This is a genomic window from Lentzea albidocapillata subsp. violacea (genome assembly GCF_900100275.1).
GTDB lineage: Bacteria > Actinomycetota > Actinomycetes > Mycobacteriales > Pseudonocardiaceae > Lentzea > Lentzea violacea.
In genome coordinates, this window is record NZ_FNET01000015.1 from 1 (window position 1) to 113,462 (window position 113,462).

The following is a 113,462-nucleotide window of genomic DNA, read 5'->3' on the forward strand; positions in this document are numbered from 1 at the left end:
GATCGACAAGACCGTGCCCGCCGGGCTGGACGTGCATCTGGTCTGCGACAACTACGGCACGCACAAGACCGCGGCGATCAAGGCCTGGCTGGCGAAGCATCCGCGGTTCCACATGCACTTCACCCCGACCGGATCCTCGTGGATCAACCAGGTCGAACGCTGGTTCGGGTTCCTGGCCGAGCAGAAGATCAAACGCGGCGCCCACAAGAGCGTGCAAGCACTCGAGAAGGACGTCCGAGCCTGGATCGCCGACTGGAACACCCATCCCCGGCCGTTCCTCTGGACCAAGACCGCCGAAGAGATCCTCGAGTCACTCGCACGCTTTTGCAGGCGAATTTCCGGCGCACGACACTAGTGGCGCGACCCGGAACGTTGGCGAGGTAATCCACGCCCAGCAGGGCGCCTCGCGGCGCCGCCCCCACGCCCCCGTACCACCAGTACGAGGACGTGGGGGCGACACCACGATGCACCCGTCTGACCGCGAATTCCCCCGGCAACGTTCCGGGCCACACCACTAGCCCCCAGGTTTCGACAAAGGCGCATCCAGCCGCGGATGCGCCTTTGTCGTGTGCGCGGCCGGTGGACGCTTCACCGATAGACTTCGCAACCCAGAAATAACCGCTTCCCGCCAATCCTGGGCGCCAATTCACCCCAGCACCGCGAAAACATTTCTTGGTGCTCTCGCCTGCAATGTTGGGCTGCTTGGCGGACGGTTCGTCAACTACCTTTCCGATACGGTCACGTACCACGCCGCCCGAACTGTCCTGCACATTCGGAAAGGTGTCGCAATGATCAGCATGCTGGCCGCAGCCGGCTTGGCTCTGTCCACCATCGTCATTCCCCCGGCCGCCGACCCGCCCCCGCCGGGCCAGATCACCATCGACGTCGTCACGGTCAACGGCTCCGGCTGTCGCGCCGGCACCGCCGCCGTCGCCGTCTCCCCCGACAACAAGGCGTTCACGGTCACCTACAGCGACTACCTGGCGCAGGTGGGCCCGGAGTCGCGGCCGACCGATTTCCGGAAGAACTGCCAGCTGAACCTCAAGGTGAACGTTCCCGGCGGATTCACCTACGGCATCGCACAGGCCGACTACAGAGGATTCGCACACCTCGAAAGAGGAGCGAAGGGCACGCAGAAGGCGAGCTACTACTTCCAGGGGATGTCGGACAACGACCGGCGGTCCAAGACCTGGAGCGGCGCGCTGAGCGACAGCTGGCAGGTCACCCACCGGACCGACGTCGCCTCGATCATCTACCACCCGTGCGGCGCGAAGCGGAACTTCAACATCAACACCGAGCTGCGGGTGGACAAGGGCACGTCCGACCCGAAGAAGACCAGCTTCATGGCGATGGACTCGACGGACGGCTCGATCGAGACCATCTACCACTTCTCGTGGAAGAGGTGTCCCAGGTAGTCCGTCAGGTCAGCTGAACCGCGCCCTCGCACGGCAAGGCCGGAGCCCAGGAGGCATGGGCTCCGGCCTTGCCGGTTCTGCTGCTGCCGCAGATCAGATGTTCTGGTTCGCGAACCCCTTGGTCGCGATCTTCGACAGCATTCCCTGCCACACCGAGCTGCTGGTGTGCGGGTCACCGGTCACGCCGAGCGCCGACTTGAGGCCGTTGAACGCGCTCGTCGTGGCAGGGCCCCAGGCGCCGTCGATGGCGAGGCCGGAGCCGCGGAAGTTGTTGCACACGGCCTGGACGAACTTGGTGTCGGACTCGGAGCTCTTGACCGCGCGGACCGGCATGCCACCGAAGTCGGCGTGGATGTGGTCGGCGTGGGCGGCGTTGTACCAGCCGTCGAGCACGTAGCGGAACCGGCGGCGGCACACGGCCTCCGTCGCGAGGTAGCGCTTGCGGATCGAGGCGGTGCCCGACGCGTGGTGCCGGTCGAGCGGCGAGATGGTCTTGCCACTGGACCAGCGGACGTGGTCGAGGTCCATCGCGGTGCCGGCGCCGTGCTGGCCCGCCTTGTTGACGTAGAAGCCCGCCGAGACGATGTAGCTGATCGAGCCGTAGCTCGACGAGAGCGAGCGCAGGTCGCGGATCCAGGCGACGAGCGCGTTGTAGAACGCGTCGGTGGCCTGCCAGTTGCGCGCGGTCGTGTTGCCGCGGTTGGAACGCCAGTAGTAGACGGGAGTGCCGTCGATCTTCTGGAACGTCTTCATCGCCAGCACGCCGGCCTCGGCGGCCTCGATCTCCGCGGGCGTGTGCTGGTCATCGGGCGTGGGCGCGGCGCCGGCGAGCCCCGGCGCGATGGTGGACAGGCCGGCGAGACCGGCGACGGCCGCCGCGCCCGTGACGAAGCCGCGTCTGGTGACGTTGTTCTCGAACACCCCAGTACTCCCTCTGTGTCCAAGCCGGCGGCGGCAGGGGGAAGGGCCTGTCTCACCCACCGGCCCGAGGGAGTCTAGGGATCGCACGCGAACGGCGGAATCGGGCCTGACCTGCGTTTTTCCTTTGTCTTTACCGGCATGGACGGCTAGCGAACGGGCCCGAGCACGCGGATCAGGTTCTTCTCGGTGCCCGTGCCCAGCTTCTCCAGCGCCAGCTTCGCCACGGGCGCCCCGAACTTCGCGAGCCCGTTGAACTCGACGTGCGCGTGGTAGGCGATCCTGGCCGTGCCCGGCGTGTCACCGGCCGTGATCGAGATGTCGTCGGTCGAGGTGGCGGTGTCGTTGCGCCCCACGAACTGCAGGCCGCTCGCGTCGGCACGGGTCAGCTCGTAGACGAGCTCGGTCCTGCGGCCGAGGAACGACGACACGTTGCGCCAGCGCGAACCCACCTCGACCGGGCCGTCGTCCAGGCGTGTGCACGACACCGTGCCCGGATCCCACTGCTCGGCACGGGAGAAGTCGCGCAGGTACTCGATGACACCCTCGGGCGTGGAGGCGACGGTGAAGGTGCGCTCCACGTCCACCCCGGACACGTTCACTGAGTTGAACGCCTGCGGGGTGAGGTGCAACCGGTACTGGTCGACGAGCTCGGCCTGGCTCTCCGCGCGGCGTGCCAGCCGTTCCAGCCGCGTCTCGTCGAAGCTGTTCAGCTTCAGCAACGTCCGCCACAGCGCGGCCTTGCCCTCGATGCCGACGCGCAGGGTCTCCAGTTCGAGCACGTCGCTCAGCGGCGAACGGCCGAGGACCCTGCCGTTGAACTTGAGCCTGCCCGCCTTCTCGGTGAGCCAGCCGAGCGCCTCCCGGTGCGGACGCGGCTCGACACCGGCCTGGCGCATGAAGTCGAGCAGCTCCTTGCGGTCCGCCTCGATGTCGTCCGCGAGAACCCGCAGTTCGGGGTGCGTGCGGCTGATGCGGCGGGCGAGCTCGGTGCCCGCCATCGCCCCGGTCAGATGGTCGTTGAGGTAGATGCCCAGCAGCTCCGTGTTCACGCCTTGCGGTTACCCGCCGCCAAACCTTCCCCGCGCTCGAACGCCCGCATCGGCTCCAGGATGATCGGCTGCGCGCGACGGCCCGTGAGCAGGTTCCACGCCCACTGCGCGAGCACCGCGACCCGGTTGCGCCAGCCCACCAGGAACGCGATGTGCACGCCGGCCCACGCCGCCTTGCCGATGATGCCCTTGAGCCGCAGCTTCCTGATGTCCGCGACGGCGTCACCGGGCGAGATCGTGGCCATGGTGCCGAGGTCGAGGTATTTGAACGGCTTGGCCCTGCGCCCGTTCAGCCGTGCCTTGATCACGCGGGCGACGTGGTGGCCCTCCTGGATGGCGGGCTCGGCGATGCCGGGCAGGTCGTTCAGGTTCACCATGTCGCCGATGGCGAAGACGTCGTCGGTGACCGAGCAGTCGGCGGGGTTCACCACGATCCGGCCCTTGCGGTCGGTCTCGGTGCCGGTCGCCTCGGCGAGCTTGCGTGCCAGCGGCGAGGCCTGCACGCCCGCCGCCCAGATGATCGTGCGCGCCTCGACCCGGTCACCGTCCTTGGTCGTCAGGCCTTCCGCGTCGATGGACTCGACCATGGCGTTCGTCATCACCGTGACGCCGAGCCGTTCCAGCTTCACCCGCGCGTGCTCGCGCAGTGGCGCGGAGAACGGCGGCAGCACGTGCGGCACGGCGTCCATCAACGTGATGCGGACGTCGCGCGGGTCGATCTCCCGGAACTGGCCCTTCAACGCCCGGCGGGCCAGGTCGGCGAGCTGCCCGGCCAGCTCGACACCGGTCGGTCCGGCGCCCACGACCGCGAACGACAGCCACTGCTTCGCATCCTCGGCCGCCACCGCCGTCTCGAACGCCCGCAGCAGCTTCGAGCGCAGGTCGACGGCCTGTTCGAGGGTCTTCATCGGTGGCGCGGACTCGGCCCACTCGTCGTGGCCGAAGTAGCTGTCGCGCGAGCCGGCCGCCACGACCAGGGTGTCGTACCCGACCTGGCGCGACCTCCCGTCCGGCAGGTCGACGTGCACCCGCTTCGCGGCCGTGTCGAAGCCGGTCACCTCGCCCAGCAGGACGTGCGCGTTGCGTTGCCTGCGCAGGATCGCCCGGAACGCCGGCGCGATGTCGCCGGCGGGCAGCAACGCCGTCGCCACCTGGTACAGCAACGGCTGGAACAGGTGGTGGTTCGTGCGGTCGATCAACGTGACCTCGGCGTCCGCGCGCTTCAGGCCGCGCACCACGCCCAGTCCGCCGAACCCGCCTCCGACAACGACTACCCGGTGCTTGCTCATGGGGGTCGCATACCCACTGAGGCAGGCAGGTATCCAGCGTTCTCGCATACCGGCCCGGAACCGGGGTATCCGCCCGCCATGACCACCACTGCCGACCAGTCGCTCTGGCTTGCCGCCCTCCCGGCGAAGTCGCGTCCCCCACTGACCGGACAGCACACCTTCGACGTGGCGGTGGTCGGCGGTGGCATCACCGGGCTGACCACCGCGTTGCTGCTCAAGCGCCGTGGCCTGAACGTCGTCGTGCTGGAGGCCGAGCGCGTCGCCTCCGGCGTGTCCGGCAACAACACCGCCAAGGTCACCGCGTTGCAGTCCACTGTGTACTCGCAGATCCGGCAGACCCACGGCCTGGCCGCCGCCACCGACTACGCCGCCGCGTCCGTCGCCGCCGTGGCCCAGGTCGCCGACCTGGCGAAGGACATCGACTGCGACCTGCGCCGCTCCCCCGCCGTCACCTACGCCTACAGCGAGTCCGAGGTGCGCGACGTCGACCACGAGCTGATCGCGGCTCGTCAAGCCGGCCTCCCGGTGCGTGACGCCAAGAACGTCGACCTGCCGTTCGAGGTGCACGCGGCGGTCTGGCTCGACGACCAGATCGGCCTGCACCCGGTGAAGTACCTGCGGGGCCTGGCCGACGAGATCGACGGCGACGGCAGCCGGGTGTGCGAACACAGCCGGGTCGTCGACGTGAGCGGCCACCGCGTGTCGACCGACGACGGTCACGTCACCGCCGACAAGATCGTGATGGCGACGCACTACCCGACGCTGGACCGGGGCCTGTACTTCGCCCGCCTCGAACTCACCCGCGCCTACTGCATCGCGGCCCGCGTCAACGCACCGACGCAAGCGCTCGCCATCAGCACCGGCAGCCCGTCCTGGTCGATCTCGGCGCACGAGGACAAGCTGATCATCGCCGGTCAGAGCCATCAGACGGGCAAGCCCGCGGTGGAGCCGTTCCGCCGGCTGGAGGACTTCGCGCGCAGGTACTGGCAGGTCGAGGAGATCACACACCGCTGGTCGGCGCAGGACCCGACGGCCTACGACCACCTGCCGATGATCGGGAGCTACACGCCGGGCAACACCACGATGTTCACCGCCACCGGCTACATGAAGTGGGGCCTGACCAGCGGCACGTTCGCCGCGACCCTGCTCGCGGACCTGGTCACGGGCAAGCCGAACGAGCTGGCCGAGCGGTTCAGCCCGCACCGGCTGTCCCTGAAGTCGCTGCCCACGCTGGTGAAGAAGAACGCCGAGGTCGCGGCGGAGCTGGTCGGCGACCGGATCATGCCCGCCGACGCCACCTCCAGCGAGCACCTGCCGCGCGGCCAGGCCCACGTCATCCGCGACGGCCTGGGCAAGACCGGCGTCTATCGCGACGAGGACGGTGAGCTGCACGGGGTGTCGATGCGCTGCACGCACCTCGGCTGCCTCGTCCGGTTCAACTCCGCCGAACGCAGCTGGGACTGCCCGTGCCACGGTTCGCGGTTCGACGTGGACGGCGCGGTGCTGGAGGGACCGGCGACCCGGCCCCTCCCCCGCAAGGAACCTCGTTAGTGGTGCGGCTCGGAAGGTTGCCGGGCAACCTTCCGAGCCGCACCGCTAGTTCTTGGCGACGAGCGTCAGCACGTCGTACTTCGCGACCGACTCGCCCTTCTGGTTCGTCACGTCGGAGTCCCAACGGACCTCGCCGTACTCCTGGTCCTCGCGCGGCGTGATCTGCTTGACCGTCAGGGTCACCGTCAGCTGGTCGCCGGGGAACGTCGGCGTGACGAACCGCAGGTTCTCCAGCCCGTAGTTCGCGAGCACCGGTCCGGGCTCCGGCGAGACGAAGAGCCCCGCCGCGAACGAGACCACGAGGTAGCCGTGGGCGACCCGGCCGCCGAAGAACGGGTTCGCGGCGGCGGCTTCCTCGTCCATGTGCGCGTAGAACGTGTCGCCGGTGAACGACGCGAAGTGCTCGATGTCCTCCAGCGTCACCTCACGCGGACCGGCGACGACCGTGTCGCCCAGGCGCAGTTCGGCGAGCGTCTTGCGGAACGGGTGCACCGCGTCCTCGCGGCGAGGCGCGCCCGTCACCCAGCGGTTCGTGATGGCACTCAACGCGCGCGGGCTGCCCTGCACGGCCGTGCGCTGCATGTGGTGCAGCACGCCGCGCATGCCACCCATCTCCTCACCGCCACCTGCCCGGCCGGGGCCGCCGTGCACGAGCATCGGCAGCGGAGAGCCGTGCCCGGTCGACTCGCCGGCGTCCTCGCGGTCGAGCACGAGCAACCGGCCGTGCCACGGCGCCGCGCCGATCACGACGTCACGCACGAAGTCCGTGTCGGCCGACACGATCGATCCGACCAGCGAACCAGCACCGCGCGCGGCCAGCGCCACGGCGTCGTCCACGGACGTGTAGGGCATCAGCGTCGACACCGGTCCGAACGCCTCGACCTCGTGCGGCTGCACGGCGTCGGCGGCGGCGCGCAGCAGCATCGGCGACATGAACGCGCCGCGCTCGGCGTCAGCGTCCACAAGAGACAGAGCGCCGTCGCCGTAGACGACCGAGGCGTTCTCCTGCAACGCCTTCAGCGACCGGCGGACCTCCTCGCGCTGCTCCAGTCCGGCCAGCGCGCCCATCTTCACCGACCTGTCGGCCGGGTTGCCGATGACCACCTCGGCCAGCTTCGCCGCCGTCGCCTCGGCCACGGCGTCCATCAGCGACTCGGGCACCAGCGCGCGCCGGATCGCCGTGCACTTCTGGCCGGCCTTGGTCGTCATCTCGGTCACCAGCTGGCCGACGAACAGGTCGAACTCGGGCGTGCCGGGGACGGCGTCCGGACCGAGGATCGAGCAGTTCAGCGAGTCGGCCTCGGCGTTGAACCGCACCGACGACCGGATCACGGCCTGGTGCGTGCGCAGGTGCTGGGCGGTGGACGCGGACCCGGTGAACCCGACCAGGTCCTGCGGGGTCAGGTGGTCGAGCAGGTCGCCCGCCGAACCACAGACCAGCTGCAGCGACCCCTCGGGCAGCAGACCGGAGGCGAGCATCAGCTCGACCAGCTTCTCGGTCACGTACGCCGTCTGGGACGCGGGCTTGATCAGCGACGGCACCCCGGCGATGAACGCGGGCGCGAACTTCTCGAGCGGCCCCCACATGGGGAAGTTGTAGGCGTTGATCTGCACCGCGACCCCGCGCAGGGGCGTGCAGATGTGCTGGCCGACGAACGTGCCGCCCCGCCCGAGCGGCTCGACGGGCCCGTCGACGTAGACCTTGTCGTTGGGCAGCTCACGCTTGGCCTTGGACGCGTACCCGAGCAGCACGCCGAAGCCGCCGTCGATGTCGATCCACGAGTCGGACCTGGTCGCGCCGCTGCGGGCGGACAGCGCGTACAGCTCGGCCTTGTGCTCCTTGAGGTAGAGCCCGAGGGCCTTCAGCAGCTGCGCGCGCTGGTGGAACGTGAGCTCGCGCAACGCGGGCCCGCCGACCTCTCGCCCGTACCGCAGCGCCGTCCCCATGTCGACGCCCTCGGACGAGATCCGGGCGATCTCCTCGCCCGTCACGGCGTCGTGCAACGGCGCGCCCTCCACCGAAGGCGTGTGCCACCCACCCGACACGTAGCTGCGCAGCAAGCTCATCGAGCCAACCCTTCTCGCGGGGGTGCTGGATCCTCAGCAACCCGACCACCAGGCAACGTATCAGCCGCCGGGTAGCCTCGCGGGGGTGCAGGCTCTGCTCACGGAGCTCGCCTCAGCGCGTTCCGAAGGTCTGCGTCCAGTAGTGGCCGTACTTCGTGTTCTGCCGGTACTGGTGGCCGACACCGATGTCACGCAGGGCGCAGTTCAGGATGTTGGCGCGGTGCCCGGAGCTGTTCATCCACCCGCGCACGACGTCGGCGGCCGTCTGCGACCCGGCTGCGACGTTCTCGGCGGCCCTGGTCCAGCGGGTGTAGCCCGCCCGTTCGATCCGGGTGACCATGTTGCTGCCGTCCGAGCCCGTGTGGCTCATGAAGTTGTGCGTGGCCATGTCCGCCGAGTGGCGCTGTGCCGCGGTGTTCAGCGACGCGTTCGACCTCAGGGCCGGGCATCCCACCTTGGCGCGTTCGGCGTTCGTGCGGGCGATGACGTCCTCCTGCACGGTGGCCGCCGTGGCGTGGGGTGTGAGGGTGGCCGCCAGTGCCAGGGTCGCGGCGGCGAGCAGGGAAGTGCGCAACGCGAACATGGTTGATCTCCTGTGGAGAAGGGAGGAGCCGGGTCCCGGCTCCTCCCTTGGCTTGGACGAGGTCAGACGATTTGCCAGGTCACCGAGATGATGCCGAGCGACGTGTCGGCCAGCCGGGAGAACGCGGGCTGGCTGAGGTCGATCTTGTTGCTCGCGCAGCTGGGGCACTTGTCCTTGATGCGCACGGTGATGGTGCGGCCCTTGTGCGTGACCCGGATGGACTTGCGGCACAGCGGGTCGTTGTTCGGGTTGGGCGTGGTCCACAGCGCGGCGGGTGCCGCGACCAGCAGCTCGGTCGCCGCGTTGATCCTGGTGCCGCAGGCGCCGTAACCGGCGTCGTTGTAGTAGCTGGCGGTGCCGTTGACGGCGGAGGCGGTGCCGGTGAAGACCAACGACAGGACCGCGGCCGACGCGACGGCGCCGAGCACCTTGAACTTCATGGTTTTCCTTTCAGGGGTGGAAATCGTTTCAGGCCACGGAGTTGAACGTGACCCTGAAACCGCTGCAGTTCGCGCACTGGTACACGGTCTGGTTGCCGGGCTCGGTGTCCTGTTTGGACCACGCGTAGGCCTTGGGGCAACGGGACTTGATGGTGTTGCTGTAGTCCGTCGGCGTGTCGCGGTTGGGGTTGACGCAGTTGATGCGCTGACCGTTGGCGCCGTACTTGACGTACGCGGGGTTGCAGTAGGGCAACAGGTTCCCGGGGCAACCGGCGGTGCCGCACGAGGTGGAACCCGGTGGTACGGACGCGTTCACCGGGGTGATGGTCACCGGCACGGAGAAGGCGTTGACGTAGCTGACGTTGTACCAAGGGGCGAGCCGGTCGCGGGTGTCGAAGTTGAACTCGGCGAGACTGGCCGGCTGTTCGCCGGTGACGCACCGGGCGGCCTGGACACCGCAGTCGCCGACCGCGCAACGGAAGTTCGCACCGGAGGTCCCGGTGCATCCCTGCCGGGCGAAGAACGTGCCGCGCCAGTGGCCCGGTGAGGCGGTCTCGGGGATCGTGATGGTCGCGGACTGGCCGTGGCGCAGCGTGGGCAGGTTCGTCAGTGCCCGGGAGCCGTCCGCGTTGACGGTGCTGCCGACCCAGATCGTCTGACCGGTGTTGTTGACCAGGGTGACCGTGTGGTCGATCGCCGCGTTCGCGGTCGGCACGCCGCCGGCGGCGAAGGCGAGTGCGAACAAGGCCGCCAGTAATCGTGTGAGCATCTGCGGGCTCCCTCCGTCAGGGCTCCACGATCACCCGCAGGCACCTCCCGGGGCACCACGGTCGGTCCGCAAGGTTCCCTCGTGGAGCCAGGCCCACCTGGTGGCCCGCAACTCCCGGCGGCCCGACAGCCCGAGCTTGCGGTAGACCCTGGTGAGGTGTAGCTCGACGGTCCGCGTCGCCATCGTGAGCCGGGCCGCGATCTCCCTGTTGTTCAGGCCCGCGCACACGAACCGGGCGACCTCGGCTTCGACGGGGGTCAGCGCCGGTGCCGCGACACCGCACAGGGCTTGGTCGACCCGCCGCAGCAGAACGGTGTCGCCGACGTCGAGGGCCGTGGCACGGGCGCGCGTGTAGATCTCGTGCGCCGCAGCCTGTTTGCCGTGTGCGGTGAGGCGATCGCCGTAGTCGCACAGCACTTCCGCGAGTTCCATCCGGGCTTGTGCCATGTCCAGCAAGCGGATCGCACGTTCGTAGACCACCAGGTCCTCACCGTCGGGCGGACTCGCCGCCGCGACCGCCGACAGGCTCCAGCCGAGCGCTCTGGGCTCACCCCAGCGTGCCGCGGCGGTGTGCTCCTCCAACGCCAGGCGCAGGGATTCCCCGATGTCACCGCACGCCAGCGCGGCGCGTGCGGCCAGCGAACGCCACGGCAGCACGGCGGGGTTGCCGACACCGGCCTCCCTGCCGCACGCGAGACTGCCGTCCAGGGCGTCTCGCGGGCGGCCCAGCGCCATCGCCACCGCCGCCTCGGCCGCGAGGAACAACGGACCATCGGCGCCGTGGGTGAGCAGGGCTTCGGCCTCCCGGGGTTCCCCGCGGGCTATGAGCAGTTCCACCGTCGAGTGCAGCACGACCGGGCGGATCTCGGCTGCGATGTCGTTGTGCCGCAGCAGGTCGAGCAGCGACGAGCACCTCGCGAGGTCACCGGTGCGGCGCGCGACGCACGCCTGGGCGAGCACCACGTGCTCCGCCAACGCCAGGTCGCCGGGTCTCTCTTCGAGCAGGGCGAGGCTGTGCGCGTCAGCGGCGACGAGCTCACCCGCGCAGACCAGCGTGCCCAGCGCACGCGACACACACAACGCGTTCGCCCGGCAGACAGGGGACTCCAGCGCCTGCTCGGCGGCCTGCACGGCGTCGGTCCAGTTCTCCCCCGCCGCGAGCAGACCGGCCGCGACGGCCGCCGGGCACTCGTGGCCCGACCGGCAGACCTGGGGCGGCGCGTTCACGCCGTCGGGACGAACGCCCGGCGCAGCCCGGGCCTGCCCGCCACCCCCATCTTGCGGTAGACGCGCGTGAGGTGGAACTCGACGGTGCGCAGCGTCAGGCCCAGCTCGGCGGCGATCTCACGGTTCGACCTCCCCGCTCTGGCCAGCAGGGCGGTCCTGCGTTCCTGACCGCTCAACGCGGACTCGCCGTCGTTGCGCAACAGCCGCGACGTCAGCGCGTCCGCTGCTTCGGTCCATTGTGGACAAGACTGCAGGTGCCGCGCGTGTCTGCGGGCGCGCTCGACCTCTCCGCGCGCCAGCAGGAGCTGCGCCAGGTCGTGCCGCGCGCGAAGAGCCTCGGAGCTGTTGCCCAGAAAGGTGATCGCTTCTTCGAGCAGGACGTCGTCACCGCCGCGCGCCAGCGCCGAGGCGTGCAACGCGAGTCCGATGCCTCTCGGCCCGCCCCAGCGTCTCGCCGCGACCAGGTCCTTGTCGGCACAGATCCGCGCGAGCACGAGATCCCCCCGATCCGCGGCGGCCAGTGCGGCCCAGGACCGCCACGGCACCGCGGGGTTCAAGCCGGCGAGGAACCGCCCGCATTCGAGGAACTCGTCCAGCGCCGCAGCGCTTTGTTCCTCCGCCAGCAGGAGGCGGCCGCGGGCGAAGTGCAGATCGGCGCTGTCCGGCGCGCGTTCCGCCTCCAGCACGGCGCGTGCTCTGCCCAGTTCCCCGGCGTCGATGAGCGCGAGCACCAGCCATGCGGCCGCGACGACGCGCAGCCGTGGACGAACATCCCGGCCGAGCAACCGGACCGCCGCACGAGGATCACCACGCAGCAGCATGATCCGGCCACCGAGCAGGTCGTGCACGTCGCGGCTGACGCCGGTGGCGGCGATCCAGTGCTGCTGGGCCAGCTCGAGCTCGTCGGCGTGGGTCAGCACCAGCACCGCCTGCCAGAACGTGCCGTCGTCCAACGGCTCCGCCGTCAGCGCCTGGCGTGCGGTGGCGACTGCCTCCGCCCGGCCGGTGAGGGCACCCGGCACCAATTCGAATCGCGTACGCCCGAGCTCGTCGAGCGGGCCGTTGTTCGTCATTCGACGGCGTCCTTCCCTGCCCGGATCACGCCAGCTCGGAGTCGTCCAATTGATACGCGGCGCGGCTTTCACCCACCATTGTTCCCGCCTGGAACATTGACTTGATCAATAGCCCTGAGCAGCAGAAACACGGCATTCCCGACTCCTCCGCGCACTGTCTCGATTGGACGTCCCACCTGGTCTGGACCATACCGCCGATCACATCTCGACTGAACCGGAATTTCTCTTTTCTTCTTCACTTGGCAAAACGGATTCACAGGAGTATTCAAGGCAGCCGCCACCTCTTCGACTACCACGGGCGGACACGTCAGGGGAATTGCCGGCCGAACCCGGCGATCACCGACCTCGTCGGATAATTCGTATTACAGCCTTGTTCCATCGCATCTCCACCCCCTACCGTCCGGAACTTCGGAGTCCTCGACGCAAGGGAGCGTTCCCATGACACCGAACCGCCGACAGCTGCTGCTCGGGACCGCGGGCGCGGCCTTGCTGGCAACGAGCGCGGGCGCAGTGCCCCAGGCCGCCGCCGCACCAGCGGGGTTCCCGGACTACCGATACCGCAGGCTCGCCCTGATCAAGAGCAAGCTCCGCTACAACCCCACCGGCGAACTGATCTTCCCCACGATCCGCGGCACGAAGAACCGGATCCCCGGCGCGCTCGCCGCGTACTACCTCTACTACGCACCGCACGACGCCCCCGGCGGCATCTGCCTGGCGTACGCGAACACGCTGGACGAGGAGTTCACCGAGTACGCCGGCAACCCGATCATCACCCGGAACTGGCCCGGCGAGTACACGGTGTCGCACGTGTCGTCGCCGCACGCGATGTGGAACGACGACGCCAAGCGCATGTACCTGTACTTCCACGGCGAGAACACCGTGACCCGGCTCGCCAGCTCCGCCGACGGCATCCACTTCTCCTACGAGAAGGAGGTCCTGTCCACGCGCCTGTTGCCCGCAGGGACCACGGAGACCTCCTACGCCAGGGTGTTCCGGCACAACCTGCCGTCGCGCAACGCCCGGTACGTGATGGTGTTCATGCTGAACAACACGACGAACCGGCGGGACATCGGCTGGGGCTGGTCAGCGAACGCCCGTGACTGGACCTTCGCGCAGACCCCGCTCGTCCGGCACCAGGACGTGGGCGCGGTCAACGTCGGCGGGCCGCATCTGTTGTTCCGCAACAACAGCGTCTACGTCGTGTACAACACCGACCGCGGCAGCGGTGGCAACATCCTGATCACCGAGGTGGGCCTCGACTTCAGCAAGCGCAACCACCTCGGTGTCTTCCACGACTCGCTGTCCGGAGCGCCGGACAACGGCAGGGCGGCCGCGCCCTCCTTCGGTACGTACCAGGGCCGGGAGTACATGATCTACGAGGCCGGGGACCGGCTGGCGGGCAACATCGCCATCGCGCGAGCGGTCTAGGCCCAGAGTGTCGCGCAGTGGTCGGCGAACGCTTGCGCGCGACGGGTGAGCGGTCCGCCGGCCGCCCAGCCGAGCACCACCGGCGTGGTGGGCACCTTGTCGCGCAACGCCACCGTGATCACCTCCAGTCCTTCGTAGGACGTGGAAAGCGCGGGTTGCTGGACGGTGATCGAGTAGCCGATGCCGCGTGCCACCAGGGACCGCGCGAGTTCGAAGCTGCGCGCCCGATGCGTCACGACCATCTCGGCCCCGGCCGCCGTGAACACCGAACGGAAGTAGCGCTCGCTCGGCGGGACGTCGAGCAGCACGAACGGATCGTCCGCGAGTTCGCGCAGAGCCACCGAACGCCGCCGGCGCAGCCGATGTCCGGCGGGCAGCAGCACCCTGGGCGGCTGGTCGTACAACGTCCGGGTGGCGATGCCGGGCACCAGGTCCTGGTCGTAGAGGAACGCGATCTCGCACCGCCCGGTGATCAGGTCCTCACCGATCTCCGGCAGGCTGCCCTCCACGAACCGCACCGACACGTCCGGGTGCGCGCGCTCGAACGTCGCGATCGCCGCGGGCAGGTGGAACGGCGCGATCGGCGCGTAGCAGCCGACCGTCAGCACGCCGCCGACCTGCCGGCTCAGGCCGCGCGCCTCGGCACCGAGGTCGCTCATCGCCCCGACCACACGACGTGCGTCCGCGAGCACCCGCACACCCGCCGCCGTCAGCGCCGCTCCCCTGCGCGGCGAACGCACGACCAGCCTCAGGTCCAGCACCCGTTCCAGTTCGCTCAGCGCCAGCGAGATCGCGCCCTGCGACACGTGACACCGTGCGGCCGCCGCGGTCAGCGAGCCCGTCTCGGCCACCGCGACCAGGTATTCGAGCTGCCGCAAAGTCACGTTGGGCAGATTCATGAGCTGAGCTTATAACTGACCCGAGAAACGTGAACTGGCCAAAAGAGTGGGGCACGGGCATCGTCCGGACAGTGACCCGACCGCACACCCACCCGTTCATCCCGTTCACCCCGCCCCGGCTGCCGATCGAGGAAGGACTCGACCGCGGCAGGGCCTTCTACCGACTGCTCGACGCGCGCCGGTCCGTGCGCTGGTTCTCCCCCGATCCCGTGCCCGCCGAGGCGATCGAACTCGCGGTCCTGGCCGCGAACACCGCCCCGAGCGGTGCGCACCAGCAGCCGTGGCGGTTCGTCGCCACCGGCAACCCGGATCTCAAGCGCCGCATCCGGGCGGCGGCCGAGGAAGAGGAACGCCGCTTCTACCACGAGCGCGAGCTACCGGAATGGCATGCGGCGCTGGCACATCTGGAGACCGACGCGAACAAGGAGTTCCTGGAGATCGCGCCGTGGCTGGTGGTCGCGTTCGCCCAGAAGCAGCAGGACGGCAAGAAGACCTACTACACCAACGAAAGCGTCGGTATCGCGTGCGGGTTCTTCATCGCGGCACTGCACTCGATGGGCCTGGCGACGCTGACCCACACGCCGAACCCGATGACGTTCCTGACCGACCTCCTCGGACGTGCAGGCGAGCGGCCGTACATCCTCTTCCCGATCGGCTACCCGGCCGACGACTGCGAGGTGCCGGACCTGCGCCGCAAACCGCTGGGCGAGGCGCTCACGTTCCAGCCCGATCTCTGACATCCAGGTACACCGCGCGGACCTCCAGCGTCCGCTCGACCTTCTCGATCACGGGCGCGAAGAACTGGCGCCGGTGCTCGGCGTCGCTCATCGAGGTCACCGAGAAGTACATGCTGCCGAACGCGGCGAACAGCGTGGCGTTGCGCAACATCGCCGACGGCACACCCGGCCACGACATCTCCGGCCGCTGCCCGATCCACAGCTCGGCGATCGCGGGCGTCACCACGATCAGGCCCAGCACCACGAAGAACGCGAACAGCGCGAGCCCGATCACCGCCGCCTGCACCAGCTGCCGGATCGCGAGCATCACCAGCAGGTTGCGCGACTGACGGCCGCTCAACCGCTTCGGCGGCAAGGGTTCGGTGATGTCCACTGCGGACAGTGGCGTGCCCTTGCAGGCCAGCTTCAGCACCTCGGGCCGCAGGTCCTGCTCGACGCGGCCGATCTCGTCGCGCAGCCGGGCGGCGGCCGCGAGCACGGTGATCGAGGCGAACAGCAGCACGACCAGACTGACCCTGGGCCACAGCAGCTGGTCCATCGCCTGCCACAGCTCGCCGGTGAAGAACAGGAACAGCGTCACGAACAGCATCGGCGGCAACGCCCGGCCGATCAGGTGGACGCTGTTGCCCAGGTCGGCGATCACGTGCCGGATGGCGGCCTTGAGCAGTGCGCCCAACCCGTAGGTGGTGGCCAGCATCGTCGCCACGAAGGCCACGCCGAAGAAGACGACGAACCACAACGCGGTGACCCACCACTCCGTCTCGGGGTCGTCGGCTCCAGGTGTGGTGACCTTGTCGTTGATGGCGAGCTGCAGCAACGGCACGATGACCGGCATCGCCGCGTACGCCACCAGCACCACCACGGTCGTGCGCGGGGAGAAGCTCGGCAACCGCCGGACGAACAGCGACAGCAGGATCCACGCGGACACCATCACCGCGACGATCACGCCGAGCAGGACCCACTTCGACAGGCCGGTGGACCTGAGCAGCACCAGCCACGCGAGGCTGCCGACCGCCACGAACGTCAGCGCCGGCAACATCCTCGGCAGCACGTGCGACCGGAACCCGTAGCCCTCGATCATCGTCGGCGCGCCCTGCTGGACGAACCACTGCTCGGTCCGCCGCACGACCGTCTCCGGAGCCACGGCAAGGATCATGCCTCACCGTTCGAACAAGCGCGCCATGATGGAGTAGTAGTGGGTCGGCGTGATGCGGGCGAGGGCGTCGAACACGTAGGCGTCCGGCCCGACCAGCACGCGCGACTTGCCGCGTTCGACACCGCGGTGGATGACCTCGGCGGCCTTGTCCGGGGTGGTCAGCGCGATCTTGTCGAAGTCCGCCGCGATCTGGTCGAGCGACCGGCCCTGCTCGTCGAGCTCGGTGTGGATGCGCCCGTTGCGGATGATGTTCGTCTTGATGCCGCCGGGGTGCACGGCCACGGCCGAGACGCCGGTGCCGCGCAGTTCCTGGCGCAGCGAGTCGGTGAAACCGCGGACGGCGAACTTCGCGGCGCAGTAGGCACTCTGGTTCGGCATCCCGCACAGGCCGAACACGCTGGAGGTGTTCACGATGACGCCGTAGTTCTGCTTGAGCAGCAACGGCAGGAACGCCCGCGTGCCGTGCACGACGCCCCAGTAGTTGATGTCGAACAGCCAGGAGTCGTCCTCCGCCACGGAGTTCAGCACGCTCGTGGACGTGGCGACGCCCGCGTTGTTGAACACCGCCGCGAGCGGCAGGTCCAGCCAGTCCCGCACCTCCTTGGCGAACCGCTGCACGTCGTCGGCGTCCCGCACGTCCAGGATCCGGCTGAGCACCGGGCCCTTCAGCGACGCGGCGGTCTCCTCCAGCCCGATCTCGTCGACGTCGGCGATGACCACTGGCGAGCCGTGGTGGGAGAGCCGCCGCGCGAGGCTGCGGCCGATTCCCGAGGCCGCCCCGGTGATCACCGCTGGTCGCCCTGAGATCCTGCGGACCATGTCTGCTCCTGTCGTCGGGGACGGCGGAGCTCCACGTTAGCGGCGCAGCTCGGGGAACTGGTCGTCGCGCCACTCCCCTGTCTCGTCGACGCCCTTCTCCTCCCGCTCGCGCAGATCGACGCGCCGGATCTTGCCGGACACGGTCTTGGGCAGCTCGTAGAACTCCAACCGCCGAATCCGCTGGAACGGAGCCAAGTTCTCGCGGGCGTGCCTCAGAATCTGCAGCGCTGTCTCACGGTTGGGCTCCCAGCCCGCGCTCAGCGCCACATAAGCCTTGGGCACGGCGAGCCTGACCGGATCCGGCGCGGGGACGACGGCCGCCTCGGTGACCGCCGGGTGCTCGATCAGCACGCTCTCCAGTTCGAACGGCGAGATCTTGTAGTCCGACGCCTTGAACACGTCGTCCGTGCGCCCGATGTAGCAGAGATAGCCGTCCTCGTCCCGGCTCGCGATGTCGCCCGTGTGGTAGTAACCGCCGGCCATCGCCTCGGCGTTGCGCTCGTCGTCGCCGTGGTAGCCGGCCATCAGCGACATCGGCCGCCGGCTGAGGTCGATGCAGATCTCGCCTTCGTCAGCCTGCTCGCCGGTGATCGGGTCGACCAGCACGACCGGAACGCCCTGCAGCGGCCGTCCCATCGAACCGAGTTTCACGGGCGCGCCAGGCACGTTGCCGACCGACAGCGTCGTCTCGGTCTGGCCGAAGCCGTCGCGGATCGTGAGGCCCCAACGCTGCTGGACCTGCTCGACCACCTCGGGGTTCAGAGGCTCCCCGGCGGCGACGACCTCGCGCAGCGCGCCGGGACCGCCGCTGAGGTCGGCCTTGATCAGCATCCGCCACACGGTCGGGGGCGCGCAGAACGTGGTGACGCCCTTCGCACGGATCTGGCCGAGCAGCGCGGCCGCGTCGAACCGGGCGTAGTTGTAGACGAAGATCGTCGCTTCGGCGATCCACGGTGCGAAGAAGCAGCTCCAGGCGTGCTTGGCCCAGCCGGGCGAGCTGATGTTCAGGTGCACGTCGCCGGGCCGGACGCCGATCCAGTGCATGGTCGTGAGGTGCCCGACCGGGTAGGAGGCCTGGGTGTGCTCGACGAGCTTGGGACGGCTGGTCGTGCCGGAGGTGAAGTACAGCAGCAGCCGGTCGTCCGTCTTGGTCTCCGGGTGTGGCAACGGGTCGTCCGGCGCCTCGGCGGTCTCGGCGTAGTCCACCGGCCCCGTGCCACCGACCGTGATCACGACCGGACCTTCCTCGAACTTGGATGCGTCCTCGGCACGTGCGATGACGTGCCGTACCGAACCCCGGTGCAGCCGGTCGGCGAGGTCGGCAGGCCCGAGTGCGGTGGTGGTCGGCATGACCACGGCGCCGAGCTTCATCACCGCGAGCATCGACTCCCACAGCTCGGCCTGGTTGCCCAGCATGATCATTACGCTGTCGCCCCGGCCGACGCCGTGCGACGCGAGCCAGTGCGCGACGCTGTTCGACCGGCGGCGCAGCTCGTCGAACGAGTACGCGCGCCCGGAGCCGTCCTCCTCGACGATGTGCAACGCCGTGGCGGTGTTGCCCTCCGCGATGACGTCGAACCAGTCGTGCGCCCAGTTGAAGCTGCCGTCGAAGCTCGGCCAGGTGAACGCGCCTGGGTCCGCGAGCATCAGGTCGCGGGCCGCGCGGTAGATGTCGTGACTGGACATGTCGCAGAGGGTGGGAGCACCGGAGCCGCAGGGATACCCCCGGATGGGGGTGCACCCCTTTTCGAGGGTGCTGCCGTCGGCAAGACTGCTGGACGTGCTGCCAGACCGTTTTCAGGTGTTGCTGCCGCAGCGCCTGGACATGCTCCGCCGGGCCACCGGGCTGCCCGTCGTGTTCGGTGGCGCGGTGACGCCTGGCCGCGACCTGTTGCTGAGCAGCTTCCAGGGCACGCACGGCACGTCGTTGCACGGACTGCGCGTCGGCACCGGCCGGGGCCTGGGCGGCACGGCGATCGCGATGGGCACCGCCGTCCGCGTCAACGACTACGCCTCGACCAGGGCGATCACCCACGAGTTCGACCAGATGGTGGTCGTGGACGAACGTCTGACCTCGGTGTTCGCCTACCCGGTGACAGTGCGCGGCACGGTGCACGGCGTCCTCTATGGAGCCGTGCGCGGGCAGGCGACAGTGGGTGACCGGGCGATCAGGATGGCCGGCGCCATCGCGCAGGGATTCGCACAGGACCTGGACATGCCTTCCCAGCAGAATCAGACACTGCACACGCAGGCCGCGCTCCGCGAGCTCGCCGAGGTCGCCAAGCTCGTCGGCGATCCCGTGCTGCGCGAACGACTCCGCAAGGTGCACCAGAACCTCGGCGGCGCGGTCCCCGTCAGCGTCCCCACCGGATTGACCCCACGGGAACTCGATACGCTTCGGCTGGCCGCGGTCGGTGCGTCCAACCGGGAGATCGCCGCCGAACTCGGGTTGAGCACCGAAACCGTCAAGGCCTACCTCCGGGGCGCGATGCGCAAGCTGGGGGTGCACAACAGAACCGCCGCCGTCCACGCGGCGAGGTCGACGGGAGCGCTCTAGATGTCGTTGCTGGAGAAGGCCGTGATCGGCACCGATCGCCTGCTCTACAAGCTGACCGGCGGCAAGTTCACCCTCGTGTCGATGTCGAAGCAGACAGGCCTGACGCTCATCACGGTCGGTGCCAAGTCCGGTGAGCGGCGCGAGAACCAGGTCCAGTACGTGGCCGACGGCGACTCGATGCTGGTCGTGGGTTCCAACTGGGGCAAGCCCCACCACCCCGCGTGGACCACGAACCTGCTGAAGAACCCGGACATCCAGGTGAACGTGCGCGGTGACGTCCGCGACGTGCGGGGCACGCTGCTCGAAGGGGCCGAGCGCGAGGCCGCCTGGACTCGCATGGTGGCGGCCTGGCCCGCGTTCCAGGACTACGTGGAGCGCTCAGGCGGCCGCGAGCTGCGGGTCTTCCGCCTCACTGCGCGCTGAGTCCCACGCCAGCCACACGCAGCCCACGACCATGAGCACACCGTGGGCGATCCGTGCCGCCGGCGGCGTGAAGAACTGCGGCAGGAACAACGCGAACCCGGCGGCGAACACGATCGCCGCCGTGGTGCGGAGTTCCAGCGCGACCATGACCGCCGCGACCCCCATGGTGACGAGGCCGACCGCGAAAGTCGTGACGGCGAACGGGTTGTAGCGCACGGACTCGGCGAGTTCGAGGACGTTCGGCTGCTGTGCGACGGCGTGCAGGCCGAAGTTCTCGGCGCCGTAGTACGGCAGGGTGAGGCCCGCGCCGACCCAGAACGTGATCGCGGCCGTGCGGTGGATCTGCAGCAACGCGATCGGCACGAGGATGAAGCCGATCATGGCGAACAGGTGCGACAGCACCCACGCGGTCGATCCCATCGAGGCCGCGGCGCCCGCCGCCGTCGTCTCGTCGTGCCACGGTCTCAACGCGGGATACAGCAGAAAGAGCAGGCCTGCGGCCGAAAGCGTCCACTTCACGATTGCCCCCTGAGATCGTCGAGGTACATCCGGACGAGCTGCGCGTAGGTGTCGTCGAGACCTTCCGGCAGGCCGAACCCGCCGCTGGACTCGATCGACGCGAAGCCGTGCACGATCACCCGCAGCCGCCGCGTGGCGTGGATGGCGTCCGAGCCCTCCAGGCCGTAGCTCCGCAGCGTGGCGAGGACGAGTTCCATGAACTTCAGGCCGGCCGCCCGCTGCAGTTCGTCGTGCAGCGGGTCCATCGGCGCGGCCGCGTAGCGCTTCGGGTGCTCCTGGACGTACGCGCGGTACGCGTGCATGAGCGCGCTGACAGCGTCGTCGCCCGACCGGCCCACAACGGTTTCGGTGAGCCGGGCGGTCATGTCCTGCATGACCCTCAGGCCGACCTGGCCCCGGAGGTCGCCGAGGCTCGCGACGTGCTTGTACAGCGAGGGTGTGGCGACACCGGTCCGTGCGGCGACGGCGGCGAGCGTCAGTGCCTCGACGCCCTGCTCGTCGACCAGTTCCAGTGCGGCGTCCACGACCTTGGCGGTGGTGAGACCTGCTCGAACAGCCATAGCCCAAAAGCTAACTTCATTAGCCTACGACGTCAAGCAGGGAGATTTCGTGAAGATCTTGCGGTTCCCCGGCGGTGGCGGCCGCTGCGCCGATATGAATGGCGAGTCACTCGCATCGGCAAGGAGAAACCATTGCGTTTAGCCAAGATCCTGGGGGCGGTCGCCGCGAGCCTGCTGTTCGCGTCGACCGTCACGGCTGCACCGGCGACAGCCGGGCCGACGTTGCGGACCACGATCGACCCGAGCTCCGTGAAGGAGTCGATCGACTACCTGGTGCAGACCTACCGCGTCACCGAACGCGAAGCGCTGAGGAGACTCGAGCTCCAGAACGACGCGGCGAAGCTCGAAGCGACGCTGCGGAAAGAGGCCGCCGGTGAGTACGGCGGCATGTGGCTCGACCAGCAGACCGGCGAGCTCGTCGTCGCGATGACGAAGCCCGCCGCCGCCCAGCGGCAGATCGCCGCCATGCCCGACCGTGCCAACGTCGAGGTCCGCACGGTCAAGCACTCCCTGGCCTCGCTGAAGTCGGCGCACGACCGGATCAGCAGGCAGGTCGGCGCGGGCGCCGAGTCGGTGTACCTGCCGGCCATCAGCACGACCGAGAACCGCGTCGTCGTGTGGGAACGCGCGTGGCTGCGGGAGAACAAGGTCGGGGCGGCCGCGCAGGCGGAGATCCGCACCTTCGACGCCGACCCCGGCATGGTCTCGGCCCGCGTTCTGCGCGAGCCCACCCCGTACTCGGCCGACCCGGTCGACTGGGGCTTCTGCCACCCGCTCTACTGCACGAACTACGGCCCCATGCGCGGCGGCCTGCGCCTGGACATGAGGCGTGACAACGGCACCACCGGCGGCTGCACGAGCGGCTTCAACCTGCGCACGACCGGCGGCGCGTTCCCCGGTGTGCCGTGGGTGCTGACCGCGGGCCACTGCATGTCCACCAAGACGAACGACGTGCCGACGCAGCACAACCGCCAGGTGGTCCTGAACCAGCACGGCATCGAGAAGAACTTCTATCCGTACGACTACGCCGCCGTGCGCTATGTCGACGCGGCCACCGCCACCACGTGGCTGGAAGGCCAGACCAACCGCAACACGGTGCTCAAGTACTGCCGCAACGGTGGCCTGGACAGCAACGGCGACACTCCGTGCGGTCCGCAGGTGACGTCGCAGAACCAGGAGATCACCTCGGTCACCCCGCTGTCCGGGATCCTGACCGGTGCGATCGTCTGCGCCAGCGGGTCCGGGTCGAGCGCGGTGAACTACCCGGACTCCTTCGACAGCGGCGCCGGTGAGGGCTACCTCGTCGGCACGCGCTGCGGCCGGGTCCTCTCGACCGACGTCGGCATCAACACCGACGTGTGCGCGCGCAACGGTGACAGCGGCGGCCCGCTGTTCAGCCAGGTCACCAAGGCGGGGCTGGGCATCCTCAACGGCAGCCAGCAGGCCCGCAGCGGCGCCTGCCAGCTGGGCGAGCTGAACAACTACGCCCCACTCTCGACGATCCTCGAGGACCTCAGCGCCCGCCAGGCGAGCGGCGGGTCGGTCTTCAACGTCATCACCACCCCGCAGGGCTGATCCCTGTCGCCTGGAAGACCGGTTTTTCGGTCTTCCAGGCGACAGCGCCGCTGGCAGAGCGCTTGATCACTTGAGAGCGCTCTCATCTGACAAATTCGTGAAAACCTTTACACGTTGACCATGGGTCACGGCGCGACAACACTTCCGAACCACTGGGCGCACAACTCAACACCCGGAAAGGTCGGTTCGATGCAGCGACGCATCGGGACGGCCCTCGCCGCCGCCTTGTTGGTGGCCGCAGGGATCACCGTCGCCACCACCAGCCAAGCTCCCCCTGCCAACGCGGCGGTGACCTGGGCCGACGAGTTCAACGCTCCCGCCGGCACCGGTGTCGACGGCGGCAAGTGGAACATGGAAGTGGGCAACAACAACGGCAACAACAGGGAACACCAGTGGTACCAGGCGGGTACCTCGAACGCGGCGCACGACGGCCAGGGCAACCTCGTCATCACCGCGAAGAAGGAGAACCCCGGCAACTACAACTGCTGGTACGGCCGGTGTCAGTACACGTCCGCGCGCATCAACACCGCGAACAAGTTCACCCAGACCTACGGCAGGTTCGAAGCGCGCATGAAGATGCCGCGCGGCAAGGGAATCTGGCCCGCGTTCTGGATGCTCGGCGCTGACATCAACACCGGTAACCCGTGGCCGGGTTCCGGTGAGATCGACATCATGGAGTTCCTGGGACACCAGACGAACACCGTGTACGGCACGATCCACGGCCCCGGTTACTCCGGCGCAGGTGGCAAGTCCCACGCCTACAACGGCCCGAACTTCTCCGACGGCTTCCACAACTTCGCGGTGGACTGGAAGCCCGGCGAGATCACGTGGTCGGTGGACGGCAACGTCTACGCCCGCAACACCCCCACTGATGTCAACGGCAACCCGTGGGTGTTCGACAAGCCGTTCTTCATCATCATCAACCTCGCGGTCGGTGGTGAGTGGCCGGGCTACCCGGACGCCAGCACGACGTTCCCGCAGCAACTCGTGATCGACTGGGTCCGCGCCTCCAACGACAGCACCCCCATCGGTGGTGGCTCGGAGATCCGCGGCATCGGCGGCAAGTGCCTCGACGTGCCCTGGGCGAACACCGCCAACGGCACGCCCATCCAGATCGTCGGTTGCAACGGCAACGCCGCCCAGAAGTGGAGCCGTCCCGGTGACGGCACCATCCGCGCGCTGGGCAAGTGCCTCGACGTCAGCGGTGGCGGTACCGCGAACGGCACGGTGGTCCAGCTATGGGACTGCAACGGCACGGGTGCCCAGCAATGGGCTGTCAGCGGGGCACGGGACATCGTGAACCCGCAGGCCAACAAGTGCCTGGACACCATCGGCGGCTCCTCGGCCGACGGTACAAGAACCCACATCTGGGACTGCCTCGGCGTCGCCAGCCAGAAGTGGCAGGTCTGAGGTCTCTCCCCGTCCGGTTGCGCATGGCCTGACAGGGAGATTCGAGAGCGCTGGACGTGAACCCCCGCGGCGGATGGGTCCACGTCCAGCGCTTTTCTACGCCAGAAGCCTTGCCACCGCCCAGTCCTGCACCGCGACGCCGACCGACTTGAACACCGTCCGGCCTTCGCGCAGTGGCGGATTCCCCAGCGCCGCACCGAGTTCGACGAGGGACTCCAGCCTGAGCACGCCGCTCCGCACCGCGCGGATGATCTCGCCGGCCTCGCTCAGCGCCGCCTCGACCTGGTCCACCACCACGACGCCGGCGGTCGCCAGCAGTTCCTCGGGCAGCTCGCGCATCACCGGCCGATACGACCCGATGGCGTTGACGTGCACGCGTTCCTTGAGCGAGTCACACCGGAACAGCGGCACGGTCGACGCCGTCGCGCAGCACACTACGTCCGCGTCCCGCACGGCTTCGTCCGCATCGTTCGCCACGTCCATGACCGTGTCCGGCAGCTCGTCCTTCAGGCTCTCCAGCAACGCCTCGGCCTTCTTGGCGTTCCGGTTGAACACGACGAGCTTCTTCAACGGCCGCACCGCGTGCACGGCCCTGACCTGGTCCACGGCCTGCGCCCCGGCCCCCAGCAACGCCAGGTGCGACGCGTCCTCGTCCGCCAGCAGATCCGTTGCCACACCGACGACAGCGCCCGTGCGCAGGGTCGTGAGCGACACCGCGTCCGTGACGAACTGGCCGTCCGAGTGCGAGTACACGACCGTGCCGGTGATCATCGGATCCCGTTCGACCTCGATGCTGATCACCTTGACCGCCGTCGACCCCGTGGGCCGGTGGTGCACGGCCATGACGAGCGACCGGCTGGCGCCGAACGCCTGCCGCGGCGGCAGGTCGAACTCCTCCGCGGCCAGCCCGACGAACGCTTCTCGCACGGCCTTGATCGCTGCGGGCATCGTCATGGTTCGGATGGTAACGACCTGCCGGTCAGCGCTCCCGCGTGACGCCCGCCAGGAACGCGGTCCACGCGGCGGCGCCCACCTCGACGTGGGCGGCGGGCGCCTTGCTGTCCCGGATGCCGATGCCGATGGCGACCTCAACGCAGGCACTTGCGTTCGCACTACGGGTGCTCTTGCGCCACTCAGCCATCGGAGTCTCCTCATGTCAGCAACTTCTTGATCAGCCCCTTCGATTGTTCCGCATCCAAGGCGACGAGTTCGAGCCCCTCGACGATCCGCCCGTAGGCCTCGACGGCGTCCGGTGCCTCGATGATCAGACTGGAGTTCTCGCTCTCCAGGAAGACAGCGTCCTCGTACTTGTCGAACGTCAGCATGTCGAACGACCCGGCCATGCCCGCGTGCGCACCGGCACCGAGCGGCACAACCCGGAACACGACGCCCGGCCGCGCGGCCAGCCTGTCCAGGTGGCGCAACTGTTCCTGCATCACCTCAGGCCCACCGACCTGGTTCAGCAGCACCGACTCGGGAACGAAGAAGACCGCCTTCAGTCCGCGCAACGCCTCCTGGCGCAGCACCCGCGCCTCGACCCGCGCCTCGATCTCGTCTCCGGGCACGTTCGCGCAGGCGGTGATCACGGCACGCGTGTAGTCCGGAAGCTGCAGGGTGCCGTGCAGCAGCATCGTCTGCCAGCTGAACAAGTTCTTCGCCAGGCGCTCGTGCTCGACCAACGTGCGCGGACTGATCGGCGCGCAGGCGCCGTGCTCCTGCCACCACCCCTTCACGCCCGTGCCGGTGAACAGCGAGAGCAGGTGATCCCGCTCGTGCGCCGGCGTCCGGCACACGCCCAGCAGCAGCGCCAGTTCCAGTTCGGTGGCACCTCCTTTGCCGTTGATCAGGTCGGAAAGCTTGGCTTCCTGCCAGCCGACGAGTTCGGCGACCTGACGCGACGTCATTCCCGTGGCGGCGATGGCCGCACGGAGGCCGTCCCCGAACTCACGGCCTCTCACAGTGGAGAATCTTTTCGGCATGACGAGACCGTAACCCCATTCCTGGGGCCTCCAGAACATTCGGAGCCAACACAACCCAAAAGGGCGTTAGCTTGGAGCTCATCCAAGCTGCAGAATAATCCTGTGAGATTTCGATGGACGCCCCACGAAGGGCGGCGACATGCCATCTCCGAGGAGCCGGCCAGGGGGCGGCTCGTGGAGACACTATGCGGCAGTCCCTTTGTGCCACAAGAGCTCGACCTGTGGACGAACAAGAACGTGTGGCCGACGTGCTGGGACTGCGACGGCATCTGGCGCGAGAGTGAGGGGATCCTGCCATGGCCGCGGAAATCCTGACGGAAGACCTATTGCGCGTATCTCTTCAGCGCCTCTCGCGTGAGGTGGTGAAGACTTATCCACAGTTCGGTGAGTTGCTCGCACAGAACATGTTGCGCACGTGCGGCCTGATTCCCGACCTGGAACGCGCCGAGCACTATCGCGAACTCGGCACGTTGCTCACCGACCTCGGCCGCCTTTACCTGGCCGAGGCCGACATGCTCTCCACGGTGGACGGGTCACCACCTGGCTGAGCGGCCACGTCGTCAACGCGAGGTGTCGTCATCCTCGGGAGGAGGCAGTTCAGCGCCCGATCCCCGCTTGCCGGGGGTCTCGGCGGCGTCGTCGCCGGCCAGGCGTTTCTTCAGCCCGTCGATCCAGCCCTCAACGATGATCTTCGTACCTTCGAAGCCGTCCGTCATGTAGGTCGAGACCGCGTCGCTGACCGGCGCACCGCTGTCGCCGAGTTCTTTCACCGCTTTGATGAACTCCGACGCGAGCTGTTCGATGCCCTTGACAGCGAACTCGGTGGCGCCGGCCTTGGCTTCGTCGTTCGCCTTGAACCTGTCGATGTAGTCCTCGACGTTGCCCTTCTGGTCCGCGACGGAGTCCTTGAAGTCCTGGCCTTGGCGCTCGACCTGGTCGTACATGTCCTGGGACCGCTGCTTGAAGTCCTCGCTCTGCCGGTCGCCTTGGCTGTTCTCGGCTTGGGCCTGCTGCTCGGTCTCCGACTCCTGCTGCTCGGATTCCTTCTGCTCGGCCTCCTGCTGCTCGGTCTCCTGCTGCTCGGTCTCCTGCTGCTGGGCGTCTTGTTCCTGCGTCGCCTGTTCCTGCTCCCGCTGCGCGTCCTCTTCCTGGCGCGCCTCGGACTCCTCTGCCGTCTGTTCCTGACGCGCCTCGGAATCCTCTGCGGTTTCTTCCTGACGGACCTCGGACTCTTCCGCCGTCTGCTCCTGACGGGCCTCCGAGTCCTCCGCGGTCTCTTCCTGACGGGCCTCGGTGTCCTCCGCGGTTTCCTGACGGACCTCGGACTCTTCCGCCGTCTGCTCCTGACGCGCCTCGGAATCCTCTGCGGTTTCTTCCTGACGGACCTCGGACTCTTCCGCCGTCTGCTCCTGACGGGCCTCCGAGTCCTCCGCGGTCTCTTCCTGACGGGCCTCGGTGTCCTCCGCGGTTTCCTGACGGACGTCGGACTCTTCCGCCGTCTGTTCCTGACGCGCCTCCGAGTCCTCCGCCGTCTCCGCCTGACGCGTCTCCGAGTCGTCCGCGGTCTCCGCCTGACGCGCCTCAGACTCTTCCGCCGCCTGTTCCTGACGCGCCTCCGAATCCCCTGGGGTTTCCTCCTGACGCGCCTCCGACTCTTCCGCCGTCTGTTCCTGACGCGCCTCCGAGTCCTCCGCCGTCTCCTCCTGACGTGCCTCGGAATCCCCAGCGACTTCCTCTTGCCGAGCCCCCGACTCCTCCGCCGTCTCATCGACCTCAGCCGGCGAGGTAGCAGCGGAGTCCTCGTCCTCCTGCACGCCGTCATCACCCTGCTCGGCCGAAGCGGGCGCGGCCTCGGCACTCTCGACGTTCTCCACCTCGTCGTCCCCGGCTTCCTGCACCCCGTCGCCCTCGTCGCCCTCGCCGGACTCCGCCGAGCCGGTTTCCGAACCCGCCGCCGGCTCCTCGTCCTCCTGGACCCCGTCCGCGTTCGACTCCTCCGCAGACCCCTGCGGCGTCTCGGAGGTCTCGGACGTCTCCGGGGTCTCGGGCGGTGCGGGCGTCTCGCTGGTCTCGCTCACGGTGCGCCCTTCGAGTTGTCCGTGCTCTTGATCGTCAGCACTGCTGGGGCCCATCCGGTGCGGAGGCGGAGGAAGGCGGAGGCCTGCCGGAAGCGCTGCAGCGGGTCGGGCGCGGCGCTCAGCCTCTCCACCGCGACGTCGATCGCCGCCGGGGTGGCTGTTCCGCGTGCGGTGACCTTGCCGCCGCGGCTGCCTTCCGGGCGTGCCTTCAGGTCGGCGAGTTGCTCGGCGCGTGTGCGGCCGCTTACGACGAGGCCCCTGGCCGCCCAGGCGGCGGTGTCGGGGTGCGGTGCCTCATCGGGCACGACAGCGGGCACGACGGCGGGCTTCAGGGCGCGCTGCACGTCGTACCAGCGGTAGGGGCCGGACTGCCAGCGGAACTCGCTGCCGTCGCAACCGTGTGGCGAACCGGAGAGCGTGCGGCGTGCGCTCTCCATGAGATGCGTGATGAGCTCTTCGGCCGAGTTGTGGGTGGTGACGATCGCGTAGCGGGAGTCGACCGCGGCCTGCACGCGGTGTGCGAGAGCGCAGTCGAGCGTTCGCGGGTCGAGTGCGCGCAGGGACGCGAGCCACGCCGGATCCGGGTCCGGGGCGGGGCGGCCGGTCAGATGAGCCACCGTCAGCAGTTCGATCCACAGGACCAGGCGTGCGTCCTCGTCGGCCCGGTAGACCGCGTCGCCGAGCTCGGCCAGCGTGCACGGCCGGGCGGAGCACAACTGTCCACACGCGACACTGCGCAGGCCGGCGAGGACCGGTTCCTTCGACACCGGTGACGCGTCCTCGGCACTTTCGTTCAACGGCACCAGCACCCGTAGTGGCCGGTCCATGCCGTCGGTGAACACGGCCGCCCGGCCCGGCGGCAGGGTGACTACGTGCCGGGACTGTGCCTCGCTGAGGTTCATCGTCGCGCCGACCGCTTCCCGGTCGTCGGCGGCGGGGAGGCGGTGCAGGATCTTGCACGCCGTGTTCTTCACGACGTCGGGCACGATCTTGCCGGGGATCTGCTCGGCGACGATGATGCCCTCGCCGTACGCGCGGATCTCGGCGAGCAGTGAGGTGAACAGCTCCACCGCGTGCTCGGTCTGGCTGCCCGGTTCGGCGCGTTTGAGCAGCCGGTGCGCCTCCTCCAGCACCAGCACGTGCTTCAGGCCGCGCGCACCGGGCTGGTGGTTCACCCGCAGGTGCTCGAACAACCGGATCAGCACCGCGCCGATGAAGAACGCCTTGTCCACATCGGACCCGATGTCCTCGATCTCCAGCACCACGTTGCCGCGCAGCAACGCGGCGATGTCGAGCGGGTGGCCGCCTTCGAAGAAGCGGCCGGGCGTGCCGAGGCGCAACGACCCGATGCGCACGTCGACGAAGCCGCGGATGTTGTCCGCGACCTCCCGGCCGTACCCGATCTTGTTCACGACCTCGACGGCCGCGGTCTGCAGATCCCCGAGCCCTGGGTACTTCACCGGTCCCACCCGGCCGCGCGGCACACCTGTCACCGGGTCCCAGCCGTAGCCGGTGTAGCAGCGCGTCAACGCCTGCGCGAGCACCTGGGGAAACGGCTCGTCGGCGTCGAACGCGGCCAGGAACAGCGCGCGGGTGAGGTCGAGGTGGGTCTGCAACGGGAATCCGGCGACCGGTTCCAGGGGGTTCAGCCCCGCCGGGTAGGCGTGGGGGTCGCCGGGACGGATCACGGTCACCGTGCCGCGGTCGCCCAGCCTGCCCGCCATCGCGGCGTACTCGGCCTTCGCGGGTTCGATCACGAGCCAGGGCACGCCCGCGTCGTTCAGCCCCTCCAGGAGGGTCCGGACGGTCTGGGACTTGCCGGAACCGGTCGCGCCGGCGACGAAGGTGTGCCGGTTGATCGTGTCCAGCGCCACCCGGTACTCCCCTACCGGCTGGTCGGCGTCGTCGAGCACCAGTCCCAGCGGCACGTCCCCGGCGACCTCCGGGGTGACGTCGAACAGCGGCGGTTCGACCACGCGGATGCCCGGCAGTTCGCGGCGCGGCGGCCGGGCGAGGGCCGCGACCAGCTCGGCGGTGGCGGAGAACGGCGAGCTCAGTTCGCCGGTCTTGCCCCGGTCGCGCCAGACGCCGGCGAAGTCGCCGCAGTCCTGTCCCGGGGTCAGGACGTACGGCAGGACGTCCAGATCGCTGGCGCCGCACAGCAACGCGGCCGCGGTGCGCGTGCTCACGTCGTCGGGGCCGCCGACCAGCACGTGCACCGCCCACATGCCGACGGCCTGAGCACGGGACAGCTCCCGATAGCGCGCCTCGGCCCGCAGCAGCGCGACCCGGTCGGGCTCCGAGTTCTCCCGCTGCCGCAGGCGGGGCATCGTCGTCTCCAGGCCGAGCAGCTCGCGTTCGACGGTCTCCGCCGGCAGCGGTTCCGCCACGACGAGCCAGACGAACTCCCCCGGCAGGTGCGTGACGTAGTCGTCGAAGCCGCCCCTGCCCGGCGCGGCGGAACCGGCCTGGGGTGTCCACAGCGGATCCGGCCCGCCGGCGCAGCGCGTCCACGAGCTCAGGCCCGCCCACCGCTCACCGAGCTCCGCGACCGGCACGACCTCGCCGAGGCTGCCCGGCGGGTAGAGCAACGGCACGCCGGTGTCCGAGTCGGAACGGACCACCGGCGAGTACGGCCGTCCGCCGACGAGGATCCGCAGTCCGCGTCCCTCCCGCGGCCGTTCCCAGGCCACCGCGAACGCCGCGTCGGTGCGGCCGCGCAGGCCCGCGTGCGCCGCGGTCAGGGCGGCGAACAGCTGCGCGGGTGCGCGACCGCCCGACTCGTCCGGGCGGTCCGCCATCGTGGCCATGTCGTCGCCGCGGGGGACGACGGTCATGCGGTGGAAGACGAAGCCGTCGAGCACCTGCTCAGGAGACCCGTGCATCGAGGGCCACCCGGTCGAGGAGCACGATCCCGGGATTGCAGTCGCCGAGGACGACCCTGCGCCCGGTGGGGCCGGTCTCCACCATGACGAACGCCGTGGGCGCGAGACCCTGCAGCGTCGTCGGCTCCACCGTGAACTCGTAGACGCGGGCGTCGGTCCGTCCGACGGTCTCCGACCTGGCCTCCGACCTGCTGCGCGTGTCCGACCAGTTCGACTCCCTGGTCTCGGCCCGGCCGCTGGTCGTCGACCACGAGCTGCCCGACGACGAGTTGCCACCGTTGGGAGACCAGGAACTGCTGGAGCTGCCACCCGTGCTGGAGCCCCTGCTGTGGGTGACGCTGTCCGAACCGCCGTCGGTGTTCGAGGTGCCCTCGGTGAGGGTCTTGCCGATCTGTTCGGTCAGCTGCGACATCACGAACTTGTGCCCGCGGCCGATGAACTCCGCGGCGGCCGCGGCCTCCTCGCCGTTGCCCAGCTGCATGAGGAGGGTGGCGGTGCCGCCGGCGCCGAGGAGCTTGCGCAGGTCGTCCCGCAGGTGCTGGATCAGGAAGATCAGCCGCACGCCGGACCGCCGGGCCTGCCTGGCCATCGCCTCGAGCGCTTCCAGGCCGATCTGGTCGGCGCCCGCGACGACCAGCGTCTCGCGCCCCGTCACCTGCCGCGAGTGCAGTTCCTGCAGGGCCCGGTGGAACACGACGTGGTCGAGGAACCGCCGGTGCCTGCCGGTCCGGGCCTTGGTCGCGATCATCGCCAGGCCGCGCACCGGCCACACCGCGCCGAAGCCGGTGGAATTTGCCGGGTCCGCGTCCTGTTCGGCACGCGCCAGCGAGCGCAGTTCCCCTTCCAGGGACTGGAGTTCGTTGCGCACCTGGTCGGTGTTGCCGACGGTGTCGACGTACGAGTTGAGCTTGCGCAGCTCCTCCGCCGCGAGCGTCTCGTCCGAGCCGGCGTCGTAGACGCGGCGCAGCACCTGCAGGCCGGCGACCAGCTTGGTGAACGTGATCGGCTCGGACAGTCGCTCGGCGACCGCCGTCAGCAGGTCGATGTGCAGGCCGCGCAGGTCCGCCGCCATCGCCGAGCGGTTGAGGTTGTGCATCGACTCGGCCAGCACCTCGGCCAGTTCCGCGGGATCGAGTCCGGTCAGCAGGCCGAGCCGGGTGAGGTCGCGGGGCGCCTCGTGGGCGTGGACCTCGTAACCCTGGCGCGCGGCGGCGTGCGTGAGGTTCTCGCCGACGAACATGTCGGTGAAGTCCAGCAGCAGCATCGACGACCCGGACGCGAGCTGGGCGGCGCCGATCGTGGTGAGCAGGCTCGCCCACCCGTCCTCGGTGCCGCCGAAGACGTCGATCCGGCTCGGCCTCGACGTGAGGCGCAGCGGGTGCCACAGCATCGCCGTGAGGAACCGTTCGGCTTCCCGGCGGTTGTGCTCGTCGATACGGGCGCGCCACGCCGCGTAGGCGTCGTTGTAGCTCTGGACGGCGCCGTTGTACTGGGAGTCGTAGCGCCGCTTCATCACGCTGAAGCGGCGCCTGGTGCGGAAGAACGTGAAGAACGCGAGCACCACGCCCGCGAACAGCACGATCGACGTGGCCCACTGCACCAGCGCGGGCATGGCCGCCTCGGTCGGCTTGAGCACCGAGCCCGTCAGCGCCACCGCGAAGAACGTCACGACGAGCCAGCCGATCAACGCGAGCCAGGCCTTCTTGCTGCGTTTCTGCTGGAGCAGGTAGTCGTGCGGGGCGTACACCTGTTCGGCCACCGGTTCGTGGGCAGCCTCCGGGCTGATCGCGGGCAGCGCGGGAGCGGTGAACTCCCAGCCCCACCGCTCCTGGCCGCTGAACAGCCGCTGCCACATCTCGTTGGTCCCGGCCACGACGACGTCCTGCCCCTGCACAAGCCCTCCCCAGTACGCTCTGAAGATCGAGCATCGCCGATTGTGCCGGACGGCCTAGCGCGCTGTGACACAATCGCGAACTGTGTCGGTCAATTCATCGGGGGAACCGCCGCGAGGACCCAACCCACCCGCGTACCTGCAGATGGAGCAGGCGCCTCCGCAGCAGTACACGGGGCCCGGACGCAACGGCTGGGCGGTCGCCTGCTTCGTCTGCGGCCTGGTCGGCATCCTGGGCTTCCCGATCATGCTGTGCTGGATCTTCGGCTTCATCGCGCTGGTCCAGATCACGCGGACCGGCCAGACGGGCCGACTGCTGGTGCGCCTCGGGTTCTCGGCGTCCGGCATCTGGATCCTGATCATCATCGCCAAGGCCGCACAGCTGACCCCGACACTCTGACCTGGGTCGAACGCCGCGACGGCAGGGTGATCAGGGTGCGAGGCGCAGACCGTTAGGCGGTTCTTCACCGGGCCGGTCTAGGTTCCGGGGCGTGACGAGACGTGCACTTGCCGTGATCATCGCCGCCGCCCTCCTTGCGCCCCTTTCCCCCGCGCGCGCCGACTCCCCCGGACGCGTCGAGACCGAGCGGATCGAAAGACCCGTCGCTCCTGGCGTCACGCTCAGCTCGTTCGACTGGTACCGGCCCGACGGCTGGGTTCGCGGGGACGCGCTGGCCGTCGACCTCACGAAGGCGCAGGTCGGGTACGTCGATCCCGGCACCGTCGCCCAGGCGGTTCCCCTCTCGCAGCAAACCGAACGCGCGGTCGCGGCGATCAACGGCGACTTCTTCGACATCAACAACAGCAACGCGCCGGAAGGCGTCGGCATCCAGGACGGCCGCCTGAGGAAGTCCGGCGAGGGCCGGGCGATCGGCATCGACGCGGCCGGCGTCGGGAGCGTCATGGAGACGTTCTTCGAGGGCACACTCAACGGCACGCACGAGCTGACGCAGCTCAACAGCGCGCGGATCGACCTTGACGGCATCGGTGTCTTCAACTCGCTGTGGGGCACGTACAGCAGAGCGCGCGCTACGCAAGGTGCGGCCAACACGGCCGAGGTGATCGTCAAGGACGACGTCGTGCAATCGGTCGGCAGCCCGAGCGACCGGCCCGTCGAGGGGTACGCGCTGGTCGGCCGTGACAAGGGCGCGGACGTCCTCAAGGCTCTGAAGCCGGGCGACAGAGCGGAGGTCAGCTACCAGAGCCGCACCAGCGACGGCAGCAAGCCGAAGACCGCCATCGGCGGGCGGCAGCTGCTGGTCGAGAACGGCCGCAACGTCGCCCCGGCGGCCCCGCTGCACCCGCGCACCGCGGTCGGGTTCTCGCGGGACGGCAAGAAGATGTACATGCTCACCGTCGACGGACGGCAGAGCGCCTACCTGCAGGGCCTGGACCTGGACGACCTGGCCGACGCGATGATCGGGCTCGGCGCGCACAACGCGCTCAACCTCGACGGCGGCGGTTCGTCGACCATGCTCGCCCGCGAGCCCGGCACCACCGAACTGAAGGTCGTCAACACGCCCTCGGACGGCGGCGAGCGCCCGGTCCCGAACGGCCTCGCGCTCTACGCCCCCGCCGGCACCGGCAAGCTGGTCGGCTTCGACGTCCAGACCGCGAGCACCCGCGTCTTCCCCGGCATGACCCGCCGGCTGACGGTGCGCGGCCACGACGAGACGTTCGGACCGGCGAGCGACGCGCACCTCTCGCGCGCGACGGGCGGCTGGGCCATCGGCGACACCTTCCACGCCGCGCCGCGCTCGGGGCCTGCGAGCTTCACCGCCTTCAAGGGCCTCACGACCAGGACCACGGGGCTCACCGTGCTGGGCAGGCTCACGAGGATCGCCCCGGCCGAGACCCGGATCAGCCTGACCGAGCACGAGCGCAAGCCGTTGCGGATCAACGGTTTCGACGCCAGGGGTTTCAGCGCGCCGATCGAACGCGCCGACCTCGACCTCAGCTACGACCGGAGGATCATCGAGGTCACCCCGGACCTCCAGATCAGGGCGTTGCGCACCGGCGCCACCACGATCAGGGCACACGCCCAGGGCAAGGAGACGCACGCGGCGGTCACCGTCGGGGTGACGGACCAGCCGGTCGCCACGTTCGATGATGCTCCACAGTGGACGTTCGGCTCCGCCCGTGCGACCGGGAAGGTGGAACCGGCACCGGACGGCCACACCGGCGCGGGCCTGAGGCTCAGCTACGACTTCACCCAGTCGACCGGCACGCGCACCGCCTACGCCGTTCCGCCGCAGCCGATCCGGGTCGACGGGCAACCGCTGTCGCTCGCCGCCCAGGTCCACGGCAGCGGCCAGGGCGAGTGGACGGCGTTCACCGTCAGGGACGCGACGGGTCAGTCGCGGTCGCTCTACGGGCCCCACGTCACCTGGCACGGCTGGCAGCGGATCGAGGTCGCGGTGCCGCCGGAGCTGAAGTTCCCGGTCCAGGTCACCAGGTTCACCGCGATCGAGACCAGGGCCGACCGGTCCTACCGGGGTGAGGTGGTCGTGGACGACATCGTCGCGAGAGTGCCACCGGCGGTGACCCTGCCGCCCGTCCCGGACCTGCGCGAGGACGTGATCGGCCCGGCGCGGGGCTGGACGTTCGCGGTCATGTCCGACGCCCAGTTCGTGGCCCGCGCCCCGGACAGCGACCTGGTCAGGTCGGCCCGCCGCACCCTGCGGGAGATCAGGGCGTCCGGTGCCGAGTTCGTCGTGGTCAACGGCGACCTCGTGGACGAGGCGGCACCGGAGGACCTGTCGCTCGCCCGCCGGGTGCTGACCGAGGAGCTCGGCGACTTCCCCTGGTACTACGTGCCGGGCAACCACGAGATCATGGGTCCGGGCACGATCGACAACTTCCGCCGCGAGTTCGGCGCCGCCAGCCGCACGTTCGACCACCGGGGCACGAGGTTCGTGCTGCTCGACTCGTCGACCGGCACGATCAGGGGCGGCGGCTTCGAGCAGATGGAGATGCTCCGCAACGCGTTGCGCACCGCCGAAGGCCAGGCCGTCGTGCTGATGCACCACCCGCCGCGCGATCCGACGCCCGCGCGCACGAGCCAGCTGGACGACCGCCTGGAAGCGTCCTACTTCGAGCGGCTGCTGTCCGAACGGGACAAACCCACGGCGTTCGTCGGCGGGCACGTCGGCGGGTTCTTCGCGTCCACTGTGGACGGCGTCCCGTACGTGATCAACGGCAACTCCGGCAAGGCACCCGCGGAGCCGGGCGGGTTCACCGGCTGGACGCTGGTCGGCGTCGGCGAGGACGGCCTCGGGGCCGAGATCCGGCCGCACGTGGACGCGCTCCAGATCCGGGTTCCGGCGACGCTGAGGCCCGGCGCGACGGAAACGGTTGCGGCGACGGTGAAACAGGGTGCCCGGTCGGTGGCGGTCCGTTATCCGATGGGCGCGGTGTGGGAAGGGTCACGTGGTCTGCACGTGGGCGCCGGAAGCGGAGTCCGGCCGTGGCACGTCGCCCGGCTCGAACCGGACACCGGGGTGCTCACCGGCATCAGGCCTGGTCAGGCGAAGATCTCGGTCACCGTCAACGGCGTGACGAGCAGCGCGGACGTGCGCGTCGAGGCCTCGGAGGCGCCGTGACCTGGTCTGAGTGAGTGTGATGTGAGGCGGTGGGGGAAGATACTCCCCATGACCACCGCCGACAACGGTTTCGCCGACCTGGGGCTGCGCTCCGACATCCTCAACGCACTCACCACGCTGGGCTACGAGGAGCCGACGCCGATCCAGAGCGAAGCGATCCCGCCACTCCTCGCGGGCAACGACCTGCTGGGCCAGGCGGCCACGGGCACGGGCAAGACGGCGGCGTTCGCGCTGCCGCTGCTCGAGCGCATCGCCGACAAGATCGGCAAGGGTGAGAAGCCGCTGGCCCTCGTGCTCGCGCCGACCCGTGAACTCGCCGTGCAGGTGTCCGAGGCGGTCCACCGCTACGGCCGCCACATGGGTGCCCGTGTGCTCCCCATCTACGGCGGCCAGCCCATCGGCCGCCAGCTCCGTGAACTGTCCCGCGGTGTCGACGTGGTCGTCGCCACCCCGGGCCGCGCGATCGACCACCTCCAGCGTGGCACCCTGCAGCTGGGCGACCTGCAGGTCGTCGTGCTCGACGAGGCCGACGAGATGCTCGACATGGGCTTCGCGGAGGACATCGACGCGATCCTCAGCGAGACGCCCGCCGAGCGGCAGACCGTGCTGTTCTCGGCCACGATGCCGCCGCGCATCGACCGCATGGCCAAGAGCCACCTGCGCGAGCCGGTGCTGATCCAGATCGAGCGCGAGAAGACCGAGCCGGGCGAGGCCCCGCGCGTCCGGCAGACCGCGTACCTGGTGCGCCGCGAGCACAAGCCCGCCGCACTCGGCCGCGTGCTCGACGTCGAGTCGCCGACCGCCGCCGTCGTCTTCTGCCGCACCCGCGACGAGGTCGACCAGCTCACCGAGACGCTGAACGGCCGCGGCTACCGCGCCGAGTCGCTGCACGGCGGCATCAGCCAGGAGCAGCGCGACCGCGTCATGGCGCGCCTGCGTTCCGGCACCGCCGACCTGCTGGTGGCCACCGACGTCGCTGCCCGCGGCCTCGACATCGAGCAGCTCACGCACGTCGTGAACTACAACGTGCCGTCCGCGCCCGAGGCGTACACGCACCGCATCGGCCGCGTCGGCCGCGCCGGCCGTGAGGGCGTCGCGATCACCCTGGTGGAGCCGCGCGAGAACTCGATGCTCAAGACGATCGAGCGCGTCAGCAAGACCAAGATCCCGGTCGAGAAGGTGCCGACGGTCGCCGACCTGCGCGCCCGCCAGCTGGAGCTGACCCGCTCGTCGCTGCACGAGTCGCTGCTCGAGGACGACCTGTCGCGGTTCCGCGTCGTGGTCGAGACGCTGGCCGACGAGTTCGACGTCATGGAGATCGCGCTGGCCGCGGTCAAGCTCGCGCACGAGGCCTCCGGTGCCGCCGCCGACGAGGAGGAGATCCCGGAGGTGCGCCCGCGCGAGGACCGCCCGCGCCGCGACGGCGTCCCCGCAGGCCCGCGCCGCGAGCGCCGTGGCCCCTCCGAGGGCATGACCAGGCTGTTCCTGGGTGCCGGCCGTTCGTCGGGCATCCGTCCGCAGGACATCGTCGGCGCGATCACCGGCGAGACGGGCCTGAAGGGCCGCGACATCGGCGCGATCGAGATCGCCGACAGGTTCTCGCTGGTCGAGGTGCCCGGCGACTCCGCGAACGACGTGATCGAGCAGCTGCGCGACGCCACGATCAAGGGCAAGCGCGTGACGATCCGCCGCGAGCGCCAGCCCCGCTAGACTTCGAACATGAGACAGCCCCCGCCACGACCCGGCGGGGGCTTTTTCACGTTCAGAGACGTGCAACCGGGTGGAACGAGGACTGATTTGAGCCCGCAGTACGAGTACTACGCCCTGCTGACCGATTTCCACCCCGAACTCGACGGCTCGAACGGAATCGTGCGCAGGTGGACCGACGAAGCGGGCCAGGTCCACGACGAGCGCTACTCGCAGCGACTTGTCTGGGAGAGCACCCGTGACCTCGTCATGATCGAGAACGGCGAGTGGCAGGCGGAGGCGCGCCCGATCCCGGAGGAGGCCGTCGCGGCTTACGAAGCCGCGAAGTACGCGCGCGTCCACGCCGACGATCCGGCGGACGGGAAGTACTCCTACTTCGCGCAGGTGAAAAGCGGCAGCTCGGTGGACAACCCGACGTCGGTGGTCCGCACGTGGATCGCTCCGAACGGCCATCACAAGGAGCAGCAGCACGTAGGTGGCCCTGGCTACGCCTGGAAGGCCAGTCACATCCAGAGCGACATGTACGACGGCCGCGAGCGTGGCGAACTGGTGCCGATCACCGAGGAAGCCGCCATGCGGCTCATCGAATCCCGCGAGTGAGTCAGGGCTTGCGGGCCTCGACCAGGAACCGCGTCGAGGTGGACACGAACTCCCCGTGCTCCTGGATGTGCGCGTGCATGTCCAGGAGCCGATCCCGATACCCCTCGACGGTGAACCCAGGCACGGTCCACAACACCTTCCGCAGAAAGTGCACGACCGCCGCAACGTCGAAGAACGCCACCCGCAACGCGACCGGCTCCAGCCGCACCACCTCCAACCCGGCAGCCTCGGCCGAAGCCCGGGCCATACCGACTCCCCGAGCCTCGCTCACCGGCTGGGGCCCCATCATGAAATCGGTCAGCTCCCGGTTCGTCCCGGCCCCGATCTGCTGCGAGAAGTAGGTCCCACCGGACCGCAGCACCCGCGCGATCTCGCCCCACGGCGTCACCACGGGATGCCGCGAGATCACCAGATCGAACGAAGCGCTCCGGAACGGCAGCGGCCCGGCGTCCGGCGTCCGCACCACGAGCGGCAGGTTCTTCGCGGCGACCAGAGCGTTCGGTGGCCACGACTCGGTGGCGGCCATCAGAGGCGGCAGCACCGGAGCCGACGCCGTCACCTCTCCCCCGCCGGTCTGCAGGTCGAGGGCCGATGAGACCGCTCCCAGGCGCGCGGCGATCAGCGCGGCGTAGCCCCACGGTGGGCGTTCCTCGGTGGCACGACCCTCGAACCAGGAGAAGTCCCAGCCCTCCAGCGGCACGGCCGCGCCCTCGGCCACCAGCTCCTCGAATGTCCCCATGAGCAGAAATGCCACCACAGGCGCGCCGAACCGGCCACCGAAAATGGCGGCACCTGCCCTGGGCGCTGAGACGCCGCGTCCCTGGATCGTCTCGCGCACGGCGGGGCAGGTGCCGCAGGGTGTTACAACGACCGAACGGCCGTGCGGTTACGCCCTAAGACGTAACAGAAGCACGACCGTTCGGCCCATAACAGCAACATCACTCAGTGGAGGGAACGATCAGCGCAGGCGGTAGGCCCTCAGCACCGTCTGGTCGACCGTGTTGCCGTCCGCGTCCGCCGCCACCACGCGCAACGACACGAACCCGCCCGCCTTCCCGCCGGGAGGAACGATGGACCTCACCGGAGTCCAGGTGGCGCCGTCGTCGAACGACGCGTAGGCCTGTAGTGAGCGCACGGTCGCCTTTCCCTCCTGACGCGTCGCGGTGAACTTCACCGGCATCGGCGCCCCGGCCTTCCAGCTGTTGCGCAGGTCGAGCGGCACCGAGTAGCCGACCTCCAGCAACGGCAGCTTGCCGTCGCCGGAAGCTGAGAACTCCCAGGTCGTTTTCACGTTGGTGGACAACGCGAGCGACTCGCGGGACGCGTCGAGCACCAGCTTGTACCGGCCGTCGCGGGCGGGAGCGTGGAACGAACCCCGCCTCACGTCGGAGAAGCCCAGCGACACCCCGTCGCGGAACAGCTCCACGTAACCGCCGCCGGTCTGCCGCCAGTTCTCCACCCACCCCGAGCCGCCGAACGGCGAGATGCGCGTAGAGATGAGATCGCCCGCCCGTTCGACGCCACCGCCGTCGGCCCACGGCACGAGCGACGCGCCGCGGAGCTGGGGCGAGGTGACGGCACGCAGGTTCGTCCGCTCGTACCTGCCGCCGGCCTGGAAGGTCACCGGGTCCACGTGCGCCCACGAGGTCGTGATCGGGTCGTCGCCGCCTCCGAACGCGCGGCCGTCGAAGCCCTCCTGGAACCAGGTGCCCGGGGTGAAGTACTCGGTGCGCTCCGCCGGAGCGGCGAGGCGTTCGTCCAGCGTCACGCCGATGGCGCCGTTGACGACCGGGTTGTTCCGCTGGTTGACCGAGCCGTCTCCCCCGGACGTGTGGTAGCGCGCCTTGACCCGCGCGAGCTCCGAGTGCCGGAACTTCTTGACACCGAACGGAAGCGTGCCCTTGTGCTGCAGGAACAACGTGTACGAGACCGGTGAGCCCGCGATGGCCCGCAACGTGAGCTTCGCCGGTGTGACGGCCACGTGGTGCTCCGCCGCGGCGATCACCGGGATCGCCGTCTGCTCCTCGTACGCGAACGGCACCGGCCCCGCCCACAGCACCGCGACCGCACCGGCGTCCTTCATCGCCTGGGCGACCGCGTAGATGTCTTCGGCGGCAGGCCTGACGAGAGCGAGCTTGCCGCGCACGTCGGAACCGCGTTCGGCCACGTCGAGCCGGTGCTCGCCGGGCGACAGGTACCTGCTGCTCTCGTAGTACCGCACCGGGAACCCACCGGGGACCGAGACCAGCGGCTGCCCGCCCTTGAGCCCGGAGTCGTAGGTGAGCTCCGGCAGCGGCGCGCCGAACGACAGGCCGTACAACGGAACCCGGCCGTCGACGATGCTCGCGACACCGCTGATCTTGCCGGGCGCGAACGGCACGCGCAGCTGGGCGTCGCGGTACCAGACCTCCGAGTCGCGCTCGGGCAGTTCGACCCCGATCTGCTTGCCCTGCCTGGCGTCCAGCGTCACGGACACGGCCGCCGTCAGCGAGACGCGGCCGGCCACCTCGGTCGCGGCGACCGGCACGAACCAGTCGTAGTTCGGCGTCCGCTCGTCGATGCGGCTCAGCACCGCGTAGTCCGCGACGGGCAGCCGTGCCGAGCCGGTGCCGTCGGGGCCGATGCTGATCACCGACGCTTCCTTCGTCGTCATGTTGACCACGACGGCGAACTCGTCCGGGACGGGCCTGCCGTCACGGCCGATCATCGACAGCGTCAGCGCGTGCCGTTCCTCCTGCACGTACGCGCCGACGGAGGTGGTCAGCTCGACGCCTCCCCCGGATGCCTTGACGTGACCGAAGAACGTTCCGTTGCCCTTGCGCGGGTCCAGGACGACATCGACCGCGACGCTGCCCTGTGCCGGCACGGTGACTGACGACGGCACGGCGAAGTCCGCACCCAGGTTGTGCTGCACCGTCAGCGAAACCGGGTCGGCACCCGCGTTCGAGTAGGTGATGGTCTTCGTGAACGTCCTGGTGTGCGGCCATTCCAGCAGCCCGAACGACAGGCTTCCGGTGGAGGCCCGCACCTGCTGGGTCACCGCGCGGCCGACGTCGAGCAGACCGGTGCCGACACTCACGGGAGAGTCCGCGACCGGTTTCACCGTCGCCATCAGGTGCGCCTTGAGCTCGGCCGCGGTCCAGGACGGGTTGCGTTGCGCCAGCACCGCCGCCGCACCCGCGACGTGCGGTGCGGCCATCGACGTGCCGGTCAGCCGCGCGTGCAGGTCGTCGACGGCGTGTTCCCACAACGTGTTCTCGGCGCGGGCGGCGACGATGCCCGTGCCCGGCGCCGCGATGTCCGGCTTGACCGCGTAGTCGCCCAGCCTCGGGCCGCGCGACGACATCTCCTCCACCACGCCCTGCTTGGTCAGGTTGGCCACGGCCAGCGCCGAGTCCGCCACGGCCGGCGAGGACACCTTGCGGAACGTCCCCGCGTTGCCCGCCGCGACCACGAACAGTGCGCCGGTCTCGGCGGTGAGCTCCTCTACCTTGCGGGACAACGGGTCCGAGCCGTCGGACTGGTCACCGCCCAGCGACAAGTTGACGACCTTGGCCTTGACCTCGCGCGCCGCCCACTCCATGCCGGCGATCACCGCGCTGTCGAAGCAGTAGGAGGCCTCGCAGACCCGGCCCACGGCAAGGGAAGCGCCCTTCGCGACGCCGGCGTACTGGCCGCCGCGACCGGCGACCGTGGCCGCGACATGCGTGCCGTGACCGATGTCGTCCTGGATGCCGGACGGGGTGAAGTCCTTCGACACGGAGACGACGCCCGCGAGTTCCGGATGCTTCTGGTCGTACCCGGTGTCGAGCACGGCGACCGTGACACCGGTGCCGTCGAACCCGGACTGCCAGGCGGCCGGCGCGCCCACCATCGGCACGCTCTCGGTCAGCGAGATCTGCGACTTGCCGTCGAGCCACAGCTTCTCGGCACGCAACGCGCTCGTGCGCCGCGCCGTCCACTGCTGCGCCGCGTCCTTCTTGGGCACCGCGCCCGCCGCACGGAAACCATTGTTCAGCAAAGGAATCCGGTCGATCTTGTCGTCGGTGTACCCGTAGCCGTGCAACGAGGTGATGTCGAAGAAGCGCTTGTCGACGCGATCCTGGCTCACCGCGTCGATGGCGTCCGCCGGTACCACGTACTGATGGTCGTTCTGCACGTACTGGGCGAACTGCACGCCGGGCCGCCCCTCGACCCGGACGAGTTCCCCGCGCTCGTCGACGACGACCTTGTCACCGCTGATCAGCGTGATGGCCGACGTCTTCTGGGTTGTTCTGGACGGTTCCGCCTGCGCCGCCGTCGCCGGGCTGAGCAGCCCGGCGACGAGAGCGGTGATCACAAAACATCGTGCTAAGCGCACGTGTCCTCCCCTGGGTGTGGACCTCTCCACCCAGGAAGACTCCGAACGGTGCGTGCGGGTTGCCTCACGCTCCGCGATAGGTGCCGAAGCTCCAGCGGTTGCCCTCGGGGTCGGCCACCGTGAAGCCGCGCGAGCCGTAGTCCTCGTCGCGCAGGCCGCGGATCTCGGTGGCTCCACGCGCGAGACTTTGCGAGTGGATCTCGTCGGGCCGGTCGGTCACCACGTAGATCGACCCGGCACCGGCCTTGGTCGCCTCGACCTCGCCGACCGACCGCACGGCGGACCCCAGCATGACGCCGCCGCCCTCGGGCCAGACCATCTCGCAGTGCACGACCTCGCCGTCGCCCTCCCCCGGCACGACGAGATGTTCGGAGAACCCGAACGCCTCCACGAGGAACCGGATCGCGGCAGGAGCGTCCTGGTAGGACAGACAGGGCCAACAGGTAGGTGCAGGTGTGCTCATGACAGCAACTCTGCGCCCTGACCGTGCTCACTGCCTTGTACGAATGGAAGCTCAGCCGCGATCCACTCGGTCGGGGTCGCCCCGCACAACGCACGCCAGTCACGGTTGAAGTGCGCCTGGTCGGTGTAACCGCAGGCCGCGGCCACCTCGGTGAGCGTGGGCCGCCGCTCGCCACGCAGCATCCGGTTCGCCCGCTCGAACCGCATCACCCGGCCCATGAGCTTGGGCGTGAGCCCGTACTCGGCCGCGAACCGCGCGCTCAGGTGCTGCCGGCTCCACCCGACCTCGGCGGCGATCTCGGCCACCGGTGCCCCCGCCGCGAGCCGCTGCCACGCCCACGCCACCTCGACCTGCTGCCGCACCGGCCTGACCAGCCCGCCGAGCACCTCGTCCAGGCGCGCGAACCGATCCGTCCACGTCGGCGCGTCCCGCAGCCGTTCGCGCAGCTCGGCGGCCGGAGCGTCCAGGCAGTCGAGCTCCACGGTGGTGGCGGCCAGCTCACCCGCCGGCATGCCGAAGAGCGCCCGCATCCCCAGCGGCGTGAGGTCGCACTGGACGCCGTGCTGGAACCCGTCGTGGGTGATGATCACGGCCTCGTCGTGCAACCCGCCGCACAGCGTGGCGAACCGGCCCTCGGACAGGTCGACCGTGCCGTCCATCGTGACCACGAGCGTCAGCGAGCGGGACGGCAGGCCGCGGTGGATGCCGGGCTCGGTGCGCATCCGATACCCGGAGTACCGCGTCACGAACGGCCGCAGCCGCGGGTGCGGCAGGCCGACGACGTGCTCGACGTCCACATCCTCGATGCTAGAACAACTCGCCCAGAACCAGCAGCCCGGCGCCGACGGGCACCAGGTCGGGACCGAATGACGTGACACTCACGTCCACGTCCGGCATCGCCCGCAGGTAGAGGTCCGGCGACTCCAGCACCTTCCGTCCACTCAGGACGATCTGGTCGAGGTCCAGCAGCTGCACCAGGTTCGTCACCGCGGCGGCGAGCACCCGTGCGGCCTCGACGCCCGTGCTGGCCGCGTGCACCGCCTCGACGCACCCGCGCCGTCCGCACACGCACAGCGGCCCGTCGAGCTGGATGGTCGTGTGCCCGAACTCCCCCGCACCTGACCGCGCACCCCGATACACCTCTCCTCCGAGGAGCAGCCCCACGCCCAGACCGGTGCCCACGAACACGAGCGCCGCATCTTGGAGCGGTCTCCGCCACGCCTCGGCGAGCACTCCCGCGTTGGTGTCCTTGTCCACGGCGACCGGCAGCCCGAGCCGTTCCTCGGCCAGCGCCTTCAACGGGACCGAGGACCAGCCCGGAAGCCCGTTCGGCGACACCACCCCGCCGCGGTGCTCCAGCGGGCCGGCGATACCGATGCCGAGCCCCAGCACCTCGTCCCCGGCCTCGACCAACGGCGCCAGGGCGTCCAGCACGTCGGCGGGCGTGAACATCGGGGGCAGTGGCACGACCGACGCCGACACCACCTCGCCGGTGAGGTCGAGCTTGACCACCCGCAGTTCGTCGCGGTCGACGTAGGCGCCGTACGCGTACGCCCCGCCGGGTGCGAGCCGCAACGACATCCGGGGCTTGCCGCGGCCGCCGTCACGCACGGCGCCGGTCTCCTCCAGCAGGCCCGCCGACATGAGCCGCGCCACGATCTTCGAGATCGCCTGCGGGGTCAGTCCGGTCTCCGCGGCGAGGGAAGCCCTGCTCAGCGCCCCGGAACGGACGAGCCTGAGCACGGCCCTGTCGTTGTGCGAACGCAGCGCGGTGAGGTCCACGGTCGCAATTATTCAACAGCGTTGCTTTAATTGGAAGCATGACTCGAGTCGGACTTCTGGGCTACGGCATCGCGGGGCGGGTCTTCCACGCCCCGCTGATCTCCTCCACCGAGGGCATGGACCTCGTCGCGATCGTCACGGCGAACCCGGAACGGCAGGCGCAGGCCCGTGCCGCGCACCCGGACGCGAAGATCGTCACCGCGGACGAGCTGTTCGAGCTGGACCTCGACCTGATCGTCGTGGCCACGCCGAACAGGACGCACGTGGAGTACGCGAAGCGCGCCATCGCCAAGGGCGTGGCGGTCGTCGTCGACAAGCCGTTCGCGCCGGCCTCCGCCGAAGCCGAGGAACTGGTGGCCGCCGCCCAGGCCGCGCGGGTGCCTCTCACCGTCTTCCAGAACCGCCGCTGGGACAGCGACTTCCTCACCGTCCGCGAGGTCCTCGGCCGGCTGGGCGAGGTGCGGCGGTTCGAGTCCCGCTACGAGCGCTGGGTGCCGGAGATCTGGGACAACTGGCGCGAGTTCGGCGCCCCCGAGGAGGCGGGTGGCCTGCTCTACGACCTCGGCGCACACCTCGTCGACCAGGCGCTGCAGCTGTTCGGGCCAGTCAGGACCGTCTACGCGGAACTCGACCGGCGCCGCCCCGGCGCGCAGGTGGACGACGACGTGTTCGTGGCGCTGACGCACGAGAACGGCGTCCGCTCCCACCTGTGGGCCAACGCGCACGCGGCGAACACCGGACCGCGCTTCCGCCTGCTCGGCAGCGAGGGCGCCTTCGAGATCAGCGGCCTCGACGAGCAGGAGGACGCGCTCGACGCGGGTCGCCGCCCGACCGATCCGGACTGGGGACGCGAGGACCGCACCGGACGGCTCGGCATCCTCGGCGAGACGACCGAGATCGCCGTCGAACCCGGCGCGTACCAGCACTTCTACACCGAACTGCAGGCCGGCCGGATCCCCGTCGACCCGGCGGGCGCCGTGCACGCACTGCGGGTCATCGAGGCCGCTTTCCTGTCCGCACGAGAGAACAAGGTGGTAGAGCTGTGAACTCCGAAGAGCTTCTCGCCCAGGAACGGCAGCTGCAGTTCACCCGGTTCGGCAACGACGTCGCGATCGAACTCGGCCTGCACCTGCTCGACGCCGCCCGCGAACAGGGCCTGCCGATCGCGATCTCGGTGCAGCGCAACGGACACCGGCTCTTCCACGCCTCACTGCCCGGCACGGCGCCGGACAACGACAGGTGGCTGGAGCGCAAGGCCCGGGTCGTCGAGCTGTTCGGCCATAGTTCGTTCCACGTCGGCACGACGTTCCGCGAGAAGGGGTCGACGTTCGAGGAGGAGTCACGCCTCGACCCCGATCTCTACGCGGCGCACGGCGGTGTCTTCCCCGTCATCCTGCGCGGGACCGGCCCGGTCGGCACCGTCGGCGTCTCCGGTCTGCCCCAGGCGGAGGACCACGCGTTCGTCGTGACCCAACTGGAATCATTCCTGAACTCACGCGATTCGTAATCACGAATAGTCGTCGATACAAATTGACACACACCACTTCGAGTGGTTTACACCCCACTCGGAGTGGTGCCGTATAACATCCATACAACACGGACCGGCGCACACAAAAGAGTGATCCTATTGAGCCAAACGAGTGGTTTATTCCATACTCTTTCGAATAGCGCCGGACCACCCGCCTGCCGACACAACGATGGTTGCGTGGGGCAGGAGTTGTACGCTCAGTAGCATCAACAGGCGTAAGCCACCCACCCGAATGTCGCCTTCTTGGCCTCTTCACAGCCATCAGCAGTGCGAACTAACGTCCCTTCCGGCTTATCGGTTTGGTCCATTAGCGCATTGAGATAGGTGGGTACCGGTTGTGACTGTGACGGATTCTGACCTCAATGAGGGCCGTCAGCAGCTGAGTTTGGGCACGGCCGCCGCACGAAATCTGGCCACTACCACCAAGTCCGTCCCGCAGATGCAGGGAATCACCTCCCGCTGGCTGCTCAAGGTGCTCCCCTGGGTGCAGGCGGCAGGTGGCGCGTACCGCGTCAACCGGCGCCTCACCTACACGCTGGGCGACGGCCGCGTCTCGTTCACGAACATCGGCGCGGAGATCCGCGTGGTGCCGATGGAGCTCACCGAACTGGCGCTGCTCAAGGGCTTCGAGGACGAAGAGGTCCTCGCGGCGCTCGCCGGCCGCTTCACGCAGCAGGAGTTCGGTGCCGGCGACGTCATCGTCGAGAAGGGCCGCCCGAAGGACAGCGTCGTGCTGATCGCGCACGGCAAGGTCGACAAGGTCGGCACAGGTGAGTACGGCGGCGACACCGTGCTCGGCAACCTCGCGGACGGCCAGTACTTCGGCGAGACCGTGCTGGCGGGGCCGCAGGGCGAGTGGGAGTACACCGCCAAGGCAGTCACGCCGGTCACGGTGCTCACGCTGTCGTGGGCCGACTTCCAGGCGCTCAACGGGGAAGCGGGCGGCCTGCGCGCACACATCCAGCAGACGTTCAACAGCCGCAACAAGCCTCAGGACGAGCACGGCGAGGCGGAGATCGGCATGGCGGCCGGTCACGACGGCGAGCCCGTCCTGCCCGGCACGTTCGTCGACTACGAGCTCACGCCGCGCGAGTACGAGCTGAGCGTCGCCCAGACCGTGCTGCAGGTCCACAGCCGGGTCGCGGACCTCTACAACAACCCGATGGACCAGGTCGAGCAGCAGTTGCGGCTCACGATCGAGGCCCTGCGCGAACGCCAGGAGCACGAGATCGTCAACAACAGGTCGTTCGGCCTGCTGCACAACGCGGACCTCAAGCAGCGCATCCACACCCGCACCGGCCCGCCCACCCCGGACGACTTCGACGAGCTGCTGTCGATCGTGTGGAAGGACCCGGGGTACTTCCTGGCCCACCCGCGCACGATCGCCGCGTTCGGCCGTGAGCTCAACAAGCGCGGCCTCTACCCGCAGCACATCGACTTCAACGGGCAGCAGGTGCCGGCCTGGCGGGGCGTCCCCGTGCTGCCGTGCAACAAGATCCCGGTCTCCGACACCCGCACGTCGTCGGTGATGCTGATCCGCACCGGCGAGCAGAACCAGGGCGTCATCGGCCTGCACCAGACCGGCATCCCGGACGAGTACCAGCCGGGCCTGTCGGTGCGGTTCATGGGCATCAACGACCAGGCGATCATCAACTACCTGGTCAGCGCCTACTACTCGGCCGCCATCATGGTGCCGGACGCGATCGGTGTGCTGGAGCACGTCGAGCTCGGCCGCGAGGGATAGGTCTTGGCGTCCTTCACCATGCCGGAGTTCTACGTGCCACACCCGGCGCGGATGAACCCGCACCTCGAACGCGCCCGCGCCCACTCGACGCAGTGGGCGCGGGACATGGGGATGCTCGACACCGGGGTGTGGACCGACGAGATCCTCGCGGGCGACGACTACGGGTTCATGTGCGCGTGGACCCACCCGGACGCGCCCGCGGAGATCCTCGACCTCATCACGGACTGGTACGTCTGGGTCTTCTACTTCGACGACGAGTTCTTCGCGGAGTTCAAGCAGAGCAAGGACGTCTCGGGAGCGAAGGCCTATCTCGACCGACTGCCGGCGTTCATGCCTCTCAACGGCACGGACCCGTGGCCGGAGCCGCAGAACCCGACCGAACGCGGTCTCGTGGACCTGTGGCAGCGGACGATTGGGCTGATGTCACAGGACTGGCGGCGCCGGTTCACCACGAGCACCCACAACCTGCTGCTCGAGTGCATGTGGGAGATCAAGAACATCGAGAGCGGCACGGTCGCCAACCCGATCGAGTACATCGAGATGCGCCGCAAGGTCGGTGGCGCACCGTGGTCGGCGAACCTGGTGGAGGTCTCCGAGGCAGCCGAGGTGCCCGCGTCCGTCGCGGGCACCCGGCCGCTGCGGGTCCTGTCCGACACGTTCTCCGACGCGATCCACCTGCGCAACGACATCTTCTCGTACGAGCGGGAAGTGCTGCGGGAGGGCGAGAACTCCAACGGGGTGCTCGTGTTCGAGAAGTTCTTCGGCCACGACACGCAGACCGCCGTCGAGGCCGTGAACACCCTGCTGACCTCACGGCTGCACCAGTTCGAGAACACGGTCTTCACCGAGCTGCCTCAGCTGTTCGCCGAGAACGCCCTGGGCCCGGAGGACCAGGCGCGCGTGCTCAAGTACGTGAAGGGCCTGCAGGACTGGCAGTCCGGCGGCCACGAGTGGCACCTGCACGCGGGCCGCTACACCAAAGCTGAAGGCGGCGCAGGCAACTCGGCGTTCTTCCGCACGATCCTGCGCGGGCCGACCGGCCTGGGCACCTCCGCGGCATGGCTGGGGGTGCCCCGTGGTTGAGATTCCCTCGTTCGACATGCCTTTCGCCGCAAGGCTTTCACCGCACGTGGACCGCGTCCGTCAGCACACCAGGACGTGGGTGCGGGACATGGGCATGCTCGGCGGCGCGCCGTGGACCGAGGCGTTCTACGACGCCGCGGACTACGGCGGCTTCGGCCCGCTGACCCACCCGACGGCTTCCCTGGACGACCTCAAGCACATCAACGACTGGCACACGTGGGGCTTCTACGTGAGCGACGCGTTCCGGGACGGCTTCCTCCGGCCGCGCAACGTCGCGGGCGGCAGGGCGTTCGTGGCGGCGCTGAAGTCGGTGCTGAGCGGCTCGCCGCCCTCGCCGAACCCGGCCGAGAGAGGCCTGGCCGACCTGGTCTCGCGGTCCACCCTGGACGACGAGGACCGGGAACACCTGGCCGAGCTCTTCGACGCGTTGCTGTGGGAGCTGCACAACACGGCACAGGGCCGCGTACCCGACCCGATCGACCTCGTGGAGATGCGGCGCCGGTCGATCGCCGCGGAGCTGTCCGCGAAGCTCGCCCGCAAATCCGTCGGCGCCGAACTGCCGGCGGAGTTGTTGCGCAACAGCACGATGCGGGCGCTCGTCGACTCGTTCGGCGACGTTCCCGCGTTGCGCCAGGAGATCGTCGGCTTCGACCACGCCTATGCCACCGGTGGCAGCACCACCAGCGCGGTGCTGGCCGTTCAGCAGTTCTTCGGCTGCGAGGTGCAGCAGGCCGTCTCGGTCGTCGCCGACCTGATCGCGGCCCGGCTGCGGCAGATCGGCTCGATCCTCGGTGAGCTGCCGTCGATCGCCGACGAGTACGGCCTCGACGCGGAGGCGAAGGCCGGGCTGCACCGGTACGTCGAGGCCCTGAAGTCGTGGCTCGCGGGCGAACTCCTCTGGACGCGGAGATCCGGCCGATTCAGCTCCTCCCCGGTCCCCACCCGGAAGTCGTTCCACACACCGTCAGGGCTTGGCACGCAGTCGCTCTTCGTCAAACCGCAGGGCCGCGGTCAGGTCACGCCGACGAAAAGCATGTCGGCATGACCTGACCGCGGTACTCGTTCGCTAGTTCCAACCTCGCACCAACAGATTGGCAGGACTTCCAGTGACTGTTACCGATCCGGGCCTTGGGGTCGAGGGCGGGCAGCTGAGCCTTTCGACGCAGGCGGCCCGCAACCTCTCGACCACCACCAAGTCCGCACCGCAGATGCAGGGGATCTCGCCCCGGTGGCTGCTGCGCCTGCTGCCCTGGGTCGAGGCGAAGGGTGGTGCGTTCCGCGTCAACCGCCGGCTCACCTTCGCGATCGGCGATGGCCGGGTCACGTTCACCTCCGTGGGTTCCGAGGTGCGGATCGTGCCGCAGGAGCTGGCCGAGTTCGTGCTGCTGCGCGGGTTCGAGGACGAGGCGGCGCTGACCGCCGTCGCGAACCGCTTCGAGCAGCGCGAGTACCTGCCGGGCGAGGTGATCACGCACCGCGGCGAGTCCGTCGACGAGATCATCGTCATCGCGCACGGCAAGGTCGCCAAGACCGGGCGCGGCGAGTACGGCGACGACGTGGCGCTGGGCACGATCGCGGACGGCGAGTACCTCGGCGACGAGCCGGTGCTGTCCGGTTCCGACAAGAACTGGACCTTCACCGCGCGTGCGCTGACGCCGACGACGGCCGTGGTGCTGACGCGGGCCGCCTTCGCGCAGCTCAACGGACAGATCGAACCGTTGCGGGAGCACATCGCGCAGCAGCTGGCGAACCCGGCGAACGCGTCGAACAAGCACGGCGAGGCCGAGATCGACATCTCGTCCGGCCACGACGGCGAGCCGACGCTGCCCAGCACGTTCGTCGACTACGAGCTGCGGCCCCGCGAGTACGAACTCTCGGTGGCGCAGACGATCGTGCGCGTCCACACGCGTGTGGCGGACCTGTACAGCCAGCCGATGGACCAGGTCGAGCACCAGTTGCGGCTGACCATCGAGGCGTTGCGCGAGCGCCAGGAGTTCGAGCTCATCAACAACAAGGAGTTCGGCCTGCTCGCCAACGCCGACCTCAAGCAGCGGGTCAGCACCGGCTCCGGCCCGGTGACGCCGGACGACATGGACGAGCTGATCTCGCGGCGCCGCAACACCAGGCTGATCCTGGCCCACCCCAAGGCGATCGCGGCGTTCGGCCGGCAGCTCAACAACCGCGGCCTGTACGTGCCGACCGTCGAGGTCGAGGGCAAGCAGCTGCAGTCGTGGCGCGGCGTCCCGATCGCCCCGTGCGACAAGATCCCGGTCAACAAGAACGGCACCACGTCGATCATCGCGATGCGGCTCGGCGAGGAGAAGCAGGGCGTCGTCGGCCTGCGCCAGACCGGCATCCCGGACGAGTACGAGCCCGGCCTGAACGTGCGGTTCATGGGCATCGACGAGCACGCGATGCTCAAGTACCTCGTGTCGACGTACTACTCGGCCGCGGTGCTGGTGCCGGACGCCCTGGGCGTGCTGGAGAACGTGGAGATCGGGCTCTAGAGATGACAGCCGAGATGACCGAACCGCTCGCCGCCGGGCGACCGTCCGGCGAGGTGCTCGCGTGGAGCCGGAGCTTCGTGCTCCCGGCTCTGCGCAAGGCAGTCGACCAGTTGCCGCCGTCGATGCGCACGATCGCGGAGTACCACCACGGGTGGCGTGACGAGTACGGCAACCCGGTGCTGGAGAACGGCGGCAAGGCGATCCGTCCCGCGCTGGTGCTGCTGGCGGCCGAGGCCGTCGGCGGTGCCGCCGCCGACGCGGTACCGGCGGCGGTCGCGGTGGAGCTGATCCACAACTTCTCGCTGCTGCACGACGACGTGATGGACCGCGACACGAGCCGCCGCCACCGGGCGACGGCGTGGACCGTGTTCGGCGTCAACGCGGCGATCCTGGCCGGTGACGCGTTGCAGGCCTTGGCCGTGGACGTCCTCGCGGGATCAGGACATCCGCGGGCGATGGAGGCGATCCGGACCCTGGGCGACGCCACCGTGGCGTTGCTCGAAGGCCAGGCCTACGACCTGGACTTCGAGACGCGGTCCGACGTCGAGGTGTTCGAGGTCGAGCGGATGGCGCGCGGCAAGACGGGTGCGCTGCTGGGTGCCTCCACGGCTTTGGGCGCGCTGTACGGCGGCGGGTCCGACGAACAGGTCGAGGCGATGCGCGGCTACGGAACCGAGCTGGGGCTGGCGTTCCAGCACGTGGACGACCTGCTCGGCATCTGGGGCGACCCGGCGGTGACGGGCAAGGCCGGGCACTCGGACCTGGTGAACCGCAAGAAGTCGTTGCCGGTCGTGCGTGCCCTGACCGCCGGGGTCCCCGCCTCCGCCGAGCTGGCGTCGTTGTACTTCGGATCGGAGGAGATGAACGCGGAAACGCTTGCGCGGGCCGCACATCTCGTCGACGAGGCCGGTGGACGTGCCTGGAGCCAGACGGAGGCCGACGAACTGCACACGCAGGCGCTGGTTCATCTCGGCGAGGCCTCCCCGACCGCGCGTGCGGCAGTGGAACTCGGCACGCTCGCCCAGCTCGTCACCCACCGAGATCACTGAATCCGCTTTGGGAAGGCGCTCGATGACGGAACATCCGCCGCGTTCGGTGCTGCTCGCCTCACCCCGGTCGTTCTGTGCCGGGGTGGAGCGTGCCATCGAGATCGTGGAACGACTGCTCGACCAACGCGGCGGCCCCATCTATGTGCGCAAGCAGATCGTGCACAACGTCCACGTCGTGCGCGCGCTGGAAGCTCGTGGCGCCGTGTTCGTGGAGGAGCTGTCCGAGGTGCCTTTCGGTGCCACGGCGGTCTTCTCCGCGCACGGCGTCTCCCCCGCCGTGCGCGCGGAGGCCCAGGCACGGTCGCTGGACGTGCTCGACGCGACGTGTCCTCTGGTGACGAAGGTCCACGCCGAGGCACGGCGCTTCGCCGAACGCGGCGACACGATCGTGCTGATCGGGCACGCCGGGCACGAGGAGGTCGAGGGCACGCTGGGCGAGGCGCCCGAGCAGATGGTGCTGGTGGAGACCGTGGCGGACGTCGAGGCGCTGGAGATCACCGGTCCGGTGTCGTACCTGACGCAGACGACGCTGGCCGTCGACGAGACGGCCGAGGTGGTCGAGGCGCTGGAGCGGAAGTTCCCGCAGGTGCGCGGACCCGGTTCCGACGACATCTGTTACGCCACCACGAATCGGCAGATCGCCATCCGCGAGGTCGCCGCGCGGTCGGACCTGGTGCTGGTGGTGGGCTCGAAGAACTCGTCCAACTCGGTGCGGATGGTCGAGCTCGCGGAACGCGGCGGCACTCCCGCCCACCTGATCGACGACGCCTCGGAGATCGATCCGGCGTGGCTGGCGGGGGTGACGTCGGTGGGCCTGTCCGCGGGCGCGTCGGCACCTCCCGAGCTGGTGGACGAGGTCGTGGCGGCCTTGGAGGCTTTGGGCACCGTTTCGGTGTCCACGCACACGACCGCGACGGAGACGATCGCCTTCACCCTCCCGCTGGCGGTGCGCCGTGCTGGCTGACATCAGCTCGCCCGCGGACGTCCGGGCACTCTCCTCCTCCGAGCTTTCCCCGCTGGCCGCGGAGATCCGGTCGTTCCTGATCGCCAAGGTGCGCCGTACCGGCGGCCACCTCGGCCCGAACCTGGGTGCCGTCGAGCTGACGATCGGTGTGCACCGGGTCTTCGACTCCCCGGTCGACGTGGTGCTGTTCGACACCGGGCACCAGTCGTACGTGCACAAGATGCTGACGGGCCGTTGCTCGGACTTCGACTCGTTGCGGCAGGCCGGCGGCATGTCCGGCTACCCGTCCGCGGCCGAGTCGGCGCACGACGTGATCGAGAACTCGCACGCGTCCACCGCACTGTCCTATGCGGACGGTCTGGCCAAGGCGTTCGAACTCGGCGGCGCCGACCGCCGGGTCGTCGCCATCGTCGGTGACGGTGCGCTGACCGGCGGGATGTGCTGGGAGGCGCTGAACAACATCGGCGGCTCGTCGCGTCCGGTCGTGGTGCTGCTGAACGACAACGGCCGCTCCTACGACCCGACGACGGGTGGCTTCGCCGCGTCGTTGCTGAACGGCTCGGCTCGTGGGCTGTTCGAGGCGCTGGGTCTCGCGTACATCGGCGAGGTCGACGGGCACGACGTGCACGCCGTCGAGAACGCACTGTGGGAGGCCAAAACGCTCGGCCGTCCGGTCGTCGTGCACTGCAGGACCGTGAAGGGCAAGGGGTACACCGCCGCCGAGACCGACGAGGCGGACCGCATGCACGCGGTCGGCGCGTCCGGTGCCACCGGCGGGCGGACGTGGACCGACGCGTTCTCCGACGAGATCGTGGCCATCGGCGCGGAACGCCCGGACGTCGTCTGCCTGACCGCCGCCATGCTGGAACCGGTGGGGCTGCGGCCCTTCTCCGAACGCTTCCCGGCGCGCGTGTTCGACGTCGGGATCGCCGAGCAGCACGCCGTGACGTCCGCCGCCGGCATGGCGATGGGCGGGCTGCATCCGGTCGTCGCCGTCTACGCGACGTTCCTGTCCCGCGCCTTCGACCAGTTGCTGATGGACGTGGCGCTGCACCGGCTCCCGGTGACGTTCGTGCTGGACCGAGCCGGTGTGACCGGCCCGGACGGCGCGTCGCACCACGGCATGTGGGACGCCTCCGTGCTGCCCGTGGTGCCTGGTCTGAGGTTGGCGGCCCCACGCGATCCTGCTTCTCTGGCCGCGCTGCTGCGTGAGGCGGTCGAGGTCTCGGACGGCCCCACGGTGGTGCGCTACCCCAAGGCCTCCGTCGGACCGGACGTGCCCGCGGTACGCCGCGTGAGCCACTTCGACGTGCTGCGCGAGGTCCCGGACGCCGAGGTGCTCCTGATCTCGGTGGGCCCGCTGGCTGGTCCCTGCCTGGCGGCGGCGGAGGAACTCGCCTCGCACGACGTCCGTGTGAACGTCGTGGACCCGCGCTGGACGGCTCCCCTGGACCCACACCTCGTCAAGTACAGCGGCCAGCACCGCCTGGTGCTCGCCGTGGAGGACACGACGTCCACCGGTGCCCTGGGCGCACGCCTGGGTCAGGCGCTGGCCGGTTCCCCGACCTGCGTGGCGACTTTCGCCCTGCCCCCGCGTTTCCTGCCGCACGACTCACGCGCCCGCATCTTGCGCGCGCACGGCCTGGACGCCGCCGGCATCACGACGAGCGTGCTGAAGCGCCTCGCCGCGAAGTGACGTACCAGCCGATCCAGAAGGACAACACGATCGCCCCCGCGCCCACCAGCGGTGCCTTCACCTCCGCGGCAAGGTCGAGCGGACGCAGGCCGGTGGCGAGCGCGAGCAGGATCGGCCCCTGCACGACGAACGCGACGTAGGCGGACCGCGCCAGCCCCTCCGCGAAGGGCCCCTGGCGCGTCAGCCGCCGCTGCGCCAGCCCGATGAGCCACAGACTCCCCGCCACCACCAGGATTCCCTCGATCAGCGCGAGGGCGGCGGCCTGCCACCTCCAGCCACCGAGGAACGGTTCCGCGTTCCTGGCCAGATCCAGCACGCCCATGAACGCCGCCGCCACGGGCAGCACGGCGATCGTGCCGATGACGACGTTGCGGGTCATGCGGTAGATCTCGTCCGGCACCCGTTCCGCGAGCTTGCGCCCGCCGATCGCCCCGAGCAGCAACATCCCGAGACACTGCGGCCACCACCACAGGTGCAGGTCCCCGACCTGCCCGCTGCGCGCCGGGAACACCAGCCGCGTCAGGAACGTCGTCCCCGCCACGATCATCGTCATGCCCACCAGGGTCCGTGGCGTGATGGCGCGTTCCTTCATCGGCGGTGCCAGGGCGATCGCGATGCTGAAGATCAGCAGCACGCCGACGAACCACAGCGACCCGCTGTCCAGGAACGGCCGCCGGTCCGTGAACGCCTGCCACCACGAGACGTCCCGATCGGCCCCGTTGTAGGCGATCCACACGAACGTCGGCCACACCACGACCGCACTGACCACCCAGGGCGTGCCGAGCCGCACGAGCCGATCGGCGATGAACCGCCGCCGGCCTTTGCGCTCGATGGAACCGGGCGTGAAGATCCCGGCGACGAAGTAGAAGGTGCCCATGAAGAACAGGCCGGACGGCCCGACCAGCGCCGCCAGCACCGTTTCGGCGCCGGGGTGGAACGTGACCTCGTTGACCTCGTCGTACGGCCAGCCGCCGATCGCGGCGTAGCCCAGCAGCGCGTGGCCGCCGATGACCCACGCCACCAGGATCACCTTCAGGTTGTCCACTGCGGACAATCTCATGGTTTTCATGGTCCGCTTCCGGACGCGATCACGCCAGCAGCCAAGAGGGGCGACCGACCGGCTACGGCCTGTCGCCCGTGTACACACCCATCGTCCGGAACCGCAACCCCGGCTCCTTGTACTCCTCCATCGCGTGCGCGATCCATCCCGCGATCCGCGCGATCGAGAAGATGGCCTCCCCCGCCGTCGGCGGCATCGAGAACGTCAGCCCGAACTGCGCCAGCGCCAGGTCCATGTTCGGGAACGTCTTCGGCTGGGTGGCGATCACCTTGTCCGCCACCAGGTCGCCGTGGCCGCGCAGCAGGGCGAGGAAGTGGTCGGCGCGCGGATCGCGGAACTCGTAGATGCGGTGGCCGAAGCCGGGGATCGGCTGGCCGGCCCGCAGGTGCTCCGCGACGGCGCCCATCGGGTCGGCCGCGGCCTGGGTGAGGAAGCGGTGCGCGATCGTCGCGGCGGCGCCGTGGCGCTGGCCCTCCATCGCGCCGAGGCCCGCGGAGACGACGGCGTACGGGTGGGCGTGGGCCGACGCGGCCACTCGGGCGGCCATGGTCGAGATGGCCAGGTCGTGGTCCGCCAGGAGGATCAGGGCGGCGTTGAGCAGGTCCGGCTGCGGAGGGTCCGGGGAGAGACGGGCCCAGAGGCGGTCGGCGATGTCGGTGCCCGCGGGCCTGCCCAGCAGCGGCAGGGACTCGACGACGTCGGCGATCAGCGACATGGCCGTGGTGACGGCCCGGTCGAGGTCGAACCGCAACGGGTCGCCCGCGCTCGCGAGGACCACGGCCACCCGGACCCGGTCGGTCAGGGTGGCGCTTTCCGGGAGGGCCATCCAGATCTCCTGGCCCTCGGGGAACTGCACGCCCTCCGAGTCGATGCCCGTCCACAGCCAGTGCGCGACGTCCTCGAAGCGCTTGGTGCTCGCGAGGCCGGGGACGGAGCGGCCCCGGTAGTGGAGGCGGTCCTTCTCCAGCAGGGAGATGCGAGTGCGGATGCGATCCGTCACAGCGGCCACTGCGCCGCGGGCACCAGTGCGTTGCGCCAGGGCCTCGACCTCGGCGACGTCGAACATGCTCTGGCGGTTGACCTTCTTGCTGGTCAGGAGTTTGCGGCTGACGTACGAGTAGACCGTCGCCGGTTTCACTCCGAGTCGGCGCGCGGCCTGGTTCGTCGTCAACATTGATTCCATCAACGTTGACTGTACAAGACATGTTGACGGAGCCTTTCATCCATGTTGATTGATGCACCCAAAGGGCTTAAAGACGTCGTCGTCACCACGACCCTGATCGGGGACGTGAACGGTGCCGCGGGCTACTACCACTACCGCGAGCACGACGCGATCGAACTGGCCAGGACGCGGTCGTTCGAGGACGTGTGGTTCCTCTTCGCCGAGGGCCGGCTGCCTAGCCAGGACGAGGCCTCGCTCTTCGCCGCGCGGACCGCCGCGTTGCGGTCGTTGCCGGCGGTCGTCAGCGAGGTGCTGCCCGCGATCGCACGTTCAGGCTCCACGGCGCTGGCAGGGCTGCGGACCGCGCTCTCGATGCTGCCGTCGCAGCCGATGTGGGACGCGCCGATGAGCGCGCGCAAGGCGGACGCGCTCAAGGTCAGCGCGATGACGCCGACGATCCTGGCGGCACTGCACCGGCTCAAGCTCGGACTTGATCCCGTCAACCCCAGGGTTGATCTGTCCACGTCGGCGAACTGGTTGTACATGTTGACTGGACAGGAGCCGTCAACATGGGCGAGTCGTGCAGTCGAGCAGTACTTGATCGCCACAATCGACCACGGCTTCAACGCGTCGACGTTCACCGCACGCGTGGTCGCGAGCGCGGGAGCGGACGTCGTGTCGGCGGTGGCGGCGGCGATCGGGACGTTCTCCGGGCCGCTGCACGGTGGCGCGCCGGACCGGGCGCTGGAGGCGCTCGACCTCATCGGGACGCCGGACAACATCGACGCCTGGGTGCGGGAGCGCATCGAGCGGGGCGACCGGATCATGGGGTTCGGGCACGCCGTCTACCGGACGGAGGACCCGCGGGCGCGCCTGCTCAGGGGGATCGCCCAGGAACAGCCGACCCGTCTCACCGAGTTCGCGGTCACCGTCGAGCGCCGGGTCACGGAGCTGCTGGCCGAGCTCAAGCCCGGCCGGCAGCTGTACGCGAACGTGGAGTTCTACGCCGGCGTGCTGATGGAGCAGTGCGGCATCCCGCGCGAGATGTTCACGCCGACGTTCGCGTGCAGCCGGGTGGTCGGATGGTGTGCCAACGCGCTCGAACAGTCCGAGGACACGAAGATCATCCGTCCGGTCGCCCGCTACACGGGACCCGCACCGCTCATCAGGTGAGGTACCGGAGGTCGTTGCGCACTCGGGCGCGGTCGCGGTCGTTGACGTCGGATGAACCGGCCAGACCGGCGGTGCGGTCGCGATGCCGGTCGAGCCAGACGGAGAGGGCGGCTACTACGAGGACGATCGCTGCAAGAGTCATGTCAGTAAGTTTGCGGCCAGCAATATCCCGCCAAAAGTGGCAGATCTGACGCTGTGCGCTAATATCCTGCCATGCTGCGATCGGTGGCGGTTCCCCTCATCGACGGCGTCGCGCCGTTCGAGTTCGGCCTGCTCTGCGAGGTGTTCGGCTTCGACCGGACCGACGAGGGCGTGCCGCTGGTCGACTTCCGGGTGTGCGGGGAGATCCCGAACCAGCCGGTGCCGACGAGCATTCGCGGCGTGAGCATCACGCCGGAACACGGGTTCGACGCGCTGCAGAGCGTCGACCTCGTCGCACTGCCCGCCGCGCGCGTCCGCGACGACTACCCGGAGAAGCTGGTCAAGGCACTCCGCGAGACCGGCGCGACGCTGCTCAGCGTGTGCAGCGGGGCGTTCATCCTCGGCGCGGCCGGCCTGCTCGACGACCGGCACTGCACGACGCACTGGCGCGAGGCGCGGCAGTTCCGCGAGCGGTTCCCGAAGGCGCGGCTCGACGCGGACGTGCTGTTCGTGGACGACGGGAACATCATCACCAGCGCCGGCACGGCGGCGGGCATCGACGCCTGCCTGCACCTGGTCCGGCGGGAACTCGGCACCAAGATCGCCAACACGATCGCGCGCCGGATGGTCGTGGCGCCGCAGCGCGACGGCGGGCAGCGGCAGTTCGTGGAGCTCCCGATCCCGGAATGCAGCTCGGACAGCCTCGAACCGGTGCTGGAGCAGGTGCTCGACACGATCGCGGACAACCACACGGTGGCGACGATGGCGAAGCTCGCCGTCATGTCCGAGCGGACTTTCGCGCGCAGGTTCGCCGCGGAGACCGGCACCACCCCGAACAAGTGGCTGTCACTCCAGCGGGTACTTCACGCGCGCAGGCTGCTGGAAGAGACCGACCTGGACGTCGACACGGTCGCCACCAGGTCAGGCTTCGGGACAGCCGCCCTCTTGCGGCACCACTTCCATCGGGTCGTCGGCATCGCACCGAGCGATTACCGCCGCACATTCTCCTGTCGTTAGGCGCGTGAAGATCTTCTCGGAGATCGACCCCAGCGCCGCGACCTCGGCCTCGGTGAGCAGGTCGAACACCAGCCTGTGCACCGTCTCGGCATGCGCCGGCGCGGCCTCCTCGATCGCGGACCGGCCCTGGTCCGTCAGCACGACGAACGACCCGCGCCCGTCGCTGCTGCAGTTCTCCCTGCGCACCAGGCCGCGCTTCTCCATCCGTGCGACGTGATGTGAAATGCGGCTCTTCTCCCAGTGCAAGGACCGTGCAAGCTCCAACACGCGCACGCGTTCATCACGCGTGTCGGTGAGCTGCACCAGCACGGCGAAGTCAGCCATCGAGATGTCCGAATCGACCGACATTTGCCTGCTCAGATGCGCATTGAGCTCCCCCTGCATGCGGACGTAGGCACGCCACGCCCGCTGCTGCTCAGGTTCCAACCATCGTGTCACCACTTCAGCATACGGGAATAGTTGACACATCACCCACGTTCCGGCAAGGTGAGTGACAGTTCAACCAAATCGAGCAACCGAAGGACTTGACACCATGACCACCGCCACGAACCTCTCCGAACTGACCGGCGACTACGTCATCGACGCCTCGCACTCCCGCATCGGCTTCGTCGCGCGCCACGCGATGGTCACCAAGGTCCGCGGTGCGTTCAACGAGTTCGACGGCAAGATCTCCATCGATGGTGACAAGCCGGAGAACACCACCGCCGAGGTGACCGTGAAGGTCGCCACCATCGACACCCGCAACGCTCAGCGCGACGGCCACCTGACGACGAACGACTTCCTCGCCGTCGAGGATTACCCGGAGATCAAGTTCGTCTCGACCTCCGCGAAGCAGGTCGACGACGACAACTTCGAGATCACCGGTGACCTCACCATCAAGGACGTCACCAAGAGCATCACCATCCCGTTCGCCTTCGAGGGCGTGGCCGTCGACCCGTTCGGCAACACCCGCGTCGGCTTCGAGGGCTCGCACACCATCAACCGCAAGGACTACGGCGTCACCTGGAACGCCGCCCTGGAGACCGGTGGCGTGCTGGTGAGCGAGAAGGTCGTCCTCGAGTTCGAGATCTCCGCGATCAAGCAGGCCTGACGACGGCCATCGGGCGTGGTGGATCAGGGCCTGCGAGGTAGACCCGAGCAGCATCCCGGCGAGTCGGCCACGGCCCCCCGCTACACCCTGCTCCGGCTCGGACAGCGCCGGCGGCCCCATCACAATTTGTTCCACCGCGAATGTCCGGGTGCTTCTCCAGCACCCGGACATTCGCGTGTTCAGCGCCGGCGACCGCTCGCCGGCGCGTGAGCACCATCGCCGCGCGAAGTCCGCTCGTGATCCTGGAGCAGGCCCGATCGTCGCAGTGAGCCGTGCGCCGTCGGTCCCCTCATGTCAGTGCCTTTGGGGCTACCGTGGCTTCCATGGCGACGCGTGTTTTCCTCGTCGACGACCACGAGATCGTCCGCCGCGGCATAGCGGACCTGCTCGGCGAGGAGTCCGATCTCGAGGTGGTCGGTGATGCGGCATCGGTGACGGAGGCCCTGGCCAAGGTGCCGGGCGCGCAGGCCGACGTGGCGGTGCTCGACATCAGGCTCCCCGATGGCAACGGCATCGAGCTGTGCCGCGAACTGCGCAGCCGCATCCCCGGCCTGCAGTGCCTGATGCTGACGAGTTTCGCGGACGACGAGGCCCTGTTCGACGCGATCATGGCGGGCGCCTCCGGCTTCGTACTGAAGCAGATCCTCGGCGCGGACCTGGTCAACGCCGTCCGCACCGTCGCGGCAGGACAGTCCCTCCTGGACGCCCGCACGACTTCCGCGCTGCTCAACCGGATCCGCCGCGAGCGCGAGGAGGGCGACCCGCTGCGCATGCTCAGCGAGCAGGAGCGCACGGTGCTCGACCTGATCGGCGAGGGGCTGACCAACCGCCAGATCGCCGAGCGCATGTTCCTCGCCGAGAAGACCGTCAAGAACTACGTCTCGCACCTGCTGGCGAAGCTGGGCATGCAACGCCGCACGCAGGCCGCCGTGTTCGCGTCGCAGTTCCGCAAGGACGGCGACAAGCTCCGCTAGCCGAGCGGAACGCGCCAGACCACGCACGCGCCGCCGCCCTCCGGCACCGTCACCGCCAGCGACCCGCTGAACTTCGACGCGCGGTGTGCGAGGTTGCGCAGACCGCTGCGTGAGGCGTCCGCCGGAATGCCGACGCCATTGTCCTGCACGGTGATCACGACATCCTCACCGGCGTCGACGAGCACCGTCAGTTCGGTCGCGGACGCGTGCCGCACGCAGTTCGTGACGGCCTCGCGCACGACGGCCTCGACGTGCTCGGCGAGTTCGGGTGGCACCGAGTTGTCCACGGTGCCGGACATGCGGATGGACGGCTTGAGGTGCGTCGACTCGGTCAGGCCCGCGACGAGGTCGAGCAGGCGGCGGCGCAGCGAGGTGTTGTCGTTCGAGTGCAGGTCGAAGATGGACGTGCGGATCTCGCGGACCGTCTCGTCGAGCTGCTCGACGGCGGTCCGCAGGCGGCCGGCCACCTCGGGCTCGGTGATGCGGCGCAGGGTGGCCTGCAGGGTGAGGCCGGTGACGAACAGGCGCTGGATGACGTGGTCGTGCAGGTCGCGGGCGATGCGGTCGCGGTCTTCCAGCACGTCCAGCAGGCGTTGCGAGCGTTGCTGCTCCGCGAACTCCAGGGCGACGGCCGCCTGGTCGGCGAACGAGGCGAGCATCGGGACCTGGTCGGGGAGGAAACGGGTGCCGCCGCCGAGGCGCAGCACGACCAGCGCGCCGGTCACGCCGATGCCCGAGCGCAGCGGGACGGCCAGCGCCGGGCCGAACTCCGAGCCCAGGTCGTTCACCAGGAGCGGGACGCCGGAGCGGATCACCTCGTCGACGACGTGGTCGGCGGCGGCGAAGTCGCCGATCTGCACGCCCGCGCTCGCGGCGACGGAGAGCGGGGTGTGCAGGCCGTCGCCGAGGACGACCAGGGCCGAGTCGGCGCAGGCGAGTTCGACGGTGCGCTGGGTGATGAGGCGCAGCGCGTACTCGCCGGAGGCGCCGCCCAGCAGTTCGGAGTTGACCTCGCCGATCGCCTCCAGCCACCGCTCGCGCATGCGGGAGCGTTCGAACAGGCGGGCGTTCTCGATCGCGATGCCCGCGGCGGCGGCCAGGGCCAGCAGCACGGCCTCGTCGTCGGCGGTGAACTCGGCGGCGTCGATCTTCTCGGTCATGTAGAGGTTGCCGAACACCTCGTCGCGCACGCGTACGGGCACGCCCAGGAAGCTGTGCATCGGCGGGTGGTTGGGCGGGAAGCCGACCGACATCTCGTGTTGGGCGAGGTCGCGCAGGCGCAGCGGCGTCGGGTCCTTGATGAGCAGCCCGAGCAGGCCCTTGCCCTCGGGCAGGTGCCCCATGGACCTGCGCGTCACCTCGTCCACGCCGACGTGGAGGAACTCCGAGAGGTCGTCACGGGTGCCGAGCACGCCCAGCGCGCCGTAGCGGGCGCCGACCAGGTCCGCGGCCGCCTGGACGATGCGCAGCAGGGTCGGCTCGAGTTCCAGACCGGACGCGACGGCGAGCATCGCGCCGAGCAGTTCCTGCATGTGGTCGCGGGTGGTCACGATCTCGTCCATGCGGTCCCGGACCTCGTCGAGCAGCTCGTCGAGGTCGCGGCGACCAGGCACGTCAGGCACGCCGACTAGATTGGCACATTTTCCACCAACTCATGGCCCTGGGAAGTGGGGACCTTCGACCGTGGCTCGGCCGTCGCTCCGGCCGGAGAGTGTGCCCATGACCGTCACCGTGCCCGGCTCACTCGGCCTCGCGAGTGAGGACGTGCGCGGCGTCCTCTCCCTCGCCAGAGCCTCCGCTCCCGGCGTGCGGTTCGAGGTGCGTCCCGAGCAGATCGAGCTGCACACCACCGGGCCGCACAACCGGGAGACGCGACTGGCCTGCGGGGCGGCGCTGCTCAACGCACGGCTGGCGTTGCAGGGACACGGCATCCGCCCACTGGTCACACTGCTGCCCGGCCAGAGCGCGCACGACGCGGCGGCGGCCATCAGGCTCGGCGGCTACCAGGAACCGAGTCCGGACGTGCTGGCGTTGCTGCGGTCGCTGCGCGCGAACCGTCGCACGTGGACGACGTTCCCCGAACCCGCCGCCTGGCGCGGGTTGCTGTCGCGGGCGGCTGAAGTGGAACGTGCCTGGCTGCACCTGCGCAGCGGCACCGAGCTGGTGCTGTGCACGTTCACCCAGGGTGCCGCGGCGGAAATCCGTGCGGGACAGGCGATGCAGCGCGTCGTGCTGGCCGCGGGAACGGCAGGGTTCGCCGTCTCCCCCGGCCACGCCCCGGTGAGCCTGTCCGCGTTGCGCGCGGACCTGCGCCCCTGTCTGGGCAACACGCTGGTACCCCAGATCGTGCTGTGTCTGGGTGCCTAGGCCCTGTCCTGTGAGTCCGTTCGATGAGAGTCACGGTCGAGAGACCCGGAGGTGGTGCCGCCGCGATGCCCTCATACCGGGCGTATTCGGGCTTTGCGGCGGTGCCGTCTCCGGGGCCCTCGGCCGCGACTATCTCGGACGAGACTTACAGGGCAGGGCCTAGCGGGCCAGCACCGCCTTCCACAGCAGCCGAGCCAGCTCCGGGTGGCAGATGTCGTTGTGAGCGCCCGCGATCCCGTCGATCCGGCGGATCACGGACGTGCAGTCGACGTTGTGCACCTGCCCGCGCTGGAGCTCGCCGGGAGAGCCGATGTTGTGGCCGTGCGCGTAGGTGCCCTGCACGCCGTGCGAGCCGAGCCCGCCGTACTTCGGGTACTCGTCCAGGTCGACCTGCCGGCCCGACCGCGCGGCCAGCGGGTAGAAACGGCCGATGGCGTAGTCGTTCGACGACGTGGTGACGATGATCGGGCCGGGCACGCGGCCGAGCACGCCGCGGAAGTAGCCGGAGCCGGGTTCGCCGGGCAGCCGTTCCGCGAACGACCACAGCGACATCGCGCCCTGCACCAGGGTCAGTGTCGCGGCGGGCACCACGTTCGCCATCGCCGTGGCGGTGATGCAGCCGAAGCTGTGGCCCATCAGGTGGACGCGCGCGTTCGGGGCGGCCTGGGCGACGTCGCGGGCGATCCTGGCCGCGCCGCTCTCGCCGAACACCTTGGCGCGCCGCTTCATCTTCCAGAACGTCAGGATCCGCAACGGCGACAGGATGCCGCCCAGGGCCGGATCCTCCAGGCACGCCCGGTAGAGCTGCTCGGCGTCGAACGCCATCCCGTCCTCGCCCGGCAGGTCCGGAACCGAGCTCTCCAGGTAGTCGTAGGCCTGTTTGACCGTGGGCGACATCCGGCACGGGTGCTGCCGCGCGGCCTGGACGATCGTGCGCACGGCGGCCGTGCGTCCGGCACCACCGCCGAGCCGGTCGGCCTGTGCCTTGATGAACTCGTCCGACCGCACGTCCTCGTCGCCCCACGCCTTCGACGGCCAGTGCAGGCCGACGAGCAGGGACTTGAAACCGCCCGGAAGCCGGTGTGCCGCATCACGTTCGGCACGGCAGCCGGCCATCGTCGCGACCCACCGCCCGTACTGCTCACGGGCGGCCGGCACGTCGCCGTTCCACCCGTGGATGAAGAAGAAGACGTCGGTGACGCCTTGGCGGGCGTCGTACAGCACGTCCGCGCTGTCCCGCCCCCGCTCGTTACCTGTCTCGTCGAAGCAGACGAGGTGATAGCTGATGTCGTGACCTGGCACGGATTCTCGGGACATCGCGGATCACCACCACACAGAACGCGCCCAACTGTTGTCCGTTTAATCGGAATCGGGGCGGCTCATGTTTACCCCCACTGATCAGGAAAACCCGTTCGGACCAGGGGGTTCACCCCGATTGCGCCGGTAGTGGCGGGCCGCGCGGACCCTGTTGCCGCACGACGGCGAGCACCATTCGCGGCGCGGGTGGTCCTTCACGAAGTACAGCACGCAGCCCGGCGCATAACAGGCGCGCAACAGAACCCGGCTCTCGCCGGTGAACAGGTCCACTGCCTCCGCGGCGATCGAGGCGCGCTCACGATCCGCGAGTGATCCGTCGCTTTCGTTGTGCCGCAACAGTTCGCCGTCACGCACGGCCAGCTGTGGCCACCGCTGCGCACTGCGCGCCGCACGGTTGACCTCAGCCACGGCCCGCTCCAGATCACGATCCCGCGCGACCGGACGCGTGTCCTCGGTCAGCACGCCCGCGAGGTCTCTCAAGGCCTGCCTCAGCGCGCGAAACGCTGTCAGGTCGGCCTGGTCCACCGGAACACCCAGGAAGTCGCGGAGTCCACCGACAGTCGTCAGGTCGTCGTGGACCTGCGACCGATTGGCCCAGATGGTGTTCATCAGCAGGACCGGACGGGGCTCGTCGGGCGTCAGCACGTCTAACGGTAACACAGGCTTGCATCCGTTAGGTTCTCGTTCTAACGTTTGCAGCGTCACCCAACCGTTGGAAGGACCGTCGTGAAACCTCCGTTCGACGCCGAGACCGCCCGCCGCAAGGTGCAGGCGGCCCAGGATGCCTGGAACACCAAGGACCCAGTACGCGTCGCCGGCGCCTACACACCGGATTCGGTGTGGCGCAACAGGTCCGAGTTCGTCCACGGCACCGACGAGATCGTCGCGTTCCTGACGAAGAAGTGGGAGCGCGAGCACGAGTACGTGCTGCGCAAGTCGTTGTGGGCGTTCGGCGACGACCGCATCGCCGTGCGCTTCCAGTACGAGTGGCACGACGACGAGGGCCAGTGGTGGCGCAGCTACGGCAACGAGAACTGGGAGTTCGCCGAGTCCGGCCTGATGCGCAGGCGCGAGGCGAGCATCAACGACGTGAAGATCGCCGAGTCCGAACGGCGCGTCGACCCGGACTCGACCTACGAGATCCCGGCGGAGTGACGGCCGTGCATGTCAAGGCGTTGTGGCGGTTCCCGGTGAAGTCACTGGGCGGTGAAGAACTCCGGCAGGCGACGTTCACGTCCGACGGCGTGCAGGGCGACCGGCTGGTGCACGTGCAGGGCCCGCGCGGCGTGCTGACCGGGCGCACCAGGTACGGCCTGCTCACGATCCCCGCGACCACCGGCCCGGACGGTCCATTGGTGGACGGACATCCCTGGGACAGCTGGCAGGCCCACGAGAGGGTGCTGCCGTTCGGCGGCAGGCTGACCCGCTACACCGGCCCGGAGCGGTTCGACGTGCTGAACGTCCTGGTGGCCACGGACGGCCAGGTCGAGGCCGCGGGCGTCGACGTGCGGCGGCTGCGGCCGAACATCCTCATCGGCGGTGTCGAGGCCGGCGAGGAGGACAGCTGGCCCGGGCACGCGCTGGTGATCGGCGATGTCGTGATCGGCATGTACCAGAAGCGCGCCCGGTGCGTGGTCACGACGATCGACCCCGACACCGGCGCACAGGACCTGGACGTGCACCGGCGCATCCGCCGCGAGTTCGGTGGCGTGCTGTGCCTGGACAGCTGGGTCATCCAGCCTGGCCTGGTCAACGTCGGAGATGCCGTTGAGCTGGTGCCGACCGACGAACTCCCCGACCGCATCGGCGGGTGGATCGTCGGCCGGCCCTACGCCGTCTAGATGTTGCGGCGGTACTGGCCGCCCACCTCGAAGAAGGCTTCGGTGATCTGGCCGAGCGTGCATACACGGGCCGCGTCCATCAGCACGGCGAACACGTTCTCGTTCGTCTGCGCCACCTCACGCAAGCGTGCCAACGCCTTCTGCGCCTCGTCGCGGTGTGCGGCCTGGTACGCACGCGTGCGCTCGACCTGCGACTCCTTCTCCTCCTCGGTGGCGCGCGCGAGCTCGATCTTCACGACCTCGCGCGTGCCGTCCTCCGGCAGGAAGGTGTTGACGCCGATCAGTGGCAGCGAGCCGTCGTGCTTGCGCTGTTCGTAGAGCATCGACTCGTCCTGGATGCGGCCGCGCTGGTAGCCGGTCTCCATCGCGCCGAGCACGCCGCCGCGTTCGGAGATGCGGTCGAACTCCATCAGCACGGCCTCTTCGACAAGGTCGGTCAGCTCGTCGATGACGAACGAGCCCTGCAGCGGGTTCTCGTTGGCGGAGAGGCCCCACTCCTTGTTGATGATCATCTGGATGGCCATCGCGCGGCGGACGGACGACTCCGTGGGAGTGGTGATCGCCTCGTCGTAAGCGTTGGTGTGCAAGGAGTTGCAGTTGTCGTACAGCGCGCAGAGGGCCTGCAGCGTCGTGCGGATGTCGTTGAAGTCCATCTCCTGCGCGTGCAGCGAACGGCCCGACGTCTGCACGTGGTACTTGAACTTCTGTGAACGCTCCGCGGCGCCGTAGCGGTCGCGCATGGCCACGGCCCAGATGCGGCGCGCCACCCGGCCGATGACGCTGTACTCGGCGTCCATGCCGTTGGAGAAGAAGAACGACAGGTTCGGCGCGAAGTCGTCGATGTTCATGCCCCGCGCCAGGTACGACTCGACGTAGGTGAAGCCGTTGGCGAGCGTGAAGGCGAGCTGGCTGATGGGGTTCGCCCCGGCCTCGGCGATGTGGTAGCCCGAGATCGACACCGAGTAGAAGTTGCGGATCTGCTGCTGGATGAACCACTCCTGGATGTCCGCCATCATGCGCAGCGAGAACTCCGTGGAGAAGATGCAGGTGTTCTGGCCCTGGTCCTCCTTGAGGATGTCGGCCTGAACGGTGCCGCGGACGTTGGCCAGCGCGAACGCCCTGATCTTCGTGTACTCCTCCGCGGACGGCTCACGGCCCTCCTTCTCCGTGAACACGGCGACCTGCTGGTCGATCACGGTGTTGAGGAAGTACGCGAGGATCGTCGGCGCCGGGCCGTTGATCGTCATCGACACCGACGTCGTCGGCGCGACCAGGTCGAAACCGTCGTACAGGGCCTTCATGTCGTCGAGCGACGCGATCGAGACGCCGGAGGTGCCGATCTTGCCGTAGACGTCCGGCGGGGTGTCGGGGTCGCGGCCGTAGAGCGTCACCGAGTCGAACGCCGTCGACAGGCGCGTGGCCGGGTTGCCCTTCGACAGGTACTTGAAGCGGCGGTTCGTGCGGAACGCGTCACCCTCGCCCGCGAACATGCGCGCCGGGTCCTCGCCCTCGCGCTTGAACGGGAAGACCCCTGCGGTGTAGGGGAAGAAGCCCGGCAGGTTCTCCTTGCGCAGGAACCGCAGCAGCGAGCCCTCGTCGTCGTAGCGGGGCAGGCTGACCCGGCGGACCTGGTTGCCGGACAACGTCTCGCGCGTCAGCCTGGTGTGGATCTCCTTGTCCCGCACCTTGAACACGAGCTCGTCGCCGGAGTACTGCTCGACGGTCGCCGGCCATGCCCCCAACAGGTTCGCCGTCTCGCGGTCGACCTTGCGCTCGGCCTCCGTTGCCAGTTCGGCGATGTCCGCGACGCCCTTGCCCGCCGCCTCCAACGCCTTCTGCGCGCCGGAGAGCTGGAGGTGCCTGCGGACCGCCTCGACCTGCTCGTCGGTCCTGCGGTGGTAGCCGCGCACGGTGTCGGAGATGTCGGACAGGTAGCGCACACGTGAGGCGGGCACGACCGTGGAGGCGCTCGTGGACGTCTTGCCGGCAACGGCGGCGAGTGCGCCCTCTTCGGCGTGCAGGCCGTGTTCGACCAGGCCGTCGCGCAGGAACTGGTAGAGCGCCGTCACGCCGTCGTCGTTGAACGTCGCGGCGGACGTGCCGTAGACCGGCATGTCCTCCCACTTGACGCCGAACGCCTCGCGGTTGCGCACCATCTGCCGTGCGACGTCCCTGCGCGCGTCCTCCGCACCACGGCGCTCGAACTTGTTGATCGCCACGGCGTCCGCGTAGTCGAGCATGTCGATCTTCTCGAGCTGCGACGCGGCACCGAACTCCGGCGTCATCACGTACAGCGAGAAGTCGACGAACGGCACGATGGCCGCGTCACCCTGACCGATACCGGGTGTCTCGACGATGACCAGATCGGCACCGGACGCCTTGCACGCCACGATGGCCTGCTCCAGGCCGTCCGGGATCTCGCTGCCCGCACGACGCGTGGCCATCGAACGGAAGAACACGCGGTCGCCGTCGAGGCAGTTCATCCGGATGCGGTCGCCGAGCAGCGCGCCACCACCACGCCGGCGCGTCGGGTCGACGGCGAGCACGGCGATGCGCAGCTTGTCCTGCTGGTCGAGCCGGAAGCGGCGCACCAGCTCGTCGGTGAGCGACGACTTGCCCGAGCCACCGGTGCCGGTGATGCCGAGGACCGGCACCTTGCGCGTGGTCTCCAGGGGCTCCGCGGTGCCGGCCTCGATGTGCGTGATCGCGCGCGCCAGGGCCTCGTCCGCCCCCGTCAGCAGCGCGTCGTGGCTGTACGGCTCCGTCAGCGCGTGGTCGCACTCCTCGATCATCAGGTTGATCATCCGGGCGAGGCCGAGCGTCTGCCCGTCCTGCGGCGAGAAGATCCGCGCGACCCCGCGCGAGTGCAGCAGCTCGATCTCCTCGGGGACGATGACGCCGCCACCGCCACCGTAGACCCGGATGTGCCCGGCGCCGCGCTCGTTGAGCAGCTCGACCAGGTACGAGAAGTACTCGACGTGCCCGCCCTGGTACGCGCTGATGGCGATGCCCTGCGCGTCCTCCTGGATCGCCGCGTCGACGACCTCCGACACCGACCTGTTGTGGCCGAGGTGGATGACCTCCGCGCCCTGCGACTGCAGGATCCTCCGCATGATGTTGATAGCCGCGTCGTGGCCGTCGAACAGGCTGGACGCGGTCACAAAGCGCACCGGGTTCGCCGGCTTGTGCAGAGTGGTCGCCATGAGAATAGTTTGACTTCCTACTATCGGACGTGCAACCGAGCGTGGTCCAGGTCTCTGTATCGAGAAGGAGAGGACATGGTCCCGCCGGCGGCCAGAGGTTCGCTCGCGGAGCACTTCGCCCAGGTCGTCTGCCGCCATGGCCGACGTTGAGAACTGGCCAGGCGGCCGAGCAGGGCCTGAGCTCCGGCCTGGCTGTGGTGCGCGGCTTGGTCAGCCTGTGGATGACCTAGCGGGCAGCGCCCCACTCGTGCGCGAGGGCGGCTGCCTCTCCCCGTGAGCCGACACCCAGCTTCTCCAGGATCTTCGCCACGTGGAACTTCACCGTGGACTCGCTGATGTGCAGCTCACCGGCGATGTCGCGGTTGCGCCGGCCACGGGCGAGGCGGCCCAGCACCTCCAGCTCGCGCGGGCCCAGCACGGTCAGCGGGTCCTCGCGCGGGCTCTCCGGCGGCCCGAGCGGCACCTCGATCGTCACGGTCGCGCCCCAGCCCGGCACCGCGTCGACCTCGGCCTTCCCGCCGAGCGGCCCGAGGCGTTCCGGCACTCGGCGGCGGTCGAGGCTGCCGCAGGACAGGGTGCCGGGACCGTCGTCGCGCACGGTCGCCCTCAGCACCGCGCCGACGATCTTCCAGCCGATGTGGACGCGGCCGACCCCACCCTGGTCGTCCAGCATCGCGTGCACGGCCGACCTGACCACCGCGGCCGCCGTGGCGGAGATTTCGGTCGGCACGATCCGGTCCGCGCCCTCCTCCGCGCCGGGCGTACCCAGGTCCAGGCGCACGTCGCGGCCGCGCAGCACGCGCCGCAACGACTCGGCGAGCCGCTCGAAGGCCTCGCCCGCCCGTTCCTCGGTCTGCGCCCGGTCCAGGTCGGCCCGCGACCGCAGTTCGACCAGCGCGGTGACGGCGAGGTCGACGGACCGCGAGCGGGCGGCCGCGTCGTCCACGCCGTGGTCGCGCAGCACGCCGAGCAACGCCGTCAGCGAGGCGCCGTACGCGTCGCCGAGGTCGGAGATGGCGACGGCACGCGCCGCCGCGGCCGCCCGGGACACGGCGAGCGTCGCGGGCACCGCCTCGTTGCGCAGGCCCTCCATGTGCGCGGTCACCACGTCCCACAACGCGACAGCGGGCGCCAGCACCTCGTCGGCCACCGGGGTGTCGTCGGTGCGCAGGAGCACCAGCAACGCGCTCGGTGCGGACACGTCGCTCACCAGCACGACCACCGGCACGTCGGCCCCGGCCATGGCCGCCCGCCCCTGCCAGGCGCCCCTGTCCGGCAGCTGCGGACGCAACGCGGCGATGTCGGTGATCGTCACCGGCGCCTCGCCACGGAGTTTGAACGGCGCGAACGAGCAGTTCGACAGCTCGGCCACGGCCCGGTGCGGGATGGCGCCGGCGATCGCCGCCGACAGCCGCGACAGCGTCTCGCTCAGCGGTGCCCGGATCACGTCGACGGCGGCCAGCAGGTCCATGGTTTTCAGCGTAGCCCGCTCCGGCGAGCATCCTACTGGCCTTTCGACTAGGTAGGACTAGCCGAAGTGCGGGGGCGGGCAGGGCGCGAGCGTCGCTAGAGTTGACATGTCAACCAAACGACGAGCACCTGGAGTCAGAGATGAAGGCGATCACCTACAGCACGTTCGGCGGCCCCGAAGTGCTGAGCCTGAACGAGGTCGAGGAGCCGCACGCCGGACCGGGACAGGTGCGGTTGAAAGTGGTGGCCGCGGCGGTCAACCCGCTGGACCACAAGATCCGCAACGGGTGGATGCCGCCACAGATGACGCCCCCGTTCCCGGTGACCCCCGGCCTCGAGGCGGCCGGCGTCGTCGACGAGGTCGGCGAGGGCGTAACCGGCGTCGCGGTGGGCGACTCGGTCCTGGGCTGGACCGTCACCGGCGCCTACGCCGAGTACGCGCTGGCCTCTGAGTTCGCCCTCAAGCCCGCGGACCTGGACTGGGACACGGCCGCCGCGCTGCCCGTGGCCGTCGAGACGGCGGTCCGCGTGCTCGACGAGCTGAAGGTTGGCGAGGGCGACACGGTGCTGATCCACGGGGCCGCGGGCGTGGTCGGTGCCGTCGGCGTGCAGCTCGCGGTGGCCCGCGGTGCCACGGTCATCGGCACCGCCTCCCCCGGCAACCACGACTACCTGCGGTCGCTCGGCGCCACGCCGGTCGCTTACGGCGAGGGGCTCGCCGACCGGATCCGCGCCGCCGTGCCGCAGGGCGTCGACGCCGTGTTCGACGCCGCCGGGCAGGGCGACCTGCCGTTGTCGATAGAACTGCGCGGCGGCACCGACCGGATCGTCACCATCGCCGATCCCCAGGCCGCCGAGCTGGGCGTCACGTTCTCCGGCGGCGGTGCCCCGTTCGGCACCAGGCTGGGCGAGTACGCCCAGCTCGTCGTGGACGGCAAGCTCGGTGTGCGAGTCGCGCGGAGTCTCCCGCTGGATGAGGCGGCCAAGGCGCAGGACCTGGTCGCGACCGGTCACGCGCCGGGCAAGGTGGTGCTGCGCCCCGTCGGCTGAGCAGGCACGGCCGGAGCACACCGGGCGGTCGTGACCTCCCTGGCGAGCGCCGTCAGTTCCTCTGCCGCCCGCGCCCTCGGACCACACTGCCGCAGGTGGTTCAGGGCGCGGGCGAGCAGCAGTTCGGCCTGCTGCTCGCACCACTTACGGCCGCCGCCGACGCTCATCCCGGAGTTGGCCGCCGCCACGACCGGAAGCGTGCGGCGACCGTGCGCGATGTCGTCGTGGAGGGCCAGGACGTCGTCAACGTGCTTGCGCGCCAGGCCGATGTCGTCACCGAACTGCCTGAGGTGCCCGGCCTGGCTCGCGCTCGCACCGGCGGCCAGCGCGCCGAGCTCGCACGCCGCCGCCGTCAGCGAGCTGTGCTTCGCCGCCGCCACACCGAGGTGCTGGGCCAGGTCGACGTCGTCCTCCTCGGCCATGCCGATCTCCTGGACGTAACCGTCCACAACGGACATCAACGCGACGTTGAGGATCATCACCTGGGGTGTGGTGAGCCGCGCGAGGGCGAGGGAGAGGAGAGCGTCGGCCGCCGAGACGACCCTGTCCGCACCGAACGCCTCCCACGCTCCCCCGCGGCTCATGAGGTCCGCGTGCAGTTGTTCGTGCAGGTGCGCGAACTCCAGCGCGAGGGCGACCACGGCCACGTCGGCGTCACCGAACGCCTCGGCGGAGAGCAGCACGAGCGCGGCCGTCGAGAAGTCCTGCCGGGCGAGGCCGAACTCGACCACCTCGCGCGTCTCGTCCGGAAGTTCCGCCAACGCCGCCGGCAGCAACGGCCCGACCGCGGCACGGGTGCGCTCCAGCACGTGCCGCGGTGGCGCGACCAGGTCGATGCTCGTCATTGCGCTTCCTCTCAGACCCCTGGGAAACGACGCTAAACCCGCTGGTCCGGCAATCAGGTCCGATAGCCACTGACGTGTTAAACAGAGGCACGATCCAGCGATGCGGACTACGTTGATGTTGAACGGGTTGTCGTCACCATCACCCGACCGTGATCGTCGTTTCCTGAGGGGCTGACCCATGCGCTACACCAAGCTCGCCGGCATGGACGTGTCCGAGATCTGTCTCGGCATGATGAGCTACGGAGATCCGTTGCGGGGCGGCCACCCGTGGTCGTTGCCGGAGGAGGACTCCCGGCCGTTCATCAAGGCCGCGCTCGACGCCGGCATCAACTTCTTCGACACCGCGAACATGTACTCGGCCGGTTCCTCGGAGGAGATCACCGGCGCCGCGCTGCGTGACTTCGCACGGCGCGAGGAGATCGTGCTGGCCACCAAGGTGCACTTCCGGATGCACGAAGGCCCCAACGGTTCCGGGCTGTCGCGGAAGTCGATCCTCGCCGAGATCGACAACTCGTTGCGCAGGCTCGGCACGGACTACGTGGACCTGTACCAGATCCATCGCTTCGACGGCACCGTCCCTCTCGAAGAGACACTCGAGGCGCTGCACGACGTCGTGAAGTCCGGCAAGGCGCGCTACATCGGTGCGTCGTCCATGTACGCGTGGCAGTTCGCCAAGGCGTTGTTCACGCAACGCGAGAACGGCTGGACGAAGTTCGTGTCGATGCAGAACCACTACAACCTCCTCTATCGCGAGGAGGAACGCGAGATGCTGCCGTTCTGCGCGGACCAGGGCATCGCCGTCATCCCATGGAGCCCGCTGGCCCGCGGCCGCCTGGTCCGCGACTGGGACGCGACGACCGCGCGCACCGAGACCGACGAGTCCGGGTCCACCCTGTACCTGGAGTCGGACCGCGCGATCGTCGACCAGGTCGCGGCCATCGCCACCGCCCGCGGCGTGTCGCGGGCACAGGTCGCGCTGGCCTGGCTACGGCGCAATCCCGTTGTCACGGCGCCGATCGTCGGCATCACCAAGCCCGCCCAGCTCGACGACGCGGTGGCGGCGCTGGACTTCGACCTGACCGACGACGAGGCGGCACAACTGGAGTCGGGCTACCAGCCGCACCGCATCGCCGGCCACTCCTGACGCCGCGAACGCGGATATACACTTCCGCCCGTGCCGAACTTGCGGATCAGCGAGGCCGCCGCGCTGCTCGGGGTCAGTGACGACACCCTGCGCCGGTGGATCGACCAGGGCCGTCTCGCGTCCGTCGTCCTGGACAACGGGCGCAAGGGCGTCAGCGGGACCGAGCTCGCCGCGTTCGCGCAGAAGATGACCGACGTGGCCGAGCCCGGTGCGACCGTGGCGGCCTCGGCGCGCAACCGCATGAAGGGCATCGTCACCCGCGTCGTCAAGGACGGGGTGATGGCCCAGGTCGACATGCAGGCCGGGCCCTTCCGCATCACGTCTCTGATGAGCCGTGAGTCCGCGGACGAGCTCGGCCTGGAGGTCGGCAGCGTCGCCGTGGCCTCGATCAAGTCGACGCACGTCGTCGTCGAGATCCCCGAAGCCTAGTGCGCTCGTTCGGAGCACGCTGCTAACCGTCCAGCCCGGCCAGCTTCCGCGACGCCTCCGCCTCACCCCACCGGAACCCGATGCGCCGCGACAACTCCACCGCCTCGGCGTACGAGGCACGCGCCTGCTCACCCCGCCCGGCCAGCTCGTGCACGATGCCGCGGTCCAGCAGCACACCCGCCTCGATCTGCCTGTCCCCCACCGACCGCGCGAGGCCCAGTGCCTCCTCCGCCAGCTCCAGCGCCCGGTCCAGGGAGCCGAGCCGGCGGTGGGCGTCGGCCATGTTCGCCAGCGCGTGCAGCTCGCCGGACCTGTCGCCGCACGCGCGCAACGTCGTCAGCGTCTCCTCGTAGCAGACCAGCGCGGCCGGGAGGTCGCCCAGCGCGGCGTGCACCAGCCCCAGGTTGGTGCGCACGTAGGCCGCGCCCTGCGAGTCGTCCAGTTCCTCGCGCAACGTCAGCGACGCCTCCAGCGAGGTCAGTGCGGCGGGCAGGTCCCGGCGGCGCCAGTGGGTGATGCCGAGGTTGTTGAGGGTCACGGCTTCGAGCTGGCGGTCGTGCAGCTCGCGGGCCAGGGCCAGTGCCGCCGTCCAGTGCCGCTGGGCCTCGCCGAACCTGAAGCCGCGCTCGCAGGCGGCGCCGAGTTCCTTCAGCGCCAGCGCTTCCGCGCGGAGGTCGCCGAGCGAGCGGGCGGCCTCCAGGGCGAGCGTGTTCAGCGCGGCCCAGTCCGCCACCTCGGACCGGCGGCGGAAATACCAGGACAGGCCCGCGGCGAACGCGATCGCGTCGGCCGGCGAGGCCTGGTGCGCGGCGGCGAGCAGGTTGTCGCGCTCCTCGGCCAGCCAGAGGTCGGCCGGGTTGTCCGCCAGCGCTTCCAGGTAGTGCTTGTGCAGGCGTTCCAGGGCCAATGAGCGTTCCTCGGGCGACTCCGAGGCGCGGCAGCGTTCGCGCGCGAAGAGGCGCAGCAGGTCGTGCAACGCGAACCGGCCGGGCACCGGTTCCTCGACCAGGTGCGCGTCGGCGAGTTCCGCGAGCAGGTCCTCGACGTCCGGCACGTCGGTCAGCGCCCGTGCCGCGGCGACCGCGAAGTCGGGGCCGTCGAGCAGTCCGATCAACCGGAACACCCTTGCCACGTCAGGAGATCCCAGCTCGGCGTAGCTGACCTCGAACGCGGAGCGCACCGCGACGTCGCCGAGCCTCAGCTCACCGAGGCGGCGCGCCTCGTCCGCCAGCCGCGCCGCCAGCAACGGTGCGGTCCACTGTGGACGAGTGAGCCGGGCACCCGCGATACGCAGGGCCAGCGGCAGTCCGCCGCACCAGCGCACGAGTTCCGCCGCGTCCGGGACCTCACCGGCGACGCCCTCCAGCAGCCGGTACGCGTCCTCCAGTTGCAGCGCGCCGAGTTTCACGTACGAGGCACCGTGCAGCGAGGTGAGCGGGCGGCGGGACGTGATCAGCACGGCCGAGCCGGGACCGGTCGGCAACAGGCGGGTGACCTGGCCGGCGGTGGCGACGTTGTCCAGCACCACGAGCAGCCGGCGTGACGCGGTGAGCGAGCGGTAGCGCAGGGCCTCCTCGTCTCCGGGCCGTTCGCCGAGCGCACGCAGGAACTGGCTCAGGATCCGGTCCGAGGCGCCGTCGGAGAGGTCGGCGTAGAGCTGGCCGTCCGGGAACCTCGCCGCGATCTCGTGCGCCGCCCGCACCGCGAGCGCCGACTTGCCGATGCCAGCCGGCCCTGTGATCACGCACACCGCGACCCGGTCCGGCCGCGGCTGCGCCTTGATCAGGTTGAGCTCGCGGCCGCGGCCGGCGAAGGTGACCACGTCCGGCGGCAGCTGCCGGATCGCCGCCGCCCCAACGGGTTTCGCGCGCAGGAGCTCGGCCTGCAGCCGCCGCAGCGACTCCCCCGGTTCGACGCCGAGCTCGTCGGTGAGCACCCGGCGGCACTCCTGGTAGGCCGCCAGCGCCTCGGCCGGACGCCCCGCACGGTGCAACGCGACCATCTGCTGCTCGCGCAGGCGTTCGTTCAACGGGTGCTCCCGCACCCACTCGTTCAGGTCCGCGACGATCTCGACGTGCCGGCCGAGGTCGAGCTCCGCCTCGGCGCACTCGACCCGCGCGGCCAGCCGCAGCTCCTCCAGCTGCGCGACGACCCCGCGCAGCAGGCCGGACGCGGCGAGATCGGCGAGGGCGGGCCCGCGCCACAAGGCGAGCGCCTCGCGGTAACCGCGCGGCGTGCGTTCCCTGCGGGCGACGTCGAGCAGCTCGGCGAACCGGGTGAGGTCGAGCTCGGCCGGATCGATCGACATCAGGTAGCCGGGCGCCCGCGAGAGCAGCCGCGAGCCGACGATCTTGCGCAGCTGGTAGACGTAGACCTGGAGGTTCTTCAGCGCCGTCTTGGGCGGCGCGTCGTCCCACAGCACGCTGATCAGCCGGTCGACCGGCAGCACCCGGCCGGGCTGCGCGAGGAGCAACGCCAGCACAGCTCGTTGTTTGGGCGGCCCAAGGCTCAGCCGCACGCCGTCGTCGGCGTAACACTCGACCGGCCCGAGCACCCGGAACTCCACAGCTCCCGATCGTAACCACCACAACACCTACGGCGGGCCGCCTTACTACTTGACGGCGGCCGTCAAGTACTTGCTATCGTCTGTCAAGTGGCGACCACCTCGGAACACGTGGACCTGCGGACCGACCTGATCCGGCTCGTGACGAGCCGCCTGCTCGACCCGCTGGAAATCCTGCTACCGCAGGCCGATCTCGCCGGCCTGCGGTCTTCCGTCGAGGCCGACGCCGAGATGTGGGCGGCCCAGCTCCTGGGCCCCGACGACACCCTGGCCCGGCAGGTGGCGATCCGCCTGATGTCCGTGCTCTACCCCGGCGACACCCCGTTCGACCCGCCCGAAAGCTGGTGGGCGACACCGCTGGGCCGCGTCGCCGCACGCCGCGCCGGCCACCCGAGCAGGGACCACGTCTCCCTCGGCGTGGCTGGGGCGATGCTCGGCATCACCCGCCAGGGCGTGCACGACCTCGTGAACCGCAACAAGTTGCTGCGCCATCCCGACGGTGGCGTCACCGTCGACTCGATCCGCGCCCGTCTCGGCCTGAGGAGAGAACAGTGAAGCTCGCGGCGACGGACTTCGGCGGCGACGACTCGCCTTTCCTGCTCCTGCACGGGCTCGGTGGTGACAGGTCCGCATGGGAAACGCTTGCGCCGCACCTGGACGGGCGCGCGGTGGCGGTCGACCTGCGTGGGCACGGCGAATCCGGTGACGGCCCGTGGGACTGGGAGGCGGTGCTCGACGACCTGGACGACACCGCTGTCCACTTCGGACTGGAAGATCCCGTCGTCGTCGGGCATTCGCTGGGCGGCATCCTCGCGGGCATGTGGGCGTTGCGGCATCCGTCGTGCCCGGCGGCGGTGAGTCTGGACGGACACCGTTCCGCCACCACGCATCCGGCGAACTACGCGGGACTTGCCGAGGACGCGGTGACCGAGGGCCTGGCGCGGCTGAACGCGATGTTCACCGCCCAGCTGGAGATGGTCACCCGCCCGGACCGCTCGATCACCTCGGCCCTGCGCACGGCACCCGAGTTCCTGGACGCCCTGCCGGTGTTCGCCGAGGTCTCCTGCCCGTTCCTGCTGGTGCTCGCCACCCGCACCCTGCCGGTGCCGCCCGATCTCCTGCCGTTGATGGACGCCCACCGCGCGGGACTGCGCCGCGACCTGCCCCCGAACGTGCGCGTGCACGAGATCGACGCGACGCACGGCATGGTGTCCGAACGACCGGCGGAGGTCGCCGAGATCGTGAATCACTTCGTGAGCAACCGCTTCAACGCCTGACGGGCCCGGCGCGGCGCCGCGCTGTCGTGCTCCAGCTGCAGGAAGTGGTTGAGCGCCAGCATGACCCCGAGGATCTCGTAGATCAGCTGCTCGACGTCCGTGTCCGGCTTCAGGTCTCCGTCGCTCACCGCACGCCGGATGTGGATCCGCAGATCCCTGCGCCACAACGCGTTCATGCCGGCCAGCGCGTCCCGCACCCGACCGCTGCGCCCGTCGAACTCGGCCGTGGCGGCGGTGAAGAAGCACCCGCCCGGCAGCACCTCGCGTTCGAGGTAGGACACCCAGGCCTCGCAGACGTCGATCAGGCGCGGCAGCCCGGACGGCATCTGCTTCACCTTGCGCGGCACCTCCCGCAGGAAGACCTCCGCGGCCTGGTCGACCACCGCGAGCTGCAGGGCCTCCTTGGTGCCGAAGTGCCCGAGCAGCCCGGCCTTGCTCATCCCCAGCTCCGCCGCCAACCGGCCGATCGTCAGCCCTTCGAGCCCCTCCGCGGAGGCGATGGCGAGGCTCCGGTCGAGGATGCGCTGCCGTGTCTCCAGGGTGTCGGCGACAGATCTGCGCGGGCTCATCTTTGTAGTTTACGTCTCTTTAGCTACCGACCGATCGGTTGCTATATTCGCCGGGTCACCCTGGCCGAAGGAGAGTTCACCTTGTCCGGTTCCCGTGTCGTCGCGCTCGGCCACCACCAGCCCGAACGAGTGCTGACCAACGCCGACCTGGAAAAGATGGTGGACACCAACGACGAGTGGATCCGCCAGCGCACCGGCATCTCCACCCGCCGCATCGCGGCTCCCACGGAAACCGTGGCCGACATGGCCTCCGAAGCGGGCGCGAAGGCACTGGCCGCCTCCGGCCTGGCCCCGTCCGACATCGGCCAGGTCATCGTCGCGACCTGCTCGGCCATCGACCGGAGCCCCTCGACCGCGGCCAGGGTGGCGGCGCGCCTGTCGATCCCCTCCGCGGTGGTCTTCGACCTGAACAACGCCTGCGCGGGCTTCTGCACCGCCCTCGCCACGGCCGACCACACCATCCGGGCAGGTGCCGCCCAGCACGCCCTGGTGATCGGCGCCGAGAAGATGTCCGACCTGGTCGACTGGACCGACCGCTCCTCCTGCATCCTGCTCGGCGACGGCGCCGGAGCAGCAGTGGTCAGCGCCTCCCCGGACGCCCAGATCGGCCCGGCCACCTGGGGCTCGGACCCGACACGCGCCAACGCCGTCCGCCTCGTCGACGACTGGCAGCCGCGCTTCGCGCAGGAGGGCCAGGCCGTCTTCCGCTGGGCCACCAGCGAACTCCCCGCCATCGCCGCACAAGCGTGCGCACGAGCAGGCATCGAGGTCACCGACCTCGCCGCCGTCGTCACGCACCAGGCCAACCTGCGGATCATCGAGGCCATGACGAAGCGACTCGGCCTGCGGGACGACGTGGTGATCGCGCGCGACGTCGTGGAGTCCGGCAACACCTCCGCCGCCTCGGTACCTCTGGCTTTGTCCAAGATGGCCGAGCGCGGGGAACTTCCGTCCGGCCAGCCCGTCCTGCTGTTCGCGTTCGGTGGCGGGCTGTCGTGGGCGGGCCAGGTGATCACGGCTCCGTAGGGGCGCCCTTGTGTTGCGCGGCAGGGCGAAGGCGGAGCCGAGCCACCCTGCCGCCCAACGCAACGGCGAAGCCGAGGCGTCCCTCCGCACACAGGGCAATGGCGAAGCCGAGGCGCGTGAACCTCTCCATGCCGGTCAAGCGGTGGTGACCCACGCACTCGGCCCGGTACTGCCCGCCCGGCCGCCCACGCAAGGCGACCGCCCGCACGGCAGGCGACCACCCCGCTGGAACGCCACAAGCCCACGCAAGCCGACCCGCACGGTGCCACCCCGCCCGCACACGCAAGGCCACCACCCCGCTAAACCCAACAACCCCAGAAATAGGCCGGTGTGGCGACTCGGGAGCCCTCCGAGCCGCCACACCGTTGGTGACGCACGAGAGGAAGGTTCAGGCTGCCGGCGCGGGAACGAGCGCATCGCCGCGTGACGTCATCGGTCCGCCACCTGGCCACGCGGGCGACGTCGGAGTTCGCCGTTCCCGCTTGCCCTGTACCGGCAACCTGAAATCCTCCACTACCTGGTTAGGGCCTCGCGCGTCCTCCGCCCACTCGCACCATCTCCGGCCTCGATCGCGAATGCCTCCGCCGCTGCAATGGCGGCGACATCGACGACGAGACGGACGGGGGAACGGATGATGCGTGGGCGGCGACCGGTTCGGGAACTGGGATCATGGTGGTCGGCAGAACTTCCGGTGCCGCGGCGGGCTGCGGCTGTGTCCACACTGGAACGTTCGTCTCGACCGTGTTCTGCCGGAACAGTTCCGGGGTCTCGGTGATGATCTTGCCCGGCGATTCCAGGCCCACGATGCCGACGAGCTTGCCGTTGGCGATGAAGCCGGTGAGTCCGTTCACGTCGGTGGTGTCGGTGCCCAGGACGGGCAGGCCCGCGCCCTGCACGCGCATGCCGTACTGCTCGGTCCAGAAACGCGGGACCGGGGTGTAGGTCTTGGCGTGGTTGCGGCCCACCAGGAGGTTCTCGGCCGCGGCGCGGCCTCCCTCGACGGCGTTGAGCCAGTGCTCGACGCGGCGCACGACGCCGTTGAAGCGCATGTTGGGCCAGCGGGCCACGTCACCGCAGGCGACGAGGTTCTCGGCGCCGACCACGTGGTTCGTGGAGTCGCACAGCACGCCGTCGGAGATGTCGAGGCCGGAGCCCCGCAGCCAGTCGACGGCCGGGGAGGCGCCGACGGCCAGCACGACGCACGAGGCGAAGAAGACCTGGCCGTCCGACAGGTGGATGCCGATGCCGCCCGGCTGGCGCACCCAGTGCTTGATGCCGACGCCGGTGGCCAGGCGCACGCCGTGCTCGACGTGCGCCTCGGTGATCTTCTTGCCGATGTCGTCACCGACGACACCGCCCAGCAACGCGGGCGAGCGCACGATCAGGGCGACGTCGCGGCCCAGGTGCCGGATCGAACACGCGAGCTCGCAGCCGATGAACCCTCCGCCGATGACGGCGACGAGGCCCTGCGACTGACGGATGTTCCTGCGGATCGCGACCGCGTCGTCCAGCGTCCGCAGCACGTGCACCCGCGGGTCGTGGCGTGGAGCCCCGCCCATCGCCCTGGCGTCGACGCCGGTAGCGATGATCATGCCGTCGTACTTGATCTCCTCGCCGCCGGGCACCCAGACGGACTGCTTCCGGGGGTCCAGGTGCAGGGCCGGGGAGTTCAGCCGCCACTCGGCGTCGAGGTCACCCGAGAACGACAGCAACGCGTCGTCCGGGGTCCACTCACCGGTGATGATCTGCTTCGACAGGCATGGGCGGTGGTACGGGAGGTGGCGCTCGGCGGACAGGATGGTGATCTGCCCGTCGAAACCCATCTCCCGCAGCCGTTCCGCGGAACGGACTCCACCGAGTCCGCCGCCGACGACCACGATCCGTTCGCTCACTTCACTCGCTCCCTGATCTCGATCGCGCGCATCGGGCACGCGCGGGCTGCCGACCTGGCCTGAGCGAAGTGCTCCTCGGGCGGGCGTCGGTTGTAGGTCAGGCGGTTGTCTTCGATCAGCTGGAAAACATCCGGGGCCTCCGCCTGGCAGGTGCCGTAGCGGTGGCACTTCTCGTTGTTGACGCTCACGTCCATCGCGTCGCCCTCGCCGATACCGGGTTCCTTGCCGCGTTCGGAGTCGAGCATGCCGATCTGCATCAGCACGTCGGGCGGGAGGAACCGGGCCAGGGCCAGGGTCGCGGTGGGGACGAGAACGGTGAGGCCGGCCAGCCAGAGAACGGACAGGTTGCCGTTCGCGATGGCGCCGAACCACGAGTGCACCACGGTGATCGCCACCGCGATGTACGCCGTTTGATGGAACCTCAACCACTTGCGGTAGAAGACTTTGTGCCTCATCGAGGCGAGCACGGCGATCGCGAGCATGACCTCAAGGCCGAGGATGCCCAGCGCGTGCCGGAACAGGCCGCCGTCCACGAACGGCAGAATCAGCTTGATGATGCTGAGGGGGGCACCCTGCAGCAACGAGAAGGCGAACGCGTGGATGCAGCCGAACGCGATCGCCAGTGAGGCGAGCACCATGTGCCCGTTCTTCAGACCTTCACGGCCGGTGAGCTTCTCGGCCCATCCGGTCGCGATCAGCACGCCCCAGGACAAGGTCGCGCACATCAGTACATAAGCCAGCCTGGCGGAGATCTGGGCCATCTTCTTGACACCCGAGTCGAACTCGGCTGACTGGGCCACCAGGAGCGGAATCTGGCTCGACAACAACTCTTCCTCCGGAAAGAACTTCTCGCGGGAACCCGCCCGGTCCTGGGTGCAGGAGTGGACACATCAGGGCCGGGCGGGTGGGAACAGGTCCGCGTTGGAGTGCCTCTGACCTTGGGACACCACCTCCGTTTTCCGTCGTGCAACGGGGTCTTGCGGAATCACCGCACCGGTCGTCGCGGGCGGAGTACTCGGAGCAGGAGCACGGTGAGAACGGCTCCCGCGGCGGTGACCGTGAGGATCACCCACATGTTCGGCCCCTCACCGGAGGCCAGCGAGGCGTTGATGATGCCGCCGGCGGGCTGGGGTTCCGCGAAGGACGAGTCGCCTGCGATCCCGGTGCTCTCCAGCAGCGTCATGTGCTTCATCACGACGTCGATACCGGCCTGTGCGAACGGGCGGATGGTGTCGTTGCGGGTGCCCGAGCGCACTTTCGCGATGAACATGAAGACCTGTCCGTGCGCGGCGCGGAGCCTCGCGACGAACGCCTGGTCGAACGCGTCTCCTTCGAGCGCGTTGATCTCTTCCATCCACGACTGCTGCGCCGGGCTCGGCACGTCCGGGATGGAGACACCCAGCTGGGCCGCGGCCTTCTTCGTCGCCGCGTCCAGCATCATGTGGTCAAGCATGATCATCTTGCCGATCTGCTTGACGCGGGCGTTCGACGCCTTGGTGGCCGTCAGCTCGCCCATCGGCATCTCCCACAGGCCCGCCTGGCGAACCTTGACCAGCAGTTCGCGGTCGTTCGCGGTCAGCGGACCAGTCGGGGTGTTCTGCACTCCGCCGGTGTCCGCGGGCTGTGCCTGCACCGCGGGAGTGAGTCCGGCGAAGAGGAACAACATCGCCAAGACGGTGGCGAGGGCTCTGGTCATCGTCTTGATGTCCTCGTTGTCCAGTGGAAGTCGACAGTGGGTTGGGTGCGTTCGCCTGAGCAGTGGACTCAGTAACCGGGCGCGGCGGGCGGGGGCGTCTGACCCGCGCCCGTGGGGGACGTGCTCGGTGTACCGCTGCTCTTGTTGCTGTTGTTCTGCGCTTTTCCGCCGGTGATCTTGGCGCCGTTCGGGGCGGTGACGAACCACACGCCGCCCTTTCCCTGCCCCTTCATGTCACCGGCGGTCCTGTCCTCGGCGTACGTGTACTGCGGGTAGCCGGCGATGGTCAGCTGCTTGGTACCGTCCGGCCTGGTCAGGACACCCATGGAGATCGGATCCACACCGGTCGCCATCGGCACCTTGTCCGCGAGGACCGGCTTCCACGCCTTCGCGCACTCGCCCTCGCAGTTGGACTTGGACGGCTTGGGCACGTCCTTGTCGTAGCGGTAGAGCGGGAGCCCGTCGGCGTCCGTGACGAACCACCCCATCTGCTCGGTGTTCGAGATGAAGTAGTTGTTAGTACCGCTCAGATCAGCGGGATTCGCCTGCAGGCCACCCGTTGCGACCCCTCCGGGAGGGGTCTCGCCGCTGCCGCACGCGGTGAGGGAGATAGCCAGTGCCGCCAGGGCGGTGATGGCTGGTCCACGTCGCATCGGCAGGTCCTTTCTCAGCGGGGGTACCGAGGAGTACGGACACGATCGGGCAACGGTTCACGAACTTCGTGAGGAATATTTGCCTCTCGACTTCAGCCGCTTGATGGGGCAAGGATGTCCCCCGTGGCGCGGCATAGACGTCAACGTGAGTTAGACGAACAATCACCAAGACCGGGGTCTCTCGAGGAAGAGTTGATCCGTCGGCTGTACGAGGAATTCGGGAGTGCCCTGCTGGGACACTGCATGAGGTTGACGGGCCATGATCGTCAGTGGGCCGAGGACATCGTGCAGGAGACCCTGGTAAGGGCATGGCGCAATGCCGAGAAACTCGAGCGTGACCCCGTGCTCTTGCGGTCGTGGTTGTTCACGGTGGCAAGGCGGTTGGTCATTGACGACAGACGTAAGAGAAGCGTCCGTCCGCAGGAGTTCGAACTGACCCCTTCGGACGAGTCGCCCTCGCGTGGCGAAGAGGATCGCACCCTCGCGGCGATCGTCGTGGCGGAGGCGATGAACGGTCTCTCCGAGGAACACAGGGAGGCTATTCTCGAGACATATCTGCGGGACCGCACCGTCGGTGAGGCCGCGGCTGCACTGGGTGTGCCGCCGGGAACGGTCAAGTCGAGGGTGTACTACGCGCTCCGTGCGTTGCGGCGTGCGTTGCACGATCGGGGAGAGACGCGGTGACAACGGCACCAGATCACCTCGACGTAGCCGCCTACGTGCTCGGCATCCTCGATGCCGATGAGGTGGAGGCGTTCGAGAACCACCTGACCGAGTGTCGGCGGTGTGCTCTTGACCTGCGCGACTTCGCGGTGGTGCCGGACCTCATCGACGAGGCCGACGCCGGCGGGATGCTGCGCGGAACGGCTCCGGAACGCCCCGACGGCAAGTCGGTGCGGGTCATGCTCGACGCCGTCGCGGCGCGCAGGAAGCGCCGACGGTGGTTCGTCGCCCAGGGCGTCGCGGCCGCCGCCGCCGGCGTCGTGGCGGTGACAGCGGTGGTCACGACCCTGGTCGTGCGCGGTGGCAACGACGGCTCGAACCAGGCAGCGCCCCAGAACCCCGGCACCTCGACGTCGCAGACGAGGGTGGCGAACAACTCCACCGACACGTCGATGGAGGTCACGCACCAGGACCCGAACAGCGGCGTCGGCACGAAGATCACCGCGTCCGACACCCCGTCGGGGACCGCGATGGACATCGAGGTCACCGGCATGTCCGGCCCCAGCAGGGGTTCGCTCGTCGCAGTGGGCCGCGCGGGCCGCGTAGCGCAGGTCACGTCCTGGTACGCCCCGGAACCGGTGGCGGGAGACAGGAAGGCCATCAAGCTGGCCGCGAACGTGGCCATGCGGTGGCACGAGATCGCGACGTTCCGCATCGTGGACGAGAACGGGAAGACCCTGCTCGAAGTCGTGGCTTCCTGACGTTTCACGACACCAGCCCACTGCCCCCGCGGGATCCGTGAGATCCTGTGGGGGCAGTTGTCGTTTCGCAGGGATTTCGCAGAAGTTCGGGGAAGGCTGGCTACGTGGCGATAGGCCCGTCAGCGGTCGAGCGCTGGCTCGATCTGTCCACAGAGGAGCTGCGCGCTCAGGTCACGCGGCTCGTGTCCGCCCGGCTACCGGGTGATCACGCTGTGTGGCAGGCGATCCGGCGTCATCAGGCGCTGGTTCCGCGCATCCGCGGTGTCCTCTCCGGACTCGCGGCCACCTCGGCCGGCAGCAAGGACGAGGCCATGCAGAAGGTCTGGATCTCCAAGGCGCGCGCCGCTCTGGACCAGCCCTTCACGCCTCCGGTGAAGGCCGCGCGAAAGCCTGCGGCCGAAGAGGTTCCCGCCGAGGAACCCGAACCTGTGATCGAGCTCAGGGAACCCGAGCCCGCCCAGCAGAAGCAGCCGCACAAAGCCATTCCGACGATGCTCTTCCAGGAACCAAGCTAGGGAGCCAGATGGTCGTCTTCGGATCGTTCATCTCGCTGTCGGGTCTGCTGATCCTGTTGTTCCGCACCGCCCCGATGGGCGGGCTCAGCCCGGCGGTGGTCGGCTGGGTGCTGATCCCCCTCGGACTGGTGTTCGCGGGGCTGGGCGTGCTGCGCAACCGCCGCAAGCGCGCGCAGAAGGGTCCCGGCCCGGTCGGGAACCCGATCGCGCGCGTGAAGGCGCTGCCGCGGCTGTGGAGGACCTGGCGGGGCGGCAAGTACCCGGAGCTGCCGCGTAGCCAGGTCATGATGTGGGCGGTGGCGCTGCTCTACCTCGTGTCGCCGATCGACGTCCTGCCGGAGTTCCTCCCGGTGATCGGGGTGACCGACGACGCGGGCGTCCTCGTGTGGCTGCTCAGCAGTCTCTCGATGGCCTCAGGCTCGTACCTGCGCTGGGAGAAGGATCATCGCGACACGGGTCGCGGGATCGAGGCCCCGTGAGGCCTCCTCGCGCATGATCTCGGCCAGGCCGGGCGAAGCGTCCGCCACGGCGCGGAACCCGAGGCGCTCGTAGTACGGCGCGTTCCACGGCACGTCGCGGAACGTCGTCAGCGTCACAGCGCGTTCGGAGCGGGTGACGTGCTCGATCAGCGCGGCGCCGATCCCCTGGCGCGCGTGCGAGGGGTGCACGCTGACCTGGTGGACGTGGGTCGCGCCGTCGACGTCACCGACCGCGATGAACGCGACGGGCACGCCTTCCGCGCCGATCGCGACCCAGACCTCGTTCTCGGCGAGGTCCGCCAGGGCCATCGGGGCGTCGTCGGCGATCTCGGGCATCCCGATGTCGCGAAACGGTTCTCCGGAGGCGTTTTCGATCTCCTGGAGGTACGGCAGTTCGGCTGGTTGGGCGAGACGGATCAACACGTCCACAATCCTGGTAGGTCGGACGCGAGCGGCGCACCCGAATAACGTTAAAGTCCGACCTGATGCGAACGAAGACAGTACGCGTCCTCCTGGTCGAGGACGACGATGGCGACGCCCTCCTGGTCGAGGCGCTGCTCGAAGAAGCGAGCGCGCCTTTCATCCTGGCGCGCGCCCACACGCTCGCGGAGGCGGAAAACCTGCTCCCCGACGCCGAGTGCGTGCTGCTCGACCTGGGACTACCCGACTCACAGGGGCTCGACGGCCTGCACCGGCTGCTGGCCAAACCGGACGCGCCGGCGATCCTGGTGCTGACCGGGCTCGACGACGAACGCGAGGGCATCTCCGCGGTGGCCGCCGGCGCCGAGGACTTCCTGATCAAGGGCAAGGTCGACGGCGAACTGCTGCTGCGCGGCGTCCGGTACGCGGTCGAACGCCGCCGCGCCGACGACGCCCAGTTCCAGCTGCGCGAGGCCAAGCTCCTGGCGGCCGAACGGAGCAGGCTCGAACGCGGCCTGCTGCCTCCCGCGCTGCTGCAGAACTCGGACGTGAACCTGGAGGTCCGCTACCAGCCCGGCGGCCAGCGGATGCTGCTCGGCGGCGACTTCTACGACGCGGTCGGCCTGCCGGACGGCACCGTGCACGCGATCATCGGCGACGTCTGCGGCCACGGCCCGGACGAGGCCGCGCTGGGCGTCTGCCTGCGGATCGCGTGGCGCGCGCTGGTCCTCTCCGGGGCACCGGCGGAGAAGGTGCTGCGGACGCTCGACCAGGTGCTGGTCGCGGAACGGCACGGCGAGGGCATCTTCACCACGGCGTGCATGGTCACCGTGGCGCCGGACCGCCGTTCGGCGCGCTACTTCCTCGCCGGGCACCCCGAACCGCTGCTGATGGTCGGCAGGCAGATCGTGGACCTGCCGCCGTCGAAGATCGGGGTGCCGCTCGGCGTGCTGCCCGACTACGCGTGGACCGGGGTGGACGTGCCGCTGCCGTCCGGCTGGTCCCTCGCCTGCTACACGGACGGACTGATCGAGGGTCGGGTACCTGACGACGCCGACCGGCTCGGTGTCGAGCGCCTCTGCGAGATCCTGGCCAGACATCTGCGGGACGGTCCCGACTGGATGGACTCGGTCATCGCGGAGGTGACGGAGCTGAACGGCGGGGCACTCGACGACGACGTGGCCGTCCTGCTGCTGAAGGATGGCAAGTGAACCTGCCGCAAAGGCTTCCGGCGAGCCGGCTGCTGGGCGTCATCGTGGCGGTCCTGCTGGCCATGACCGCGGTGGCGATCTCGTCCACGGTCGTCGCCCTCGACGCGCTGAGCGACACACGGGCGCGGTCGGTCGACCGGATCGAGCCCGCCGGGCGCCTCGTGAACGAACTGAACCGCTCGCTGCTGGACCAGGAGACCGGTGTGCGCGGGTTCGTCCTCACCGGCCAGGAGGACTTCCTCACGCCGTACCTGGACGGCCAGAAGGCCGAGACCGAGGCCGCGCGGAGTGTGCGCGACCTCGTCGGCGACGTCAACGGCCGGGTGAGCCGCATCGAGGACCTCGCGCGGCAGTGGCGTGCGGAGTATGCGGAGCCGACGGTCGCCGGGATCAAGCAGACCGGCCCCGGCGCCGCCACCGCGGGGGACATCGAGCGTGGCAAGGTGCTGTTCGACCAGCTCCGCGCCGAGGTGTCGGCGTTGCGCACCGACATCGGCGGGCTTGCCCGGCAGGCCCGCGAGGACCTGGACGACGCGGCGAACGTCGTGCTGTGGCTGGTGATCGGCATGGGCGTGCTGCTGGTCGTGGCGATCGGCGGGCTGTCGGTGTTGCTGCACCGCCTGCTGGTCGCGCCGCTGGCGAGCCTCGCCGAACACACCCGGCAGGTGGCGTCCGGCGACTTCGAGCACGAGATCGACGCGGACGGTCCACTGGAGACGGTGATGCTCGGCGAGGACGTGAACGCCATGCGCCGCCGGATCGTGCAGGAGCTCGCGTTGCTGGACCAGAGGTCGGCCGAGTTGCAGCGCTCCAACGCCGAGCTGGAGCAGTTCGCCTACGTGGCCTCGCACGACCTGCAGGAACCGCTGCGCAAGGTCGCGTCGTTCTGCCAGCTGCTGCAACGGCGGTACGGCGGCCAGCTCGACGAGCGCGCCGACCAGTACATCGAGTTCGCCGTGGACGGCGCGAAACGCATGCAGGGCCTGATCAACGACCTGCTGGCGTTCTCCCGCGTCGGCCGGATCACCCGCGAACGCACCATGATCGACCTGGACGAGCTGGTCGGCCAGGTCGTCGGGAACTTCTCCGACCGCGTCGAGGAGACCGGCGCCACCATCGTCGTGGGCGAGCTGCCCTCCGTGCGAGGTGAGGCGACTCTGCTCAGCGCGGTCTTCCAGAACCTGATAAGCAATGCGTTGAAGTTCAAGGGGCCGTCGGCTCCGAGGATCACGATCGGCGCCGAGCGCGACGGCGAACTGTGGAAGTTCTCCGTCCAGGACAACGGCATCGGGATCGAGCCTGAGTACAGCGAACGGATCTTCGTCATCTTCCAGCGCCTGCACCCGAAGGACGCCTATCCGGGCACCGGGATCGGCCTGGCGATGTGCCGCAAGATCGTCGAGTACCACGGTGGCACCATCTGGCTGAAGACCGATGTGGACTCCGGCACCGAGTTCGAGTTCACCCTGCCCGTCGCCGCAGAAGACCTGGTTGAGGTAACCGCATGACTGAAGCACACCTGAACGTGATCGACGTCCTGCTCGTGGAGGACGACCCGGGCGACGCGCTGATGACGCAGGAGGCGTTCGAGCACCACAAGATTCGCAACGTTCTGCATGTGGTGAAGGACGGCGTGGAGGCGCTGGAGTTCCTGCGCCGCGAGGGCCAGTACGAGGACGCGCCGCGGCCGGGCCTGATCCTGCTCGACCTCAACCTGCCCCGCAAGGACGGCCGCGAGGTGCTGGGCGAGGTGAAGAACGACCCCGAGCTGCGCTCGATCCCCGTCGTCGTGCTGACGACCTCGGAGGCCGAGGAGGACATCCTGCGCAGCTACAGCCTCTACGCCAACGCGTACGTGACCAAGCCGGTGGACTTCGACAGGTTCATCGAGGTCGTCCGCCAGATCGACGACTTCTTCGTCACCGTGGTGAAGCTGCCCCGCTGAATCACGGCGGCGCCGAAGTCCATATTCGCAGGTCAGAACTAACCGGGTGTCGTGGACACTCAGTCGACGCTCCGCACGATCACCGGTTCGTCATCAGCCTGCACGACCCATTCCTGGGGCTCGCGCGGCTCAGGAACGACCGGCGCCCAGATCCCCGACCCACCGGGACGGCCCTGCCTGCGCAACTCGAATTCCTCTCGCGTGCTCATGCACTCTGGCTACCCGCCTGAGCCGAACGTATGCCTGACAGCATCGTCGTGATGGCCGCCATGACCCGCCGGGTGGCCTCGGCCAGCACTTCGGCGGTGAGCTCGCGGTCGTACAGGTCGGAGAGGTCGACCGGAGCGCCCGCGACCACCTCGATCCTCTTGCGCGGCAACAACCTCGGCAGGAACGTGCCCCTGGGCAGCAGGTCCTGCGTGCCCCACTCGGCGACGGGGACGACCGGCACGCGCGACTCCAGCGCCATCCGCGCCACGCCGGACTTGCCCTTCATCGGCCAGTTCTCCGGATCGTCGGTGAAGGTGCCCTCGGGGAACACCATCACGCACTCGCCGTCGCGCAGCGCCTCCACAGCGGGCCTGAGCGCCTCTGAGGCCTTCACCGTGCCGCGTTCGACCGGGATGTGACCCCCGGAGCGCATGACCCAGCCGAAGACCGGCATGCGCCACAGGGAGGCCTTCGCGAGCACGCGCGGCACCCGGTTCGACATCAGCGCGAACACCACGGCCGCCACGGTGTCCGCGTTGGACAGGTGGTTGAACGCGAGGATCACGCCGCCGTTGCCCGGCACGTGCTGCCTGCCGCGCACCCGCAGCCGCACGAACAGCACGACCACTGGCCACAGGACGTCGATCGCCAGCGAGAACCAGAAGCCTCTGCCCCTGCGGGGCATCTTCCAGGTCCAGGCGGCCAGTTCGCGTGGTGTCACACGGTGTATTCGAGCACGCCGGCGTTCGAAGTTCGGGTCAGTTCGCCACGTTCGACCAGAACGTCGAGGTGCGCGGCCGTCTCACCGATGGCCAGCACCTGGTTGAACATGTCGAGATCGTCGAACCGGCGCTGGCGGCGCGTCCAGCCGATCTTGCGGGCGGTCTCGAACGCGCTGCCCGCGACAGCCTTGAGGATCTCCTCCAGGCGCTGCTCGTGGAACTGCAGCAGCTCGTCGACGCGGGCGTGCGAGCTGTCGGTCACCGGGCCGTGCGCGGGCAGCAGCTTGAGATCCGGCAGCTGCCGGGTGAGCCGCAGCGACGTCATGTAGTCGCCGAGCGGCAGTTCGGGCCGCAGCGGCTCGAAGCCGATCGACGGCGTGATGTGCGGGAGCACGTGGTCGCCGGAGAACAGCACCTTCGCGGTGTGGTCGACGAACACGACGTGACCGCGGGTGTGGCCGGGCGTCGGGACGATCTCCAGCTCGCGGTGCTCGAGGCCGACGGTGCTGCGGACGAGCCACTCGTCGGGCTCCTCGTAGTCGCGCAGCGCCTCGCCCCGGTCGACGTGGTGCATGATCTTGACCCACGTCTCGGCCAGCTCGCTCGCGCCCCACTTGCGCAGGTCGTCGACGTGCTGGTCGTCCTGGCCGTGCAGCATGTGCCGCAGCGAGGGCTGTTCGCCCAGCCCCAGCCCGATCCTGCTGCCGAACGTCCTGCGCAGCGACACGGCCATCGTGAAGTGGTCGCGGTGCACGTGCGTGATGAGGAACCGCTTGATGTCCTCGAAGCCCTTGTTCAGGGTGCCCAGGGCCGCTTCGAGCTGGTCGCGCGCCTCGTCCAGCGCCCAGCCGGAGTCGACCATGACCAGGCCGTCGCCGTCCTCGATCGCGTAGACGTTGACCGCGCGCAGGCCGTCGTTCGGCAGCGGCAGCGGAATCCGGTGCACACCTGGTGCGACCTCGAACGCGCCCGGTTCACTCCACACGCTACGCCCACCTCATTGTTAGCGCTCGCAACTATCTACCGGACGGTAACACGGTATTCCGGGTGCTTGTCGATGTACTTCGCGACAAACGGGCACAGCGGAGAAATCTTGACATCCCTCGCCAGGACGTCGTCCAGCGCGTACTTCGCGAGCTGGGCACCGAAGCCCTGACCGGCGTAGGCCTCGTCGACCTCGGTGTGCACGAGCGCGAGGACGCCCGCGACGTCGCGGTACTCCAGGAAGCCGGCGAGCTTGCCGTCGACGTGGACCTCGTAGCGGCTCTCGGCCTCGTTGTTAGTGACCATTTGACGTGCTCTCCGTCCGGAAGGATGGGGATTCCCGCACGGCTGCGCCGTGTCCGGGGTGCTTCCTGTTTCAACGCCCTGCGCCACCCCGAGAGGTGGTCTTACCTGAGCTCCGCAGGCGTTTGATCTCTCCGCACGTCCTGCGGCGAGGATGTTCAGGGCGGCGTTGTGGTCCCGGTCGTGAACGCTGAGACAGCCGGGGCACGTCCATTGCCGGATCTTAAGCGGCATGCTTTCCATGCGGTGCCCGCAGGCCGAACACGTCTTCGAACTGGGCAGCCACCGCGACACCACGTGCACAGTACGGCCGTGGCGTTCGGCCTTGCGTTTCAACAACTGGACGAACCCGCCCCAGCCGGCGTCATGTACGGCGCGGGCCAGTCTGCGGTTGCGAACCATGCCGGCGATGTCGAGATTCTCTACGTAGACCGCTTGGTTGTCGCGGACGAGCCTCAGAGCTTGCTTGTGGTGGAAATCTCGGCGAGCGCGGGCGACCTTGCCGTGCTGGACGGCGACCGTGCGCCGCGCCTTCGCCCGGTTGTTGCTGTCTCTCGCTTTGCGTGCCAGAGCGCGCCGGGTGCGCACCAGTTTGCGATGAGCGCGAGCGAGGTACTGCGGATTGACGACATCGCGTCGCGTTCCAGCGGTGCATGCGATCGTGGCCAGTCTGGTGATACCCAGGTCGACGCCGGCCTCACGTTCGACCGGTGGCAGCGGGGTCGGCGCGATCTCGACCACGAATGACGCGTAGTAGCGGCCGTCCGGTTCGCGGATGATCGTGGCCGACGACGGTTCGCCGGGCAGATCGCGTGACCAGCGCACCGCCACATCGCCGATCTTCGCCAGAAACAGCCGTCCGCCTGGACGCAGGCGAAACCCGTTGCGGGTGAGCCTGAACGACTGCCGGCCGTCCTTGCGGGACTTGAACCTGGGCCTTCCTACCCTGCGACCACGACGTTTGCCGGACAGTGAGTCGAAGAAGTTGCGGTAAGCACGATGCGCGTCCTGCACGGATTGCACCAGCGCCACCGAAGCCACCTCGGACAACCACGCGCGCGGCTCGGTCCTCTTCGCATCGGTGATCACTCGCCGCTGCACTTAGGTCGGCGAGATCTGCTGCCCGGCCCCGCGAGCGGCGTCGCGACAACAGATCGCGTCGTTGAACACCACCCGCACACACCCGAACGTACGCGCCAGCATCCCGCGTTGAACCACCGTAGGTTCGATCCGGTAGCGATACCTGGCCAACACGACGATCACCGTAGCGCGTAGCGATGAGCGCCAAACGGAGCTGGGACGAGTTGTCCACAGACGTGTACACCCGTAGTTCGTGTACCTGCCGCGGCTGCGCCTGATTTGATCTCGGTCAACCGTCTTGCCCCGGAAGATGGAAAATGGCGCGCATGGACGTCTACCTCCTGATCCTGGGTGACCACCTGCCCAACCCGTGCACCGGGCAGGAGGTCCCCCAGGCCGACCGGCTGCGGGCGATGGTCGAGCAGGCGGTGGTGGCCGAGGAGTCGGGGTTCACGGGTGTCGCGATCGGCGAGCACCACTTCACCCGCTACATCGTGTCCGCGCCCGAGCTGCTGCTGGCGGCGGTGGCGGCGCGGACGAGCACGCTGCGGCTCTCGACCGGCGTGACGTTGCTGGCCCACCGCGACCCGGTGCTGGTGGCCGAGTCGCTGGCGACGCTGGACGTGCTGTCGAACGGGCGCGCGGAGCTCATCGTGGCGCGCGGGGTGGACCAGCAGACCGACGCGGCGTTCGGCGTGCAGCCGGGCGAGTTGCGGGCGCGGTTCGAGGAGCACCTGCGGTTGTTGCTCAAGCTGCTGGAGGAGCCGTCGGTGAGCTGGGACGGGCGGTTCCGCGGTCAGCTGAGCGAGGTGACGACGACGCCGCGGCCGGTGCAGACGCCGCGGCCGACGGTGTGGATCGGGTCGGGGTCGGCGGTGTCGGCGGACCTGGGCGCCGAACTGGAGATGCCGCTGATGCTGCCGTCGACGTTGCGGGACCCGTCGATCTACCTGGAGGTGGTCCAGCGGTACCGCGAGCGCTTTCCCACCGGACGCGTCGGCGTGCCCAGTCACGTCTTCGTGGCGCGGGAGGACGCGCGGAAGCGCTGGCGGCCGCACCTCGCCGAGTACGCGCGGTTCGCGGACCCGTGGCGAGGGGACGGCGACATCGACGCCGACGCGATCATGGACGGCGCGGCGGTGTGCGGGACGCCGGAGGAGGTGGCGGCACGGTTGAACGAGCTGGCGGAGCGCCTGTCGATCGACACGCACCTGGTGATGGTGGACATCGGCGGCATGCCGCACGAATCGGTCGTCGAGACGATCCGCCTCTTCGGCGCCGAGGTGCTTCCCAAACTTGTTTGACGCAGGCGCCGCGTTGCGTGAAGGCCTCCGCGCGAAATTGGTTTCATGGCCGATGAAACCGACCGTCCCCATGCGACGGAAGTTGACGGCCTGGTCATCCGAAGGCTGAAGACACTGTGCCATCGGTGAAATATCGTTCCTCTCGCAACCACGCGACAGTGCGCACGCACCGCAGTTGATGGGTTTCTCAGCGTGTTCTCCCGGGGGTAGGGGCACGCTGATTCAGGGTTCATCTCAGGGGAGAACCTGACTCTGCGGTGCGGTGCCTTCGCGGAAGATGGTGCGCACAAGAGAGCCACAGAGGGGAACAGACGAGTGAGCGCGTCCGATGGAGTCGCGGCCAGAGCCGTCGACGTTTGGAAGTCTTATGGGTCCGGCGACGCTGCCGTGACCGCGCTCGCGGGGGTGAGCGTCGACCTGGACAAGTCCAGGTTCACCGCGATCATGGGCCCGTCGGGGTCGGGCAAGTCGACGTTGATGCACTGCCTCGCAGGGCTCGACGACGTCACCAGCGGTGAGGTGTGGGTCGGTGACACGTTGGTCACCGGGTTGAAGGACCGCGGGCTGACGGAGCTGCGGCGGGACAAGGTCGGTTTCATCTTCCAGCAGTTCAACCTGCTGCCGACGCTGACCGCGGAGGAGAACATCACGCTGCCGCTCGCGATCGGCGGCAAGAAGGTCGACAGGGCCTGGTTCGACGTCGTGGTCGACACGGTGGGTCTGAGGGACAGGCTGACCCACCGGCCGACGCAGCTGTCGGGTGGCCAGCAGCAGCGCGTTGCTTGTGCGCGTGCTCTGGTGTCGCGCCCTGACGTCGTGTTCGCGGACGAGCCGACCGGCAACCTGGACTCGCAGTCCGGTGCCGAGGTGCTCGGGTTCCTGCAGCGGTCCGCCCGCGAGTTCGGGCAGACGATCGTGATGGTCACGCACGACCCGAACGCGGCGTCGTACGCCGACCGTGTCATCTTCCTCAAGGACGGCCACATCGTCCGCGAGCTGCTGTCGCCGTCGGCCGAAGAGGTTCTCGACACGATGAAGCACCTCGACTCCGTTGTCGCGGTGCCGCATGTTTAAGGCGACTCTCAAGAGCCTGCTGTCGCGCAAGCTCCGGCTGGTGCTGTCCGCGCTCGCGGTGGTGCTGGGCGTGATGTTCGTGTCCGGTTCGTTCGTGCTGACCGACACGCTCCAGCGGTCGTTCACCGACCTGTTCTCGTCGGCCTACGCCAATGTGGACGTTTCGGTGACGCCGAAGGCGGAGAAGGGCAAGCAGCCCGAACCGCTGACGCCGCAGGCGATCACGGACGTGAAGTCGGTGACGGGCGTGGCGTCGGCCGTCGGTGACGTGCAGGGGTCGGCGCGGCCGATCGGCAAGAACGGCAAGGTCATCACCACGTCGGGCTCGCCGCGGTTCGGTTTCAACTGGACCGGCACGGGCCAGGAGAAGATTCGCGACGGCAAGGCTCCGGCGACCGAGAACGAGGTCGCCGTCGGCGGTTACCTCGCGACGACCGGTGGTTTCAAGGTGGGCGACGACATCGCGTTGCTGACCCTGGAGCCCAAGAAGACCTTCAAGATCACCGGCATCTACGAGTACGCGGGCGGCCGTGACTCGCTGGGCGGCGAGCTGTCGGTGGCGTTCACCGAGCCGGTCGCGCAACAGTTGTTGCTGGGCAAGAAGGACGTGTTCTCCGGCATCACCGTCACGGCGTCCCAGGGCACCACGGACGACGCGCTGCGGGACGCCGTCGCGGCGAAGCTGGGCTCCGGCTACGACGTCAAGACCGGTGCGGTGCTGGCGAAGGAGCAGGCCGACCAGATCAACGAGGGCCTGAAGTTCTTCAACTACGTGCTGCTCGGGTTCGCCGGCATCGCGTTGTTCGTCGGCATCTTCATCATCCTCAACACGTTCTCCATCATCGTCGCCCAGCGCACCAGGGAACTGGCGCTGCTGCGGTCGATGGGCGCCTCACGCGGCCAGGTCATCGGGTCCGTGGTGCTGGAGGCGTTGGTGATCGGCCTGATCGCGTCGATCGTCGGTCTCGGGGCGGGCATCGGCATCGGCGCGCTGCTGGCGAAGATCTTCAGCTCGCTGGGCGGCTCGAGCCTGGAGCTCGCGAGCATCGGCGCGCCGATGTCGGCGATCATCTCGTCGTTCGCGGTGGGCATGATCGTCACCGTGGTCGCGGCCGTCATGCCGGCACTGCGGGCGTCGCGGATCGCGCCGGTCGCGGCGATGCGCGAGGCGGCCACGCCGGACCGGCCGCTCACGAAGATCACGATCACCGGTGCCCTGGTGGCCGCCGCGGGTGGCACGTCGCTGGCGTTCGGCTTCAACCAGGCCTCGCTGCCGTTGATCTTCGGCGGCATCCTGGTGGCGTTCGTCGGTGTCGCGCTGCTGACGCCGATCCTGTCCAAGCCGATGGTGTCGCTCATCGGCCGCCTGCTGTCGTGGTCGATGCCCGGCCTGCTGGGCCGCCGCAACTCCGCGCGCAACCCGCGCCGCACCGCCATCACCGCGGCCGCGCTGATGGTCGGCATCTCGCTGATCACCGGCGTGAGCGTGGTGCTGACGTCGGCGACCAAGTCGATCGAGAAGCTGGCCTCCGGTCAGCTGCAGACAGACCTGATCATCTCCGGCGAGGGCCAGATGGAGGGCCAGCCCGCGACGTTCAGGCGGGACGTCCTGACTCGCGTCGAGAAGACCGATGGCGTCAGGTCGGCGGTCGGCTGGTCGCAGGACGGCGTGCTCGAGGGCGAGAACCAGATGTTCGCGGTCGGCGTCACGGACCTGCCCGCGATGGCGACGATGTTCGCTTTGAAGCCGAAGTCCGGCACCATCGCGCCGCTGAAGGACGACCAGCTCGCGCTGCCGGAGGAGATGGCGGCCGAGAAGGGCTGGTCGGTGGGCAGCAAGGTCACGCTGCAACTGGCCAAGGGTGAGCCGAAGACCTACACGGTCGGCTTCATCTGGGTGAAGTCGCAGGTGTTGCAGGGCGCGCTGGTGCTGCCGGAGTCGGCTTCCGCGAACTTCCGGTCCGACCAGATCGCCCAGGCGTTCGTCCAGGTCGCGCCGGGCGTGTCGGCGGCGGACGTGCAGAAGCGCGTCGAACCGCTGTTCGCGGACAACCCGGAGATCACCGTCCAGGACCGCAGCGCGTTCGTGAAGCAGACGACCTCGCAGTTCGACACGGTCCTGCTGATGATCCAGATCCTGCTGGCGCTGGCGATCCTGATCGCCGTCCTCGGCGTCATCAACACCCTGGCGCTGTCGGTGATCGAGCGGACCCGCGAACTGGGTCTGCTGCGGGCCATCGGCATGCGGCGCGCGCAGGTGATGCGGATGATCACCGTCGAGTCGGTGGTGATCTCGGTGTTCGGCGCGGTGCTCGGCCTCGCGGTCGGTCTCGCCCTGGGCATCGCGACCGTGCAGGCACTGAAGGACCAGGGCATCTCCGAGATCGGCCTGCCCTGGATGACCATGGTCCAGTACCTGGTGGTGGCGGCGTTCGTCGGCGTGATCGCGGCGATCCTGCCCGCGATCAGGGCCGCGCGTCTGAACGTGCTGGACGCGATCGCCTACGAGTAAGAGCTGTGTTTGAAGGTGATGTGCCACAAGCCGTCGTGTTGTGGCACATCACCTTCATCTATCTAGGCGTGCGGGCAGGTGTCCCGGTAAGCCGAGATCAGCGTGTTCGGTGCGGGTGCCGGACACAGGAACTGGTCATAGCGCACGTCGTCGTCCACAAAACGCTTGAGCCACGACAGCGTGTACTTCCGCACGGTCACGTTGTCGCTGCGAGGCGCCGAGTGGTTGCCACCGCGCAGTTCGAGGAACGCCTTGTCCGGCGCGGCCGTGATCGAGTTGTAGAACGGCGTGGAGTGCTGCGAGTTGGGTGCGGTGGGGTCGTTCTGGCCGCCGAGCACCAGGGTCGGCACCCGGACCGTCGACCAGTTCTTGGTGGTGTGCCAGCCGGCCATCGGGATCGAGGCCTGCAGGGCGGGACGGGTCGCGGAGGCGCGCAGCGCTCCCCCGCCGCCCATGGAGTGGCCCATCACGGCGAGGCGCGAGGCGTCGACGCGGGGGTTGGTGCGGACCACGTAGTCGAGCGCCGCGAGCAGCTGACGGCCGCGGCTGTCCGGGTCGTCGAAGCCGGACAGGGTGTTGATGGTGATCACCACGAACCCGTAGGACGCCAGTCGCGGGCCGAAGTGCGCGACCGAGGTCTGGGTGGCGGTGAAGCCGGGTGAGACGGCGACAGCGCCGAACGTGAGATCGCTGGTCGGGGCGTAGACCGTGCCGCCGCCGAAGTTCGACTGGCGGGCGACGGCCGCGGACGTGACGGCGAACGTGCCCCGGGAGGACTCGACCGACGCGACCGTGGGCGCGGGGCCGCGTTCGTAGGGGTTGGCCGCCGCTGTGGCGACGGCGGGGGCGGTGGCTGGGATCAGCGCCAGGACCAGCGCCGCAAGCATGGGTTTGATGCGCACGACGAAGACACCTCGAATGGTTGCAGGGGAGCCAGAAGCGACGGCGAGCCACACGCTACCGCCCAGTAGCCTCCCTGGGATTCGGCCACATGGATGGTTACGGGGACGTTTCGACGCTGTTCGACGGAATGTTCCCCGGGACCGGCTCGTCACCCACCGCAGCGGACCGGGACGTTGTCGTCCTGTCCAGTCACCGCAGCGGCGGTATGCGGCCGATCAGACGGCCCACGAGGGTGATCTGGTGCCCACTCGGAGACAGTTCCTCGTTCTGAGCTCCACAGCAGCACTCACGGGTCTGCTGTCCGAGACTCCCGCGTCCGCAGCCGATGTCGCGCAGCCGTACGCGTCCTACTGGCATCCGGCCACGATCCTCGACTGGGATCCGTCGACCGACCGGGACGCGAGGTACAACCGCAGCGCGGTGCCGCTCGCGAGACGCGTCGTCCCGGCCAGACCGGCCAACGCGCACGCCCATCCGAACGAGGCCCGAGTGCAGGCGCTGGTGGGCTACGCGCCGACGAGCGGCAACCCGGCGCAGGGCGCGCTCGACATGAACTACTACGCCACGAACTACTGGCAGTACATCGACGAACTGGTGTTCTGGGGCGGTTCGGCGTCCGAGGGCCTGATCCTCGCGCCGAACCCGACCGTCACCGACGCCGCGCACCGCAACGGCGTGCGCGTGATCGGCAACGTGTTCCTTCCGCCGACGGCGTACGGCGGCCAGATCCAGTGGGTCCGCGACTTCGTCCGGCGCGAGGGCGACAGGTTCCCCGTGGCGGACAAGATGATCCAGGTCGCACGGCACTACGGGTTCGACGGCTGGTTCCTCAACCAGGAGACCGCCGGCGGCGACACCCAGCTCGCGAACGACATGCGCGACTTCATCGTCTACCTGAAGAAGTCCGGGCTGCGGGTCATCTGGTACGACGCGATGACCGACAGCGGCAGCGTCAGCTGGCAGAACGCCCTGACCGCGCGCAACCGGATGTTCTTCGAGCAGTCCGACGAGATGTTCATGAACTTCTGGTGGAGCACCCAGGGACTTGCGAACTCCGCCGCGCTCGCCCGGCAGATGGGCCGCAGCCCGTACGACCTGGCGTCCGGTGTGGACGTCGAATCCAACGGGTACAACACCAGCGTCGGCTGGGCCTCGGTTTTCCCCGAGGGCAGGCCGCACGTGACGTCGCTCGGCTTCTACCGTCCGGAGTGGACGTTCAAGTCGGCGACGAGCCCCGCCGACTTCTACGCCCGTGACAACAGGTTCTGGGTCGGTCCGAACGGCGACCCGGCGAACACCACGACGACGGCGAACTGGAAGGGCGTCGCCCACTACGTCACCGAGCTGACCCCGATCACGTCGCTGCCGTTCGTCACGAACTTCAACACCGGCCACGGCAGGAAGTTCGCCGTCGACGGCACGGTCCGGTCGGCGCAGGCCTGGAACAACCTGTCGCTGCAGGACGTCCTGCCGACCTGGCGGTGGAGCGTCACGGGCACCGGCACGAAGGTCACGCCGTCGCTCGACTGGGACGACCCGTACGACGGCGGCACCGCGCTGAAGATCACCGGCACACCGCGGTCCGTCAACGACGTCCGGCTGTTCGCGACGTCGCTGAAGCTGACCGGCGGCAGCCAGTTCGAGGTCGTGCACCGCACCGGCACCGGTCCGTCGCGCCTGCAGGCGGTCCTGCGGTTCGGCACGACCGAACGCGTCCTGGACCTCGGCGGCGTCAGCGGGGCGTGGCGGCGCAGCGTGTTCCCGCTGGGCGAGCACTCCGGCGCGACGCTCACGGAGATCTCCCTGCGGGTCCTGCCGGGAGCCGCGATCACCGCGTTGATCGGCCGGATCGGTGTCACGAACCCGGTCATGACTCCCCCGGCGGCACCGTCGGGCCTTCAGGTCGAGCAGGTGAGCCGCACCAACGCCACGACAGTATCGGCACGGCTCACCTGGACGCGCTCACCCGGTGCGATCCGGCAGTACCGGGTCTACCGGTGGACCGGTTCCGAGCGGATCTTCCTCGGCGGCACGGCGAACGACGCTTACTTCGTGCCGGCGATCCCGCTGAACACCGGCGAGACCGCGCGGATCGAGGTCGAGGCGGTCAGCGAGGCGTTCGACGTCTCGCCGCCCGCGAGCTGTGTCATTTTCTCTTGAAGAAAACCGGTACTTCTGAACATTTCTTACGGATTGACGGCCGATTACGGGCTGCGTCATGCTCGACAGGCGTGAGAGCGCTCTCCCAATCCTGCTGCGGAGAGGAAAGCTTCAATGAGGAAGCCCTGGTTCCACATCGCCGCCGTCATCGGACTGACAGCCACCGCGCTCAGCATTCCCGGTGCGGCACAAGGAGAACCCGTCCGCGTGGCCGAGTTCCTCGCGGAGTGCCCGATCAGCCATCGCCTGGCGGACGACCCGATCGTCCTGCCGAACCTGGCCGGTGCCTCGCACTTCCACGACTTCTTCGGCAACCACTCGACGAACGCCCGTTCCACCCAGCAGTCGCTGGAGGGCCAGAGCGGCAACTGCAACCCGGCCTCGGACATCTCGTCGTACTGGGTGCCGACGCTGTACCGGAACAACACCGCGATCGCCCCCACCGGCGTCACGTTCTACTACCTCGGTGAGGGCGTCAACAACCCGGCGGCGATCCAGCCCACCCCGTACGGGCTGAAGATCGTGGCGGGCAACGCGAAGGCCACCGGCGACGCCGACAGCATCGCGCGCTGGTCCTGCCTGCACGCCGGGCACGTCAACCCGTCCAAGAACTTCGTGACCTGCCCGGCGGGCACGATGCTCGAGACGTACCTGGACTTCCCGCAGTGCTGGGACGGCCGCAACCTCGACTCGGCCGACCACAGGTCCCACATGTCGTACCCGGTCGCGGGCGGCTGCCCGGCGAGCCACCCCGTCCCGGTGCCGAAGCTGCGCATGGTGCTGCGGTATCCGGTCAACGGCAGCACGGCCGGGCTGCGACTCGCTTCCGGTACCGGGCAGACGATGCACGGTGACTTCTTCAACGTGTGGCCGCGCGCCGAGATGGAGCGCCGCGTCCGCAACTGTCTCAACGTGGTGATCAAGTGCGACCACAACGGCAACCACGGATGACAACGCTCCTGCTGGCTGGCCTTCTCGCGGCCTGCCAGCAGGCTCCGCCCCCGCCACCTCCCCAGAACGGTTACGGCGCAACGGAACGAGCGTTCGTCGAGCTGGCCATCGCGACCGACGAGCAGGCGCTCAAGCTACTCGGCCTCACGGACTGCGCCGAACTCAGGGAGAACCGGAACATCGAGCTCACCGCACTGAGGAAGCTGCTCGACGCGCCGTACGTGAACAACCACGCCGGGCACGACATGCCGGGCATGCCGACGGACGCCGAGATCCAGCTCGCCTCCACGAGCCCGGACGCGCTGAAGCAGTTCGTGCGCGCGCACCTCACCGAGTCGCTGGAGGTGCTGAGGTCGGCAGGTCAGGCGATCACCCACCCGCCGACCGCCGAGGTGGTCAAGCTGATGGAACGCCACCGCATGGCGGAACTGGCGGACTAGGTGGTGCGCAGGCGCACCGGCATGTCCCGGGCGATCGCCCACGTGCAGGCGAGCGCGACCAGGAACGCAGCCACCGACACCGCGTGCCAGCCCGCGCCCAACAGGACGGGGAGGTTCGGGATGAACGGAAGGTTGCCCGATCCAGGGATGTCCACGGTCGTGACCGCCACCAGCACCACGCCGATCGGCACCGAGAAGATGCCGCCCGCGCCGAACCTGTCGAACGCCGCCGCGCAGAACATGCCCGTCGTGCACCACACCAGGAACATCAGGAAGTAGGCGACCGGCGAGCCGTGCTCATCGGCGTTCCAGTCCATGAGCGAGTAGATCCCACCCTCCGCGGCGAACCCGAGCCATCCGAGCACCGCCATCAGCAGCGCGAGCACGACGGTGAAGGCGGATGCCCCAGCGAGGAACTCCCGGCGCGTCCGGCCGTGCGCGACGGCGATCGGCAGCATGTTGTGGATGACGTAGATGCCCATCCAGAACAGGAACCAGCGCGCGATCTGCGACGTCACGACGTTCCACCCGCTGATCTCGATGCCCCGGAAGGCCGAGACCGCGAACGTGACCACGAGGACGAACACGAAGGCGCCTGCCGCGACCATCGCGCAGAAGATGAGCAGCGAGGCGTTCAGGTGACGGAAGATCTTCACCGCTTCCCTCCGACCGGTTCGGTGAGGTGGACGAACAGGTCCTGCAGGGCGATCGGGCCGAGCTCCAGCCCGAGCTGGCGGGCGCGGACCAGCTGCTCGTCCTCCAGCGCGCCGTAGACCATCGCGGCCTTCGTGCGTCCCAGCGACTTCTCGCCGAGCACGGTGAGCCCGGCCGTGAACTCGTCGACGTCGGAGGCGTTGCCGGTGACCTCGGTACCGCGCGAGCGCAGCACGTCGGCCTCCTCCTGCAGCACCAGCCGGCCGTCGTCGATGATCAGCACCTCCTCCAGCAACGAGGAGAGCTCCTCGATCAGGTGCGTGGAGATGACGATCGTGCGTGGGTGCTCCATGAAGTCGTGGAGCAGCGCGTCGTAGAAGGCGTACCGGGTCGGCGTGTCCATGCCGAGGTGCGACTCGTCCAGCATCGTCAGCGGCGAGCGGCTGGCGAGGCCGATCACGACGCCGAGCGCGGACCGCTGGCCGAGCGACAGTTCGCCGGCCTTGGTCTTCAGCCCGATCTTGAACAGGTCGGCGAGCTTCAGCGCGTAGTCGTTGTCCCAGGTGTCGCGCCACGCGGCGCCGTGGTCCAAGACGTACGCGACCTTGTCGCTCTTGTCCGCGGCGTCGGCGGTGTGGCGGACCAGGCACACCTGGCGCATCGCGGCGGCGTTCTCGAAGACCGGCAGGCCGTCGAGCTGAACGGATCCTGAAGGCCTGCGGTAGCCCGCCAGCGCCGACATCAGGCTGGTCTTGCCGGAGCCGTTGCGGCCGAGCAGGCCGTAGATCTTGTTGCCGGACAAGGAGAAGCTCATGTCGTTGATGGCCGTCACGTCGCCGTAGCGCACCGTCAGGCCCTGCACGTCGACCCGCATCACACGCCCCCGTTGTTCTCGTGCTGTTCGATCCGGCGGATGACATCGGCGAGCGGAATGCCGATGGCGAGCGCTTCCGCGACCATCGGGTCCACGACCTCTCCGAAGAAGTTCTCCCGCCCCTGTGCCCGCAGCATGTCGCGAGCCCGAGCGCTCACGAACATCCCGATCCCCCTCTTCTTGTAGAGCACCTGTTCGTCCACGAGCTGCTGAAAGGCCTTCGCCGCGGTGGCCGGGTTGATCCGGAAGTAGGAGGCGTACTGGTTGGTCGACATGACCTGCTCGTCCGCCTTCAACGCCCCGCTGAGCACGTCCGCCTTGATCCGGTCGGCGATCTGCCGGTAGATCGGGCTCCGGTCGTCGAACATCGCTAGTTCCTTGGTTCGTTACTCATGTAATGAACCATAGCAGTGACGGCGTAGCATTGGCCACGTGGTCGGGGTCGCGATCTTGTGCGCGGTACTCGCGGCCGGGTGCAGCGCACTCGGCGCGATGTGGCAGCACGCCGGTGTCCGTGAGACAGACGATCTGAAGCTGACTTCCGCACTCCAGCTCGTGCGGTCCCGCCGCTGGGTCCAGGGTTTCCTGGTGCTCTTCGCGTGCGCGATCCTGCAGATCGTCGCGCTGTCACTGGCCCCGGTCTCGGTCGTCGCCCCGCTGAACGCGCTGGCCATCCCGATCATCGCGGTGTGCCGCGCACGACGGCTGTCCGGCCTGCTCGCGGTCGCCGTGCTCGTCGCGACGGCGGGCATCGTCGTGTTCGTGTCCATCACGGCAGGCCAGGCGGTGCCGACCGAGGTGTCGCCGAAGGTCGCGCTACAAGCCGGCCAACTCGTCGTCGCGGGCGTGCTGGTGTGCGTCGTGGCCGCCACCTTCACCGTGGGCGCCGTCCGGGCCCTGGCGCTCTCCCTGGGCGCCGGCATCGCGTACGGACTCGTTGCCGTGCTGGTCAGGGACGTCACGACCGGGCTTCCCGTGATCGAGTGGATCTCGCTCGGCGGGCTGGCCGTCGCCTTCCTGACCGGGGCGTGGTTCATCCAGCTCGGGTACGCCGCCGGACCGCCGGATCTCGTCGTGGCCGGGCAGACCGTCGTGAACCCCATCGTTGCGGCGTGGATCGGCATCAAGCTGCTCGGCGAGGGCACGGGCATGAGCGGCCTGTCGCAGGCCGGCCTGGTGGTGAGCGCGGTCGCCGCGGTGTCGGGCACCGTCGTGCTGGCCTACTACCACCGTGTCAGAGTGACGGCATGACTTTCGTCGTCACGGGTGGCAGCGGATCGCTGGGCAGGCACGTCGTCGCAGCGTTGCCGGGCGCACGGTCGGTGTCGCGTTCGAGTGGCACGGATCTGTTGCGCGGCACGGGTTTGGGAGCCCTCAGGGCGGACGTGGTCGTACACTGCGCGACGTCGTTCCGGCACGAGGTGCGGATGGCGCGGACCGTGCTGGCCTCGAAGCCCGCGCACCTGGTCTACATCTCGATCGTCGGCTGCCACGAGGTGCCGCTCCCCTACTACAAGCAGAAGCTCGCCGCCGAACGGGTGATCATCGATTCCGGTGTGCCGCACACGATTCTGCGGGCCACCCAGTTCCACTCGTTGCTGCGCAAGATGTTCGACGGCACGTCGAAGCTTCCGTTGATGCTCGTGCCGGGGTTCCGGTTCCAGCCGGTCGACGAGGCCGAGGTGGGCCTGGAACTGGCGGCGCTGGCACAGGCGCCGCCGGCGGGCAAGGCACCCGAGATGGGCGGGCCGGAGATCCGTGAAGCCGTCGACTTCGCGCGAATGTACCTGGCCGCCACGGGAAAGAAGCGCACGCTCGTGCCGTTGAAGGTGCCTGGGGCGACCTATCGCGCCTACCGCGCGGGCGGGAACCTGACTCCCGGCCGCGCGGTAGGCGTGCGCACGTTCGAGGACTACCTCGGCTGACTGCTTACGTGAGTTCGCGTCGGTCGTCCGGTCACCCGCTCATGCCGAAATCGGCGAAGCCCATTTCGGTATGAGCGAGTCGGCCGGACGACCGACTTCCCGGCGAACTCACCGCCGTCTGGGGAGCAGCGGCAATCAAACACGGATCGACAAGGGGCGCAGGTCCGTCCAGTTCTCCTCGACGTAAGCGAGGCAGGCCTCGCGGCTCTCCTCGCCGAACACCTTGGTCCACCCGGCGGGCACCTCCGCGAACACCGGCCACAGCGAGTGCTGCTGCTCTTCGTTGACCAGCACGAAGAAACGGCCCTGCGGGTCCTCGAACGGGTTGGTCATGACGGGTCCTTCCTCATGGAACTACTTGACTGCCTGGAGCTTCGGTTCTGCCTGCTGCTGCGCGACCCGCCGCAGCACCGAGTCGAGGATCTCGCCGACGCGCACGGCCGTGTTCGACAGCAGCGACGACGTGATGCCGTGCGTGTGCTCGGTGCCGCCCTGCAGGTAGATGCCGCCGCGCAGGCCGTCGTCCGTGACGACACGGTAGTCGCGGGTCACCTTCAGCCGGCCGAGGTCGTCGCGTTCGCAGTGGCCGGCGAGGTCGCCGAGCAGCCTGACCGGGTTCGCGGGGCGGTAGCCCGTCGCGTAGACGATCACGTCGGCGTCGATCGGCAGCCTGCCGCCGTCGGCGAGCGACTCGACCACGCACTTGCCGTCGGTCGTCACGTCGCTGAGTTTGGAGGTGTTGTGCAGCAACAACCTCGGCCTGCCGACGACCTTCTCGCGGTATACCCGGCGGTAGAGCTCCTCGATCAGGTCGCCGTCGACCACGCCGTAGTTCGTGTTGGCGTGGTAGCCCATGAGCCTGCGCTTGACCTCTTCCGGCGCGGCGTAGAAGTCGTCCACGGCGGCGGGGTCGAAGATCCGGTTCGCGAACGAGCTGTCGTCGGCGGGGCTGTAGCCGTAGCGTGCGAAGACGCCGTGCACCTCGGCCTGCGGGAACCGGTCGTGGAAGAAGGCCACGGCCTCGGCGGCGCTCTGCCCGGCGCCGACCACGACGACCTGGCGCGGGTCCTTCAGCGTGTCGACGCGGGTCAGCAGGTCCTTGTTGTGCCAGATCCGGTCGCTCGGCTCGATGCCGTCCGGCAGGTTGGCCTCGAGGCCGGTCGCCAGCACCAGGTTGCGCGTCCTGACCTGCTGCCCGTCGGCGGTGAACTCGAAGCCGTCGTCGACCGCCCGGACCTGGGTGACCTCCGCGCCGTACGACACGTGGTGCCCGACCCGTTCCGCGGCCCACTCGAAGTAGTCGTGGAACTCCTTGCGCAGCGGAAAGAGGTTCTTGTGGTTGACGAAGTCGATCAACCGGCCGCGGTCGCACAGGTAGCAGAGGAAGCTGAAAGCGCTGGTGGGGTTGCGCAGCGTGACAAGATCCTTGAGGAACGACACCTGCATCGTGGCGTCCTCCAGCAACATCCCCCGATGCCAGCCGAAGCGGGGCTGCCTCTCGAAGAAGCGAGCCCTGACAGGCAGCGCGTGTTCCTCCACGGCGATCGCGAGAGCGAGGTTGGACGGCCCGAAGCCTATTCCGGCCAGGTCTAACACCGGTTCCATCGCGATCCTCTCCTGGCACTCCAGTGGCGTAAAGTAACCCTAACTTAACTAAGGTATGCCTTAGCTAGTGCTTTCGGGCGTGATCTACACCGCTGGAGCGCCATTCGACCCCGGATCGAGCACGACCACGCGTGCTCAGACGCGCACGTCCTCCAACCAGCACGCCACGCGGCGGCTCTCCTCGACGGACTCGAGTGACGGCATCCGCTCACCGCACACGTCCATCGCCGACGGGCACCGCGGATGGAACGGGCAGCCGGACGGCATCGACCGCAGGTCCGGGGGCGAGCCCGGAATGCCCTTCAGCTCACGACGCGGGCCGCGCAACGCCGGGAACGACCCCAGCAGGCCCTGGCTGTACGGGTGCCTGGCGGCGCGGTAGATCTCGCTCGCCGCTGCCTCCTCGACCACGCGCCCGCCGTACATGATCGCGATGCGGTCGGAGAACTCGACCAGCAGCGAGATGTCGTGGGTGATGAAGACGACCGAGAAGCCGAGCGTCTCGCGCAGCCGCATCATCTGGCCGAGGATCTGCCGCTGCACCACCACGTCGAGCGCGGTGGTCGGCTCGTCCATGATGACGATCTCGGGTTCCAGCGCCAGCGCCATCGCGATCATCACGCGCTGCCGCATGCCGCCGGAGAGCTGGTGCGGGTACGACGACAGCCGGTCGGCCGGGATGCCGACCAGCGACAGCAGCTCGCGGCCACGGGCCGTCCGCTGCGGGCGCGTCATCTGCGGCCGGTGCGTGCGCAGTACGTCGTCGATCTGCGTGCCGACCGAGATGACCGGGTTCAGGGCGTTCATCGCGCCCTGGAACACGATCGCGATCTCGTTCCACCGCAGCACCTGCAACTGCTTGTCGGTCAGCGACAGCAGGTCCTGGCCCTTGAACAGCACCTCACCGGACGGCACCTTGCCCGGCGTCTGCAGCAGCCGGGTCGCGGCATAGGCCAAAGTGGACTTGCCGCTGCCGCTCTCTCCTGCCAGACCGAGCACCTCGCCCGCGTTCAGCGTCAGCGAGACGTTGTGCACGGCTCGCAGGCTGCCGTAGTCGACCGAGAGATCGCGGATCTCCAGCACCGGGGTCATGCACGCACCTTCCGCAGCCGGGGATTCGCGTACTCGTCGATCCCGAAGTTGATCAGAGCCAGCGCCGTGCCCAGCAACGCGATGCACAGGCCGGCGGGGACGAACCACCACCACGCGCCCAGACCGAGCGCCTGGTTGCTCTGCGCCCAGAACAGGATCGTGCCCCAGTTCCAGGTCGACAGCGAGATCACGCCGACGAACGACAGGGTGATCTGCAGCATGACCGCGAAGATCACCGTGCCGACGAAGCCGGAGCCGATCACGGCCAGCAGGTTGGGCAGCACCTCGAACACGATGATGCGCCAGGTCCGTTCCCCGGACGCCCGCGCGGCCTCCACGAAGTCCCTGCGCCGCAACGACATGGTCTGCGCGCGCAGAATCCGCGCGCCCCACGCCCACGCGGTCAGGCTGATCACCGCCGCGATCAGGACCGTGTCCGCCGACGGCAGCATCGAGGCCACGATGATGATCAGCGGCAGCGCCGGGATCACCAGGAAGATGTTGGACAGCATGGACAACGCCTCGTCGGCCGCCCCGCCGAGGAACCCTGCGGTCACCCCGACCAGGATCGACAGGAACGTCGCGAGCACGCCGCACACCAGCCCGACGACCATCACTCCCCTGGTGCCCACGAGCACCTGGGAGAAGATGTCCTGCCCGGTCATGGTCGTGCCGAACCAGTGCGCTCCCGAGGGCGGCGACAGCAGGTCGTCGCTCATCGCGGACGGGTCGTACGGCGCGATCCACTCGCCGACCACCGCGATCAGCGCGAAGAAGGCCAGGATGCCGAGGCCCAGCTTGGTCTTGAAGTTCATCGGAGTATCAGCCTTCCCGCCGCGTGCTCGGATCCAGCAGCAGGTAGCCGATGTCCGCGAGCAGGTTCGCCACCAGCACCGCCAGCGTGATCACCAGGAACACGCCCTGCATCAACGGGTAGTCCTTCGCACCGATGCCCTGGAACAGCACGTAACCGAGGCCCGGGTAGGAGAACACCATCTCGACCAGCAGGGCGCCGCCGACGATGAAACCCAGCGACAGCGCGAAACCCGAGATCGACGGCAGCACGGCGTTGCGTGCCGCGTAGGCGAACATGACCCGCTTCGGCGTGAGGCCCTTGGCCCGCGCAACGAGCACGTAGTCCTCCGCCGTCACGGTCACCATCATGTTGCGCATGCCGAGGATCCAGCCGGCGACCGAGCTCACGATGATCGTGATGCCGGGCAGTACGGCGTGCTCCAGAACACTGCCGATGAACTCGCCGGAGAACTCCGGCACGAGGCCCGGCGCATAACCGCCGGACGCCGGGAACAGCGGCCACGTCACGGAGAACAACGAGATCGCGATCAGCCCGAGCCAGAAGTACGGGATGGACGACAGGAACGTCGTGATCGGGATGAGGTTGTCCATCCACGAACCGCGCTTCCAGCCTGCGTAGACACCTAGCAGGGTGCCGAGCAGGAACGCGATGACCGTGGTGACGCCGACCAGTCCGAGCGTCCACGGCATCGACTGCGCGAGCACGTCGGCGACCGGCGTCGGGAAGAACGTGAACGACAGCCCGAGGTCGCCCTGCACCAGGGAACCCCAGTAGTCGACGTACTGCTCCCAGATCGACTTGTTCCTGTCGAGTCCGAAGAGGACGTACAGCGACGCCATCGCGTCGCTGTTCAGCCGCCCGCCGAGCTTGGTGATCATCGCCTGCACCGGGTCGCCCGGAAGCAGGCGCGGCAGCAGGAAGTTCGCCGTGATCGCCGCCCAGAGGGTGACCAGGTAGAACAGCGCACGGCGGAGCAGGAACGTCATGCCGCCGCCTCCACGTACAACCAGCAGGCCGCCCAGTGCCCGTAGGGATCGACCTCGGTGCGCGGTGGCGCCTCGGTCCAGCAGCGGGACTGCACCTTCGGACAGCGCGGCGCGAACTGGCAGCCGGTGGAGACCTCGGCGGTCTCCTCCAGCGGTGCGTCCAGCGCGACCACCGACCGTTCCGGGTCGGGCGCGGACTCGATCAGCAGCTGCGTGTACGGGTGAGCGGGCCGCTGCGTCACGGACTCGCTGTCGCCACCCTCGACGATCTGCCCGCCGTACATCACGAACGTCTCGTCCGCGAAGTAGCGCGCCGACGCGATGTCGTGGGTGATGTAGAGGACCGCGAGCTTCAGCCGTTCCTTGAGGTCCAGCAACAGGTTCAGCACGCCGAGCCGGATGGAGACGTCCAGCATGGACACCGGCTCGTCGGCGAGCAGCACCTCGGGGTTCGCGGCGAGCGCGCGTGCGATCGCGACGCGCTGCCGCTGACCGCCCGACAGTTCGTGCGGGTACCGCGAGGCGAAG

Annotated in this window: 110 protein-coding genes (1 of these 110 running past the window's edge); 52 read left to right on the forward strand and 58 right to left on the reverse strand. The window is 69.1% G+C overall.

Features of this window, described 5'->3' with window-relative positions; all coding sequences use genetic code 11:
• Together BLR21_RS28495 and BLR21_RS28500 are read left to right on the forward strand one after the other, a co-directional pair.
• A partial coding sequence (locus tag BLR21_RS28495) for a transposase (RefSeq protein WP_176929833.1) occupies positions 1-355 on the forward strand: 355 nt, incomplete at its 5' end.
• Between the two features lie 433 nt (positions 356-788).
• Positions 789-1,415 carry a DUF4360 domain-containing protein gene (locus tag BLR21_RS28500; protein ID WP_090010599.1) on the forward strand — a complete coding sequence of 209 codons (627 nt, stop codon included), beginning with the start codon at positions 789-791 and terminating at the stop codon, positions 1,413-1,415.
• A 93-nt stretch (positions 1,416-1,508) separates the two neighbouring features.
• On the opposite strand, the gene BLR21_RS28505 is transcribed toward BLR21_RS28500, so the two are convergent.
• The 3 genes from BLR21_RS28505 to BLR21_RS28520 form a co-directional block, all read right to left on the reverse strand.
• Entirely contained in the window at positions 1,509-2,336 is an 828-nt protein-coding gene (locus tag BLR21_RS28505; protein WP_090010602.1) for an extensin family protein, read from the reverse strand.
• Positions 2,337-2,482: 146 nt separating this feature from the next.
• Positions 2,483-3,385: an SRPBCC family protein gene (locus BLR21_RS44025; RefSeq protein WP_256334989.1), complete on the reverse strand. Its 903-nt coding sequence runs from the start codon at positions 3,383-3,385 to the stop codon at positions 2,483-2,485.
• Positions 3,382-4,674, reverse strand: coding sequence for an NAD(P)/FAD-dependent oxidoreductase (locus BLR21_RS28520; protein WP_218130983.1), 1,293 nt, complete (start codon positions 4,672-4,674; stop codon positions 3,382-3,384). Before BLR21_RS28520 ends, BLR21_RS44025 begins: the two co-directional genes overlap by 4 nt.
• Before the next feature lie 78 nt (positions 4,675-4,752).
• Between BLR21_RS28520 and BLR21_RS28525 the strand changes: the two genes are divergently transcribed.
• Positions 4,753-6,225: an FAD-dependent oxidoreductase gene (locus tag BLR21_RS28525; RefSeq protein WP_090010606.1), complete on the forward strand. Its 1,473-nt coding sequence runs from the start codon at positions 4,753-4,755 to the stop codon at positions 6,223-6,225.
• Positions 6,226-6,270: 45 nt separating this feature from the next.
• On the opposite strand, the gene paaZ is transcribed toward BLR21_RS28525, so the two are convergent.
• The 6 genes from paaZ to BLR21_RS28555 form a co-directional block, all read right to left on the reverse strand.
• The gene (gene paaZ, locus BLR21_RS28530; protein ID WP_090010609.1) at positions 6,271-8,292 is read right to left on the reverse strand and encodes a phenylacetic acid degradation bifunctional protein PaaZ; all 2,022 of its coding nucleotides are present in this window, start codon (positions 8,290-8,292) and stop codon (positions 6,271-6,273) included.
• A gap of 112 nt (positions 8,293-8,404) precedes the next feature.
• A complete protein-coding gene (locus tag BLR21_RS28535) occupies positions 8,405-8,875 on the reverse strand; it encodes a CAP domain-containing protein (protein WP_090010612.1) in 471 nt (156 codons plus the stop codon).
• A gap of 62 nt (positions 8,876-8,937) precedes the next feature.
• On the reverse strand, positions 8,938-9,315 hold the full coding sequence (locus BLR21_RS28540; RefSeq protein ID WP_090010616.1) for a cysteine/serine endopeptidase inhibitor: 378 nt from the start codon (positions 9,313-9,315) through the stop codon (positions 8,938-8,940).
• Between the two features lie 28 nt (positions 9,316-9,343).
• Positions 9,344-10,084: a thaumatin family protein gene (locus tag BLR21_RS28545; protein WP_090010619.1), complete on the reverse strand. Its 741-nt coding sequence runs from the start codon at positions 10,082-10,084 to the stop codon at positions 9,344-9,346.
• A gap of 30 nt (positions 10,085-10,114) precedes the next feature.
• Positions 10,115-11,311 (reverse strand): response regulator transcription factor, encoded by a 1,197-nt coding sequence (locus tag BLR21_RS28550; protein ID WP_090010622.1) that lies wholly within the window; start codon positions 11,309-11,311, stop codon positions 10,115-10,117.
• On the reverse strand, positions 11,308-12,384 hold the full coding sequence (locus BLR21_RS28555) for a LuxR C-terminal-related transcriptional regulator (RefSeq protein ID WP_090010625.1): 1,077 nt from the start codon (positions 12,382-12,384) through the stop codon (positions 11,308-11,310). The genes BLR21_RS28550 and BLR21_RS28555 overlap by 4 nt, the downstream gene beginning before the upstream one ends.
• A gap of 438 nt (positions 12,385-12,822) precedes the next feature.
• Between BLR21_RS28555 and BLR21_RS44030 the strand changes: the two genes are divergently transcribed.
• Entirely contained in the window at positions 12,823-13,812 is a 990-nt protein-coding gene (locus tag BLR21_RS44030) for a glycoside hydrolase family protein (RefSeq protein WP_090010627.1), read from the forward strand.
• Here the strand turns inward: BLR21_RS44030 and BLR21_RS28565 are convergent.
• Complete coding sequence (locus tag BLR21_RS28565; RefSeq protein ID WP_090010630.1) at positions 13,809-14,711, reverse strand: LysR family transcriptional regulator; 903 nt, start codon at positions 14,709-14,711, stop codon at positions 13,809-13,811. The two genes, BLR21_RS44030 and BLR21_RS28565, sit on opposite strands and share 4 nt — an antisense overlap.
• A 71-nt stretch (positions 14,712-14,782) precedes the next feature.
• Here BLR21_RS28565 and BLR21_RS28570 point away from each other — a divergent pair, with 71 nt between their 5' ends.
• Positions 14,783-15,448, forward strand: coding sequence for a nitroreductase family protein (locus tag BLR21_RS28570; RefSeq protein WP_090010633.1), 666 nt, complete (start codon positions 14,783-14,785; stop codon positions 15,446-15,448).
• On the opposite strand, the gene BLR21_RS28575 is transcribed toward BLR21_RS28570, so the two are convergent.
• From BLR21_RS28575 to BLR21_RS28585, 3 genes are read right to left on the reverse strand one after another with little or no spacing between them, the layout of a single operon-like run.
• Positions 15,426-16,592 (reverse strand): hypothetical protein, encoded by a 1,167-nt coding sequence (locus BLR21_RS28575; protein WP_143027900.1) that lies wholly within the window; start codon positions 16,590-16,592, stop codon positions 15,426-15,428. The genes BLR21_RS28570 and BLR21_RS28575 overlap by 23 nt on opposite strands.
• 15 nt (positions 16,593-16,607) lie before the next feature.
• Positions 16,608-17,423: an SDR family NAD(P)-dependent oxidoreductase gene (locus BLR21_RS28580; RefSeq protein WP_090010638.1), complete on the reverse strand. Its 816-nt coding sequence runs from the start codon at positions 17,421-17,423 to the stop codon at positions 16,608-16,610.
• A 36-nt stretch (positions 17,424-17,459) separates the two neighbouring features.
• Positions 17,460-19,109 (reverse strand): AMP-binding protein, encoded by a 1,650-nt coding sequence (locus BLR21_RS28585; protein WP_090010641.1) that lies wholly within the window; start codon positions 19,107-19,109, stop codon positions 17,460-17,462.
• Between the two features lie 94 nt (positions 19,110-19,203).
• Between BLR21_RS28585 and BLR21_RS28590 the strand changes: the two genes are divergently transcribed.
• Both BLR21_RS28590 and BLR21_RS28595 read left to right on the forward strand, forming a co-directional pair.
• Positions 19,204-19,980 carry a LuxR C-terminal-related transcriptional regulator gene (locus tag BLR21_RS28590; RefSeq protein ID WP_176929834.1) on the forward strand — a complete coding sequence of 259 codons (777 nt, stop codon included), beginning with the start codon at positions 19,204-19,206 and terminating at the stop codon, positions 19,978-19,980.
• Complete coding sequence (locus tag BLR21_RS28595; protein WP_090010647.1) at positions 19,981-20,403, forward strand: nitroreductase family deazaflavin-dependent oxidoreductase; 423 nt, start codon at positions 19,981-19,983, stop codon at positions 20,401-20,403. It abuts the gene before it with no gap.
• Here BLR21_RS28595 and BLR21_RS28600 read toward each other — a convergent pair.
• Positions 20,359-20,922: a hypothetical protein gene (locus BLR21_RS28600; RefSeq protein WP_090010649.1), complete on the reverse strand. Its 564-nt coding sequence runs from the start codon at positions 20,920-20,922 to the stop codon at positions 20,359-20,361. The genes BLR21_RS28595 and BLR21_RS28600 overlap by 45 nt on opposite strands.
• Entirely contained in the window at positions 20,919-21,482 is a 564-nt protein-coding gene (locus tag BLR21_RS28605; protein WP_090010652.1) for a TetR/AcrR family transcriptional regulator, read from the reverse strand. Before BLR21_RS28605 ends, BLR21_RS28600 begins: the two co-directional genes overlap by 4 nt.
• A gap of 132 nt (positions 21,483-21,614) precedes the next feature.
• Here BLR21_RS28605 and BLR21_RS28610 point away from each other — a divergent pair, with 132 nt between their 5' ends.
• Together BLR21_RS28610 and BLR21_RS28615 are read left to right on the forward strand one after the other, a co-directional pair.
• Positions 21,615-23,057, forward strand: a complete 1,443-nt coding sequence (locus BLR21_RS28610; RefSeq protein ID WP_256334990.1) for a trypsin-like serine protease — start codon at positions 21,615-21,617, stop codon at positions 23,055-23,057.
• Between the two features lie 189 nt (positions 23,058-23,246).
• Positions 23,247-24,467, forward strand: coding sequence for a glycoside hydrolase family 16 protein (locus tag BLR21_RS28615; protein WP_090010655.1), 1,221 nt, complete (start codon positions 23,247-23,249; stop codon positions 24,465-24,467).
• Between the two features lie 96 nt (positions 24,468-24,563).
• Here the strand turns inward: BLR21_RS28615 and BLR21_RS28620 are convergent, their stop codons facing one another.
• From BLR21_RS28620 to BLR21_RS28630, 3 genes are read right to left on the reverse strand one after another with little or no spacing between them, the layout of a single operon-like run.
• On the reverse strand, positions 24,564-25,421 hold the full coding sequence (locus BLR21_RS28620; protein WP_090010657.1) for an ornithine cyclodeaminase family protein: 858 nt from the start codon (positions 25,419-25,421) through the stop codon (positions 24,564-24,566).
• Between the two features lie 25 nt (positions 25,422-25,446).
• Complete coding sequence (locus tag BLR21_RS28625) at positions 25,447-25,608, reverse strand: DUF397 domain-containing protein (protein ID WP_090010660.1); 162 nt, start codon at positions 25,606-25,608, stop codon at positions 25,447-25,449.
• Between the two features lie 10 nt (positions 25,609-25,618).
• On the reverse strand, positions 25,619-26,446 hold the full coding sequence (locus tag BLR21_RS28630; protein ID WP_176929835.1) for a DUF5753 domain-containing protein: 828 nt from the start codon (positions 26,444-26,446) through the stop codon (positions 25,619-25,621).
• A gap of 102 nt (positions 26,447-26,548) precedes the next feature.
• Here BLR21_RS28630 and BLR21_RS28635 point away from each other — a divergent pair, with 102 nt between their 5' ends.
• Both BLR21_RS28635 and BLR21_RS28640 read left to right on the forward strand, forming a co-directional pair.
• Positions 26,549-26,761 (forward strand): HC3 family zinc finger protein, encoded by a 213-nt coding sequence (locus tag BLR21_RS28635; protein ID WP_090010666.1) that lies wholly within the window; start codon positions 26,549-26,551, stop codon positions 26,759-26,761.
• Complete coding sequence (locus tag BLR21_RS28640) at positions 26,743-26,994, forward strand: hypothetical protein (RefSeq protein WP_143027901.1); 252 nt, start codon at positions 26,743-26,745, stop codon at positions 26,992-26,994. Before BLR21_RS28635 ends, BLR21_RS28640 begins: the two co-directional genes overlap by 19 nt.
• Positions 26,995-27,006: 12 nt before the next feature.
• On the opposite strand, the gene BLR21_RS28645 is transcribed toward BLR21_RS28640, so the two are convergent.
• The 3 genes from BLR21_RS28645 to BLR21_RS28655 are packed head-to-tail and all read right to left on the reverse strand — an operon-like array spanning position 27,007 to position 33,303.
• Positions 27,007-28,524 (reverse strand): midas domain-containing protein, encoded by a 1,518-nt coding sequence (locus BLR21_RS28645; RefSeq protein ID WP_090010669.1) that lies wholly within the window; start codon positions 28,522-28,524, stop codon positions 27,007-27,009.
• Positions 28,521-31,409 carry an ATP-binding protein gene (locus tag BLR21_RS28650; RefSeq protein WP_090010672.1) on the reverse strand — a complete coding sequence of 963 codons (2,889 nt, stop codon included), beginning with the start codon at positions 31,407-31,409 and terminating at the stop codon, positions 28,521-28,523. Before BLR21_RS28650 ends, BLR21_RS28645 begins: the two co-directional genes overlap by 4 nt.
• Positions 31,393-33,303 carry a hypothetical protein gene (locus tag BLR21_RS28655; RefSeq protein WP_090010675.1) on the reverse strand — a complete coding sequence of 637 codons (1,911 nt, stop codon included), beginning with the start codon at positions 33,301-33,303 and terminating at the stop codon, positions 31,393-31,395. The genes BLR21_RS28650 and BLR21_RS28655 overlap by 17 nt, the downstream gene beginning before the upstream one ends.
• 142 nt (positions 33,304-33,445) lie before the next feature.
• Here BLR21_RS28655 and BLR21_RS28660 point away from each other — a divergent pair, with 142 nt between their 5' ends.
• From BLR21_RS28660 to BLR21_RS28675, 4 genes are all read left to right on the forward strand, one after another.
• Entirely contained in the window at positions 33,446-33,700 is a 255-nt protein-coding gene (locus tag BLR21_RS28660) for a DUF4190 domain-containing protein (RefSeq protein WP_036015544.1), read from the forward strand.
• Between the two features lie 91 nt (positions 33,701-33,791).
• Positions 33,792-36,902, forward strand: coding sequence for a phosphodiester glycosidase family protein (locus BLR21_RS28665; protein WP_218130984.1), 3,111 nt, complete (start codon positions 33,792-33,794; stop codon positions 36,900-36,902).
• Between the two features lie 48 nt (positions 36,903-36,950).
• A complete protein-coding gene (locus tag BLR21_RS28670; RefSeq protein WP_090010681.1) occupies positions 36,951-38,612 on the forward strand; it encodes a DEAD/DEAH box helicase in 1,662 nt (553 codons plus the stop codon).
• Positions 38,613-38,699: 87 nt separating this feature from the next.
• Positions 38,700-39,209, forward strand: a complete 510-nt coding sequence (locus BLR21_RS28675) for a hypothetical protein (protein WP_090010683.1) — start codon at positions 38,700-38,702, stop codon at positions 39,207-39,209.
• A gap of 1 nt (position 39,210) precedes the next feature.
• On the opposite strand, the gene BLR21_RS28680 is transcribed toward BLR21_RS28675, so the two are convergent.
• From BLR21_RS28680 to BLR21_RS28700, 5 genes are all read right to left on the reverse strand, one after another.
• Complete coding sequence (locus BLR21_RS28680; RefSeq protein WP_090010686.1) at positions 39,211-39,948, reverse strand: methyltransferase domain-containing protein; 738 nt, start codon at positions 39,946-39,948, stop codon at positions 39,211-39,213.
• Between the two features lie 219 nt (positions 39,949-40,167).
• The gene (locus BLR21_RS28685; RefSeq protein ID WP_143027902.1) at positions 40,168-43,569 is read right to left on the reverse strand and encodes a S8 family serine peptidase; all 3,402 of its coding nucleotides are present in this window, start codon (positions 43,567-43,569) and stop codon (positions 40,168-40,170) included.
• Between the two features lie 64 nt (positions 43,570-43,633).
• Positions 43,634-44,032, reverse strand: a complete 399-nt coding sequence (locus BLR21_RS28690; RefSeq protein WP_090010691.1) for a VOC family protein — start codon at positions 44,030-44,032, stop codon at positions 43,634-43,636.
• Positions 44,029-44,829: a helix-turn-helix domain-containing protein gene (locus tag BLR21_RS28695; RefSeq protein ID WP_256334991.1), complete on the reverse strand. Its 801-nt coding sequence runs from the start codon at positions 44,827-44,829 to the stop codon at positions 44,029-44,031. Before BLR21_RS28695 ends, BLR21_RS28690 begins: the two co-directional genes overlap by 4 nt.
• A 10-nt stretch (positions 44,830-44,839) precedes the next feature.
• Entirely contained in the window at positions 44,840-45,814 is a 975-nt protein-coding gene (locus tag BLR21_RS28700; protein WP_090010694.1) for an ROK family transcriptional regulator, read from the reverse strand.
• Between the two features lie 38 nt (positions 45,815-45,852).
• Here BLR21_RS28700 and BLR21_RS28705 point away from each other — a divergent pair, with 38 nt between their 5' ends.
• The 9 genes from BLR21_RS28705 (at position 45,853) to BLR21_RS28740 (ending at position 56,385) form a co-directional block, all read left to right on the forward strand.
• Positions 45,853-46,860 (forward strand): Gfo/Idh/MocA family protein, encoded by a 1,008-nt coding sequence (locus BLR21_RS28705; protein ID WP_090010697.1) that lies wholly within the window; start codon positions 45,853-45,855, stop codon positions 46,858-46,860.
• Positions 46,857-47,321: a heme-degrading domain-containing protein gene (locus tag BLR21_RS28710; protein WP_090010700.1), complete on the forward strand. Its 465-nt coding sequence runs from the start codon at positions 46,857-46,859 to the stop codon at positions 47,319-47,321. Before BLR21_RS28705 ends, BLR21_RS28710 begins: the two co-directional genes overlap by 4 nt.
• A 358-nt stretch (positions 47,322-47,679) precedes the next feature.
• Complete coding sequence (locus BLR21_RS28715; RefSeq protein ID WP_218130985.1) at positions 47,680-49,086, forward strand: family 2B encapsulin nanocompartment shell protein; 1,407 nt, start codon at positions 47,680-47,682, stop codon at positions 49,084-49,086.
• Between the two features lie 3 nt (positions 49,087-49,089).
• Positions 49,090-50,169, forward strand: coding sequence for a terpene synthase family protein (locus tag BLR21_RS41855; protein WP_143027903.1), 1,080 nt, complete (start codon positions 49,090-49,092; stop codon positions 50,167-50,169).
• 16 nt (positions 50,170-50,185) lie between these two features.
• Positions 50,186-51,214: a terpene synthase family protein gene (locus tag BLR21_RS41860; protein WP_143027904.1), complete on the forward strand. Its 1,029-nt coding sequence runs from the start codon at positions 50,186-50,188 to the stop codon at positions 51,212-51,214.
• 61 nt (positions 51,215-51,275) lie between these two features.
• Positions 51,276-52,676, forward strand: coding sequence for a family 2B encapsulin nanocompartment shell protein (locus BLR21_RS28725; protein WP_218130986.1), 1,401 nt, complete (start codon positions 51,276-51,278; stop codon positions 52,674-52,676).
• Positions 52,677-52,678: 2 nt separating this feature from the next.
• Complete coding sequence (locus BLR21_RS28730) at positions 52,679-53,725, forward strand: family 2 encapsulin nanocompartment cargo protein polyprenyl transferase (RefSeq protein WP_090010706.1); 1,047 nt, start codon at positions 52,679-52,681, stop codon at positions 53,723-53,725.
• Positions 53,726-53,747: 22 nt separating this feature from the next.
• A complete protein-coding gene (gene ispH, locus BLR21_RS28735; RefSeq protein WP_036015549.1) occupies positions 53,748-54,689 on the forward strand; it encodes a 4-hydroxy-3-methylbut-2-enyl diphosphate reductase in 942 nt (313 codons plus the stop codon).
• Entirely contained in the window at positions 54,679-56,385 is a 1,707-nt protein-coding gene (locus tag BLR21_RS28740; RefSeq protein ID WP_090010709.1) for a 1-deoxy-D-xylulose-5-phosphate synthase, read from the forward strand. The genes ispH and BLR21_RS28740 overlap by 11 nt, the downstream gene beginning before the upstream one ends.
• Here BLR21_RS28740 and BLR21_RS28745 read toward each other — a convergent pair.
• Both BLR21_RS28745 and BLR21_RS28750 read right to left on the reverse strand, forming a co-directional pair.
• Positions 56,348-57,445, reverse strand: coding sequence for an acyltransferase family protein (locus tag BLR21_RS28745; RefSeq protein ID WP_176929836.1), 1,098 nt, complete (start codon positions 57,443-57,445; stop codon positions 56,348-56,350). The genes BLR21_RS28740 and BLR21_RS28745 overlap by 38 nt on opposite strands.
• Before the next feature lie 61 nt (positions 57,446-57,506).
• A complete protein-coding gene (locus BLR21_RS28750) occupies positions 57,507-58,628 on the reverse strand; it encodes a citrate synthase (RefSeq protein ID WP_090010715.1) in 1,122 nt (373 codons plus the stop codon).
• A gap of 42 nt (positions 58,629-58,670) precedes the next feature.
• On the opposite strand from BLR21_RS28750, the gene BLR21_RS28755 reads away from it, so the two are divergent.
• A complete protein-coding gene (locus BLR21_RS28755; RefSeq protein WP_090010718.1) occupies positions 58,671-59,780 on the forward strand; it encodes a citrate/2-methylcitrate synthase in 1,110 nt (369 codons plus the stop codon).
• On the opposite strand, the gene BLR21_RS42780 is transcribed toward BLR21_RS28755, so the two are convergent.
• Complete coding sequence (locus BLR21_RS42780; protein WP_176929837.1) at positions 59,773-59,922, reverse strand: hypothetical protein; 150 nt, start codon at positions 59,920-59,922, stop codon at positions 59,773-59,775. The genes BLR21_RS28755 and BLR21_RS42780 overlap by 8 nt on opposite strands.
• A 71-nt stretch (positions 59,923-59,993) precedes the next feature.
• Between BLR21_RS42780 and BLR21_RS28760 the strand changes: the two genes are divergently transcribed.
• Positions 59,994-60,938, forward strand: a complete 945-nt coding sequence (locus BLR21_RS28760; protein WP_090010721.1) for a GlxA family transcriptional regulator — start codon at positions 59,994-59,996, stop codon at positions 60,936-60,938.
• Here BLR21_RS28760 and BLR21_RS28765 read toward each other — a convergent pair.
• Positions 60,843-61,364, reverse strand: a complete 522-nt coding sequence (locus BLR21_RS28765) for a MarR family winged helix-turn-helix transcriptional regulator (protein WP_338061075.1) — start codon at positions 61,362-61,364, stop codon at positions 60,843-60,845. The genes BLR21_RS28760 and BLR21_RS28765 overlap by 96 nt on opposite strands.
• A 106-nt stretch (positions 61,365-61,470) precedes the next feature.
• On the opposite strand from BLR21_RS28765, the gene BLR21_RS28770 reads away from it, so the two are divergent.
• Together BLR21_RS28770 and BLR21_RS28775 are read left to right on the forward strand one after the other, a co-directional pair.
• Complete coding sequence (locus BLR21_RS28770) at positions 61,471-62,028, forward strand: YceI family protein (RefSeq protein ID WP_090010723.1); 558 nt, start codon at positions 61,471-61,473, stop codon at positions 62,026-62,028.
• A gap of 323 nt (positions 62,029-62,351) precedes the next feature.
• Complete coding sequence (locus BLR21_RS28775) at positions 62,352-63,002, forward strand: response regulator transcription factor (RefSeq protein WP_030479008.1); 651 nt, start codon at positions 62,352-62,354, stop codon at positions 63,000-63,002.
• Here the strand turns inward: BLR21_RS28775 and BLR21_RS28780 are convergent.
• Complete coding sequence (locus BLR21_RS28780) at positions 62,999-64,564, reverse strand: sensor histidine kinase (protein WP_090011002.1); 1,566 nt, start codon at positions 64,562-64,564, stop codon at positions 62,999-63,001. The two genes, BLR21_RS28775 and BLR21_RS28780, sit on opposite strands and share 4 nt — an antisense overlap.
• A 157-nt stretch (positions 64,565-64,721) precedes the next feature.
• Between BLR21_RS28780 and BLR21_RS28785 the strand changes: the two genes are divergently transcribed.
• Positions 64,722-65,369 carry a hypothetical protein gene (locus tag BLR21_RS28785; RefSeq protein WP_090010725.1) on the forward strand — a complete coding sequence of 216 codons (648 nt, stop codon included), beginning with the start codon at positions 64,722-64,724 and terminating at the stop codon, positions 65,367-65,369.
• A 159-nt stretch (positions 65,370-65,528) separates the two neighbouring features.
• Here BLR21_RS28785 and BLR21_RS28790 read toward each other — a convergent pair whose 3' ends face one another.
• On the reverse strand, positions 65,529-66,686 hold the full coding sequence (locus BLR21_RS28790) for a hypothetical protein (protein WP_090010728.1): 1,158 nt from the start codon (positions 66,684-66,686) through the stop codon (positions 65,529-65,531).
• Positions 66,687-66,767: 81 nt separating this feature from the next.
• On the reverse strand, positions 66,768-67,391 hold the full coding sequence (locus tag BLR21_RS44035; protein WP_256334992.1) for a CGNR zinc finger domain-containing protein: 624 nt from the start codon (positions 67,389-67,391) through the stop codon (positions 66,768-66,770).
• Positions 67,392-67,412: 21 nt separating this feature from the next.
• On the opposite strand from BLR21_RS44035, the gene BLR21_RS28800 reads away from it, so the two are divergent.
• Together BLR21_RS28800 and BLR21_RS28805 are read left to right on the forward strand one after the other, a co-directional pair.
• A complete protein-coding gene (locus tag BLR21_RS28800; RefSeq protein WP_090010731.1) occupies positions 67,413-67,841 on the forward strand; it encodes a nuclear transport factor 2 family protein in 429 nt (142 codons plus the stop codon).
• The gene (locus tag BLR21_RS28805) at positions 67,838-68,527 is read left to right on the forward strand and encodes an MOSC domain-containing protein (protein ID WP_218130987.1); all 690 of its coding nucleotides are present in this window, start codon (positions 67,838-67,840) and stop codon (positions 68,525-68,527) included. The genes BLR21_RS28800 and BLR21_RS28805 overlap by 4 nt, the downstream gene beginning before the upstream one ends.
• On the opposite strand, the gene icmF is transcribed toward BLR21_RS28805, so the two are convergent.
• Both icmF and BLR21_RS44450 read right to left on the reverse strand, forming a co-directional pair.
• Positions 68,524-71,730 (reverse strand): fused isobutyryl-CoA mutase/GTPase IcmF, encoded by a 3,207-nt coding sequence (gene icmF, locus BLR21_RS28810; protein WP_090010734.1) that lies wholly within the window; start codon positions 71,728-71,730, stop codon positions 68,524-68,526. The genes BLR21_RS28805 and icmF overlap by 4 nt on opposite strands.
• Before the next feature lie 226 nt (positions 71,731-71,956).
• A complete protein-coding gene (locus BLR21_RS44450) occupies positions 71,957-73,201 on the reverse strand; it encodes a helix-turn-helix transcriptional regulator (protein ID WP_090010738.1) in 1,245 nt (414 codons plus the stop codon).
• Positions 73,202-73,341: 140 nt separating this feature from the next.
• Between BLR21_RS44450 and BLR21_RS28820 the strand changes: the two genes are divergently transcribed.
• On the forward strand, positions 73,342-74,250 hold the full coding sequence (locus BLR21_RS28820; RefSeq protein ID WP_090010740.1) for an NADP-dependent oxidoreductase: 909 nt from the start codon (positions 73,342-73,344) through the stop codon (positions 74,248-74,250).
• Here the strand turns inward: BLR21_RS28820 and BLR21_RS28825 are convergent.
• Complete coding sequence (locus BLR21_RS28825) at positions 74,211-75,095, reverse strand: polyprenyl synthetase family protein (protein ID WP_176929838.1); 885 nt, start codon at positions 75,093-75,095, stop codon at positions 74,211-74,213. The two genes, BLR21_RS28820 and BLR21_RS28825, sit on opposite strands and share 40 nt — an antisense overlap.
• Positions 75,096-75,273: 178 nt before the next feature.
• On the opposite strand from BLR21_RS28825, the gene BLR21_RS28830 reads away from it, so the two are divergent.
• Both BLR21_RS28830 and BLR21_RS28835 read left to right on the forward strand, forming a co-directional pair.
• Positions 75,274-76,239: an aldo/keto reductase gene (locus tag BLR21_RS28830; RefSeq protein ID WP_090010746.1), complete on the forward strand. Its 966-nt coding sequence runs from the start codon at positions 75,274-75,276 to the stop codon at positions 76,237-76,239.
• A gap of 30 nt (positions 76,240-76,269) precedes the next feature.
• Positions 76,270-76,668 carry a TOBE domain-containing protein gene (locus BLR21_RS28835; protein WP_090010749.1) on the forward strand — a complete coding sequence of 133 codons (399 nt, stop codon included), beginning with the start codon at positions 76,270-76,272 and terminating at the stop codon, positions 76,666-76,668.
• Between the two features lie 22 nt (positions 76,669-76,690).
• On the opposite strand, the gene BLR21_RS28840 is transcribed toward BLR21_RS28835, so the two are convergent.
• Complete coding sequence (locus BLR21_RS28840) at positions 76,691-79,234, reverse strand: AfsR/SARP family transcriptional regulator (RefSeq protein WP_176929839.1); 2,544 nt, start codon at positions 79,232-79,234, stop codon at positions 76,691-76,693.
• Between the two features lie 87 nt (positions 79,235-79,321).
• On the opposite strand from BLR21_RS28840, the gene BLR21_RS28845 reads away from it, so the two are divergent.
• On the forward strand, positions 79,322-79,786 hold the full coding sequence (locus BLR21_RS28845; RefSeq protein ID WP_090010754.1) for a hypothetical protein: 465 nt from the start codon (positions 79,322-79,324) through the stop codon (positions 79,784-79,786).
• A complete protein-coding gene (locus BLR21_RS28850; RefSeq protein ID WP_090010757.1) occupies positions 79,783-80,508 on the forward strand; it encodes an alpha/beta fold hydrolase in 726 nt (241 codons plus the stop codon). The genes BLR21_RS28845 and BLR21_RS28850 overlap by 4 nt, the downstream gene beginning before the upstream one ends.
• Here the strand turns inward: BLR21_RS28850 and BLR21_RS28855 are convergent.
• Positions 80,478-81,077, reverse strand: a complete 600-nt coding sequence (locus BLR21_RS28855; protein ID WP_090010761.1) for a TetR/AcrR family transcriptional regulator — start codon at positions 81,075-81,077, stop codon at positions 80,478-80,480. The two genes, BLR21_RS28850 and BLR21_RS28855, sit on opposite strands and share 31 nt — an antisense overlap.
• A gap of 81 nt (positions 81,078-81,158) precedes the next feature.
• Here BLR21_RS28855 and BLR21_RS28860 point away from each other — a divergent pair, with 81 nt between their 5' ends.
• Complete coding sequence (locus tag BLR21_RS28860; RefSeq protein WP_090010763.1) at positions 81,159-82,103, forward strand: beta-ketoacyl-ACP synthase III; 945 nt, start codon at positions 81,159-81,161, stop codon at positions 82,101-82,103.
• Between the two features lie 521 nt (positions 82,104-82,624).
• Here the strand turns inward: BLR21_RS28860 and BLR21_RS28870 are convergent.
• The 4 genes from BLR21_RS28870 to BLR21_RS28885 form a co-directional block, all read right to left on the reverse strand.
• Positions 82,625-83,995 (reverse strand): NAD(P)/FAD-dependent oxidoreductase, encoded by a 1,371-nt coding sequence (locus BLR21_RS28870; RefSeq protein ID WP_176929840.1) that lies wholly within the window; start codon positions 83,993-83,995, stop codon positions 82,625-82,627.
• The gene (locus BLR21_RS28875; RefSeq protein ID WP_090010772.1) at positions 83,992-84,819 is read right to left on the reverse strand and encodes a 4Fe-4S domain-containing protein; all 828 of its coding nucleotides are present in this window, start codon (positions 84,817-84,819) and stop codon (positions 83,992-83,994) included. Before BLR21_RS28875 ends, BLR21_RS28870 begins: the two co-directional genes overlap by 4 nt.
• 161 nt (positions 84,820-84,980) lie before the next feature.
• Positions 84,981-85,691, reverse strand: coding sequence for a DUF4142 domain-containing protein (locus tag BLR21_RS28880; protein ID WP_090010775.1), 711 nt, complete (start codon positions 85,689-85,691; stop codon positions 84,981-84,983).
• A gap of 68 nt (positions 85,692-85,759) precedes the next feature.
• Positions 85,760-86,344, reverse strand: coding sequence for a hypothetical protein (locus tag BLR21_RS28885; protein WP_090010778.1), 585 nt, complete (start codon positions 86,342-86,344; stop codon positions 85,760-85,762).
• Positions 86,345-86,458: 114 nt separating this feature from the next.
• Here BLR21_RS28885 and BLR21_RS28890 point away from each other — a divergent pair, with 114 nt between their 5' ends.
• The 4 genes from BLR21_RS28890 to BLR21_RS28905 all read left to right on the forward strand — a co-directional run bounded on the left by BLR21_RS28890 (position 86,459) and on the right by BLR21_RS28905 (position 88,762).
• The gene (locus BLR21_RS28890; protein ID WP_030479030.1) at positions 86,459-87,028 is read left to right on the forward strand and encodes a sigma-70 family RNA polymerase sigma factor; all 570 of its coding nucleotides are present in this window, start codon (positions 86,459-86,461) and stop codon (positions 87,026-87,028) included.
• Positions 87,025-87,768 (forward strand): anti-sigma factor family protein, encoded by a 744-nt coding sequence (locus BLR21_RS28895; protein ID WP_090010780.1) that lies wholly within the window; start codon positions 87,025-87,027, stop codon positions 87,766-87,768. The genes BLR21_RS28890 and BLR21_RS28895 overlap by 4 nt, the downstream gene beginning before the upstream one ends.
• Positions 87,769-87,872: 104 nt before the next feature.
• A complete protein-coding gene (locus tag BLR21_RS28900; RefSeq protein ID WP_143027905.1) occupies positions 87,873-88,283 on the forward strand; it encodes a hypothetical protein in 411 nt (136 codons plus the stop codon).
• A gap of 8 nt (positions 88,284-88,291) precedes the next feature.
• Positions 88,292-88,762, forward strand: a complete 471-nt coding sequence (locus tag BLR21_RS28905; protein WP_090010786.1) for a YkvA family protein — start codon at positions 88,292-88,294, stop codon at positions 88,760-88,762.
• Here the strand turns inward: BLR21_RS28905 and BLR21_RS28910 are convergent.
• Complete coding sequence (locus BLR21_RS28910) at positions 88,697-89,182, reverse strand: GNAT family N-acetyltransferase (protein ID WP_218130996.1); 486 nt, start codon at positions 89,180-89,182, stop codon at positions 88,697-88,699. The genes BLR21_RS28905 and BLR21_RS28910 overlap by 66 nt on opposite strands.
• A 65-nt stretch (positions 89,183-89,247) precedes the next feature.
• On the opposite strand from BLR21_RS28910, the gene BLR21_RS28915 reads away from it, so the two are divergent.
• The 3 genes from BLR21_RS28915 to BLR21_RS28925 are packed head-to-tail and all read left to right on the forward strand — an operon-like array spanning position 89,248 to position 92,338.
• Positions 89,248-90,393: a PP2C family protein-serine/threonine phosphatase gene (locus BLR21_RS28915; RefSeq protein WP_090010788.1), complete on the forward strand. Its 1,146-nt coding sequence runs from the start codon at positions 89,248-89,250 to the stop codon at positions 90,391-90,393.
• Positions 90,390-91,901, forward strand: coding sequence for a sensor histidine kinase (locus BLR21_RS28920; RefSeq protein ID WP_090010791.1), 1,512 nt, complete (start codon positions 90,390-90,392; stop codon positions 91,899-91,901). The genes BLR21_RS28915 and BLR21_RS28920 overlap by 4 nt, the downstream gene beginning before the upstream one ends.
• Positions 91,898-92,338, forward strand: a complete 441-nt coding sequence (locus BLR21_RS28925; protein WP_090010794.1) for a response regulator — start codon at positions 91,898-91,900, stop codon at positions 92,336-92,338. The genes BLR21_RS28920 and BLR21_RS28925 overlap by 4 nt, the downstream gene beginning before the upstream one ends.
• Before the next feature lie 59 nt (positions 92,339-92,397).
• Here the strand turns inward: BLR21_RS28925 and BLR21_RS42785 are convergent, their stop codons facing one another.
• Genes BLR21_RS42785 through BLR21_RS44730 form a run of 5 tightly spaced genes read right to left on the reverse strand, consistent with a single transcriptional unit; the run spans position 92,398 to position 95,820 of the window.
• Positions 92,398-92,547, reverse strand: coding sequence for a hypothetical protein (locus BLR21_RS42785; RefSeq protein WP_176929841.1), 150 nt, complete (start codon positions 92,545-92,547; stop codon positions 92,398-92,400).
• Positions 92,544-93,269, reverse strand: a complete 726-nt coding sequence (locus tag BLR21_RS28930) for a lysophospholipid acyltransferase family protein (protein WP_256334993.1) — start codon at positions 93,267-93,269, stop codon at positions 92,544-92,546. Before BLR21_RS28930 ends, BLR21_RS42785 begins: the two co-directional genes overlap by 4 nt.
• Positions 93,266-94,255, reverse strand: coding sequence for an MBL fold metallo-hydrolase (locus tag BLR21_RS28935; protein WP_090010795.1), 990 nt, complete (start codon positions 94,253-94,255; stop codon positions 93,266-93,268). Before BLR21_RS28935 ends, BLR21_RS28930 begins: the two co-directional genes overlap by 4 nt.
• 35 nt (positions 94,256-94,290) lie before the next feature.
• Positions 94,291-95,658: an RNA-guided endonuclease TnpB family protein gene (locus BLR21_RS43270; RefSeq protein WP_338061076.1), complete on the reverse strand. Its 1,368-nt coding sequence runs from the start codon at positions 95,656-95,658 to the stop codon at positions 94,291-94,293.
• Positions 95,659-95,820: a helix-turn-helix domain-containing protein gene (locus tag BLR21_RS44730; protein WP_218130989.1), complete on the reverse strand. Its 162-nt coding sequence runs from the start codon at positions 95,818-95,820 to the stop codon at positions 95,659-95,661. It abuts the gene before it with no gap.
• Positions 95,821-95,963: 143 nt separating this feature from the next.
• On the opposite strand from BLR21_RS44730, the gene BLR21_RS28945 reads away from it, so the two are divergent.
• The 3 genes from BLR21_RS28945 (at position 95,964) to BLR21_RS28955 (ending at position 100,527) form a co-directional block, all read left to right on the forward strand.
• The gene (locus BLR21_RS28945; protein ID WP_176929842.1) at positions 95,964-96,941 is read left to right on the forward strand and encodes an LLM class flavin-dependent oxidoreductase; all 978 of its coding nucleotides are present in this window, start codon (positions 95,964-95,966) and stop codon (positions 96,939-96,941) included.
• A gap of 315 nt (positions 96,942-97,256) precedes the next feature.
• Positions 97,257-98,015, forward strand: coding sequence for an ABC transporter ATP-binding protein (locus BLR21_RS28950; RefSeq protein WP_090010801.1), 759 nt, complete (start codon positions 97,257-97,259; stop codon positions 98,013-98,015).
• Positions 98,008-100,527 (forward strand): ABC transporter permease, encoded by a 2,520-nt coding sequence (locus BLR21_RS28955; protein ID WP_090010804.1) that lies wholly within the window; start codon positions 98,008-98,010, stop codon positions 100,525-100,527. The genes BLR21_RS28950 and BLR21_RS28955 overlap by 8 nt, the downstream gene beginning before the upstream one ends.
• Before the next feature lie 62 nt (positions 100,528-100,589).
• Here BLR21_RS28955 and BLR21_RS28960 read toward each other — a convergent pair whose 3' ends face one another.
• Positions 100,590-101,429, reverse strand: a complete 840-nt coding sequence (locus BLR21_RS28960) for a dienelactone hydrolase family protein (protein ID WP_090010807.1) — start codon at positions 101,427-101,429, stop codon at positions 100,590-100,592.
• 241 nt (positions 101,430-101,670) lie between these two features.
• Between BLR21_RS28960 and BLR21_RS28965 the strand changes: the two genes are divergently transcribed.
• From BLR21_RS28965 to BLR21_RS28975, 3 genes are all read left to right on the forward strand, one after another.
• Positions 101,671-103,590, forward strand: coding sequence for an endo-beta-N-acetylglucosaminidase (locus BLR21_RS28965; RefSeq protein WP_176929843.1), 1,920 nt, complete (start codon positions 101,671-101,673; stop codon positions 103,588-103,590).
• Positions 103,591-103,704: 114 nt separating this feature from the next.
• Positions 103,705-104,541 carry a DUF1996 domain-containing protein gene (locus BLR21_RS28970; protein ID WP_090010811.1) on the forward strand — a complete coding sequence of 279 codons (837 nt, stop codon included), beginning with the start codon at positions 103,705-103,707 and terminating at the stop codon, positions 104,539-104,541.
• Positions 104,538-104,981: a hypothetical protein gene (locus BLR21_RS28975; protein WP_090010814.1), complete on the forward strand. Its 444-nt coding sequence runs from the start codon at positions 104,538-104,540 to the stop codon at positions 104,979-104,981. Before BLR21_RS28970 ends, BLR21_RS28975 begins: the two co-directional genes overlap by 4 nt.
• On the opposite strand, the gene BLR21_RS28980 is transcribed toward BLR21_RS28975, so the two are convergent.
• From BLR21_RS28980 to BLR21_RS28990, 3 genes are read right to left on the reverse strand one after another with little or no spacing between them, the layout of a single operon-like run.
• Positions 104,978-105,637, reverse strand: coding sequence for a hypothetical protein (locus tag BLR21_RS28980; RefSeq protein ID WP_090010818.1), 660 nt, complete (start codon positions 105,635-105,637; stop codon positions 104,978-104,980). The genes BLR21_RS28975 and BLR21_RS28980 overlap by 4 nt on opposite strands.
• Positions 105,634-106,509 carry an ATP-binding cassette domain-containing protein gene (locus BLR21_RS28985; protein ID WP_090011011.1) on the reverse strand — a complete coding sequence of 292 codons (876 nt, stop codon included), beginning with the start codon at positions 106,507-106,509 and terminating at the stop codon, positions 105,634-105,636. The genes BLR21_RS28980 and BLR21_RS28985 overlap by 4 nt, the downstream gene beginning before the upstream one ends.
• Positions 106,509-106,877, reverse strand: coding sequence for a GntR family transcriptional regulator (locus BLR21_RS28990; protein ID WP_090010820.1), 369 nt, complete (start codon positions 106,875-106,877; stop codon positions 106,509-106,511). Before BLR21_RS28990 ends, BLR21_RS28985 begins: the two co-directional genes overlap by 1 nt.
• A gap of 64 nt (positions 106,878-106,941) precedes the next feature.
• Between BLR21_RS28990 and BLR21_RS28995 the strand changes: the two genes are divergently transcribed.
• Positions 106,942-107,760 carry a DMT family protein gene (locus tag BLR21_RS28995; RefSeq protein WP_090010824.1) on the forward strand — a complete coding sequence of 273 codons (819 nt, stop codon included), beginning with the start codon at positions 106,942-106,944 and terminating at the stop codon, positions 107,758-107,760.
• The gene (locus BLR21_RS29000) at positions 107,757-108,434 is read left to right on the forward strand and encodes an SDR family oxidoreductase (RefSeq protein WP_090010827.1); all 678 of its coding nucleotides are present in this window, start codon (positions 107,757-107,759) and stop codon (positions 108,432-108,434) included. The genes BLR21_RS28995 and BLR21_RS29000 overlap by 4 nt, the downstream gene beginning before the upstream one ends.
• A 135-nt stretch (positions 108,435-108,569) precedes the next feature.
• Here BLR21_RS29000 and BLR21_RS29005 read toward each other — a convergent pair whose 3' ends face one another.
• From BLR21_RS29005 to BLR21_RS44735, 6 genes are all read right to left on the reverse strand, one after another.
• Positions 108,570-108,767, reverse strand: a complete 198-nt coding sequence (locus BLR21_RS29005) for an MbtH family protein (RefSeq protein WP_090010828.1) — start codon at positions 108,765-108,767, stop codon at positions 108,570-108,572.
• A gap of 21 nt (positions 108,768-108,788) precedes the next feature.
• Positions 108,789-110,039, reverse strand: a complete 1,251-nt coding sequence (locus BLR21_RS29010; protein WP_090010831.1) for a lysine N(6)-hydroxylase/L-ornithine N(5)-oxygenase family protein — start codon at positions 110,037-110,039, stop codon at positions 108,789-108,791.
• Positions 110,040-110,174: 135 nt separating this feature from the next.
• On the reverse strand, positions 110,175-111,131 hold the full coding sequence (locus BLR21_RS29015; RefSeq protein ID WP_090010834.1) for an ABC transporter ATP-binding protein: 957 nt from the start codon (positions 111,129-111,131) through the stop codon (positions 110,175-110,177).
• Positions 111,128-111,946, reverse strand: a complete 819-nt coding sequence (locus BLR21_RS29020; RefSeq protein WP_090010837.1) for an ABC transporter permease — start codon at positions 111,944-111,946, stop codon at positions 111,128-111,130. The genes BLR21_RS29015 and BLR21_RS29020 overlap by 4 nt, the downstream gene beginning before the upstream one ends.
• A gap of 7 nt (positions 111,947-111,953) precedes the next feature.
• On the reverse strand, positions 111,954-112,934 hold the full coding sequence (locus tag BLR21_RS29025; RefSeq protein ID WP_090010839.1) for an ABC transporter permease: 981 nt from the start codon (positions 112,932-112,934) through the stop codon (positions 111,954-111,956).
• Positions 112,931-113,462: the 3' portion of an ABC transporter ATP-binding protein gene (locus BLR21_RS44735; protein ID WP_090010842.1), read on the reverse strand. 389 nt of this gene lie beyond the right edge of the window; only the last 532 of its 921 coding nucleotides appear in the window; its start codon lies off the right edge, out of view; it ends in the stop codon at positions 112,931-112,933. Before BLR21_RS44735 ends, BLR21_RS29025 begins: the two co-directional genes overlap by 4 nt.

Excerpts from the sequence above, each read along its gene's own strand:
- BLR21_RS28500 (WP_090010599.1), top strand. The coding sequence starts at position 789 with ATGATCAGCATGCTGGCCGCAGCCGGCTTGGCTCTGTCCACCATCGTC.
- BLR21_RS28520 (WP_218130983.1), bottom strand. The coding sequence starts at position 4,674 with ATGAGCAAGCACCGGGTAGTCGTTGTCGGAGGCGGGTTCGGCGGACTG.
- BLR21_RS28525 (WP_090010606.1), top strand. The coding sequence starts at position 4,753 with ATGACCACCACTGCCGACCAGTCGCTCTGGCTTGCCGCCCTCCCGGCG.
- paaZ (WP_090010609.1), bottom strand. The coding sequence starts at position 8,292 with ATGAGCTTGCTGCGCAGCTACGTGTCGGGTGGGTGGCACACGCCTTCG.
- BLR21_RS28535 (WP_090010612.1), bottom strand. The coding sequence starts at position 8,875 with ATGTTCGCGTTGCGCACTTCCCTGCTCGCCGCCGCGACCCTGGCACTG.
- BLR21_RS28540 (WP_090010616.1), bottom strand. The coding sequence starts at position 9,315 with ATGAAGTTCAAGGTGCTCGGCGCCGTCGCGTCGGCCGCGGTCCTGTCG.
- BLR21_RS28545 (WP_090010619.1), bottom strand. The coding sequence starts at position 10,084 with ATGCTCACACGATTACTGGCGGCCTTGTTCGCACTCGCCTTCGCCGCC.
- BLR21_RS28555 (WP_090010625.1), bottom strand. The coding sequence starts at position 12,384 with ATGACGAACAACGGCCCGCTCGACGAGCTCGGGCGTACGCGATTCGAA.
- BLR21_RS44030 (WP_090010627.1), top strand. The coding sequence starts at position 12,823 with ATGACACCGAACCGCCGACAGCTGCTGCTCGGGACCGCGGGCGCGGCC.
- BLR21_RS28565 (WP_090010630.1), bottom strand. The coding sequence starts at position 14,711 with ATGAATCTGCCCAACGTGACTTTGCGGCAGCTCGAATACCTGGTCGCG.
- BLR21_RS28580 (WP_090010638.1), bottom strand. The coding sequence starts at position 17,423 with ATGGTCCGCAGGATCTCAGGGCGACCAGCGGTGATCACCGGGGCGGCC.
- BLR21_RS28585 (WP_090010641.1), bottom strand. The coding sequence starts at position 19,109 with ATGTCCAGTCACGACATCTACCGCGCGGCCCGCGACCTGATGCTCGCG.
- BLR21_RS28595 (WP_090010647.1), top strand. The coding sequence starts at position 19,981 with ATGTCGTTGCTGGAGAAGGCCGTGATCGGCACCGATCGCCTGCTCTAC.
- BLR21_RS28605 (WP_090010652.1), bottom strand. The coding sequence starts at position 21,482 with ATGGCTGTTCGAGCAGGTCTCACCACCGCCAAGGTCGTGGACGCCGCA.
- BLR21_RS28615 (WP_090010655.1), top strand. The coding sequence starts at position 23,247 with ATGCAGCGACGCATCGGGACGGCCCTCGCCGCCGCCTTGTTGGTGGCC.
- BLR21_RS28620 (WP_090010657.1), bottom strand. The coding sequence starts at position 25,421 with ATGACGATGCCCGCAGCGATCAAGGCCGTGCGAGAAGCGTTCGTCGGG.
- BLR21_RS28625 (WP_090010660.1), bottom strand. The coding sequence starts at position 25,608 with ATGGCTGAGTGGCGCAAGAGCACCCGTAGTGCGAACGCAAGTGCCTGC.
- BLR21_RS28630 (WP_176929835.1), bottom strand. The coding sequence starts at position 26,446 with ATGCCGAAAAGATTCTCCACTGTGAGAGGCCGTGAGTTCGGGGACGGC.
- BLR21_RS28640 (WP_143027901.1), top strand. The coding sequence starts at position 26,743 with ATGGCCGCGGAAATCCTGACGGAAGACCTATTGCGCGTATCTCTTCAG.
- BLR21_RS28650 (WP_090010672.1), bottom strand. The coding sequence starts at position 31,409 with ATGCACGGGTCTCCTGAGCAGGTGCTCGACGGCTTCGTCTTCCACCGC.
- BLR21_RS28660 (WP_036015544.1), top strand. The coding sequence starts at position 33,446 with ATGGAGCAGGCGCCTCCGCAGCAGTACACGGGGCCCGGACGCAACGGC.
- BLR21_RS28670 (WP_090010681.1), top strand. The coding sequence starts at position 36,951 with ATGACCACCGCCGACAACGGTTTCGCCGACCTGGGGCTGCGCTCCGAC.
- BLR21_RS28680 (WP_090010686.1), bottom strand. The coding sequence starts at position 39,948 with ATGGGGACATTCGAGGAGCTGGTGGCCGAGGGCGCGGCCGTGCCGCTG.
- BLR21_RS28690 (WP_090010691.1), bottom strand. The coding sequence starts at position 44,032 with ATGAGCACACCTGCACCTACCTGTTGGCCCTGTCTGTCCTACCAGGAC.
- BLR21_RS28705 (WP_090010697.1), top strand. The coding sequence starts at position 45,853 with ATGACTCGAGTCGGACTTCTGGGCTACGGCATCGCGGGGCGGGTCTTC.
- BLR21_RS41860 (WP_143027904.1), top strand. The coding sequence starts at position 50,186 with ATGCCTTTCGCCGCAAGGCTTTCACCGCACGTGGACCGCGTCCGTCAG.
- BLR21_RS28730 (WP_090010706.1), top strand. The coding sequence starts at position 52,679 with ATGACAGCCGAGATGACCGAACCGCTCGCCGCCGGGCGACCGTCCGGC.
- ispH (WP_036015549.1), top strand. The coding sequence starts at position 53,748 with ATGACGGAACATCCGCCGCGTTCGGTGCTGCTCGCCTCACCCCGGTCG.
- BLR21_RS28745 (WP_176929836.1), bottom strand. The coding sequence starts at position 57,445 with ATGAGATTGTCCGCAGTGGACAACCTGAAGGTGATCCTGGTGGCGTGG.
- BLR21_RS28750 (WP_090010715.1), bottom strand. The coding sequence starts at position 58,628 with ATGGAATCAATGTTGACGACGAACCAGGCCGCGCGCCGACTCGGAGTG.
- BLR21_RS28755 (WP_090010718.1), top strand. The coding sequence starts at position 58,671 with ATGTTGATTGATGCACCCAAAGGGCTTAAAGACGTCGTCGTCACCACG.
- BLR21_RS42780 (WP_176929837.1), bottom strand. The coding sequence starts at position 59,922 with ATGACTCTTGCAGCGATCGTCCTCGTAGTAGCCGCCCTCTCCGTCTGG.
- BLR21_RS28760 (WP_090010721.1), top strand. The coding sequence starts at position 59,994 with ATGCTGCGATCGGTGGCGGTTCCCCTCATCGACGGCGTCGCGCCGTTC.
- BLR21_RS28770 (WP_090010723.1), top strand. The coding sequence starts at position 61,471 with ATGACCACCGCCACGAACCTCTCCGAACTGACCGGCGACTACGTCATC.
- BLR21_RS28775 (WP_030479008.1), top strand. The coding sequence starts at position 62,352 with ATGGCGACGCGTGTTTTCCTCGTCGACGACCACGAGATCGTCCGCCGC.
- BLR21_RS28780 (WP_090011002.1), bottom strand. The coding sequence starts at position 64,564 with ATGGACGAGATCGTGACCACCCGCGACCACATGCAGGAACTGCTCGGC.
- BLR21_RS28785 (WP_090010725.1), top strand. The coding sequence starts at position 64,722 with ATGACCGTCACCGTGCCCGGCTCACTCGGCCTCGCGAGTGAGGACGTG.
- BLR21_RS28790 (WP_090010728.1), bottom strand. The coding sequence starts at position 66,686 with ATGTCCCGAGAATCCGTGCCAGGTCACGACATCAGCTATCACCTCGTC.
- icmF (WP_090010734.1), bottom strand. The coding sequence starts at position 71,730 with ATGGCGACCACTCTGCACAAGCCGGCGAACCCGGTGCGCTTTGTGACC.
- BLR21_RS44450 (WP_090010738.1), bottom strand. The coding sequence starts at position 73,201 with ATGGACCTGCTGGCCGCCGTCGACGTGATCCGGGCACCGCTGAGCGAG.
- BLR21_RS28820 (WP_090010740.1), top strand. The coding sequence starts at position 73,342 with ATGAAGGCGATCACCTACAGCACGTTCGGCGGCCCCGAAGTGCTGAGC.
- BLR21_RS28825 (WP_176929838.1), bottom strand. The coding sequence starts at position 75,095 with ATGACGAGCATCGACCTGGTCGCGCCACCGCGGCACGTGCTGGAGCGC.
- BLR21_RS28830 (WP_090010746.1), top strand. The coding sequence starts at position 75,274 with ATGCGCTACACCAAGCTCGCCGGCATGGACGTGTCCGAGATCTGTCTC.
- BLR21_RS28855 (WP_090010761.1), bottom strand. The coding sequence starts at position 81,077 with ATGAGCCCGCGCAGATCTGTCGCCGACACCCTGGAGACACGGCAGCGC.
- BLR21_RS28880 (WP_090010775.1), bottom strand. The coding sequence starts at position 85,691 with ATGACCAGAGCCCTCGCCACCGTCTTGGCGATGTTGTTCCTCTTCGCC.
- BLR21_RS28885 (WP_090010778.1), bottom strand. The coding sequence starts at position 86,344 with ATGCGACGTGGACCAGCCATCACCGCCCTGGCGGCACTGGCTATCTCC.
- BLR21_RS28890 (WP_030479030.1), top strand. The coding sequence starts at position 86,459 with ATGTCCCCCGTGGCGCGGCATAGACGTCAACGTGAGTTAGACGAACAA.
- BLR21_RS28905 (WP_090010786.1), top strand. The coding sequence starts at position 88,292 with ATGGTCGTCTTCGGATCGTTCATCTCGCTGTCGGGTCTGCTGATCCTG.
- BLR21_RS28915 (WP_090010788.1), top strand. The coding sequence starts at position 89,248 with ATGCGAACGAAGACAGTACGCGTCCTCCTGGTCGAGGACGACGATGGC.
- BLR21_RS28925 (WP_090010794.1), top strand. The coding sequence starts at position 91,898 with ATGACTGAAGCACACCTGAACGTGATCGACGTCCTGCTCGTGGAGGAC.
- BLR21_RS42785 (WP_176929841.1), bottom strand. The coding sequence starts at position 92,547 with ATGAGCACGCGAGAGGAATTCGAGTTGCGCAGGCAGGGCCGTCCCGGT.
- BLR21_RS28945 (WP_176929842.1), top strand. The coding sequence starts at position 95,964 with ATGGACGTCTACCTCCTGATCCTGGGTGACCACCTGCCCAACCCGTGC.
- BLR21_RS28955 (WP_090010804.1), top strand. The coding sequence starts at position 98,008 with ATGTTTAAGGCGACTCTCAAGAGCCTGCTGTCGCGCAAGCTCCGGCTG.
- BLR21_RS28970 (WP_090010811.1), top strand. The coding sequence starts at position 103,705 with ATGAGGAAGCCCTGGTTCCACATCGCCGCCGTCATCGGACTGACAGCC.
- BLR21_RS28975 (WP_090010814.1), top strand. The coding sequence starts at position 104,538 with ATGACAACGCTCCTGCTGGCTGGCCTTCTCGCGGCCTGCCAGCAGGCT.
- BLR21_RS28985 (WP_090011011.1), bottom strand. The coding sequence starts at position 106,509 with ATGCGGGTCGACGTGCAGGGCCTGACGGTGCGCTACGGCGACGTGACG.
- BLR21_RS28990 (WP_090010820.1), bottom strand. The coding sequence starts at position 106,877 with ATGTTCGACGACCGGAGCCCGATCTACCGGCAGATCGCCGACCGGATC.
- BLR21_RS29000 (WP_090010827.1), top strand. The coding sequence starts at position 107,757 with ATGACTTTCGTCGTCACGGGTGGCAGCGGATCGCTGGGCAGGCACGTC.
- BLR21_RS29005 (WP_090010828.1), bottom strand. The coding sequence starts at position 108,767 with ATGACCAACCCGTTCGAGGACCCGCAGGGCCGTTTCTTCGTGCTGGTC.
- BLR21_RS29010 (WP_090010831.1), bottom strand. The coding sequence starts at position 110,039 with ATGGAACCGGTGTTAGACCTGGCCGGAATAGGCTTCGGGCCGTCCAAC.
- BLR21_RS29015 (WP_090010834.1), bottom strand. The coding sequence starts at position 111,131 with ATGACCCCGGTGCTGGAGATCCGCGATCTCTCGGTCGACTACGGCAGC.
- BLR21_RS29020 (WP_090010837.1), bottom strand. The coding sequence starts at position 111,946 with ATGAACTTCAAGACCAAGCTGGGCCTCGGCATCCTGGCCTTCTTCGCG.
- BLR21_RS29025 (WP_090010839.1), bottom strand. The coding sequence starts at position 112,934 with ATGACGTTCCTGCTCCGCCGTGCGCTGTTCTACCTGGTCACCCTCTGG.